Annotated in this window: 104 protein-coding genes and 3 pseudogenes (2 of these 107 cut by a window edge); 63 read left to right on the top strand and 44 right to left on the bottom strand. The window is 70.1% G+C overall.

From position 1 onward, the window contains the following. The 3 genes from ACFVJQ_RS03965 to hutH all read left to right on the top strand — a co-directional run. A protein-coding gene (locus ACFVJQ_RS03965) for an enoyl-CoA hydratase/isomerase family protein (RefSeq protein ID WP_385510947.1) crosses the window boundary here: on the top strand, positions 1-755 show its 3' portion. 46 nt of this gene lie to the left of the window's left edge; the window shows 755 of its 801 coding nt (coding positions 47-801); its start codon lies beyond the left edge, outside the window; the stop codon is at positions 753-755. Between the two features lie 209 nt (positions 756-964). Next, a complete protein-coding gene (locus ACFVJQ_RS03960) occupies positions 965-2,107 on the top strand; it encodes a diguanylate cyclase domain-containing protein (RefSeq protein WP_385510946.1) in 1,143 nt (380 codons plus the stop codon). A 96-nt stretch (positions 2,108-2,203) separates the two neighbouring features. After that, positions 2,204-3,742, top strand: coding sequence for a histidine ammonia-lyase (gene hutH, locus ACFVJQ_RS03955; protein ID WP_385510969.1), 1,539 nt, complete (start codon positions 2,204-2,206; stop codon positions 3,740-3,742). A gap of 44 nt (positions 3,743-3,786) precedes the next feature. Here hutH and ACFVJQ_RS03950 read toward each other — a convergent pair whose 3' ends face one another. Together ACFVJQ_RS03950 and ACFVJQ_RS03945 are read right to left on the bottom strand one after the other, a co-directional pair. Continuing rightward, a complete protein-coding gene (locus ACFVJQ_RS03950; RefSeq protein WP_385510945.1) occupies positions 3,787-4,557 on the bottom strand; it encodes a hypothetical protein in 771 nt (256 codons plus the stop codon). Between the two features lie 55 nt (positions 4,558-4,612). Next, positions 4,613-4,924 (bottom strand): hypothetical protein, encoded by a 312-nt coding sequence (locus ACFVJQ_RS03945; protein WP_385510943.1) that lies wholly within the window; start codon positions 4,922-4,924, stop codon positions 4,613-4,615. Between the two features lie 109 nt (positions 4,925-5,033). Between ACFVJQ_RS03945 and ACFVJQ_RS03940 the strand changes: the two genes are divergently transcribed. From ACFVJQ_RS03940 to ACFVJQ_RS03920, 5 genes and pseudogenes are all read left to right on the top strand, one after another. Further along, on the top strand, positions 5,034-5,378 hold the full coding sequence (locus ACFVJQ_RS03940) for a hypothetical protein (protein WP_385510942.1): 345 nt from the start codon (positions 5,034-5,036) through the stop codon (positions 5,376-5,378). 207 nt (positions 5,379-5,585) lie between these two features. After that, entirely contained in the window at positions 5,586-6,851 is a 1,266-nt protein-coding gene (locus tag ACFVJQ_RS03935) for an Ig-like domain-containing protein (protein ID WP_385510941.1), read from the top strand. 156 nt (positions 6,852-7,007) lie between these two features. Beyond that, positions 7,008-8,466 (top strand): annotated as a pseudogene (locus ACFVJQ_RS03930) (ABC transporter permease). 187 nt (positions 8,467-8,653) lie between these two features. Then, positions 8,654-9,346 carry an ABC transporter ATP-binding protein gene (locus tag ACFVJQ_RS03925; RefSeq protein WP_385780713.1) on the top strand — a complete coding sequence of 231 codons (693 nt, stop codon included), beginning with the start codon at positions 8,654-8,656 and terminating at the stop codon, positions 9,344-9,346. A gap of 201 nt (positions 9,347-9,547) precedes the next feature. After that, positions 9,548-12,844: a S8 family serine peptidase gene (locus tag ACFVJQ_RS03920; protein WP_385780710.1), complete on the top strand. Its 3,297-nt coding sequence runs from the start codon at positions 9,548-9,550 to the stop codon at positions 12,842-12,844. A gap of 88 nt (positions 12,845-12,932) precedes the next feature. Here ACFVJQ_RS03920 and ACFVJQ_RS03915 read toward each other — a convergent pair whose 3' ends face one another. After that, positions 12,933-13,853 (bottom strand): helix-turn-helix transcriptional regulator, encoded by a 921-nt coding sequence (locus ACFVJQ_RS03915; protein ID WP_385510937.1) that lies wholly within the window; start codon positions 13,851-13,853, stop codon positions 12,933-12,935. Positions 13,854-14,022: 169 nt separating this feature from the next. Between ACFVJQ_RS03915 and ACFVJQ_RS03910 the strand changes: the two genes are divergently transcribed. The 3 genes from ACFVJQ_RS03910 (at position 14,023) to ACFVJQ_RS03900 (ending at position 17,271) form a co-directional block, all read left to right on the top strand. Next, positions 14,023-15,066 (top strand): NAD(P)-dependent alcohol dehydrogenase, encoded by a 1,044-nt coding sequence (locus ACFVJQ_RS03910; protein ID WP_385510936.1) that lies wholly within the window; start codon positions 14,023-14,025, stop codon positions 15,064-15,066. 145 nt (positions 15,067-15,211) lie between these two features. Next, complete coding sequence (locus tag ACFVJQ_RS03905) at positions 15,212-15,595, top strand: VOC family protein (RefSeq protein ID WP_385510935.1); 384 nt, start codon at positions 15,212-15,214, stop codon at positions 15,593-15,595. Positions 15,596-15,654: 59 nt separating this feature from the next. Continuing rightward, positions 15,655-17,271, top strand: coding sequence for a phospholipase D family protein (locus ACFVJQ_RS03900; protein ID WP_385780705.1), 1,617 nt, complete (start codon positions 15,655-15,657; stop codon positions 17,269-17,271). A gap of 170 nt (positions 17,272-17,441) precedes the next feature. On the opposite strand, the gene ACFVJQ_RS03895 is transcribed toward ACFVJQ_RS03900, so the two are convergent. Next, positions 17,442-17,930 (bottom strand): DUF4291 domain-containing protein, encoded by a 489-nt coding sequence (locus ACFVJQ_RS03895; protein ID WP_385780702.1) that lies wholly within the window; start codon positions 17,928-17,930, stop codon positions 17,442-17,444. A 225-nt stretch (positions 17,931-18,155) separates the two neighbouring features. Here ACFVJQ_RS03895 and ACFVJQ_RS03890 point away from each other — a divergent pair, with 225 nt between their 5' ends. After that, complete coding sequence (locus ACFVJQ_RS03890) at positions 18,156-18,941, top strand: alpha/beta fold hydrolase (RefSeq protein ID WP_385780699.1); 786 nt, start codon at positions 18,156-18,158, stop codon at positions 18,939-18,941. A 66-nt stretch (positions 18,942-19,007) separates the two neighbouring features. Here the strand turns inward: ACFVJQ_RS03890 and ACFVJQ_RS03885 are convergent. Beyond that, positions 19,008-19,154 (bottom strand): annotated as a pseudogene (locus tag ACFVJQ_RS03885) (DUF4291 family protein); the annotation flags it as partial. 217 nt (positions 19,155-19,371) lie between these two features. Between ACFVJQ_RS03885 and ACFVJQ_RS03880 the strand changes: the two are divergent. Next, positions 19,372-19,851: a DUF6924 domain-containing protein gene (locus ACFVJQ_RS03880; RefSeq protein WP_385510930.1), complete on the top strand. Its 480-nt coding sequence runs from the start codon at positions 19,372-19,374 to the stop codon at positions 19,849-19,851. 292 nt (positions 19,852-20,143) lie between these two features. Beyond that, on the top strand, positions 20,144-20,656 hold the full coding sequence (gene msrA, locus ACFVJQ_RS03875; RefSeq protein ID WP_385510929.1) for a peptide-methionine (S)-S-oxide reductase MsrA: 513 nt from the start codon (positions 20,144-20,146) through the stop codon (positions 20,654-20,656). A 179-nt stretch (positions 20,657-20,835) separates the two neighbouring features. Here msrA and ACFVJQ_RS03870 read toward each other — a convergent pair whose 3' ends face one another. After that, positions 20,836-21,954, bottom strand: coding sequence for a hypothetical protein (locus tag ACFVJQ_RS03870; RefSeq protein WP_224735497.1), 1,119 nt, complete (start codon positions 21,952-21,954; stop codon positions 20,836-20,838). Between the two features lie 140 nt (positions 21,955-22,094). On the opposite strand from ACFVJQ_RS03870, the gene ACFVJQ_RS03865 reads away from it, so the two are divergent. Continuing rightward, a complete protein-coding gene (locus ACFVJQ_RS03865; RefSeq protein WP_385780695.1) occupies positions 22,095-23,249 on the top strand; it encodes a cystathionine gamma-synthase in 1,155 nt (384 codons plus the stop codon). 10 nt (positions 23,250-23,259) lie between these two features. Here the strand turns inward: ACFVJQ_RS03865 and ACFVJQ_RS03860 are convergent, their stop codons facing one another. The 3 genes from ACFVJQ_RS03860 to ACFVJQ_RS03850 all read right to left on the bottom strand — a co-directional run bounded on the left by ACFVJQ_RS03860 (position 23,260) and on the right by ACFVJQ_RS03850 (position 24,852). Further along, positions 23,260-23,508: a hypothetical protein gene (locus ACFVJQ_RS03860; protein ID WP_385510926.1), complete on the bottom strand. Its 249-nt coding sequence runs from the start codon at positions 23,506-23,508 to the stop codon at positions 23,260-23,262. A gap of 13 nt (positions 23,509-23,521) precedes the next feature. Next, entirely contained in the window at positions 23,522-24,025 is a 504-nt protein-coding gene (locus ACFVJQ_RS03855; RefSeq protein WP_385510925.1) for a sigma factor-like helix-turn-helix DNA-binding protein, read from the bottom strand. A 320-nt stretch (positions 24,026-24,345) separates the two neighbouring features. After that, positions 24,346-24,852 carry a MarR family winged helix-turn-helix transcriptional regulator gene (locus tag ACFVJQ_RS03850; protein WP_224735502.1) on the bottom strand — a complete coding sequence of 169 codons (507 nt, stop codon included), beginning with the start codon at positions 24,850-24,852 and terminating at the stop codon, positions 24,346-24,348. A gap of 161 nt (positions 24,853-25,013) precedes the next feature. Here ACFVJQ_RS03850 and ilvA point away from each other — a divergent pair, with 161 nt between their 5' ends. The 3 genes from ilvA to ACFVJQ_RS03835 all read left to right on the top strand — a co-directional run bounded on the left by ilvA (position 25,014) and on the right by ACFVJQ_RS03835 (position 28,302). Further along, on the top strand, positions 25,014-26,243 hold the full coding sequence (gene ilvA / locus ACFVJQ_RS03845; RefSeq protein WP_385780692.1) for a threonine ammonia-lyase: 1,230 nt from the start codon (positions 25,014-25,016) through the stop codon (positions 26,241-26,243). A 188-nt stretch (positions 26,244-26,431) separates the two neighbouring features. Continuing rightward, positions 26,432-27,460, top strand: a complete 1,029-nt coding sequence (locus ACFVJQ_RS03840; protein ID WP_385510923.1) for an ATP-binding cassette domain-containing protein — start codon at positions 26,432-26,434, stop codon at positions 27,458-27,460. Then, the gene (locus ACFVJQ_RS03835) at positions 27,457-28,302 is read left to right on the top strand and encodes an ABC transporter permease (RefSeq protein ID WP_385510922.1); all 846 of its coding nucleotides are present in this window, start codon (positions 27,457-27,459) and stop codon (positions 28,300-28,302) included. Before ACFVJQ_RS03840 ends, ACFVJQ_RS03835 begins: the two co-directional genes overlap by 4 nt. Positions 28,303-28,438: 136 nt before the next feature. On the opposite strand, the gene greA is transcribed toward ACFVJQ_RS03835, so the two are convergent. Both greA and ACFVJQ_RS03825 read right to left on the bottom strand, forming a co-directional pair. After that, complete coding sequence (gene greA / locus ACFVJQ_RS03830) at positions 28,439-28,939, bottom strand: transcription elongation factor GreA (protein ID WP_385510920.1); 501 nt, start codon at positions 28,937-28,939, stop codon at positions 28,439-28,441. A 168-nt stretch (positions 28,940-29,107) separates the two neighbouring features. After that, on the bottom strand, positions 29,108-29,506 hold the full coding sequence (locus ACFVJQ_RS03825) for a DUF4307 domain-containing protein (protein WP_385510919.1): 399 nt from the start codon (positions 29,504-29,506) through the stop codon (positions 29,108-29,110). A gap of 170 nt (positions 29,507-29,676) precedes the next feature. Between ACFVJQ_RS03825 and mca the strand changes: the two genes are divergently transcribed. Together mca and ACFVJQ_RS03815 are read left to right on the top strand one after the other, a co-directional pair. Continuing rightward, complete coding sequence (mca, locus tag ACFVJQ_RS03820; protein WP_224734025.1) at positions 29,677-30,537, top strand: mycothiol conjugate amidase Mca; 861 nt, start codon at positions 29,677-29,679, stop codon at positions 30,535-30,537. After that, positions 30,530-30,790 carry a hypothetical protein gene (locus ACFVJQ_RS03815; protein ID WP_385510918.1) on the top strand — a complete coding sequence of 87 codons (261 nt, stop codon included), beginning with the start codon at positions 30,530-30,532 and terminating at the stop codon, positions 30,788-30,790. The genes mca and ACFVJQ_RS03815 overlap by 8 nt, the downstream gene beginning before the upstream one ends. A 111-nt stretch (positions 30,791-30,901) precedes the next feature. On the opposite strand, the gene ACFVJQ_RS03810 is transcribed toward ACFVJQ_RS03815, so the two are convergent. Next, the gene (locus ACFVJQ_RS03810; RefSeq protein WP_385780687.1) at positions 30,902-34,102 is read right to left on the bottom strand and encodes a tetratricopeptide repeat protein; all 3,201 of its coding nucleotides are present in this window, start codon (positions 34,100-34,102) and stop codon (positions 30,902-30,904) included. Positions 34,103-34,280: 178 nt separating this feature from the next. Here ACFVJQ_RS03810 and ACFVJQ_RS03805 point away from each other — a divergent pair, with 178 nt between their 5' ends. The 5 genes from ACFVJQ_RS03805 (at position 34,281) to ACFVJQ_RS03785 (ending at position 42,999) form a co-directional block, all read left to right on the top strand. Then, positions 34,281-36,311 carry a thioredoxin domain-containing protein gene (locus tag ACFVJQ_RS03805; RefSeq protein WP_385780684.1) on the top strand — a complete coding sequence of 677 codons (2,031 nt, stop codon included), beginning with the start codon at positions 34,281-34,283 and terminating at the stop codon, positions 36,309-36,311. Positions 36,312-36,492: 181 nt separating this feature from the next. Further along, positions 36,493-37,755, top strand: coding sequence for a glycosyltransferase (locus ACFVJQ_RS03800; protein ID WP_129801178.1), 1,263 nt, complete (start codon positions 36,493-36,495; stop codon positions 37,753-37,755). Continuing rightward, positions 37,752-39,395, top strand: a complete 1,644-nt coding sequence (locus tag ACFVJQ_RS03795) for an ArnT family glycosyltransferase (RefSeq protein ID WP_385510915.1) — start codon at positions 37,752-37,754, stop codon at positions 39,393-39,395. The genes ACFVJQ_RS03800 and ACFVJQ_RS03795 overlap by 4 nt, the downstream gene beginning before the upstream one ends. Beyond that, positions 39,392-40,597, top strand: a complete 1,206-nt coding sequence (locus ACFVJQ_RS03790; protein ID WP_385780681.1) for a glycosyltransferase — start codon at positions 39,392-39,394, stop codon at positions 40,595-40,597. Before ACFVJQ_RS03795 ends, ACFVJQ_RS03790 begins: the two co-directional genes overlap by 4 nt. Further along, a complete protein-coding gene (locus ACFVJQ_RS03785; RefSeq protein WP_385510912.1) occupies positions 40,594-42,999 on the top strand; it encodes a galactose oxidase-like domain-containing protein in 2,406 nt (801 codons plus the stop codon). Before ACFVJQ_RS03790 ends, ACFVJQ_RS03785 begins: the two co-directional genes overlap by 4 nt. Positions 43,000-43,166: 167 nt before the next feature. On the opposite strand, the gene ACFVJQ_RS03780 is transcribed toward ACFVJQ_RS03785, so the two are convergent. The 3 genes from ACFVJQ_RS03780 to ACFVJQ_RS03770 all read right to left on the bottom strand — a co-directional run bounded on the left by ACFVJQ_RS03780 (position 43,167) and on the right by ACFVJQ_RS03770 (position 45,418). After that, on the bottom strand, positions 43,167-43,898 hold the full coding sequence (locus ACFVJQ_RS03780; protein WP_385510910.1) for a Mut7-C RNAse domain-containing protein: 732 nt from the start codon (positions 43,896-43,898) through the stop codon (positions 43,167-43,169). A gap of 33 nt (positions 43,899-43,931) precedes the next feature. Next, positions 43,932-44,558, bottom strand: coding sequence for a TetR/AcrR family transcriptional regulator (locus ACFVJQ_RS03775; protein ID WP_385780678.1), 627 nt, complete (start codon positions 44,556-44,558; stop codon positions 43,932-43,934). A 146-nt stretch (positions 44,559-44,704) separates the two neighbouring features. Continuing rightward, a complete protein-coding gene (locus ACFVJQ_RS03770; RefSeq protein WP_385510907.1) occupies positions 44,705-45,418 on the bottom strand; it encodes a hemolysin III family protein in 714 nt (237 codons plus the stop codon). A 339-nt stretch (positions 45,419-45,757) separates the two neighbouring features. On the opposite strand from ACFVJQ_RS03770, the gene ACFVJQ_RS03765 reads away from it, so the two are divergent. Both ACFVJQ_RS03765 and ACFVJQ_RS03760 read left to right on the top strand, forming a co-directional pair. Further along, positions 45,758-47,581 (top strand): phosphoenolpyruvate carboxykinase (GTP), encoded by a 1,824-nt coding sequence (locus ACFVJQ_RS03765; RefSeq protein WP_385510906.1) that lies wholly within the window; start codon positions 45,758-45,760, stop codon positions 47,579-47,581. Between the two features lie 293 nt (positions 47,582-47,874). Continuing rightward, complete coding sequence (locus ACFVJQ_RS03760) at positions 47,875-49,605, top strand: Ig-like domain repeat protein (protein ID WP_385780675.1); 1,731 nt, start codon at positions 47,875-47,877, stop codon at positions 49,603-49,605. Between the two features lie 9 nt (positions 49,606-49,614). On the opposite strand, the gene ACFVJQ_RS03755 is transcribed toward ACFVJQ_RS03760, so the two are convergent. The 6 genes from ACFVJQ_RS03755 to ACFVJQ_RS03730 form a co-directional block, all read right to left on the bottom strand. Continuing rightward, positions 49,615-50,238: a hypothetical protein gene (locus ACFVJQ_RS03755; protein WP_385780672.1), complete on the bottom strand. Its 624-nt coding sequence runs from the start codon at positions 50,236-50,238 to the stop codon at positions 49,615-49,617. Then, a complete protein-coding gene (locus ACFVJQ_RS03750) occupies positions 50,225-51,766 on the bottom strand; it encodes a substrate-binding domain-containing protein (protein WP_385510903.1) in 1,542 nt (513 codons plus the stop codon). Before ACFVJQ_RS03750 ends, ACFVJQ_RS03755 begins: the two co-directional genes overlap by 14 nt. Beyond that, entirely contained in the window at positions 51,763-52,974 is a 1,212-nt protein-coding gene (locus ACFVJQ_RS03745) for a toxic anion resistance protein (protein ID WP_385510902.1), read from the bottom strand. Before ACFVJQ_RS03745 ends, ACFVJQ_RS03750 begins: the two co-directional genes overlap by 4 nt. Before the next feature lie 12 nt (positions 52,975-52,986). After that, on the bottom strand, positions 52,987-54,060 hold the full coding sequence (locus ACFVJQ_RS03740; RefSeq protein WP_385780669.1) for a hypothetical protein: 1,074 nt from the start codon (positions 54,058-54,060) through the stop codon (positions 52,987-52,989). 213 nt (positions 54,061-54,273) lie between these two features. After that, positions 54,274-54,690, bottom strand: coding sequence for a hypothetical protein (locus tag ACFVJQ_RS03735; RefSeq protein WP_385510898.1), 417 nt, complete (start codon positions 54,688-54,690; stop codon positions 54,274-54,276). A gap of 101 nt (positions 54,691-54,791) precedes the next feature. After that, positions 54,792-56,003, bottom strand: a complete 1,212-nt coding sequence (locus tag ACFVJQ_RS03730) for a pyridoxal phosphate-dependent aminotransferase (RefSeq protein ID WP_385510897.1) — start codon at positions 56,001-56,003, stop codon at positions 54,792-54,794. Between the two features lie 126 nt (positions 56,004-56,129). On the opposite strand from ACFVJQ_RS03730, the gene ACFVJQ_RS03725 reads away from it, so the two are divergent. Beyond that, positions 56,130-56,861, top strand: coding sequence for a hypothetical protein (locus tag ACFVJQ_RS03725; RefSeq protein WP_385780666.1), 732 nt, complete (start codon positions 56,130-56,132; stop codon positions 56,859-56,861). A 184-nt stretch (positions 56,862-57,045) separates the two neighbouring features. Next, positions 57,046-57,972, top strand: a complete 927-nt coding sequence (locus tag ACFVJQ_RS03720; protein WP_385510894.1) for a serine protease — start codon at positions 57,046-57,048, stop codon at positions 57,970-57,972. Positions 57,973-57,991: 19 nt separating this feature from the next. Here ACFVJQ_RS03720 and ACFVJQ_RS03715 read toward each other — a convergent pair whose 3' ends face one another. Then, a complete protein-coding gene (locus tag ACFVJQ_RS03715) occupies positions 57,992-59,617 on the bottom strand; it encodes an amidohydrolase family protein (protein ID WP_385780663.1) in 1,626 nt (541 codons plus the stop codon). A 10-nt stretch (positions 59,618-59,627) separates the two neighbouring features. Further along, positions 59,628-60,893, bottom strand: a complete 1,266-nt coding sequence (locus ACFVJQ_RS03710) for an amino acid deaminase (RefSeq protein WP_385780660.1) — start codon at positions 60,891-60,893, stop codon at positions 59,628-59,630. A gap of 136 nt (positions 60,894-61,029) precedes the next feature. Between ACFVJQ_RS03710 and ACFVJQ_RS03705 the strand changes: the two genes are divergently transcribed. The 5 genes from ACFVJQ_RS03705 to ACFVJQ_RS03685 all read left to right on the top strand — a co-directional run bounded on the left by ACFVJQ_RS03705 (position 61,030) and on the right by ACFVJQ_RS03685 (position 65,482). After that, positions 61,030-62,169: a sugar kinase gene (locus ACFVJQ_RS03705; protein WP_385780657.1), complete on the top strand. Its 1,140-nt coding sequence runs from the start codon at positions 61,030-61,032 to the stop codon at positions 62,167-62,169. Continuing rightward, a complete protein-coding gene (locus tag ACFVJQ_RS03700; RefSeq protein WP_224736103.1) occupies positions 62,166-62,927 on the top strand; it encodes an IclR family transcriptional regulator in 762 nt (253 codons plus the stop codon). Before ACFVJQ_RS03705 ends, ACFVJQ_RS03700 begins: the two co-directional genes overlap by 4 nt. Next, entirely contained in the window at positions 62,924-63,334 is a 411-nt protein-coding gene (locus tag ACFVJQ_RS03695; RefSeq protein ID WP_385510888.1) for a RidA family protein, read from the top strand. The genes ACFVJQ_RS03700 and ACFVJQ_RS03695 overlap by 4 nt, the downstream gene beginning before the upstream one ends. Positions 63,335-63,441: 107 nt before the next feature. Further along, entirely contained in the window at positions 63,442-64,929 is a 1,488-nt protein-coding gene (locus ACFVJQ_RS03690; RefSeq protein WP_385780652.1) for a GntP family permease, read from the top strand. A 55-nt stretch (positions 64,930-64,984) separates the two neighbouring features. Continuing rightward, a complete protein-coding gene (locus tag ACFVJQ_RS03685) occupies positions 64,985-65,482 on the top strand; it encodes a hypothetical protein (RefSeq protein WP_385510886.1) in 498 nt (165 codons plus the stop codon). On the opposite strand, the gene ACFVJQ_RS03680 is transcribed toward ACFVJQ_RS03685, so the two are convergent. Then, the gene (locus ACFVJQ_RS03680) at positions 65,479-66,834 is read right to left on the bottom strand and encodes a M14 family metallopeptidase (protein ID WP_385510885.1); all 1,356 of its coding nucleotides are present in this window, start codon (positions 66,832-66,834) and stop codon (positions 65,479-65,481) included. The genes ACFVJQ_RS03685 and ACFVJQ_RS03680 overlap by 4 nt on opposite strands. 359 nt (positions 66,835-67,193) lie before the next feature. Here ACFVJQ_RS03680 and ACFVJQ_RS03675 point away from each other — a divergent pair, with 359 nt between their 5' ends. From ACFVJQ_RS03675 to ACFVJQ_RS03660, 4 genes are all read left to right on the top strand, one after another. Further along, positions 67,194-69,512 carry an ATP-binding protein gene (locus ACFVJQ_RS03675; RefSeq protein WP_385780648.1) on the top strand — a complete coding sequence of 773 codons (2,319 nt, stop codon included), beginning with the start codon at positions 67,194-67,196 and terminating at the stop codon, positions 69,510-69,512. Between the two features lie 30 nt (positions 69,513-69,542). Further along, entirely contained in the window at positions 69,543-70,451 is a 909-nt protein-coding gene (locus ACFVJQ_RS03670) for an anti-sigma factor RsbA family regulatory protein (RefSeq protein WP_385780645.1), read from the top strand. Positions 70,452-70,538: 87 nt separating this feature from the next. Beyond that, a complete protein-coding gene (locus ACFVJQ_RS03665) occupies positions 70,539-71,036 on the top strand; it encodes an ATP-binding protein (protein WP_385780642.1) in 498 nt (165 codons plus the stop codon). 107 nt (positions 71,037-71,143) lie between these two features. Then, positions 71,144-72,472 carry an Nramp family divalent metal transporter gene (locus ACFVJQ_RS03660; protein ID WP_385510880.1) on the top strand — a complete coding sequence of 443 codons (1,329 nt, stop codon included), beginning with the start codon at positions 71,144-71,146 and terminating at the stop codon, positions 72,470-72,472. Positions 72,473-72,475: 3 nt separating this feature from the next. Here the strand turns inward: ACFVJQ_RS03660 and ACFVJQ_RS03655 are convergent, their stop codons facing one another. The 11 genes from ACFVJQ_RS03655 to ACFVJQ_RS03605 all read right to left on the bottom strand — a co-directional run bounded on the left by ACFVJQ_RS03655 (position 72,476) and on the right by ACFVJQ_RS03605 (position 81,378). Next, the gene (locus ACFVJQ_RS03655) at positions 72,476-73,747 is read right to left on the bottom strand and encodes a hypothetical protein (RefSeq protein ID WP_385780639.1); all 1,272 of its coding nucleotides are present in this window, start codon (positions 73,745-73,747) and stop codon (positions 72,476-72,478) included. 49 nt (positions 73,748-73,796) lie between these two features. Next, on the bottom strand, positions 73,797-74,303 hold the full coding sequence (locus tag ACFVJQ_RS03650; protein ID WP_385510878.1) for a SigE family RNA polymerase sigma factor: 507 nt from the start codon (positions 74,301-74,303) through the stop codon (positions 73,797-73,799). A gap of 87 nt (positions 74,304-74,390) precedes the next feature. Next, positions 74,391-74,582 (bottom strand): hypothetical protein, encoded by a 192-nt coding sequence (locus ACFVJQ_RS03645; protein ID WP_385780636.1) that lies wholly within the window; start codon positions 74,580-74,582, stop codon positions 74,391-74,393. 10 nt (positions 74,583-74,592) lie between these two features. Continuing rightward, a complete protein-coding gene (locus tag ACFVJQ_RS03640) occupies positions 74,593-75,534 on the bottom strand; it encodes a DUF5753 domain-containing protein (RefSeq protein WP_385780633.1) in 942 nt (313 codons plus the stop codon). Between the two features lie 46 nt (positions 75,535-75,580). Continuing rightward, positions 75,581-76,066 (bottom strand): hypothetical protein, encoded by a 486-nt coding sequence (locus ACFVJQ_RS03635; protein WP_385780630.1) that lies wholly within the window; start codon positions 76,064-76,066, stop codon positions 75,581-75,583. Next, positions 76,063-76,482, bottom strand: a complete 420-nt coding sequence (locus ACFVJQ_RS03630) for an SseB family protein (RefSeq protein ID WP_385780627.1) — start codon at positions 76,480-76,482, stop codon at positions 76,063-76,065. Before ACFVJQ_RS03630 ends, ACFVJQ_RS03635 begins: the two co-directional genes overlap by 4 nt. Before the next feature lie 191 nt (positions 76,483-76,673). Beyond that, a complete protein-coding gene (locus ACFVJQ_RS03625; RefSeq protein WP_385510872.1) occupies positions 76,674-78,335 on the bottom strand; it encodes a chitinase in 1,662 nt (553 codons plus the stop codon). A gap of 166 nt (positions 78,336-78,501) precedes the next feature. Beyond that, positions 78,502-78,891 carry a hypothetical protein gene (locus tag ACFVJQ_RS03620; RefSeq protein WP_385780624.1) on the bottom strand — a complete coding sequence of 130 codons (390 nt, stop codon included), beginning with the start codon at positions 78,889-78,891 and terminating at the stop codon, positions 78,502-78,504. 3 nt (positions 78,892-78,894) lie between these two features. Then, complete coding sequence (locus ACFVJQ_RS03615; RefSeq protein WP_385510869.1) at positions 78,895-79,320, bottom strand: DUF3592 domain-containing protein; 426 nt, start codon at positions 79,318-79,320, stop codon at positions 78,895-78,897. 3 nt (positions 79,321-79,323) lie between these two features. After that, a complete protein-coding gene (locus tag ACFVJQ_RS03610) occupies positions 79,324-79,878 on the bottom strand; it encodes a hypothetical protein (protein WP_385510868.1) in 555 nt (184 codons plus the stop codon). Positions 79,879-79,899: 21 nt separating this feature from the next. Then, the gene (locus tag ACFVJQ_RS03605; RefSeq protein WP_385780620.1) at positions 79,900-81,378 is read right to left on the bottom strand and encodes a hypothetical protein; all 1,479 of its coding nucleotides are present in this window, start codon (positions 81,376-81,378) and stop codon (positions 79,900-79,902) included. 447 nt (positions 81,379-81,825) lie between these two features. Here ACFVJQ_RS03605 and ACFVJQ_RS03600 point away from each other — a divergent pair, with 447 nt between their 5' ends. The 14 genes from ACFVJQ_RS03600 to ACFVJQ_RS03535 all read left to right on the top strand — a co-directional run bounded on the left by ACFVJQ_RS03600 (position 81,826) and on the right by ACFVJQ_RS03535 (position 93,450). After that, complete coding sequence (locus tag ACFVJQ_RS03600; protein WP_385510968.1) at positions 81,826-82,647, top strand: hypothetical protein; 822 nt, start codon at positions 81,826-81,828, stop codon at positions 82,645-82,647. A gap of 118 nt (positions 82,648-82,765) precedes the next feature. Beyond that, positions 82,766-83,473: a Flp pilus assembly protein CpaB gene (gene cpaB, locus ACFVJQ_RS03595; RefSeq protein WP_385510866.1), complete on the top strand. Its 708-nt coding sequence runs from the start codon at positions 82,766-82,768 to the stop codon at positions 83,471-83,473. Positions 83,474-83,480: 7 nt separating this feature from the next. After that, a complete protein-coding gene (locus ACFVJQ_RS03590; protein WP_385510865.1) occupies positions 83,481-84,734 on the top strand; it encodes a CpaE family protein in 1,254 nt (417 codons plus the stop codon). After that, positions 84,731-85,117, top strand: coding sequence for a TadE/TadG family type IV pilus assembly protein (locus ACFVJQ_RS03585; protein WP_385510863.1), 387 nt, complete (start codon positions 84,731-84,733; stop codon positions 85,115-85,117). The genes ACFVJQ_RS03590 and ACFVJQ_RS03585 overlap by 4 nt, the downstream gene beginning before the upstream one ends. A gap of 1 nt (position 85,118) precedes the next feature. After that, a complete protein-coding gene (locus tag ACFVJQ_RS03580; protein ID WP_224734807.1) occupies positions 85,119-85,469 on the top strand; it encodes a TadE/TadG family type IV pilus assembly protein in 351 nt (116 codons plus the stop codon). Positions 85,470-85,485: 16 nt separating this feature from the next. Then, on the top strand, positions 85,486-86,823 hold the full coding sequence (locus tag ACFVJQ_RS03575) for a CpaF family protein (RefSeq protein ID WP_224734808.1): 1,338 nt from the start codon (positions 85,486-85,488) through the stop codon (positions 86,821-86,823). 15 nt (positions 86,824-86,838) lie between these two features. Next, complete coding sequence (locus ACFVJQ_RS03570) at positions 86,839-87,783, top strand: type II secretion system F family protein (protein ID WP_385780615.1); 945 nt, start codon at positions 86,839-86,841, stop codon at positions 87,781-87,783. A gap of 16 nt (positions 87,784-87,799) precedes the next feature. Next, positions 87,800-88,687, top strand: a complete 888-nt coding sequence (locus tag ACFVJQ_RS03565; protein ID WP_385510861.1) for a DUF5936 domain-containing protein — start codon at positions 87,800-87,802, stop codon at positions 88,685-88,687. A gap of 23 nt (positions 88,688-88,710) precedes the next feature. After that, positions 88,711-90,288 carry a sensor histidine kinase gene (locus ACFVJQ_RS03560; protein ID WP_385781018.1) on the top strand — a complete coding sequence of 526 codons (1,578 nt, stop codon included), beginning with the start codon at positions 88,711-88,713 and terminating at the stop codon, positions 90,286-90,288. Between the two features lie 45 nt (positions 90,289-90,333). After that, on the top strand, positions 90,334-91,254 hold the full coding sequence (locus ACFVJQ_RS03555) for a response regulator (protein WP_385780612.1): 921 nt from the start codon (positions 90,334-90,336) through the stop codon (positions 91,252-91,254). A 151-nt stretch (positions 91,255-91,405) separates the two neighbouring features. Continuing rightward, complete coding sequence (locus tag ACFVJQ_RS03550) at positions 91,406-91,603, top strand: Flp family type IVb pilin (protein WP_385780609.1); 198 nt, start codon at positions 91,406-91,408, stop codon at positions 91,601-91,603. Further along, on the top strand, positions 91,603-92,199 hold the full coding sequence (locus ACFVJQ_RS03545) for a pilus assembly protein TadG-related protein (protein ID WP_385780606.1): 597 nt from the start codon (positions 91,603-91,605) through the stop codon (positions 92,197-92,199). The genes ACFVJQ_RS03550 and ACFVJQ_RS03545 overlap by 1 nt, the downstream gene beginning before the upstream one ends. A gap of 34 nt (positions 92,200-92,233) precedes the next feature. Continuing rightward, positions 92,234-92,815 carry a hypothetical protein gene (locus ACFVJQ_RS03540; RefSeq protein ID WP_224735973.1) on the top strand — a complete coding sequence of 194 codons (582 nt, stop codon included), beginning with the start codon at positions 92,234-92,236 and terminating at the stop codon, positions 92,813-92,815. Between the two features lie 8 nt (positions 92,816-92,823). Beyond that, complete coding sequence (locus ACFVJQ_RS03535; protein WP_385510855.1) at positions 92,824-93,450, top strand: OmpA family protein; 627 nt, start codon at positions 92,824-92,826, stop codon at positions 93,448-93,450. A gap of 854 nt (positions 93,451-94,304) precedes the next feature. On the opposite strand, the pseudogene ACFVJQ_RS03530 reads toward ACFVJQ_RS03535, so the two are convergent. Then, positions 94,305-94,532 (bottom strand): annotated as a pseudogene (locus ACFVJQ_RS03530) (transposase); the annotation flags it as partial. A gap of 38 nt (positions 94,533-94,570) precedes the next feature. Beyond that, entirely contained in the window at positions 94,571-95,125 is a 555-nt protein-coding gene (locus ACFVJQ_RS03525; protein ID WP_385510853.1) for a GNAT family N-acetyltransferase, read from the bottom strand. Between the two features lie 160 nt (positions 95,126-95,285). On the opposite strand from ACFVJQ_RS03525, the gene ACFVJQ_RS03520 reads away from it, so the two are divergent. The 5 genes from ACFVJQ_RS03520 to ACFVJQ_RS03500 are packed head-to-tail and all read left to right on the top strand — an operon-like array spanning position 95,286 to position 100,347. After that, positions 95,286-95,612, top strand: a complete 327-nt coding sequence (locus ACFVJQ_RS03520) for a hypothetical protein (protein ID WP_385510852.1) — start codon at positions 95,286-95,288, stop codon at positions 95,610-95,612. Positions 95,613-95,665: 53 nt separating this feature from the next. Further along, positions 95,666-96,400 carry a hypothetical protein gene (locus tag ACFVJQ_RS03515; protein ID WP_385510851.1) on the top strand — a complete coding sequence of 245 codons (735 nt, stop codon included), beginning with the start codon at positions 95,666-95,668 and terminating at the stop codon, positions 96,398-96,400. Then, positions 96,393-97,118 (top strand): hypothetical protein, encoded by a 726-nt coding sequence (locus ACFVJQ_RS03510; RefSeq protein WP_385510850.1) that lies wholly within the window; start codon positions 96,393-96,395, stop codon positions 97,116-97,118. The genes ACFVJQ_RS03515 and ACFVJQ_RS03510 overlap by 8 nt, the downstream gene beginning before the upstream one ends. Continuing rightward, complete coding sequence (locus ACFVJQ_RS03505) at positions 97,115-98,998, top strand: carbamoyltransferase C-terminal domain-containing protein (protein WP_385510849.1); 1,884 nt, start codon at positions 97,115-97,117, stop codon at positions 98,996-98,998. Before ACFVJQ_RS03510 ends, ACFVJQ_RS03505 begins: the two co-directional genes overlap by 4 nt. 47 nt (positions 98,999-99,045) lie before the next feature. Continuing rightward, the gene (locus ACFVJQ_RS03500; protein WP_385510847.1) at positions 99,046-100,347 is read left to right on the top strand and encodes an MFS transporter; all 1,302 of its coding nucleotides are present in this window, start codon (positions 99,046-99,048) and stop codon (positions 100,345-100,347) included. Between the two features lie 864 nt (positions 100,348-101,211). Here ACFVJQ_RS03500 and ACFVJQ_RS03495 read toward each other — a convergent pair. The 3 genes from ACFVJQ_RS03495 to ACFVJQ_RS03485 form a co-directional block, all read right to left on the bottom strand. Next, on the bottom strand, positions 101,212-102,291 hold the full coding sequence (locus tag ACFVJQ_RS03495) for a sensor histidine kinase (protein WP_385780599.1): 1,080 nt from the start codon (positions 102,289-102,291) through the stop codon (positions 101,212-101,214). Beyond that, positions 102,284-102,961: a response regulator transcription factor gene (locus tag ACFVJQ_RS03490; protein WP_385510844.1), complete on the bottom strand. Its 678-nt coding sequence runs from the start codon at positions 102,959-102,961 to the stop codon at positions 102,284-102,286. The genes ACFVJQ_RS03495 and ACFVJQ_RS03490 overlap by 8 nt, the downstream gene beginning before the upstream one ends. A gap of 68 nt (positions 102,962-103,029) precedes the next feature. Beyond that, positions 103,030-103,734, bottom strand: coding sequence for a VanZ family protein (locus tag ACFVJQ_RS03485; RefSeq protein WP_385780596.1), 705 nt, complete (start codon positions 103,732-103,734; stop codon positions 103,030-103,032). Between the two features lie 29 nt (positions 103,735-103,763). On the opposite strand from ACFVJQ_RS03485, the gene ACFVJQ_RS03480 reads away from it, so the two are divergent. After that, the gene (locus tag ACFVJQ_RS03480) at positions 103,764-103,979 is read left to right on the top strand and encodes a hypothetical protein (RefSeq protein WP_385510842.1); all 216 of its coding nucleotides are present in this window, start codon (positions 103,764-103,766) and stop codon (positions 103,977-103,979) included. A 92-nt stretch (positions 103,980-104,071) separates the two neighbouring features. On the opposite strand, the gene ACFVJQ_RS03475 is transcribed toward ACFVJQ_RS03480, so the two are convergent. After that, positions 104,072-104,716: a DNA alkylation repair protein gene (locus tag ACFVJQ_RS03475; RefSeq protein WP_385781015.1), complete on the bottom strand. Its 645-nt coding sequence runs from the start codon at positions 104,714-104,716 to the stop codon at positions 104,072-104,074. Positions 104,717-104,946: 230 nt separating this feature from the next. On the opposite strand from ACFVJQ_RS03475, the gene ACFVJQ_RS03470 reads away from it, so the two are divergent. From ACFVJQ_RS03470 to ACFVJQ_RS03460, 3 genes are all read left to right on the top strand, one after another. Further along, positions 104,947-107,280 (top strand): Tox-REase-5 domain-containing protein, encoded by a 2,334-nt coding sequence (locus ACFVJQ_RS03470; protein ID WP_385780593.1) that lies wholly within the window; start codon positions 104,947-104,949, stop codon positions 107,278-107,280. Positions 107,281-107,344: 64 nt separating this feature from the next. After that, entirely contained in the window at positions 107,345-108,064 is a 720-nt protein-coding gene (locus ACFVJQ_RS03465) for a hypothetical protein (RefSeq protein WP_385780590.1), read from the top strand. Continuing rightward, positions 108,061-108,588 carry a hypothetical protein gene (locus ACFVJQ_RS03460; protein WP_385780587.1) on the top strand — a complete coding sequence of 176 codons (528 nt, stop codon included), beginning with the start codon at positions 108,061-108,063 and terminating at the stop codon, positions 108,586-108,588. Before ACFVJQ_RS03465 ends, ACFVJQ_RS03460 begins: the two co-directional genes overlap by 4 nt. 30 nt (positions 108,589-108,618) lie before the next feature. Here ACFVJQ_RS03460 and ACFVJQ_RS03455 read toward each other — a convergent pair whose 3' ends face one another. Continuing rightward, on the bottom strand, positions 108,619-108,996 hold the full coding sequence (locus tag ACFVJQ_RS03455) for a DUF192 domain-containing protein (RefSeq protein WP_385510837.1): 378 nt from the start codon (positions 108,994-108,996) through the stop codon (positions 108,619-108,621). A gap of 93 nt (positions 108,997-109,089) precedes the next feature. Beyond that, positions 109,090-110,268: a DUF418 domain-containing protein gene (locus ACFVJQ_RS03450; RefSeq protein WP_385780584.1), complete on the bottom strand. Its 1,179-nt coding sequence runs from the start codon at positions 110,266-110,268 to the stop codon at positions 109,090-109,092. 165 nt (positions 110,269-110,433) lie between these two features. Between ACFVJQ_RS03450 and ACFVJQ_RS03445 the strand changes: the two genes are divergently transcribed. Both ACFVJQ_RS03445 and ACFVJQ_RS03440 read left to right on the top strand, forming a co-directional pair. Further along, on the top strand, positions 110,434-111,306 hold the full coding sequence (locus ACFVJQ_RS03445) for an LLM class flavin-dependent oxidoreductase (protein WP_385780581.1): 873 nt from the start codon (positions 110,434-110,436) through the stop codon (positions 111,304-111,306). 91 nt (positions 111,307-111,397) lie between these two features. Beyond that, complete coding sequence (locus tag ACFVJQ_RS03440) at positions 111,398-112,183, top strand: class I SAM-dependent methyltransferase (RefSeq protein ID WP_385780578.1); 786 nt, start codon at positions 111,398-111,400, stop codon at positions 112,181-112,183. Positions 112,184-112,193: 10 nt separating this feature from the next. Here the strand turns inward: ACFVJQ_RS03440 and ACFVJQ_RS03435 are convergent, their stop codons facing one another. Next, positions 112,194-113,184 carry the 3' portion of a winged helix DNA-binding domain-containing protein gene (locus tag ACFVJQ_RS03435; RefSeq protein WP_385510833.1) on the bottom strand. 176 nt of this gene lie beyond the right edge of the window, so the window shows 991 of its 1,167 coding nt (coding positions 177-1,167); the start codon falls outside the window, past its right edge; the stop codon is at positions 112,194-112,196.

Below are 113,184 nucleotides of genomic sequence, written 5' to 3'. Positions count from 1 at the left end.
AACAGGGGCATGTCGCGGAGCTGGCCCTCGACCGGCCCAAGGCCATGAACGCCGTCTCGACCGAGATGGCCCGGTCCGTCGCCGCGGCGTGCACGGCGCTGGGCGACGACCGGGACGTACGGGTCGTCGTTCTGACGTCGACGCATGAGCGGGCGTTCTGCGTAGGCGCCGACCTCAAGGAGCGCAACTCCCTGAGCGACGCCGAGCTGGTGCGGCAGCGTCCGGTTGCGCGTGGTGCGTACACCGGAGTCCTCGAGCTGCCGGTGCCGACGGTCGCGGCGGTACACGGGTTCGCGCTCGGCGGCGGCTTCGAGCTGGCGCTGTCGTGCGACGTGATCGTGGCCGACCGCACGGCCGTCGTCGGGCTGCCGGAGGTGTCCGTGGGGGTGATTCCGGGCGGCGGCGGCACACAGCTGCTGCCCCGGCGGGTGGGGGCCGCGCGGGCGGCCGAGCTGATCTTCACCGCGCGGCGGGTCGAGGCGGCCGAGGCGCGGGAGCTGGGGCTGGTGGACGTCCTGGTGGACGAGGGGCGGGACCGGGAGGAGGCGCTGGCGCTGGCGTCCCGGATCGCCGGGAACTCGCCGGTCGGGCTGCGGGCTGCGAAGCGGGCGTTGCGGGTGGGGCATGGGCTGGATCTGCGGGCCGGGCTGGAGGTTGAGGATGCGGCGTGGCGTTCGGTGGCGTTTTCCGGGGATCGGGCGGAGGGGGTGGCGGCGTTCAACGAGAAGCGGAAGCCGGAGTGGCCGGGGGAGTGAGTCCGGCGTTGGCCGGTGGCCGGCGTTGCGGTGGGGCGGGGGTTGCGCAGCCCGGCGCTTACGGGGTGCCGCCCGCGCCCACCCGTGCCGCCCTGGGGGTCCCCCTCTGGGGGAGGCACGAATGCCCGCGGACCGAAGCGACGCGCGACCGGTCACCCCACCGCCCCGCAAACCTCCCGCTTCCCCATAAACCTCCCTAGCCTGGAGTGATGGGTGAGGACGATCGCCTCGCGGCCGTTGTGGCGCTGGCGCAGGGGATGGCCGCGGCGCACACCCCGCGCGAGTCGTGGCGGGCCGCCGCGCTCGGTGCGTGCCGGGCGCTGGACGCGAGCTTTGCCGCGCTGTCGGTGTGGGAGCGGGACCTCGGGCGCCTTCGGGTCCTGGTCAACGTGGGGGAGCGGGCGCCGGACGAGGAGGAGTTCCCGGAGGACGAGGCCTACCCGGTGCACCAGTTCGCCGAGATCACGGAGTTCCTGCACGAGCAGTGGGCCGGTGGCGGCGAGCCCGACGCCTGGGTCGAGACCGCGGAGGGGCCGACGGCGGGCCGCGCCGGTTACTGTCACCAGCGGGTCGCCGCCCTGCGTCGCCGCGGCCGCAGCAGCTGCGTCGTCGCGCCGGTCGTCCTGCACGGCCGGGCCTGGGGCGAGCTGTATGTCGCGCGCCCGATCGGTGTCCCCGTCTTCGACCGGGGCGACGCCGACTTCGCCACCGTCCTGGCCGCCGTGGTGGCCGCCGGGATCGCCCAGACCGAGCGGCTGGAGGAGGTCAGGCGGCTGGCCTTCACCGACTCCCTGACCGGGCTCGCCAACCGCCGTGCCGTCGACATGCGCCTGGACGAGGCGATCGAACGGCACCGCCGGGAGGGCGTCGTCGTCAGCCTGGTCGTCTGCGACGTCAACGGGCTCAAGCGGGTCAACGACACCCGGGGGCACGCAGTCGGCGACCGGCTCCTGGAACGGTTCGGCTCCGTGCTGTCGCTGTGCGGAGCCATGCTCCCCGGCGCGCTCGCGGCCCGGCTCGGGGGCGACGAGTTCTGTCTGCTCGCGGTCGGGCCGCCCGCCGACGACGTGGTGAAGGTGGCCGACGAACTGTGCCGCCGGGCCGCGGAGTTGGAGCTGGGTGACGGTGTCGCCTGCGGGGTCGCCTCCACCCAGGACCCGGTCGGGCCGGTGCGCTCCGCCCGTCGGCTGTTCCGGCTCGCCGACGCCGCCCAGTACCAGGCCAAGGGGGTCCGCGCCGCCCGGGCGGTCGTCGCCGGACGCGAGGGGCCCGACGACCCGGTGGTGCGCCTCGCCGACGCACCGACCGACGAGCACACCCCGGAGCGGCGCCGCTTCCGGGGCCGCCGGTGAGCAACGCCGTACCTCGGCGGCAGCAGCGGTAAGGACCACATCGCGCACCCACCCGTGACATCTTCGAATTCACTGCGTACGCTCCTGAATATGGATATGCACACTGTGGTGGTGGGGACGTCCGGTGTCACCGCGTCCGACGTCCTCGCCGTGGCGCGCGCCGGCGCCCGGGTCGAGCTCTCCGGCGAGGCGGTGGCCGCGCTCACCGCGGCCCGCGGGATCGTGGACGCGCTGGCGGCCAAGCCCGACCCGGTCTACGGCGTCTCCACCGGCTTCGGCGCCCTCGCGACCCGGCACATCGGCCAGGAACTGCGCACCCAGCTCCAGCGCAACATCGTCCGCTCGCACGCCGCCGGCATGGGGCCGCGGGTGGAGCGGGAGGTCGTACGGGCCCTGATGTTCCTGCGGCTGAAGACCGTCTGCTCGGGACACACCGGCGTACGGCCCGAGGTCGCGCAGACCATGGCCGACGTCCTCAACGCCGGTATCACCCCGGTCGTGCACGAGTACGGCTCCCTCGGCTGCTCCGGCGACCTCGCCCCGCTGTCCCACTGCGCCCTGACGCTGATGGGTGAGGGGGACGCCGAAGGCCCCGACGGGACCGTACGCCCCGCCGGCGAACTCCTCGCCGCGCACGGCATCCAGCCCGTCGAGCTGCGCGAGAAGGAAGGCCTCGCCCTCCTCAACGGCACCGACGGCATGCTCGGCATGCTGCTGATGGCCCTCGCCGACCTGGACACCCTCTACAAGTCCGCCGACGTCACCGCCGCCCTGTCGCTGGAGGCCCTGCTCGGCACCGACCGGGTCCTCGCTCCCGAGCTGCACACCATCCGCCCGCACCCCGGCCAGGCCGCCAGCGCCGCCAACATGCTGGGCGTACTGAAGGGTTCGGGCCTGACCGGCCATCACCAGGGCGACGCGCCCCGCGTCCAGGACGCCTACTCCGTGCGCTGTGCTCCGCAGGTGGCCGGCGCCGGACGGGACACGATCGCGCACGCCCGCCTGGTCGCCGAGCGCGAACTGGCGTCGGCCGTCGACAATCCCGTCGTACTCCCCGACGGACGCGTCGAATCCAACGGCAACTTCCATGGCGCACCGGTCGCCTACGTCCTCGACTTCCTCGCCGTCGCCGCCGCCGACCTCGCCTCCATCGCCGAGCGGCGCACCGACCGGCTGCTGGACAAGAACCGCAGCCACGGTCTGCCGCCGTTCCTCGCCGACGACGCCGGGGTGGACAGCGGGCTCATGATCGCCCAGTACACGCAGGCCGCGCTGGTGAGCGAGATGAAGCGGCTCGCCGTACCGGCGTCCGCGGACTCGATTCCGTCCTCCGCGATGCAGGAGGACCATGTCTCCATGGGCTGGTCGGCGGCGCGCAAGCTGCGTACGGCCGTCGACAACCTCACGCGGGTCGTCGCCATCGAGCTGTACGCCGCCACACGCGCGATCGAACTGCGCGAGGGCCTGACCCCGGCGCCCGCGTCCCAGGCCGTCATCGACGCCATACGGGCGGCGGGGGTCGAGGGTCCCGGTCCCGACCGGTTCCTGGCGCCCGACCTCGCGGCGGCGGACGCGTTCGTGCGGGACGGGCGGCTGCTGGCCGCGGTGGAGCCGGTCACCGGACCGCTCCAGTAGGACGGTTGAGGGGCCCTGCCGTACGACCGGCAGGGCCCCGGAGATCACTTGAGCTTGGCGACCTGCGCCTCGACCACGGCCGCCGGGATCTCGGCCGCCTTGCCGGTGCCGAGCGCGGCGAAGTTCACCGTGTAGAACGTGGCGATGGTGTTGCCCTTGCGCACCACCTCGGTGTGGAAGGTGGCCGTGCCCTCGCCGTCCATGTCGACGTCCTCGGCGAACGCCACCGACTCGTCACCCAGCCCGGAGCCCTTCACCGAGGCGACCTTGGTGACCTTCGAGTCCTCGCCCCCGGTGGTGAGTCCGTACCCGCCGGAGCAGGCCGAGACGCCGTCGGACACGGCCTTCATGGCCTTCTCGGCGCCGTCACCTTCGTACGAGGAGAGGCCGACGAACGTCATGTTGACGTTGAAGGCGTCCGCGATGTCCTCCGGCTGCGCGGTGGCGGTCGACGCCTTGTCCTCCGCGACGGTGTTGCTGGCGTTCGCGTCCGTGTCACCCGGGGCGAGACCGGCGGTGGCCCAGGCGAGCGGGTCGCACTCGGCCTTGTCGGTCTTCACCTCGGTCTTGGACTTCGGCAGGGTGTCGTCGCCCGAGGCGACCCTGTATCCCTTGACCTCGCCCTGAGCGAGCAGCAGCTTCTCCAACTCGGCCGCGCTGAGCGCCTTGGCGGCCTGAGTCTGCGAGGAGGAGGACTCCGTGCCCTTGGAGTCGTCGGAACCGTCCGACTCCCCGCCACATCCGGTGATGAGGGCGAGCGACAGCACGCTCACGGCAGCCGTGGCGCACAGCCGCGCACCCGATGATCTCTTCATGAGCGGACTATGAGGCTCAGGTCAAGGACACGTCAAGCCAGATTTTCCGAACCTTTCAGAACCCAAGTCGTTCCCGGCGCACCGAATACACCACAAACCCGGCGCCCAGTGTCAGACAGAGCGTGCCGCCGACGACGTACGGGGTGCTGTCGAAGCTGCCGGTGTCGGCGAGCCGGGTGCCGTCGGTCTGAACGCCGGTCGTGTCGGTGGTCGTTGCCGCCGCTCTGGCCTGCGTCGTCTGCGTCACCGTGGGCTGCTCCTGCGCCGGGTCGTCCCCGGTCGCGTTCGCGGAGGGAACGAACCACAGGGCGCCGAGCAGGGTGCCTGCGGCGGTGGCGGTCAGCAACGGACGACGAGCGGATGACACGGAATATCGATCCCCTTGTGACGCTGGCGAATTGGCCGTGTGGGGCGATGTTAGTGAAAGGCGCGGGTCACGGGAAAGTCACGGGAGGCACGGGCCGTACTCTCCGAGCATGAGCACTCCAGAGACATCACGTTTTGTACGGGTTCGCGTGGAACTCGTCCTCGAAGTCGACGACAATGACGCCGTGACGCAGGCGGCGCTGCGGCGGATTTCCGACGACGCGGACATGCCGACCGAGGAACGGGCGCACGCGCAGAGCGCTGTGACGGAAGACACCGCGGAGGCCCTCGCATACCTAGTGGACCCGTTCGACCTGGTCAGCGAAGTGCCGGGGGTCGAGCTCCAGCAGGCCTCCTGGAGCAGTGAGCAGGTCGACTACGACCCGGACTCGCCGGAATGGGACCTCGCCGAGGATGATGTCGACGACCAGGAAGACGGAGAGCGGGCCGGCTGACGCGACTTGGGGAAATCGTGACCCCGGGCGGCAACCGCCACCCGGGGTTTCCTCGTCTCAAGGGGCGCACAGACCGACACCTGCACCACCCGCTCATCAAAAACGTGGTGTGCCCCACACAAGCAAGGCATGTGGAACGGGACGAACCGGTCGTAGCGTTGAAAGTTCTTAACGGGGACTCTCGGGGTTTTCGGGGAATCGGCAACGATGGAGAAGCGTGTGATAACGGTCAGTAAGCGGCGCAAGGGCCTGAGGGCCGCGTCCGCACTGCTCGGCAGTGTTCTGGTGCTCTCGGCGTGTTCCGGCGGTAACGAGGCCTCCGGAAGCGACAGTGGCAACGACACCTCGCAGGCGAAGGTCGACGAGGCGGCGGCCCAGAAGAGCTCCGAGGCCCAGATCAGGATCACGCCGAAGGACGGCTCCGCCAACGCCTCCATCAACAACTCCGCCGCCGTCACCGTGAGCAAGGGCACGCTCTCCGAGGTGACGATGACCACGTCCGACGGCACCGCCGTCGAGGGCGAGATATCCGCCGACAAGAAGAGCTGGAAGCCCACCGTCCAGCTGGAGCGCTCCACCACGTACAAGGTCGCGGCGACCGCGCAGGACTCCGAGGGCCGGGAGGCCCACGAGAACGCCTCCTTCACCACGGTCTCGCCGGACAACAGCTTCATAGGCACCTTCACGCCGGACGACGGCGCCACCGTCGGTGTGGGCATGCCCGTGTCGATCAACTTCGACAAGGCGATCACCAACAAGGTGGACGTCCAGAAGGGCATCACCGTCTCCACCAGCAGCGGCCAGGAGGTCGTCGGCCATTGGTTCAACGCCAACCGGCTCGACTTCCGGCCCGAGGACTACTGGAAGGAAGGCTCCACCGTCACGCTGAAGCTGGCGCTCGACGGCGTCGAGGGCGCCGAGGGTGTCTACGGCGTCCAGCAGAAGACGGTCACCTTCACCATCGGCCGCAACCAGGTCTCCTACGTCGACGCGAACACCAAGCAGATGAAGGTCACGCAGGACGGCAAGGTCGTCAAGACCATCCCGATCTCCGCCGGCTCGCCCGAGAACAAGACGTACGAGGGCCAGATGGTGATCTCCGAGAAGTTCAAGGAGACCCGGATGAACGGCGCGACGGTCGGCTTCACCGACGACGACGGCAAGGGCGAGTACGACATCAAGGACGTCCCGCACGCCATGCGCCTGTCCACGTCCGGCACCTTCATCCACGGCAACTACTGGGGCGCCGACTCCGTCTTCGGCAACGTCAACACCAGCCACGGGTGTGTCGGCCTGAACGACACCAAGGGTGCCAACGACCCGAAGACCGAGGGCGCCTGGTTCTACAACAACTCGATCGTCGGTGACGTCGTGGTCGTCCAGAACACCGGCGACAAGACGATCGCGCCGGACAACGGCCTGAACGGCTGGAACATGGACTGGGCGCAGTGGAAGGCGGGCTCCGCCATCTGACGCACCCTCTGATTCTCCGCGAATGCCGCCTCTTGGAGGCGGCATTCGTGTTTTCACAGGCTTACGGGGCCGTTCAGAGGATCGGACACACCCTTCTCATCCTTCTCTTATGCCGGCCTTATGCGGCCATCACGGTGCGTCCCTAGCTTGCGGCGCATGTTCTTCACCTACCTGAGGCGCGAACTGCGCCGCCGCAGAAAGGCGGCCCTCGTCGTCGCCTCCGGACTGGCGCTCGGTATCGCGCTGGTCATCGTGGTCAGCTCCGTGTCCTCCGGCATGGGCAAGGCCCAGGACAAGGTCCTGCAGTCCCTGTACGGGCTCGGCACCGACATGACCGTCACCAAGGCGGCCGCCGCCCAGGAGGAGGGCCAGGCACAGCGGCCCCGCTTCCGGTTCGACGCGCAGGACAGTGACTCCGACGAGGAGCAGAGCAGCGACCGGGTCATGGTCCAGGGCTTCGAGACGCTGTCGAGCTCCACCGTGAGCAAGGTCGGCGCGCAGGACGGCGTGTCGGACGCCGTCGGCGGACTGAGCCTGCAGGTCATCAAGGTCAGCGGCCAGTTCACACGCGGTCAGTTCCAGCAGGACGGCGGCGGCGAGCAGCCGGGCGGCGCCCCCGGCGGCGGCACCGGGCAGCCCGAGGGCCGCGTCCAGGGCGGCGGCGCCGACTTCGACGTCAACAACTACTCCGTGTACGGCACCGACGTCACCAAGCCCGAGCTCGGCCCGCTGACCTCCTCGAAGATCACCAGCGGCCGTACCTTCAAGGCGTCCGAGACCAACGCCGAGGTGGTCGTCGCCGATGCGTCCTATGCCAAGGAGAAGAAGCTCGCTCTCGGCGACACCGTCACCATCAAGGGCGTCAAGTACGAGGTCATCGGCATCGCCACGCCGGAGAGCGGGGACGCGGCGGCCAACCTCTACATCCCGCTGAAGCAGGCGCAGACGCTCAGTGACTCGGCGGACAAGGTCACCACGATCTACGTCAAGGCGACCGACTCGCAGCGGATCGACGCCGTCAAGTCGGCGATCCAGAAGAACATCTCCGGTACGACCGTGACGACCTCCGCGGACCTTGCGGAGACCGTGTCCGGCTCGCTGTCCACCGCGTCCGATCTCGCCACGAGCGTGGGCAAGTGGCTGTCGGTCGTGGTGCTTGCGGCGGCGTTCCTGGTGGCCGGGCTGCTGACGTCGTCGGCGGTGTCCCGGCGGGTGCGGGAGTTCGGCACGCTGAAGGCGCTGGGGTGGCGGTCGGGGCGGGTGACCCGGCAGGTGGTCGGGGAGGCCGTCGTGAACGGGCTGGTGGGCGGTGCGCTCGGTATCGGGCTCGGGCTGGTGGGGGCGTATGCCGTGACCGCGGTCAGTCCTACGTTGCAGGCGGAGCTCGGCGGGGGGGGGTGGGGGCATGAACAGTGGTCCCGGGGGATTCGGCGGTGGACCTGCCCGTGAGGCCGCGTCCCGGACGCTCGATGTCGCCCTGACGGCACCCGTCAGTGTCACGACGATCGCCCTCGCTGTCGGACTTGCCGTCACGGGTGGCCTCGTCGCCGGAGCGTTCGGTGGGTGGCGGGCGTCGCGGTTGCGGCCGGCGGATGCGTTGCGGCGGGTTGAGTAGCCGAACGGCGTTTGTGGGTGGGTCGCGCAGCCCGGCGCTGACGGGGGTGCCGCTGCGCCCACCCTCCCCCACTCTCGGCTTCGCTCGAGCGGGGGGACCCCCATCGCCCTGGGGGTCCCCCCTCTGAGGGAGGCACGACTGCCCGCAGCTACGACCACTGTCCTTATCTCTCCCGGGAGTTGCCCCCATGTACGAACTAAGAGCTGTCACCAAGCGCTACACCCGAGGCAAGGAGACCGTCCACGCCCTCGACGGCGTCGACCTCACCATCGCCGACGGCGACCGGCTGGTCATCCAGGGCCCCACCGGTGGTGGGAAGTCCACGTTGTTGCAGATGCTCGGTGGGCTGGACCGGCCCAGCTCCGGGGAGGTGGTACTGGACGGGGTCGATCTGGCGCGGCTTTCCGAGGCCAGGCTCACCACCGTGCGCAGCGAGAACATCGGGTTCGTTTTCCAGAGCTTCAACCTCATCCCGACGCTCACCGCCCAGGAGAACGTCGAGACCGCCCTCGTGCCCCTCGGAGTGAAGGGGAAGGAGCGGCGCGAACGGGCCGCCGAGGCGCTGAAGTCGGTCGGGCTCGGGGAGCGGCTGGGGCATCTGCCCGGTGAGATGTCCGGCGGTCAGCAGCAGCGCGTGGCGATCGCCCGTGCGCTGGTGAAGCAGCCGAAGGTGCTGCTCGCCGACGAACCCACGGGAAACCTCGACGAGTCGATGCGCGACGAGATCATGGACGTACTGGAGCGCATGTGGAAGGAGCTCGGGCTGACGTTCATCATGGTCACCCACGACTCCTCGATCGCGAAGAAGGCCCCGCGGCTGGCGACGATCCGCAAGGGCAGGATCAGCGTGAAGGAGAACCCGGTCCCGGAGAACGCCTGACGGACACCGAATTCGGCGACTCCTGGCGAACTTTCGCGATGGTCAAGTCGTAACTGAACGTTCTATTGAGGTGTCTGATCACCCCCCGGCATACTGCGTGTCTCCGGGGGGTGCACGCGCAGGTGTGCGGAACGGCCCCCGGCCGGGTGAACGGGGAATTCGCCCGGTTCCTCAACTCCAGGGGGAGTTTTGCGCAGACAAGTGAAGAGAGCCGGTGCCGCCGCGGTCGCCACCGCGGCCGCCGTCGCCCTCGCCGCGGGACTGACCAGCCCGGCGTCGGCGAAGCCGGAGCAGCGCGCGACCGGCGCTGCGAAGCTCACGTCCCACCACCGCATCACCCTGATCACCGGCGACCGGGTCAGCGTGGACGCCAAGGGGCGGGTCGTAGGCCTGGAACGGGCCGAAGGGCGTGAGCACATACCCGTACAGATCCGCAAGGCCGAGGGACACACCCTCGTCATACCCGCGGACGCGGCCCGTCTGGTCGCCACCGGCAAGCTGGACCAGCGGCTGTTCGACATCACCGAGTTGAACAAGTCCACGACCCGCAAGGCCCAGAAGAACGGCCTGAAGGTCATCGTCGGCTACAAGGGCGCCGCCACCGCCGCGAAGGCCGACGTCCGTGACGCCGGCACCCTCCGCCAGAGCCTCGAGTCCCTCAACGCGGACGCCGTGCAGACCGCGCACAAGGACGCGCCCGAGCTGTGGGACGCCGTCACCAACGGCGACAAGGCCGTCTCCGGCATCGCGCACATCTGGCTCGACGGCGTCCGCAAGGTCACCCTCGACACGTCCGTGCCGCAGATCGGCGCCCCCAAGGCATGGGCCGCCGGCTACGACGGCAAGGGCGTGAAGATCGCCGTGCTGGACACCGGTGTGGACGCCACCCACCCGGACCTGAAGTCCCAGGTGACCGCGTCGAAGAACTTCACCACCGCCGCCGACGCGAGCGACAAGTATGGCCACGGCACGCATGTCGCGTCCATCGCGGCCGGCACCGGCGCCAAGTCGGGAGGCAAGTTCAAGGGCGTCGCCCCTGGAGCCGAGATCCTCAACGGCAAGGTCCTCGACGACAGCGGCTTCGGCGACGACTCCGGCATCCTCGCCGGCATGGAGTGGGCGGCCGAGCAGGGCGCCGACGTCGTCAACCTCAGCCTCGGCGGCATGGACGCCCCGGATGTCGACCCGCTGGAGGCGGCTGTCAACCGGCTCTCCGCCGAGAAGGGCATCCTCTTCGCCATCGCGGCCGGCAACTCCGGCCCGGAGAGCGTCGGTTCGCCTGGCTCGGCCGACGCCGCGCTCACCGTCGGTGCCGTGGACGACCAGGACAAGCTGGCCGACTTCTCCAGCACCGGCCCGCGCGTCGGCGACGGCGCCATCAAGCCGGACGTCACCGCGCCCGGCGTGGACATCACCGCGGCCTCCGCCAAGGGCAGCGTCATCGAGCAGGAGGTCGGCGAGAACCCGGCCGGCTACCTGACCATTTCGGGTACGTCGATGGCGACCCCGCATGTGGCGGGCGCCGCCGCGATCCTCAAGCAGCAGCACCCGGACTGGACGTACGCCGAGATCAAGGGCGCGCTGACCGGTTCCACCAAGGGCGGCGCCTACACGCCGTTCCAGCAGGGCTCCGGCCGGATCCAGGTCGACAAGGCCGTCAAGCAGACGGTGATCGCCGATCCGGTCTCGGTGAGCTTCGGCGTCCAGCAGTGGCCGCACACCGACGACACCCCGGTCACCAAGCAGCTGACGTACCGCAACCTCGGCACGACAGACGTCACGCTGGACCTGAAGGCGACCGCCACCAACCCCAAGGGTGAGGTCGCCCCGGCCGGCTTCTTCAAGCTCGGCGCGACCAAGGTGACCGTCCCGGCGGGCGGCAAGGCCTCCGTCGACCTGACCGTCAACACCAAGCTGGGCGGCACCCTCGACGGCGCCTACTCCGCGTACGTCACCGCGACGGGCGGCGGGCAGAGCGTCCGCACGGCCGCCGCCGTGCAGCGCGAGGTGGAGTCGTACGACGTCACGGTCAAGCACATCGGCCGGGACGGGCAGCCGACCGACGACTACAACACCGCGCTGATGGGCTACTCGGGCCTCGGCAACGGCCGCGGCTACCAGGTTCCGATCGCCGCGTCCGGCACCACGACCCTGCGCATCCCCAAGGGCACGTACCTGCTGGACGCCTGGATCGCCAAGGACTTCGTGAACCTGGAGGGCGGCCTCGACTGGCTGGTCCAGCCCCGGCTGACCGTCACCAAGAACACCTCGGTGACGATCGACGCGCGCAAGACCAAGACGGCCGACATCACGGTGCCGGACGCCGCCGCCAAGCCCCACTCCGCGATGATCAGCTACGTCTACGACACCGCGGGCGTCGGCTTCGGCGTCGGCGCCACCTCCTTCGCCGACCTGCGCATGGGCCACCTGGGCGGTGAGATCGCGAGCGGTCTCACCCAGACCTGGCACGGCCAGTGGACCAAGGGCGCCACCGCCGAGTACGACGTGGCGACCAGCGCCCCGGTCAGGAAGATCCTGGGCGACAAGGTCCGCCACTTCAAGGCGAGCGAGCTGGCCACGGTGAAGAACAACCTCGGTGCCGCCACCTCCGGCAAGACCGGCGCGCTCACCCCCTGGGGCCTCTTCCCCGAGGAGTTCGTGGTGGGCACCCCGGTGGAGCAGAAGCTGCCGAGCTCGCGCACGGTGTACCTGTCGACGGTCGACGGCATCGAGTGGTCGTTCGACTTCGAGCAGCTCGGCGGCAAGGACGCGAACGGCTACCCGATCTCCGAGGCGTACTACACGCTGAGCGACCTGAAGAAGTTCACGGCGGGCAAGTCGTACTCGCAGACCTTCAACAAGGCGGTCTTCGGTCCGCACCTGAACAGCGAGTTCGGTCTGTTCCGTGAGGGCAACGACATCTACGGCTACGTGCCGCTGTTCGCCGACGGCTCCCAGCACCCGGGCTCGTCGCTGTTCACCTCGGTGAACACGACCCTGTACCGCAACGGCACCAAGGTCGGCACGCACGACGACCCGCTGTTCGGCGAGAAGGCGTTCAGGGTCCCGTCCGGCGACGCCGAGTACAAGCTGACCACCTCGGTCAAGCGGACGACCAAGGTCGCCGCCGCTTCCACCCGGATCGACGCGAGCTGGACGTTCCGCTCGAAGAAGCCGACCACCGACGAGGCCAAGCTCCCGGCGTCCACCGTCCGCTTCAACGCCACGACCGACCTGGCCAGCAAGGTCACGGCCGGCCGCACGGCCACCGTCCCGGTCACCGTCGAGGGCTCCGCCAAGGGCAGCAACCTCAAGGCGCTGGGCGTGTGGGTGTCGTACGACTACGGGCAGACCTGGAAGAAGGTCACCGTGAAGAACGGCAAGATCACCTTCAAGAACCCGGAGAAGGGCAAGGCGATCTCCTTCCACGCCAAGATCACCGACAAGCAGAACAACAAGTCGACGATCTCGATCTACAACGCGTACTACGGCAAGTGAGCCGTTAGCGAAAGCCCGCCGGAAGCACAGCTTCCGGCGGGCTTTCCGTGTGTCCGCCGAGGACGAGGCGGCTGTTCAGGCCCGCTGCCTAACCCGCCGACGGCGCGGAAGCCACTCCGCCCGCCCGAGTCGCATCCGCACCCCAACTCGCCAGCAGGCGCAGCGCCTCCGCCGAGGGCGAGCCCGGCTCCGCGTGATAGGTGATCAGCGACTGCTCGACGTCGTCGGCCATGCGGAACGTCTCGAAGGACAGCGTCAGGTCACCGACCAGCGGATGCCTCAGGTGCTTGACGCCGTGGCTCTTCTCCTTGACGTCGTGCCTGGCCCACAGCCGCCGGAACTCCTCGCTCTTGAGGGAGAGTTCGCCGACCAGGGCGGACAGCCGCGGGTCGTCCGGATGGCAGCCGGCGTCCATGCGCAGATAGCTGACCATGTCGGCCTGCTTCTGCTCCCACTCCACGAACAGCTCGCGGTACGCGGGGTTCAGGAACACCAGCCGCGCCCAGTTCCGCTCCTGCGGCGGCAGCTCCGCCCAGTCGCCGAAGACCGCCGCGGCCATCCGGTTCCAGGCCAGGATGTCCGAGCGGCGCCCCACGATGTACGCCGGGACACCGTCGATCGAGTCCAGCAGCTGCCGCAGCGCGACCCGCACCTGCTGGGCCCGCGCGGCCGGCTTCTTCTTGTGCTGCTTCGGCTTCGCCAGGTGCGTGAGGTGCGCGTGCTCGGCATCGGTCAGGCGAAGGGCGCGCGCGATGGAGTCGAGCACCTCCGCCGAGACGTTCTGCCCGTTGCCCTGCTCCAGGCGTGTGTAGTACGCCACGGACACCCCGGCGAGCTGCGCCAGCTCCTCGCGGCGCAGTCCCGGCACCCGGCGGTGCCGCCCGAAGTCGGGCAGCCCCACGTCCTCCGGCTTCAGCCGGGCACGCCGGGTGCGCAGGAACTCGCTGAGCTCGGCGCGCCGGTCCAGGCCTGTGCGGGGCTCGTGTGCGGGGTCGCGCTGTTCGTCCATGCGTCCAGTATTCCCGGTCGTACGCACAGGAGCCTGACCCCGTCAGTGGTAGGAACAGCAAGCGTACGCAAAGCCATGGCCTGGGTGAATGCGGAAAACGGCGGCACGCTGGATCCCGTGCCCGGTCGGAAGGCAGCCGGGCACGGAACCCCTTTAGGAGAACCCCGGCATGACCACTGTTGCTGCGTACGCCGCACCCGCCGCCAAGGCTCCGCTGGAGCGCACCACCATCGAGCGCCGGCCGGTCGGCGAGTTCGACGTCCTGATCGACATCAAGTTCGCCGGCATCTGTCACTCCGACATCCACCAGGCCCAGGAGGGCTGGGGCGAGGCGATCTTCCCGATGGTGCCCGGCCACGAGATCGCCGGCGTCGTCGCCGAGGTCGGCTCCGGTGTCACCAAGTTCGCCGTCGGCGACCGCGTGGGCGTCGGCTGCATGGTCGACTCCTGCCGCGAGTGCGACAACTGCAAGGCCGGCCTGGAGCAGTACTGCACCGGCGGCGGCATGATCGGCACGTACAACGCCCTGGACAAGAACGGCGAGCCCACCTACGGCGGCTACTCGCAGAAGATCGTCGTCGACGAGAACTACGTCGTCCGCATCCCCGACGGCCTGTCCCTCGACGTCGCCGCGCCGCTGCTGTGCGCCGGCATCACCACGTACTCCCCGCTGAAGCACTGGAACGCCGGCCCCGGCAAGAGGGTCGCGATCGTCGGCATGGGTGGCCTGGGCCACATGGCCGTCAAGATCGCGCACGCGCTCGGCGCGGAGGTGACGGTGCTGTCCCAGTCCCTGCGCAAGAAGGACGACGGCCTGAAGCTGGGCGCCGACCACTACTACGCCACCAGCGACCCGAAGACCTTCGAGGAGCTCGCGGGCTCGTTCGACATCATCCTGTCGACGGTGTCGGCTCCGCTGAACCTCGACACGTACCTGTCCCTGCTGAAGACGGACGGCGCCTTCGTGAACGTGGGCGCGCCCGAGGATCCCGTCTCGCTCAACCTGTTCTCGGTGATCATGGGCCGCAAGAGCCTCGCCGGCTCCGGTATCGGCGGCATCCAGGAAACCCAGGAGATGCTCGACTTCTGCGCCGAGCACGGCTTCGGCGCCGAGATCGAACTGATCCGCGCCGACCAGATCAACGAGGCGTACGAGCGGGTGCAGGCGAGCGACGTCCGGTACCGGTTCGTGATCGACACCGCCACGATCTGATCGTTCACCTTGCCGGTCGGCGGCCCAGCAGCCACAGCAGAACGGGCCGCCGACCAGCGGGGGAAACATCCACTGTGTGCCCGAGCGGACAGGCCCTAGCGTGGAAGTGACCGCTTTTGAGCCTGGACGCAGGAGGAGGCGCACCGTGACGATCCAGCTGAACCACACCATCGTCGCCGCCCACGACAAGGAGGCGTCGGCCCGCTTCCTCGCCGACATGCTCGGCCTCGAGGTGAGCCCGCCGTTCGGCCCCTTCGCCCCCGTCGAGATACCGAACGGCGTGACCCTCGACTACATGGACACCCCCGGCGACATAACCCCCCAGCACTACGCCTTCCTGGTCTCGGAGTCCGACTTCGACACGATCTTCGCCCGCATCCGACGCGCAGGCCTGACCTACTGGGCGGACCCGGCCCACTCCCGCCCCGGCGAGATCAACCACAACGACGGCGGCCGAGGCACCTACTTCGACGACCCGAACGGCCACAACCTGGAGATCATCACGCGGCCGTACGGGAGCGGGGGCTGAGCTGCCGTCGGCCCGTGGCGGAGCCGCCGGTCACCGGGCGGAGCTGAAGGACCTGGGCTGTGGAACTCACCGACTGGCTGCTGACCTCGAGCGAACGCGGCAACAGCGCGACACGTCTGGACACCCGCCGACCGGATCGAACGGCCTGGTCGCGCGGAAACCTGGTGCGGCCCCTGATCCACGGCGCGACGTACTTCCGGGAACTCCTCGACGCGATCCGCGCGCAGCGCGCCGGAGACCTGCTCCTGTTCACCGACTGGCGGGGCGACCCCGACGAGTGCCTCGCCGGCCCCGGCAGCGAAATCGGCACCGTCCTGTCCGAGGCGGCCGAGCGGGGCGTGATCGTCAAAGGGCTGGTCTGGCGCTCCCACCTGGACCGGTTCCAGTTCAGCGAGGCCGAGAACCGCCATCTCGGCGAGGAGGTCGAAGCGGCGGGCGGCGAGTGCCTGCTCGACATGCGGGTGCGCCCCGGCGGCTCGCACCACCAGAAGTTCGTCGTGCTCCGGCATGCCGACCGCCCCGAGCTCGACATCGCCTTCGTCGGCGGCATCGACCTCTGCCACAACCGCCATGACGATGCGACGCACCGCGGCGACCTGCAGTCACAACCCATCGCCGCCGCGTACGGACAGCACCCACCGTGGCACGACATCCAGCTCGCGATACGCGGACCGGCCGTCGGCGACATCGAGGCCGTCTTCCGGGAACGCTGGGAGGACCCGGCGCCGCTCACCCGCAGCCCGCTCGTCCGCCTGCGAGAGCTCGCACACCGCGAGGACACCCGCGCGGACCCCCTGCCACCCCAGGCGCCCGACCCCCGGCCCTGCGGTACCCACACCGTCCAGGTCCTGCGCACCTACCCCAACCGACTGCTGCGCGGCTACGACTTCGCCCCCGACGGCGAGCGCAGCATCGCGCGCGGCTACCGCAAAGCGCTGCGGCGGGCCCGGGCCCTGATCTATCTGGAGGACCAGTACCTGTGGTCTCCGCACGTGGTGCAGTTCTTCGCCGAGGCACTGACCGCACACTCCGGCCTGCGCCTGATCGCGGTCATCCCGTCCCTCCCCGAGCAGGACGGCCCGCTCACCCTGCCGATGAACCTGATCGGCCGGATCGCGGCCCTGGACAAGCTGCGCCGCGCCGGCGGTGGGCGCGTCGCGGTGTACGGGCTGGAGAACCACGCCGGGACACCGGTGTACGTGCACGCCAAGGCCTGCGTGATCGACGACGTGTGGGCCTCGGTCGGATCCGACAACATCAACCTCCGCTCGTGGACCCACGACTCCGAACTCAGCTGCGCCGTCCTGGACGAGAGCGCAGACCCACGCGAACCGCGCGACCCCGGCGGCCTCGGGGACGGCGCGCGCAGCTACGCCAGAAACCTGCGCCTGGAACTCTCCCATGAGCACCTGGACACGCAAGCCCCCCGGACTCCCCAGGAACCCGACCCGCTCTGCGATCCCACAACCGCCTTCGACGCCTTCGCGGCGACCGCCGCCGCACTGGACTCCTGGCACGCAGGCGGCCACCGCGGCCCCAGACCCCCCGGCCGCCTGCGCACCTACCGCCCACCGACCCTTTCCCGTACGGCCACGACACTCTGCACGCCCCTGCACCGCCTCCTCGTCGACCCGGACGGCCGCCCCCTCGGACTGCGCCGCCGCAACGCGTACTGACGACCGCCTGCCCTCAGCGACGCGGCGGCCGCCCGGTTGCTGGAGCGGTCTACTTGCCCGCGGCTTCTGACGCCGGCGCGATGCCGATGGGGCAGGAGAGCCCCGGCCCGGCGAGCCTGTGCTGCCATGTGCCCCATTGGCCGCAGCCGGCTGTGGGGTGAATCACCCCGTCATCCCCGTAGGTGGGCAAGGAGTTCGTCTCCAACGGGATATGGGTGTTCCTGGGGCAGTAGTCGGGCGGCGGAGTCCAGGTCGCCACCGCTGACGAGGGCATGGATCTCGCGGGCGAGCGGGGTCACGTCGCGGATGGCGACCGTCCACTCGTCCGCATAGCGTCGTACGGCCTCACCGGAGAGACCGAGTTGCAGAGACCGGTACGGCAGGGGCTGCAGGTGCAGGTCCCGCTCGGGATCCCACTGCACGCGAGCGGACGCACGCTTCAACTGACGTTGCCAGGTGGCTCGGTCGGGGTGCACCCCGCGGACGCAGCTTGACAGACACGCGTGGCGCAGCGCCCACTCGAAGCCGTCACGGCTGATCTCGACAGCGAGGACGGTTTCCTGCCCCGCCTTCGTGGCCCAGCCGCAGCGGTACATCATCCACAGGAACGACGGTTTGATCCATGTCAAGCGGCGTTCACAGCCCTTTTCGGCGATCATCCATCCCTGAGTAGAAGTCCTGGTCAGAGTCCTTGGCGCCTGGCTGAGCGACTTCGTCCTGGCGTTCACAGCCCTTGTTCCTCCTGGAGGATGACGGGCTGGGCATCGGAGCCCCGATCGATCGGGCGGCCTGTCGAGCAGGTGTCGCGGGCTCGCAGACGTCTCCAGTTGGTGCGGCCGAGGGCTGGCCGACGGCATCAGACGTTCGCCCGCAGGGGCAAGCGGTTGACCGTCCAGCTGGACATGATGGCCTCGGTGTGCGGTCGTCACGAGGCGGCTGTGGAGCTGAGGGAGGTCTCGATGCGGGTCGTGTTCGTCCACGGCGCGTGCGCGCTGGATTCTGACTGGTGGTGGCACCGGATGGTGGAACCACTCGCAGCCCTGGGGCTGGAGAGCCGCAGCGTGGAGCTGCCCAGCTGTGGCGAACGGGCGGGCGCCGCGTACGGGGCGGATTTGTACGCCGATGCCGACGCGGTGCGGGCCGTACTCGATGAGGAGCCTGGGCATCCCGCCTTGCTGTGCGGGCACTCCTACGGCGGGATGGTGATCACCGACGCTGCCGCGGGCCGGGACGACATCAGGCACCTCCTCTACGTCACCGCGGTCGTGCCGGACGTTGGCGAATCCCTCGCAGCCCTGGCAGGACCAAACCCCGCGCCCTGGGTCGTTCCGCGGGATGACGGTACGGTCGTCCCGAACACGGCGGTCGACCTGCGGGGTGCCTTCCTTTACGACTGCGACGAGGAGGCCGTGGCGGGCGCCTTCCGGCGGTTGGGACCGCAGTCACAGGCGGTCTTCGCCCAGGCCCCACGCGGCGTCGCCTGGCACGAAACCCCCTCTACGTACGTCGTCTGTACGGGGGACCGGGCCACGCCGCCGGAGAAGCAGCGGGAGTTCGCCCGGCGGGCATCCCGGGTGCTCGACCTGCCGGTCGGCCACCATCCGTTTTTGTCCCACCCGGGGTTACTGGCCGACCTGATCGGCGAGATCGCCCGCGAGGTCGGAGCGTGACACCGAAGACCGGTCGAGAAGGTAAGCGCCCAGGACAGCAGCGAGAGGTTGTGAACGCGGCTTGGTGACCCATGTCATGCGGTCCCGCTTCCATGCGGCGGGGAAACGGCCCTGGCGAACCGCGGGCATGCCGATCTCGGGGGAGTATGCCTGGTAGACGGTGATCGTGGATGCCGTGTGGAGCGCGCGGATTCTGCGTTGCGGTTCTTCCATGGAGCACAGGGTGATGCCGACGGATCCACGTCGGCCATTGATTTTCGATGCGACTGCTTCCGCGGGACGACCCGGCCGTGGCACCGCGCACCCGACGACACCGGGACCGAGTCCTACCGGCTACCAGGCGGCCCAGGACCGACCCCGCGGGGCGTGACAGACGGCCCATGAGACAGTCACGGCACGGCTCACCGATCGTCACCGCGGAGAAGGATTCATGAGAGCGCTGCCCGCCGTCACCGGCCATGATGAGTTCGATGCCCTGGTCGTCAGGACCGACTACGACGACGACCAGGCGTGGCAGGACGTGGCGGCGGCGCTGATGGAGCCCTGGGGAGACAACAAGCAGTACGAGGCGCACGTCCACTTCATAAACGATCCGGCCTGGGCAGGGGCGACCGTTGACGAGGTGCTGACTGCGGTCAGCGCCGCCGAGGACCTGCCCGTTGTCTTTCTTGCCGACCGGACAACCATGCAGGCCGAAACCCACGCGCTGCTGGCGGTCACCACGCTGACGCGCGAGGAGTGCGAGGACGATGAGGACCACGAGCAGCTGACCGAGTTCGGCCGCGAGTTCCGCACCGTCGCCGCAGGGGCCCACGAGGTCTACGCGAACCTGAGTATCGGCAACCTGGGCTTCGAGGAGTACGCGGCATGGGCCCACGATGATCCCGAGGGGGTCTACCGGTCTTTCTGAGCAGTCGGCTGCTGAGAGGTGAGCGGGTCACGGGTCTACGCCTTCGACCGGTGAGCCACCTGCAGTCGGCAGTATTGATGCCGTCACGGCAGGGCTCTCCGGATGAGGCCACCGACGTGGGGGAGGCAACAGGTCGGTGCGCTCCTCGCGGCGACCGGCGGCCGCAGGACCGGTTGGACGGGCACGGAATCGCTGGGAGCACTCGTGCGTTGAGGCGAGGGCGTATGGGATGCCGGTGGTGTGCGAGCCGAGCAGCCCGAGTGACCGAGCTGACAGATATTGGAGGGCCGCAATGGCTGCGCAGACGCAGAGGGCCGTGCTGGCGGGCGGATGCTTCTGGGGGATGCAGGACCTGATCCGCCGGCTCCCGGGCGTGACGGCGACCCGTGTCGGATACACCGGGGGTGACGTGCCGAACGCGACGTACCGTAACCATGGCACGCACGCGGAGGCCATTGAGATCCTTTTCGACCCCGAGAAGACCGACTTCCGCGCGATCCTGGAGTTCTTCTTCCAGATCCACGACCCGAGCACCAAGAACCGCCAGGGCAACGACATCGGCCTCAGCTACCGCTCGGCGATCTACTACGTGGATGACGAGCAGAAGCGGATCGCCGAGGACACGATCGCGGATGTGGACGCCTCCGGACTGTGGCCCGGCAAGGTCGTCACCGAGGTCGAGCCGGTCGGCCCCTTCTGGGAGGCCGAGCCCGAGCACCAGGACTACCTGGAGCGTTACCCGGACGGCTACACCTGCCACTTCCCGCGCCCGGGATGGCGGCTGCCCGCCCGCGCGGAGGGCTGACCGCGCGAGGCGGCGCGGCGGAGGGCGGAGGCTGACAGGGCCGAGGCTCCGCGGCCGGGCCTTGCTTGCGCCTGCGGCGCATAGGCCGCACGCCGTGGTGAACGCATGCGGGCCGAGTACCGCGTTCCGGTACTCGGCCCGCATGCCGCCACGGACTGCCACCAGGGCGTACGGCAGGTTCAGTGCAGCAGCGTCGCCGGGCTGCCGCCGTTCGCCTCGTAGCCCGCCACGGCCAGCGCCCGGTAGACCGCGAACTCCGCGGCCGGGTCGGGCGACAGCGTCCAGGGCAGGGCGCCCACATGGCCGTCGATGTGTATCAGCTGGCTCATGGCCTCCGACCAGCGCTCGGAGCGGACCAGGAAGAACACCAGCAGATGGCGGACGTGCGCCAGCATCGGGTCGTCGGGGCGGGCCGAGTGCACCGCGTGCAGGGCGCCGTGGATCGCCTTGGTCACGACCTCGCTCTGGTAGAAACTGGCGACCAGATTGACCTCGGGCAGGTGCTCGAAGACCGCGAACAGCGGCATCGCCGCCAGCAGCGAGCCCTGCGGGGCACGGGCCGCCGCGGCCTCCGCGAACTGGGACGCCAGCTCACGCGAGCCGTGCCACTTTTCGCACCAGTAGTGCAGCGCGGCGAGGTGCGCTCCCATGTGGTTCGGCGCGCGGTCCAGGATCTTCAGCCAGAGCTGCTCGAACTCCGCGCGCGGATAGGCCAGGCCCCGCGCCACCGACAGCTCGATGATGTACGGGATCGGGTCACCGGGGGCGAGCAGCGCCGCGTCGCCGCAGGCCGCCTTCGCCTCCTCCATGATGATCCGGAACTCGTCCGTGCCGGGCGTCGCCGTCCGCCACGCCTGCTGCACCAGGAACTCGGCGTGCACCGCCGCGCCGCCCGCGTCCTTGGGCGCCTCGGCCCGCCACACCCGCAGCCACTGCCCGCCCGGCGTCTCACTGACGCCGCCCGGCCGCTGCTGGAGCTCCAGCGACGCCGCGCCCGCGAAGGCCTGCACCCGCTGCCAGCGCAGCTCGCCCTCCGCTTCCGTACCGGCCAGGAGCTGGGCGGCGGCGCGGTGGTCCTGGGTGCGCTGCACCAGGTCCAGCACGTCCACCAGGTCCTGGTCGGGGCCGGGCATGCGGACGTCCAGCTCCTCCTGCCGTACGAATCCGTAGTTCGCGGGGTCCGCGGCGTCCGGGTGACCCGGCGTGACCAGCTCTATCCCCCTGCGCCTGCGCATCACGAACGGACCCAGCACGAAACCGATCATGAGCAGACCCATCAGGACCCAGAGAATTTCCATGCATCAAGCGAACCAGACGCCGCCGACAATTGGCCAACCCCCTCCCTCGCCTGTGGAAAACCGCGTCCGACGGCAGGCGGGCGCCTGCGCCGCGCCGTGGCGGCGGCATGTGGAGGACGAGCGCACTACGCTCGGTTCCCATGAGCGACAGGCACATCAGTCAGCACTTCGAGACGCTCGCCATCCACGCGGGCAACACGGCCGACCCCCTCACTGGTGCGGTCGTCCCGCCGATCTACCAGGTGTCCACCTACAAGCAGGACGGGGTGGGCGGTCTGCGCGGCGGCTACGAGTACAGCCGCAGCGCCAACCCGACCAGGACCGCCCTGGAGGAGAACCTCGCCGCCCTGGAGGGCGGGCGCCGTGGACTCGCGTTCGCGTCCGGACTGGCGGCCGAGGACTGCCTGTTGCGTACGCTGCTCAGCCCCGGCGACCACGTGGTCATCCCCAATGACGCGTACGGCGGCACATTCCGCCTGTTCGCGAAGGTCGTCGCCCGGTGGGGCGTGGAATGGTCGGTCGCCGACACGAGCGATCCCGCAGCCGTACGGGCCGCCATCACCCCCAAGACCAAGGTCGTGTGGGTGGAGACCCCCTCCAACCCGCTGCTCGGCATCACCGACATCGCCGCCGTCGCGCAGATCGCCCGGGACGCGGGCGCCCGGCTCGTCGTCGACAACACGTTCGCCACGCCCTACCTCCAGCAGCCGCTGTCGCTCGGTGCGGACGTCGTGGTGCACTCCCTGACCAAGTACATGGGCGGCCACTCGGACGTCGTGGGCGGCGCGCTGATCGTGGGCGACGAGGGGCTGGGCGAGGAGCTGGCGTTCCACCAGAACGCGATGGGCGCGGTCGCCGGGCCCTTCGACTCCTGGCTGGTGCTGCGCGGCACCAAGACCCTCTCCGTGCGCATGGACCGGCACAGTGAGAACGCAGCCAGGGTCGCCGACATGCTCACCCGGCACGCGCGCGTGACGCGGGTGCTGTACCCGGGACTGCCGGATCACCCCGGTCACGAGATTGCCGCCAAACAGATGCGGTCCTTCGGCGGCATGGTCTCCTTCCAGGTCGAGGGCGGCGAGGAGGCGGCCGTCGAGGTCTGCAACCGCGCCAAGGTGTTCACCCTGGGTGAGTCCCTCGGTGGCGTCGAGTCGCTGATCGAGCACCCGGGGCGCATGACGCACGCCTCCGCGGCCGGTTCTGCCCTGGAGGTACCCGCCGACCTCGTACGTCTCTCCGTGGGTATCGAGAACGCGGACGACCTGCTGGAGGACCTCCAGCAGGCGCTCGGCTAGCCCGCAGCGCTCACCAGCCCGTCAGCGGTGGAGTCGTCTCCGACGGCGGCTCCACCCAGGGGCGGGCCGTCAGCGCCCAGACGGTGAACGCCACGGTCGCGGCGAACAGCAGCAGCCAGCCCAGGCGCAGGGCGAGGGCCCTGCGTCGCAGCAGACGGTTGCCGCGGCGCACGGCGTCGGCGCAGAGGTCCGGCGGCACCCGCGGCGGCGTCCGCTCCATGATCCGCCGCGCGGCAGCCTCCCGTTCCAACCGGTTCACCGCAGACCCCCGCTCACGACGCTGCCACCTTCGCCTCCGGCACCGCCGGTGCAGGCCCCCGGGGCGGGTGGAGGACCGTCGCCGTCGCCCGGTCGCACAGGGCGCGGACACGTTCCGTGGGCAGCCCGAGCAGTGCGGCCGTCTGTTCCTCGGCGACCCCTTCGTACAGCCTGAGGACCAGGACCAGGCGCTCCTGCGGGGTGAGGTGGGCGAGTGCGCCGGTGGGGTGCGGGCGGGCCCGGCCGAAGGCGCCGTACTGGTGCCAGGCGCCGTGCGCGAAGCGGGTGGCGAGGTACCGGCGGGTGCGGTCGTACGGGTCCTCGCCGCGCAGTCGGTCCCAGCAGGCGTAGGTGTGGGCGAGGGCCAGGGTCAGCAGGCGCCGCGCGCGCGGGTTGTCGTCCGGGGCCTCGGCCGTGAGCAGCGTGGCGGTGTGCAGCAGCCGCCCCGCCGCGCCGGCGACGAACGCCTCGAACTCCCGGGCCCGGCGGGCACCTTGGGACGCTTGCCGTTCTCGCACCGTGCCTCCCGCCTGAGGCCGACCTGAGGATACGGATCCCGGTGGCGTACCCGGCCCACCGGATGTGAACCCGCGTACGACCACGAGGACCCGGTCTCATATGAGGCCAGCAGTGGGCTTTCGGTCAAGAGCCCGCGCACCGCGGGACATGCCTCGGTTGCCGTGGAAGATCGCGCGCCACGCGGCGGGCGCGGGGGAGCGGCTGGTGAGGGGCGCTGAAGTCCCGGCACCACGCGCGCGTGTCCGCCCCCGGCCCGGAACGGCATGCGGCGTCTCGTAACTCCCGCCGCACGCGCGCGTGCACGTGTCTCACCCGTGGCTCAGGAAGCCGACGGCGTCTCCGCCCCCGGCACGCCCTGCGCCGCCATCCGTGCGGAGAGCGCCAGGTTGAAGCGGGTGAGGAGCGTGCAGAACGCCTCGCGCTCCTCGGGTGCCCAGTCGTGTGTGAGCTCGGCCATCAGCTGACGCCGGGACGAGCGCACCTCCTCCAGCCGGGACAGCCCGCGCGGGGACAGCTGGAGCACCACGGCACGCCCGTCCTCGGGGTGCGAGGTCCGCTTGACCAGGCCCGTGTCGACGAGGGGGGCCACCTGCCGGGTGACCGTCGAGGAGTCGATGCCCATGCTCGCGGCGAGCGCCTTGACGCCCATCGGCCCTTCCTTGTCGAGCCTGTTGAGCAGCAGGTACGCGGCGCGGTCCATGGAGTTGCGCACCTGTCCGACCCCGCCGAGCCGGGTCTGTTCGGCACGCCGGGCGAACACCGCCACCTCGTGCTGCAGCGCGTCGAGAAGGCCGGTGTCACCGACGGTCGTCATGTCCATCGACATTTCAGGTGTTGTGGGCATGGCCGGGGGCTCACTTCATACTGGGTGCTGGGTTGGGGGACAGGGTACGCGGATGGGAGGTGGGCCGTACCGGCGCTGCGCAAACCAGTCTCGGACGTTGGTCACTACGGCTGTTGCGGCAGGTGAACTGCGAGACTTGAGCCATGAACTACCGCAAGGCCGCCCCCTTGCCCCCGGTCACCCTCGACGACGTACGCGGCGCGCAGAAGATGCTCACCGGCGTCGCACGTGTCACCGCGATGGAGGGCAGCAGGTACCTGACCCAGCTGGTCGGCGCTCCCGTGCACCTCAAGTGCGAGAACCTCCAGCGGACCGGTTCGTTCAAGCTGCGCGGCGCCTACGTCCGGATCGCCGGTCTGCTGCCCGAGGAGCGGGCCGCCGGTGTGGTCGCCGCGAGCGCGGGCAACCACGCACAGGGCGTCGCCCTGGCGTCCTCGCTGCTCGGCGTGCACTCGACGGTGTTCATGCCGAAGGGCGCGCCGCTGCCGAAGATAAGTGCGACGCGTGACTACGGCGCCGAGGTGCGTCTGCACGGACACGTGGTCGACGAGACCCTGGCCGCCGCGCAGGAGTACGCCGCCGAGACGGGTGCGGTGTTCATCCATCCCTTCGACCACCCGGACGTCATCGCGGGCCAGGGCACGGTCGGCCTGGAGATCCTGGAGCAGTGCCCGGAGGTACGCACGATCGTCGTCGGCATCGGCGGCGGCGGTCTCGCGGCGGGTATTGCTGTCGCGGTGAAGGCCCTGCGGCCCGATGTGCGGATCGTCGGTGTGCAGGCGGCGGGGTCGGCGGCGTATCCGCCCTCTCTGGCGGCGGGGCGTCCGATGTCGATCGAGAACCCGGTGACGATGGCCGACGGCATCAGGGTCGGCCGGCCCGGTGACGTACCGTTCGCGATCGTCGGTGATCTGGTGGACGAGGTGCGCACGGTCAGCGAGGACGAGCTGTCCGCCGCGCTGCTGCTGTGTCTGGAGCGGGCCAAGCTGGTCGTCGAGCCGGCCGGGGCCAGCCCGGTCGCGGCGCTGCTGAGCGATCCGGGCGCGTTCGAGGGACCGGTCGTCGCGGTGCTGTCCGGCGGCAACGTCGACCCGGTGCTGATGCAGCGCGTTCTGCGGCACGGCATGGCGGCGCAGGGCCGCTACCTGGCCGTTCGGCTGCGGCTGATGGACCGGCCGGGCGCCCTCGCGACGCTTCTCGGGGTGTTGTCAGTGGTCGACGCTAACGTCCTCGATGTGAGCCACGTGCGGACCGACCCACGGCTCGGGCTCACGGAGGCGGAGGTCGAGCTGCACCTGGAGACGAAGGGCCCGGCCCACTGCACCGAGGTCGGCGAGGCCCTGCGACAGGCGGGGTACCTCGTCATCGACTGAGGCGCCGGGTCGTAGGACCGGTAAAGGCCGAGGTCAGGCCAAGATCACGGGCTCTTTGTCACTCGATCGGGTAAGACCGTTGTGAGACGCGATACATCGCGTTATGGTGTGTCTCGTGCCACTCCTCAGGCAGAACCGAACCCACCAACCCACGCTTCTCGAAGCGACCCGACGACGTGGAGACTCATATGCCAGGCGCCATCTATACCGAAGGCCTGGTCAAAACCTTCGGTGACGTAAGGGCTCTGGACGGCGTCGACCTCGATGTCCCCGAGGGCACGGTCCTCGGCCTGCTCGGGCCCAACGGTGCGGGCAAGACGACGGCCGTCCGCTGTCTGACGACCCTGCTGCGCCCCGACAGGGGCCGGGCCGTCGTCGCGGGCATCGACGTGCTCGCCCACCCCGACCAGGTCCGGCGCTCCATCGGCCTGTCCGGCCAGTTCGCCGCGGTCGACGAGTACCTGACCGGCCGGGAGAACCTCCAGATGGTCGGCCAGCTCTACCAGATGACCGCGAAGGCCGCCAAGGCCCGTGCCGGTGAGCTGCTCGACCAGTTCAACCTCGCGGACGCCGCCGACCGGCCCGCCAAGACCTACTCCGGAGGCATGCGGCGCCGGCTCGACCTTGCCGCGGCCCTGGTCGTCTCCCCGCCCGTGATGTTCATGGACGAGCCGACGACCGGCCTCGACCCGCGCAACCGCCAGCAGCTGTGGGAGGTCATCAAGCAGCTGGTCTCCGGCGGCACGACCCTGCTGCTGACCACGCAGTACCTGGAAGAGGCCGACCACCTCGCGCACGACATAGCGGTGGTCGACCACGGCCGCGTCATCGCCCGCGGCACCTCCGACCAGCTCAAGGCCCGCACCGGCGGCGAGCGCGTCGAGGTCGTGGTGCACGAGCGCGAGCACATGGCGACCGCCGCCGAGGTGCTGCGCGGCTTCGGCAAGGGCGACACCACTGTCGAGGAGCACACCCGCAAGCTCACGGTGCCCGTCACCGGCGGCGCCAAGCTCCTCGCCGAGGTGATCCGCGAGCTGGACACCCGCGGCATCGAGATCGACGACATCGGCCTGCGCCGCCCGACCCTGGACGACGTGTTCCTGTCGCTGACGGGCCATGTGGCGGAGGCCGGCAACGAAGAGGACGGCGCCGACGGCGCGAGCGGTACGCCCGCCGACGCCAGGGGCCGCAAGCGCAAGAAGGAGACCCTCAAGTGAGCGCCGTGACCGACGCCGTACCGCGGCCCGCCCGCCCGAACCCGATCAGCCAGTCCGTCCGGGACTCGCTGGTCGTCGCCAAGCGCAATCTGATCCGCATGTCCCGGATTCCCGAGATGATCATTTTCGGGCTCATCCAGCCAATCATGTTCGTGGTGCTGTTCAGCTATGTGTTCGGCGGATCCATGACCATCGCCGGCACCACGGACTCCGGTGTCTACCGCGAGTTCCTGATGGCGGGCATCTTCGCCCAGACCGTCACCTTCGCCACCGCGGGCGCCGGTGCCGGCATCGCCGAGGACATGCACAAGGGGCTGATCGACCGCTTCCGCTCGCTGCCCATGGCGCGCGGCGCGGTGCTGACCGGCCGGACCCTTGCCGACCTGGTGCAGACGGCGCTCACCGTGCTGGTGCTCGCGATCGTGGCCCTTCTGGTCGGCTGGCGTACGCACACCAACGTCGGCGAAGTGCTCGGCGCCTTCGGACTGCTGCTGCTGATGGGCTACGCGTTCACGTGGATCGGCGCGCTGATCGGCCTGTCCGTGCGGACACCCGAGGCCGCCACGTCCGGCGGGCTGATCTGGCTCTTCCCGGTCACCTTCGTCTCGAACGCGTTCGTGGACTCGGACCGGATGACGCCCTGGCTGCGGCACATCGCCGAGTGGAACCCGTTCAGCGCCACGGTCCAGGCCTGCCGAGAGCTCTTCGGCAACCCAGGTGTCTCCACCTCGGGCGCCTGGCCGATGGAGCACCCGGTCTGGGCCTCACTGATCTACTCGGCCCTGATCATCGTCATATTCCGGACTCTGGCGGTACGGAAGTACCGCTCGGCGACGGCGTGAGAACCCGCGACGGCCTCAGAACCCGTGAGGAGACCGGCTCGACGAGACTGACCTGGGCATGACGAAACCCCCGGCGTCGAGGGGACGCCGGGGGTCGTCAAGGGCGGGTCGGTCAGGCGCAGGGCACTGACCGGGTTCAGCCGCTGTACGGCTCGGCCTTCAGGATCTTCACCGAGGCCGTCTTGCCGTTCGGCAGCTCGTACTCCGCGTCCTCGCCGACCTTGTGGCCCATCACGCCGGCCCCCAGCGGGGACTGCGGGGAGTACGTCTCGATCTCGGCGCTGGCGTACTCGCGCGAGGCGAGCAGGAACGTCAGCGTGTCGTCCTCGTCACCGTCGAAGGCGATCGTCACGACCATGCCGGGCGCCACGGCACCGTCCGTCGAGGCCGGCGCCTCGCCGACCTTGGCGTTCTCCAGGAGCTGGGTCAGCTGGCGCACACGGAGCTCCTGCTTGCCCTGCTCCTCCTTGGCCGCGTGGTACCCGCCGTTCTCCCGCAGGTCGCCCTCCTCGCGCGCGGCCGCGATCTTGGCGGCGATCTCCGTGCGCGCAGGACCAGTAAGGTACTCAAGCTCGTCCTTGAGCTTGTTGTACGCCTCCTGGGTCAGCCAGGTGACGTTCTCGCTGGTCTGGGTCACAGGTGCTCCTCGTCGGTACTGGGAATACAAAGCATCGCCCTACCCAGAAGAATGTTCCTTCACGAGTGGGCGAAACCACGAGCCTAACAATTCAACGGCGGAAGGGGGAGGACATAAGCCAACAAAATCGCTTCATCGCAGGTCAGCCGCTACGCGATATGGGTGACGTCAGTCGGCGTGGCAGCCCAGGAGCTCGGCCGACGTGCCCGGTGCCGTCGTACGGAGCGTGACGACCTCGGTGATGCGGGTGGCGTCCCCGTCGAAGCGGAAGTCGGCCCGGCCCACCTCGGCGCCGTTCTCCGCCTGGGAGCGCACCGTGCAGTAGCCGGAGGCGCCTGCGTCCTTCTCGACCGCCAGCTTCACCTTCACCGAATCGTCCGAGAGATCGAAACTGATCACTTCGGCACTGATCTTGTTCTGGCCGACGTAGTGATAGGCAAAATAGGCCATCACGGCGAGGAGCAGCGCCCCGAGGGCGGCGCCGGCGACCTTCAGTGTGCGGTCCGCGCGCTCGTCCGAGGAGCGGCCGTAACGGCCCTCGGGCAGTCGCGTGCTCGCCGTACTCATGATCGTCCTCTCGGCCGGGGCGGGACCGAGGTCCCGGACGGGGCTCCCGGGTTCGGGGCCCCGGAATTATTCGCCCCCCGATTCGGTCACTATAGAAGCCGCCGTTCGCACCCGGTCACACCGGGCGCCGACCAAACGAGGATTGAGTCTTGACTGACCAGTTGCGACTGATGGCCGTCCACGCGCACCCCGACGACGAGTCGAGCAAAGGCGCGGCCACCATGGCCAAGTACGTGTCCGAGGGGGTGGACGTGCTGGTGGTGACCTGCACGGGCGGGGAGCGCGGCTCCATCCTCAATCCGAAGCTGCAGGGCGACAAGTACATCGAGGAGCACATCCACGAGGTACGCAAGAAGGAGATGGACGAGGCCCGCGAGATCCTCGGCGTCAAGCAGGAGTGGCTCGGCTTCGTCGACTCCGGCCTGCCCGAGGGCGACCCGCTGCCGCCGCTGCCGGAGGGCTGCTTCGCCCTCGAGGACGTCGACAAGGCGGCCGGCGAGCTGGTGCGGAGCATCCGCTCCTTCCGTCCCCAGGTGATCACCACCTATGACGAGAACGGTGGTTACCCGCACCCTGACCACATCATGACCCACAAGATCACGATGGTGGCGTTCGAGGGCGCGGCGGACACCGAGAAGTACCCGGAGTCCGAGTTCGGCCCGGCCTACCAGCCGCTGAAGGTGTACTACAACCAGGGCTTCAACCGCCCGCGCACCGAGGCGCTGCACCAGGCGATGCTCGACCGGGGCCTTGAGTCCCCGTACGGGGAATGGCTCAAGCGCTGGGACGACTCGGGGCACAAGGACCGCACGCTGACCACGCACGTCCCGTGTGCGGACTTCTTCGAGATCCGTGACAAGGCGCTGATCGCGCACGCCACGCAGATCGACCCCGACGGGGGCTGGTTCCGGGTGCCGATGGAGCTTCAGAAGGAGGTCTGGCCGACCGAGGAGTACGAGCTCGCGAAGTCCCTCGTGGATACCTCCCTCCCCGAGGACGACCTCTTTGCAGGCATCCGCGACAATGCCTGACATGAGCGCAAGCGCGAGCCTGGCAATGACCCATCTCGTCACCCTCGCCAAGGAGGTCGACGAGGACAAGGTGACCCCCGGCGTCCTCGGCTTCATCGTCTTCGCGGTGATGGCCCTGGCCGTGTGGGGCCTGATGAAGTCCATGAACCGCCACATGGGCCGGGTCGACTTCGACGAGGCCCCGGACGGGGAGTCGTCCGGCAAGGGCGCCGCGGAGCAGGCGTCGGGGAAGGCCTCACCCGCGAAGGGCTGAGTCCCCCCCGACCGGGCACACACCAGCCCGGCGGCACCGGCAGCGACCGGTCCCGCCGCGCTGGTGCCGGAGCAGGCGCCCGCAGGCCCGCTCCCCCTCCGTCCGGGACACTCACGGGGCCGCCACCACCCCCACCCCCATGACCTCCCGCGCATGCCGGCTCGGCACCATCCCCAGCCGCCAGGCCTGCCACCCGTCCTCCAGGCTCACGCCGCGCTCCAGCAGCAGCTGATACGCCTCCACGTAGTCGTCCAGCTTCTCGTCCCGCGCCGGATGGCCGGTCCGACCCAGCTGCGCCAGCTCCTCCTGCGCCACCGCCGTACCGACCTCCACCCCACCCGGAGCCGCATACGGCAGCAGCGTGCAGCGCAGGAAGTGGGCCCAGTCCTCGCCCCGCCGGTCCCCGTACGACGCGAACAGCCCCACCGCCTCGTCGCACAGGGCCAGCGCCTGCGCCGTACGCGCGTTGCCCGCGTCCACGACGGCCAGCTCCAGACAGGTCCACGCCTCGCCGTGGGCGACACCGATGCGCTGGAAGTCGGCGCGGGCGTCGACGAGCAGCTGCCTCGCGAAGCCCGAGTTCCGCAGCGATCCGGTCTGGGCGGCACGCAGGTCGCGGGTCGCGCGGGCCGAGTGGTGGCGGGCGCAGGCCAGCCCGTACACGTCCCGCATCCGGGAGAACATCGTGCGTGAGCGCTCCAGGTCACGGACCGCCTGGTCGAGGTTGCCCGCCTCCTCCAGCGCCTGACCGAGGTAGTAGAGCGTCCAGGCCTCGCCGCGCGCGTCCTCGTTGTCGCGGTGCCGGACCGCCGCCCGGCGCAGCTCCTCCACCCCCGTGAAGGCGTCGCCCGCGACCAGCCGGGCCCGGGCCAGCTGGGTCAGCGCCCACGCCTCGCCGCGGGCGTCGCGGGTCCGGCCGTACCGGTCGAGCGCCGCGCGCAGTTCGGCCTCCGCGCGCGGCACGTCGCCCAGGCGCAGGTACAGCTGGCCGAGCTGGAAGTGGGCCCACGCCTCGCCGTGCACGGACCCGCCGGCGCGGTGCAGTTCCAGGGAGCGGTTCAGCAGGTCCAGGGCCTCGGCGAGGTGGGCGCGGTCACGCTCGACGGCCGCCAGCGCGTGCATCGTCCACGCCCGGTCGGTGGCCAGCTCGGGCGCGGCCTGCAGGTCCAGCGCCTCCCGCAGCCGGGCCGCCGCCTCGGTGAGGTTGCCCTGGTGGTGCAGGGTGATACCGAGCGAGCACAGGGCACGGGCCGCGCCCGCGTCGTGCTGGGCCTCCCGGTACAGGTCGACGACCGAGGCGAGCGTCGTACGGGCCTTGTCCAGCTCGCCCAGCTGCCGGGCCGCGATACCCGTGCGCCACTGCACCGAGCGGATCAGCAGCCCCTGGTCCACAGCCTGGGCCAGTTCGTTGATCTCACCCAGGCGGTAGAGGTCGCCGCGCAGCAGGCAGTAGTCGCACAGCGCGCCCAGCAGGTTCAGCACCGCCGCCTGGTTCACGCCCTCCGCGAACCGGAGCGTCGAGGTGATGAAGCTCGACTCGTCGTCCAGCCAGCGCAGCGCCTCGTCCAGGGACGTGAAGCCGTGCGACCCGAAGCGGTCAGAGCGGGTCGACATGTTGCCGTCCACCAGCCGCAGCACCGAGTCGGCGAGCTCGGCGTAGTTCACGATCAGCCGCTCCTGCGCCGCGGCCCGCTCGGCCGGCTCCTCCTCGTCCAGCAGGCGGGCGTGCGCGAAGACGCGTACGAGGTCGTGCAGGCGGTAGCGGCTGCCGCGCACATGGTCGATCAGGCCCGCGCGGGAGAGGGCGACCAGGTGCCGGGTGGCCTCCGCCTCGTCCGTGGCCAGCAGCGCGGCGGCGGCCGCCGCGCCGAGCGAGGCACGGCCGGCCAGCGCCAGCCGCCGCAGCAGCCGTCGCGCCGGCTCCGCCTGGTCGGTGTAGCGCAGCCACAGCGCCCGCTCCACCGGCTCCACCGGCCCGTACGCCCCGAGGTCCGAGGCCAGCTGCCGCGGCGAGCGCGGGCCCAGCGAGGAACCGGCGACGCGCAGCGCCAACGGCAGCCCGCCGCACAACTCCCGCACCCGGTCGGCGGATTCGGCGTCGTACGGCCCCGAGGCGTCCTGCGCGGCCGCGCCCAGCAGCTCCTCCGCGCCCACCGCGTCCAGCGTCGTAACGGGCAGCTGGTGCACCCACGCCGGCAGGTCGCCGGGCAGGTCGAGCGGTGCCCGTGCGGTGACCAGGACCAGGCTGTCGGACCGCTCCGGGACCAGGGTGCGGACCTGCTCGGGGTCCGAGGCGTCGTCGAGGACGACCGCGACGGGCACACCGGTCAGATGCTGGTGGTACAGCTCGCTCAGCCGCTTGACCTGCTGGTCGGCCGAGGAACGCTCCCGGAACAGCAGCTGCTCGCGCGGTGCGCCCAGCCGGTTCAGCAGATGCAGCAGGGCCTCGCGGGTGGACAGCGGCGGTTCCTCCGGGCTGTCGCCGCGCAGATCCACCACGCACGCCCCGCGGAACTGGTCCTTCAGATCATGGGCGGCCCGCACCGCCAGCGTCGTACGGCCGCTGCCGGGCGCCCCGTGCAGAACGACCACCGTCGGCCGGGTCTGCGTGCTCGCCCGGGCGGCCTGCACCCACTGCCGGATCCGTGCCAGCTCCTGCCGCCGCCCCGCGAACGGGCCTACAGGCTCGGGCAGTTGACCGAACGACTGCTCCAGCACACTCCGCCCGCGCGCGGCCCCGCTCTTGTTGGCCCCCTTCAGCTGCGGCCCGCTCTTCTTCGGCCCCGTGGACGCGGCCAGCACCCGCTGCTGATCGAGGAACGGCCGGATCCCCCGCACGTCCAGTGCCGTCAGCCACTGCAGCCGCAACTGTTCCGGCCCGCCCGGCTGCCCCGCGGCACCGGCCCGGTGATGCGCGGCCGGCAGATGTGACCCGGCGACCTTCACCACCGTCGTCGCCGCGCCCACCACTCCGACGGTCACGCCCGCACCGACCGCGGTCCCCGTCCCCGTACCGAGTGCCAGATCGGCCACCGCAGCCGCCACAGCAGCCACACCCGCCACAAGCAGCGGCGTCCCGGCCCCCTCCCGCGCATACCGCTGCCCGAACGACAGCCGCCCGGCCTCCGTCTCGTCCAGCGCACGCGTATAGGCCTCGTACTCCTCGGCGGCCGCCTGCGCCATGGTGTCCAGCGCCCCGCGCGCCCGGGCCATGAGCACTTTGCCGTCGATGCGGCCACCCGACCGCCGTACCTCCTCCTCCACCGCGCGCACCAACAGCCGCTCGGCCTCCGCGCGATGACTGTCCCGCATGTCACGTCCCCCTCCGGCGGCAACTGCTTTGCCTATGAGTGTCCTTGCGGGACGCCCCGAACGCGAGGGGGGCGACGATCACCGTCCACTTCGCCGGCCGCGCGACCCGGCGGAAACGGACGACCGGGCGGCGGAGCTTCGCCACGACCGGTCCGGGCCCGTGGGGCAGGATGGAGGTATGCCGAACCGACTGGCCCATGAGACGTCCCCCTACCTGCTCCAGCACGCCGACAACCCCGTCGACTGGTGGCCCTGGTCGGAGGAGGCGTTCGAAGAGGCGCGCAGGAGTGACAAACCCGTCCTGCTCAGCGTCGGATATTCGAGCTGCCACTGGTGTCATGTCATGGCGCACGAGTCCTTCGAGGACCAGGCGACCGCCGACTTCCAGAACGAGCACTTCGTCAACATCAAGGTCGACCGCGAGGAGCGCCCCGACGTCGACGCCGTCTACATGGAGGCCGTGCAGGCGGCCACCGGGCAGGGCGGCTGGCCCATGACGGTGTTCCTCACCCCGGACGCCGAGCCGTTCTACTTCGGGACGTACTTCCCGCCCGCGCCCCGGCACGGGATGCCCTCCTTCCGGCAGGTGCTGGAGGGCGTGAGCGTCGCGTGGCAGAACCGGCGGGAGGAGGTCACCGACGTCGCCGGGAAGATCGTGCGGGATCTCGCCGGGCGGGAGATCGGCTTCGGGGGGACCGGGGCGCCGGGGGAGCAGGAGCTGGCGCAGGCGCTACTCGGGCTGACCCGGGAGTACGACCCGCAGCGCGGCGGATTCGGCGGGGCGCCGAAGTTCCCACCGTCCATGGTGATCGAGTTCCTGCTGCGGCATCACGCCCGGACCGGCGCCGAGGGCGCGCTGCAGATGGCGCAGGACACCTGTGAGCGGATGGCGCGGGGCGGGATCTACGACCAGCTCGGGGGCGGGTTCGCCCGGTACTCCGTCGACCGGGACTGGGTCGTGCCGCACTTCGAGAAGATGCTGTACGACAACGCCCTGCTGTGCCGCGTCTACGCCCACCTCTGGCGGGCCACCGGCTCCGAGCTCGCCCGCCGCGTAGCCCTCGAAACCGCCGACTTCATGGTGCGCGAACTGCGCACGAACGAGGGCGGGTTCGCCTCCGCACTGGACGCCGACAGCGACGACGGGACCGGTCGGCACGTCGAGGGGGCGTACTACGTCTGGACGCCCGAGCAGCTCCGTGACGTGCTGGGGGACGACGCCGCACTCGCCGCCCGCTGCTTCGGCGTGACCGAGGAGGGCACCTTCGAGGAGGCTGCCTCGGTCCTCCAACTCCCGCAGCAGGACGGCGTGTTCGACGCCGAGAAGGTCGAGTCCGTGAAGCAGCGGCTGCGGGCGGCCCGCGCCGAGCGGCCCGCTCCCGGACGGGACGACAAGATCGTCGCCGCCTGGAACGGCCTCGCGATCGCCGCGCTCGCCGAGACCGGCGCCTACTTCGACCGCCCCGACCTGGTGGACGCCGCCCTCGCCGCCGCCGACCTTCTCGTCCGCGTCCACCTCGACGACCACGCCCGCCTCGCCCGCACCAGCAAGGACGGCCGGGTCGGCGCCAACGCGGGCGTGCTGGAGGACTACGCCGATGTCGCCGAGGGCTTCCTGGCGCTGGCGTCCGTGACCGGGGAGGGCGTCTGGCTGGAGTTCGCGGGACTGCTGCTCGACCACGTCCTGGTCGGCTTCGTCGACGAGAAGTCGGGCGCCCTGTACGACACCGCCGCCGACGCCGAGCAGCTGATCCGCCGCCCCCAGGACCCCACCGACAACGCCGCCCCGTCCGGCTGGACCGCCGCCGCGGGTGCCCTGCTCGGCTATGCCGCCCAGACCGGCGCCGAACCCCATCGGACCGCCGCCGAGCGGGCGTTGGGCGTGGTGAAGGCGCTCGGTCCGCGCGTGCCCCGGTTCATCGGCTGGGGGCTCGCCGTCGCCGAGGCCAACCTCGACGGGCCCCGCGAGGTCGCGATCGTCGGGCCGAGCCTCGACGACAAGGCCACAAAGGCCTTGCACCGTACGGCACTTCTGGGCACCGCCCCCGGTGCGGTGGTCGCGTACGGCGTGCCGGGGAGCGAGGAGTTCCCGCTGCTGGCCGACCGGCCGCTGGTCGGCGGTGAACCGAGCGCGTACGTCTGCCGTAACTTCACCTGTGACGCCCCGACGACCGACCCGGAGCGGCTGCGCGCGGCGCTGAGCGGCTGATCCGGGCAGCGCAATTGGGCATGTGTGTGGACACGTCACGCTAGCCGCCCACCAGTACGAAACACGCTATTTATCGGAACAGCCCCCGAGCTTCACAGTTCCCCCCTACTCTCTCCACAGTGCCGGGACGGCGGTGACTCACCGTCTCGGCAGGGGGGTTTTGGGGATCTGGGGGGATCTGTTGCTGACGTCTGTCTTCATCGCTGCCGTTTCACTGGCCCTGTTCTGGATGGCGGCATTCACCCTGTGGTGGCAGATGCACGCGTGGCGTACGCCCGAAGTGCTCGCGTCCACCCGTTTCAGCCGGCCGGACGGCGGTGAGCACCTGTCGTTCTCGCTGCTGCTTCCGGCCCGGCACGAGCAGGCCGTGCTGGACCACACCATCCAGCGGCTGCTGGAGTCCACACACAACGACTTCGAGATCATCGTCATCGTCGGGCACGACGACCCGGAGACCACCGAGGTGGCCCGCCGGGCGGAGGCCCGCGACCCGCGGGTACGGGTCGTCGTCGACACCCACGAGAAGAAGAACAAGCCGAAGGCCATGAACACGGCGCTGCCGCACTGCCGCGGCGACGTCGTCGGGGTCTTCGACGCGGAGGACCAGGTTCATCCGGAGCTGCTCGCCCATGTCGACCATGCGTTCCGGTCCACCGGCGCGGACGTCGTCCAGGGCGGTGTGCAGCTCATCAACTTCCACTCCAGCTGGTACAGCCTGCGCAACTGCCTGGAGTACTTCTTCTGGTTCCGCTCACGGCTGCACCTGCACGCGCAGAAGGGCTTCATCCCGCTCGGCGGCAACACCGTCTTCGTGCGGACCAAGGTGCTGCGCGAGGCCGACGGCTGGGACCCCAACTGCCTCGCCGAGGACTGCGATCTGGGCGTGCGCCTGTCCAGCGTCGGAAAGAAGGTCGTCGTCGCCTACGACTCCGACATGGTCACCCGCGAGGAGACCCCGGGCAGCCTGATGTCCCTGCTGAAGCAGCGCACCCGCTGGAACCAGGGTTTCCTCCAGGTCTACCGGAAGAAGGACTGGAAGCAGCTCCCGGGCTTCCGGCAGCGGCTGCTCGCCCGCTACACCCTCATGACGCCGTACCTGCAGGCGATCTCCGGCGTGATCATCCCGCTGAACGTGGCCATCGCGCTCTTCCTGGACGTCCCGGTCGGCGTCGCCTTCATCACCTTCCTGCCGGCCGTCACCGCGCTCGTCACCTTCGTCTTCGAGCTCGTCGGACTGCACGACTTCGGCAAGCAGTACGGGCTCCGGGTCCGCCTCGTGCACTATCTCAAGCTCATCGTCGGCGGCCCCTTCTACCAGGTGCTGCTCGCCGGGGCCGCGGTCCGCGCCGTCTGGCGTGAGCAACGCGGCCGCAACGACTGGGAGTTGACCAGCCACGTCGGCGCACATCTCGCGCACGTGAACCGAGAGGACGTTCCTGCGTGACCTCCACACTTCCCGCGGCGACCGGAGTCAAGGTCCCCGCGCAGCGGACAGCTGCGCCCAGAACCGGTTCGACCGGCCGAACAACTCCTCCGCTCCGGCTGCGCAGTTCGCGCCCCGACCTCATCCTGTGCGGTGTCCTCCTCGTGGCGATCCTCGTCGTGCAGGGCTGGAACATCGCCGACTACCCGACCTTCAGCGACGACGAGGGCACCTACCTCGCCCAGGCCTGGGCCGTACAGGAGGGCCGGGGTCTCGCCCACTACACGTACTGGTACGACCACCCGCCCTTCGGCTGGGTGCAGATCGCCGTCCTGACCTGGATCCCTGCGTACCTCGCGCCCGAGTCGATGACCGTCGGCTCGATGCGGGTCATGATGCTGCTGATCAGCGCGGTCAGCGCCGTCCTCGTCTACGTCCTCGGCCGCCGCCTCGCGCTGCCCCGCTGGGCGGCCGGGCTCGGCATGGTGCTCTTCGGGCTCTCCCCGCTGTCGGTGGTCCTCCAGCGCGAGATCTTCCTCGACAACATCGCGGTGATGTGGACGCTGCTGGCCTTCTGCCTCGCGGCCTCCCCGAGCCGTCACCTCTGGCACCATTTCGGCGCGGGCATCGCGGCCGCCGCGGCCGTGCTCACCAAGGAGACGATGCTGCTCGTCCTGCCCGCCGTGATGGTCACCATGTGGCGGCACAGTCACCGCGACACCCGGAAGTTCGCGCTCACCGGGGCGATCACCGCGTGCGCGCTCATCGGCATCTCGTATCCCCTCTTCGCCCTGCTGAAGGGCGAGTTGCTGCCGGGTGACGGGCACGTCTCGCTGTGGGACGGCATCGTCTACCAGATGAGCCGCCCCGGCTCCGGCTTCATCCTCGAACCCGGCACCGGCTCCCACGGCGTGCTCCAGTCCTGGCTGTACTACGACCGTGTCCTGCCCCTCGGGGGACTCGTCGGCGCCCTGCTGCTCCTGCTCACCTGGCGCTGGTCGGTCACGGCACGGGCGCTCGCCGGGCCCGCGCTCGCCGTGGCGATCCTCGCGGGGATGGCCATGCGGCCGGGCTACCTGCCCGCCATGTACATCATCCAGGCGCTGCCGTTCCTCGCCCTCGTCCTGGCCGGCGGCACCGCCAGCGTGACCCACCTGGTGCTGCGCCGATGGCGCCGGGACGGCGAGAAGCGGTACGTCACCGGCGGTCGGTACGCGCTCGCGGCCGTCCTCGCGCTCGCGGCCGGCGCCTACGTCGTCCCCCGCTGGTACGACGGCGACCGCACCGCCATGACCGCCGACGCCAACGCCCCCTACCGGGCCGCCTCCACGTGGCTGGCCACGGAAGTCGAGGACCCGGAGGACACCCGGGTGCTCGTCGACGACGCGCTCTGGCTGGACCTGGTGCACGAGGGGTACCAGCCGGGGCTCGGCGTCATCTGGTTCTACAAGGCCGATCTCGACCCCGCGGTGACGAAGACGATGCCGCGCGGCTGGCGGGACCTCGACTACGTGGTCGCCTCGCCGACGGTACGGCGGGACGCGGTCGATCTGCCCAACGTCAGGGCAGCGATGGAGAACTCGACGCCGGTCGCCGTCTTCGGCACCGGTGAGGACCGGATCGAGATCCGGCAGATCCAGACCGTGGGAGGCGCCCGATGAGCGGTCACGAGTCCACCGTTCCCGGCGAACTGGGCGACCCGGCCGCGTACGCTGTCGAGGTTCCCGAGCCGGGCGCCGTCACCATCGTCGTACCGACGTTCAACGAGTCGGCGAACATCCGTCAGCTGCTGCACCAGATCACCGAGTCGGTGCCGTCCCGGCTGCCCTGCGAGGTCGTCTTCGTGGACGACTCCACCGACGACACCCCGCAGGTGATCCGCGAGGCCGCCCAGGACTGCCCGTTCCCGGTGACCGTGCTGCACCGCGAGGAGCCGGTCGGCGGGCTCGGCGGTGCGGTGGTCGAGGGCATGAAGGCGGCCGGCTCCGACTGGATCGTCGTCATGGACGGTGACTGCCAGCATCCGCCGTCCCTGGTCCCGGAGCTGGTGGCGACCGGCGAGCGGGCGAACGCCGGACTGGTCGTCGCCTCCCGTTACATCAAGGGCGGCAGCCGGGCGGGGCTGGCCGGCAGCTACCGCGTGGCCGTGTCCAGAGCGGCCACCTGGCTGACCAAGACCCTCTTCCCGCGCCGGCTGCACGGCATCAGCGACCCGATGAGCGGCTTCTTCGCGGTGCGCCGCAGCGCGGTCACCGCGGAGACGCTGACGCCGCTCGGCTACAAGATCCTGCTGGAACTGGCGGTCCGCAGCCGCCCGCGCACGGTCACCGAAGTGCCGTTCGTGTTCCAGGAGCGGTTCGCCGGGGAGTCCAAGTCCACGGCAGCGGAGGGGCGGCGTTTCCTGCGGCACCTCGCCGGGCTGCGTACGGCCGATCCGCTGGCCCGGATGGTGGTGTTCGGCCTGATCGGCGCGACCGGCTTCGTCCCGAACCTGCTCGGGCTGTGGGCCCTCACCTCCCTCGGCATGCACTACCTCCCGGCCGAGATCCTCGCCAACCAGCTCGGCGTCGCCTGGAACTTCCTGCTCATCGAGCGCCTGCTGTTCCGCGACCGCCGCCGGCACCGGCGCTTCTGGGACCGGCTCGGCCGGTTCGCGCTGCTCGCCAACGCCGACCTGGTGCTGCGTATCCCGCTGATCGCGCTGCTGGTCGGCGCGTTCGGCATGGCCGCGCTGCCCGCCACCGCGCTCGCGCTGGTGACGACCTTCGTCCTGCGCTTCGTCGGTACCGAAGCGCTGGTCTATCTGCCGCGCCGGAGCCGGACATCCGAGCGCGGGAGCCGCACAGCAAGGAGAGCCGTGTGAACAAACGCCGTAGAAGAACCGCACTCCTGGCCGTCGCAGGCCTCACCGGTGGCCTGCTCCTGACCACACCCCAGTCCGCCTCCGCCGCCAACCTCATCAAGAACCCCGGCTTCGAGACGGCCGGCACCGGCGACATGCCGTACTGCTGGTCGAAGTCCGGCTGGGGTGACAACGACTTCAGCTTCACCACGACCTCGGACGCCCACTCCGGCAGCAAGGCCATGAAAGTCGAGCTGACCCGCCGTGTCGAAGGCGACCGCAAGGCGCTGATCACGGAGTCCGCGGACTGCGCGCCGGTGGTGACGGTCGGCAAGCAGTACGACCTCTCCCTCTGGTACAAGACGACGACACCGGACGCCAACATCACCCTGTTCCGACACGACACGACGGCCGGCTGGCAGTACTGGACCGACCTCAAGACGCTGGAGATGGCGGGCAGCTGGACCCAGGCCACGGTCCGCACCCCGGAGGTGCCGGCCGGTACCGACCGCGTCAGCTGGGGCGTCTCCGTCTACGGCACCGGCTCCGCGACCACCGACGACTACACGATGGAACAGGTCGCCGACCCGGTCCCGGAGCCCGAGTGCACGGGCACGCCGGAGGAGTGCGCGAACGGCAGGTGGGACGTGCTGCCCGCGCAGAACCCGGTCCGCTCGATGCACTCGGTCGTCCTGCACAACGGCAAGGTGCTGCTGATCGCGGGCTCCGGCAACGACCCGGAGATGTTCGAGGCGGGCACGTTCACCTCCGCGGTCTACGACCCGCAGAACGGCACGTACAAGGTCATCCCCACGCCGGACGACATGTTCTGCGCCGGACACGTCCAGCTCCAGGACGGGCGGGTGCTGGTGATGAGCGGCAACAAGGGCTATCCGTCGGCGGACGGCACGATCGGCTACCAGGGGTACAAGGACTCGTACATCTTCGACCCCGAGACCGAGACGTACACCAGGACGAACGACATGAACGACGGGCACTGGTACCCGTCGGCGACGATCCTCGGCAACGGTGACGTCATCTCCTTCGGCGGGCTGAAGGAGGACTCGACCGGCTCGGTGACCGCCGAGCTGTGGTCGGACGCCGAGCAGAAGTGGCTCGAGCTGTGGAAGGTCAACCAGACCTGGTCCTACTGGGGCCTCTACCCGTCGATGATCCTGATGCAGGACGGCCGCCTCTTCTACTCCGGCAGCCATGTCTTCGGCAACAACATCCCCGGCACCGGCTCGGCGATCTACGACTACGACGCCAACACGATCACGCAGGTGCCCGGTCTGCAGAACAAGGACGAGCGCGACCAGTCGGCGAGCGTGCTGCTGCCGCCGGCGCAGGACCAGAAGGTCCTCACCATCGGCGGCGGCAACATCGACTCCAACCCGGAGGCGAACCGGCTGACCGATGTCATCGACCTCAAGGAGCCCAACCCGTCCTACGCCGCCGGTCCGCCGCTTCCGCAGGGCACCGTCGACCTCGGCAACGGTCCGGTCCCGCAGACCGGGGGCCAGGGCAAGATGTACGTCTCCGCGGTGCTGCTGCCGGACGGCAAGGTCCTGGAGACCGGCGGCGCCCTGCACAACCGGGCCAACCCGGTCTTCGAGTCGTCGATCTACGACCCGGCGACGAACACCTTCGACCCGGTGGCCGCCGACCCGGAGGCCCGCGGCTACCACTCCTCGGCGTTCCTGCTGCCCGACGGCCGGGTGATGACCACCGGCGACAACCCGGGCAACGGCTCCTGGAACCACAACGTGTCGATCTACACCCCGCCCTATCTCCTCAAGGGCGAGCGCCCGACGATCACCTCGGTGATCGACACCGAGTGGACCTACGGCGACACCCAGCGGATCACGGTGGACCGGCCCATCGCGAAGGCGGAGCTGATCCGCCCGGCGGCGGTGACGCACTCGTCGGACCCGAACCAGCGGTTCGTGGATCTTCCGTTGAGCGTGGACGGCAACACCATCGACCTGAACGTGACGAGCAACCCCAACCTGGCCCCGCCCGGCTGGTACATGCTCTTCGCGGTCGATGCGGGCGGGGTGCCGTCGGTCGCCAAGTGGGTGCACCTCCAAGGCCCGCAGGCCCTCGGCGCCACCGACGCCTCGGCCCACGTCCACTCCTTCGCCGACGACCTGTCCGGCAAGGTCACGGGCCCCGGCAGGAAGCGCACCTCGCAGCAGGTCGGCACGACCGTCGCCGGCTGCGACCGGCACTACGGCTCGGCCAACGTCTGCGTGCCGACCGCCTTCCCGTCCGAGGTGAAGAAGACGACGGCCGCCCGCTGCACCTGGCTGAAGGCCAACGACTACGGCCGCCTGAAGGTCAACGGCAAGGACGACCCCCTCCGCCTCGACCCGAACAAGGACGGCGTGGCCTGCGGAAAGGGCGACCTCAGGCGCCGCTGAGAATCAGGGTTCCCAGCGTGAGCTGAGCGCCCCACTGCAACAGAACGGCCCCGGCCCGGGCGGGCGTCCACCGGGTTCGGGGCCACAGCAGTGCCAGCACACCGAGCACGACAGCGGCCCAGAAGAAGCCGTACAGCACCCCGCCCGGGATGCTGGAGCACTGCTACTCAACCGTCCTGAGTACGCATGCTCAACGCGTCCTCCACGATGGCCACCAGCTGTTCGTGGTGCGCGCCCTTCCAGTACGCGCGCCCGCACTCCGTGCACTGCGCGAAGACGTCGTACGTCCGCTGGGTCCCGCCCTCCAGCTGGTCCGCCACCTCCTCCTTGGTGGCCTCCTTCAGCAGGCCGTTGCAGGCGGTGCAGCGGGTCCAGGGGTGCAGTTCGGGGCGGAACCGGTCCAGGACGTCGCGGAGTTGGTCGTCGGGGCGGGTGCTGTAGACGAAGGCGCCGGCCCACAGTTCGCGGCGGCGCAGCAGACCACGGTCGCGGCTGAGCATGACGCGCCGCTCGGCGGCCGAGCGGGCGGCGAGGGCGGGGTCGCCGATGTCCGTGGACTCGTACGCCGTGTCCACGCCGAGCAGCCGCAGCCGGCGGGCGAGCGTGCCGAGGTGGACGTCGAGGAGGAAGCGCAGGGGAGCGCCGGGCACCCGTTGCGGGCGTTCGACGGCGCGGACGTGCACGGACTCGCCGTCCTTCGGGATGTGCGCGGTCGGCACCTCGTGGCCGTCGACGACGAGGGCGCCGACCTCGGTGAGCGGGACGCCGACGGACTCGATGACATGGCCCAGCGTCGAGACGCCGTCGGTGGCGAGCCGAGTGGCGCCCCGGCGCCTGGTGTTCGGGACGAACAGGGCCAGTTCGGGGTCGAATTCGACGTGGATCTCGGGTCCGTTCACCTGATCAGGATGGCATGGGCGCGGGCGCGGGCCTCAGGGGTTTTCGGCGCCGAGGCCGCGGTCGTAGACGGCCAGGGCGCGGTCGACGAGGTCGGCCGGGTCGTCGCGGAAGCCGGTGCGCGCCCAGTACGGGGAGATCTCCATCAGACCGCCGATGAGGGACATGGTGAACACACGCACCTCCAGGCTCTCCGGGTCGCGTCCGGTGCGCGCCGCGATGGCCTCGGCGAGCAGGGGCCCGGCGGCGGACATGCTCTCCATCAGCCGGGAGCGCACCGCCGGGACCTCCGCGATCAGCCGGCAGCGCAGCCGGGTGATCTCGGGCTTCTCGCCGAGGCCCAGGCCAATGGACCTGCGGGTGATGTGGCGCAGGGAGTCCTGCCAGGGCTCGTCCGCGGGCCGGTCCCGGAACTCCTCCAGCAGCGGGTCGTACGCGTCCGTGAGGACGATGTCCTCCTTGGTGGGGAAGTAACGGAAGACGGTCGACGGCGACACCTCGGCACGGTCGGCGATCTGCTCGATCGTCGTGACGTCGTACCCCTGCTCCTCGATCAGTGCGTAGGTCGCGGTGCGGATCGCCTCGCGCGTCCTGATCTTCTTCCGCTCCCGGAGCCCCAGCTGGGGGCGGTCGGCGGGGGAGGTGAGATGGGGGGCCGTCATGGTGGTCATTGTCGGGCATCCGGCTCGGCGACAAAAGGGTGAATTGATAGTCACTGTCAAAATCAAGTAACCCTCAATGGGGTGCCGCTGTCAGGGCATGCGAAAGGGCCACGGCCCGCAAGCCATGGCCCTGAAGGGGCGGGGTGCTACGAGTGCTGGTACGCCACCAGGGAGATCCCCACGTAGTGCACGACGAACGCCGCCAGCGTGAACGAGTGGAACACCTCGTGGAAGCCGAACCAGCGCGGTGACGGGTTGGGGCGCTTGATGCCGTAGACCACGCCGCCCGCGCTGTACAGGACACCGCCGACGATCACCAGCACGAGGACGGCGATACCGCCGGTGCGCATGAAGTCGGGCAGGAAGAAGACGGCCGCCCAGCCCATGGCGATGTAGCAGGGCGTGTAGAGCCAGCGCGGGGCGCCCACCCAGAAGACGCGGAAGAGGATGCCGGCCGCTGCGGCGGCCCAGATGCCCCACAGCAGCCACTGCCCCTTCGCGCCCGGCAGGAGCAGCAGGGTCAGTGGCGTGTAGGTGCCGGCAATGATCAGAAAGATGTTCGAGTGGTCCAGGCGGCGCAGTACGCCGTCCATGCGCGGGCTCCAGTCGCCCCGGTGGTACAGCGCGCTCACGCCGAACAGCAGGCATGCCGTCAGTGCGTAGATCCCGCAGGCGAGGCGGCCGCGCGGGGAGTCCGCGAGGGCGGTGAGGACCAGGCCTGCGACGAGCACCGCTGGGAACATCCCGAGGTGCAGCCAGCCGCGGAGCTTGGGTTTGATCGGGTGCGGCAGGGAGAGCGCGCTGGATACCCGGTCGGCGACCGGCGTGTCCCTCGGCGCGTCGGAAGCGGGCGCAGTCATGAGGCGCATCGTACCTACGGAACCGTAAGTTACGGATCAGTGTGGCGACAGGAGTGGCCATCATCTCACGGAAGTTGGGGGTCCCGGCGACCCCTTCCGCCCCAAGGGGCGGTCATCCGAACCCAACGTGCACGTAAAGAAACGGAGAGAAACGCCCAGGTGCGTGGGCCGGCTCACGCCGCTCAGGTGGGCGGTCCTCTGGACAAATGCGCACTCACCTCGGATGATCAAATGAGTGCAGTCGGCACCGGATGAGCGCATTGCGAGCGGTACTGCGCAGCATCCGGGTCGCAGCCCCCACGGGGCACAAGGACAAAAAACCCTCATTTAGGAGCAACCGTGGCGCGCGACATATCGGCTACCCCCGTCATCCCGACCAACCACCAGGAACTGATCTCCTGGGTGAACGAGATCGCCGACCTGACGCAGCCGGACAACGTGGTCTGGTGTGACGGATCCGAATCCGAGTACGAGCGACTGTGCGAGGAGCTCGTCCAGAAGGGCACCTTCCGGAAACTCGACCCGATCAAGCGCCCGAACTCCTACTACGCGGCCTCCGACCCGACGGACGTCGCACGCGTCGAGGACCGCACCTTCATCTGCTCCGAGAAGGAGCAGGACGCCGGCCCGACCAACCACTGGAAGGCCCCTGCGGAGATGCGGGAGATCTTCCAGGGTGAGAAGGGCCTGTTCCGCGGCTCGATGCGGGGCCGGACCATGTACGTCGTGCCGTTCTGCATGGGCCCGCTCGGATCGCCGCTGTCCGCGATCGGCGTGGAGATCACCGACTCCGCGTACGTCGCCGTCTCCATGCGCACCATGACGCGCATGGGCCAGGCCGTGCTGGACGAGCTCGGCTCCGAGGGCTTCTTCGTGCGAGCCGTGCACTCGCTCGGCGCCCCCCTGGAGCCCGGCCGGCAGGACGTCCCCTGGCCCTGCAACCAGACCAAGTACATCTCCCACTTCCCGGAGACCCGCGAGATCTGGTCCTACGGCTCCGGCTACGGCGGCAACGCCCTGCTCGGCAAGAAGTGCTACGCCCTGCGTATCGCCTCCGTCATGGCCCGTGACGAGGGCTGGCTCGCCGAGCACATGCTGATCCTCAAGCTCACCCCGCCACAGGGCTCGCCCAAGTACGTCGCCGCCGCCTTCCCGTCCGCCTGCGGCAAGACCAACCTCGCCATGCTGGAGCCCACCGTCTCCGGCTGGACCGTCGAGACGATCGGCGACGACATCGCATGGATGCGCTTCGGCGAGGACGGCCGGCTGTACGCCATCAACCCCGAGGCCGGCTTCTTCGGCGTCGCGCCCGGCACCGGTGAACACACCAACGCCAACGCGATGAAGACGCTGTGGGGCAACTCCGTCTTCACGAACGTGGCGCTGACGGACGACAACGACATCTGGTGGGAGGGCATGACGGAGGAGACCCCGGCCCACCTGACGGACTGGAAGGGCAACGACTGGACGCCGCAGTCCGGGACCCCGGCCGCCCACCCCAACGCCCGCTTCACCGTCCCCGCCGCGCAGTGCCCGATCATCGCGCCCGAGTGGGAGGACCCCAAGGGCGTGCCGATCTCCGCGATCCTCTTCGGCGGGCGGCGCGCCACCGCCGTACCGCTGGTGACGGAGTCCTTCGACTGGAACCACGGCGTCTTCCTCGGAGCCAACGTGGCCAGCGAGAAGACCGCCGCCGCCGAGGGCAAGGTCGGCGAGCTGCGCCGCGACCCGTTCGCGATGCTGCCGTTCTGCGGCTACAACATGGGCGACTACATGGCCCACTGGATCAAGGTCGGCAAGTCCGCGGACCCGGCCAAGCTGCCGAAGATCTACTACGTCAACTGGTTCCGCAAGAACGACGAGGGCAAGTTCGTCTGGCCCGGCTTCGGCGAGAACAGCCGCGTCCTGAAGTGGATCGTCGAGCGCCTGGAGGGCAGGGCGGAAGGCGTCGAGACCCCGATCGGCGTCCTGCCGACCAAGGAGGCCCTCGACACGGGCGGCCTCGAACTGGCCGACGAGGAGCTCGACTTCCTGCTCACCGTCGACAAGGAGGTCTGGCGCGAGGAGGCCGCTCTGATCCCCGAGCACCTGAACACCTTCGGCGACCACACGCCCAAGGAGCTGTGGGACGAGTACCACGCCCTGGTGCAGCGCCTGGGCTGAGGCCCGACGAAGACTCCGCGGCCGGTCTACCGACAGTGCCCTGACCAGCAACATCGTCACGGCCGGCCGCGGTGCAAGGCACCAAGGACCGGCGAGGTTCCGTACAACGGCGTGCGGGGCTCTGGGCCTGTCGTCGCGCCCCGTCCGCCCCGACGGACGCGCGGCGACAGGTCCTCGCCTGTATGTCGCCGGGTGCGCCCCCTTGATCGAAAGATCTTCACGGCTGTTTCATGTTCATCACAGGTGTATCACTGAATCCAGTGGTCACCCAACACAGCCTGTGGGGGGCACAGTTGAATACTGCACACCGTTCAAGACGCCTGGCGGCCACGCTGCTCGCCGCCACTCTCGCCGGGACCGGCCTGACCGTCGCCGCGGCACCGGCTGCGCACGCGGCGGCCTCGGACGCCGTGGTCAAGCTGCCGATCTCGTCGTACTCGGCGCTGGCCGTCGACAACGTTCATGAGCGGGTCTTCGTCGCGGACAGCAACACCAGCTATTCCGGCAACAGCGGCACCATCGCCGTCTACAACTTCCAGGGCGAACGCCTCACGACGATCACCACGACTTACCATGTCTCGGGCCTGGCCCTGAGCGCCGACGGGTCCAAGGTCTACGCCGGTCTGCGGGACCGGATCGAGTCGTACGACACCACCACCTTCCAGAAGACCCACGTCGCCTACGCGAACACCGACACCTGTGGGCGTGACCTCGCCTACTCCGGCGGCCAGCTGTACTTCACGACGCCGTACTCGCAGTACGTCTCCCAGTGCGCCACCGCCGGTACCTACGTGGACGGGGTCGTCAACGGCGCCCTCACCCGCACCGGTTGGAACGACTACGGCGAGCTCCAGCTGGAGTCCGGCCCCGGCAACAAGATGCTCATGGGCCAGCCGCTCAACGCGAACGCGGCCAACCCCTTCGTCACGGTCTTCGACACCAGCGGCGACAGCCTCGTACGCAATGCCGCGCGCCGCTTCGCCGACAGCGAGGGCAAGGGCGCCATGGACTTCAAGGACATGGCGTTCTCCCCGGACGGCGCCAAGGTCGCCGTCGCCGACGCCGCGTACGGCACCCGGCTGCTGAACGCCGCCGACCTGTCGGACGCGGCGACCGGCTACCAAGCGCTCCCGTCCGGGGCCACCGCCAGCTCGGTCGCCTTCAGCGGCGACGGCAAGTACATCGCGCGGGGCGCGTCGGCCACCGGCTCGACCCCCGACCTGCTGGTGCAGCCCGCCGACCCGACCGACGCGACGGCCCCCTTGGAGTTCGTCTTCGAGGGCAGCCTCGACGGCGACAAGGTCGTGCCCCGCGGCATGGAGTGGTCGGCGGACGGCTCCCGGCTGTTCGCGGTGACCACCAACACGGCCGGCAACCAGTACTGGCTGCACATCATCCAGCCCCCGGCTGTCCAGTACGACGCCCGCTTCACCGGCGGCCTCACCCACAGCCCCGCCCAGGCCGTCGCCGGCGAGCCGCTGGCCGTGCGCGGCAAGCTGGAGCAGGACGGCCCGGCACCCGCCGAGCCCTTCAAGGTCAAGGCCACCCGGACCGACGCCAACGGCACCCACGACCTCGGCACCTTCACCGTCAAGGACGACGGCACTTTCACCGTCCTCGACGAGCCCGGCCTCGTCGGCGACGCCACCTACACCGTCTCCTTCCTCGGCGACCTGACCCACCGCCCCGCCGAGGACATCACCACCACGGTGTCCGTCGGCAAGGCGCCCACCTCGATCGCGCTCACCGCACCCGAGGAGGGCTCACTGAGCACGGGCGTGGAGATCACCGGTACGTTCACCGCCCAGGGCAAGGCCCTGCCCGACCGGGCGGTCCTCCAGGTCACGCGGACCGACCGGCTCGGCACCGGCACGCTGTCGTCGGTGACGGTCGCCGCCGACGGCACGTTCACCGTCAACGACCTGCCGCGCACGCGGGGCGACGCGACCTACACGGTCAGCTGGCCGGGCGACGACCTGCACACCGCGTCGTCCGCCTCGGCGACGGTGTACGTCAGGCGGTAACCCGCCCGGTCAGTGAGTCCCACCCCGGTCCTCCAGATACCGGGTGTGGGACTCCTGGCGGCGGGCCTCCACCTCGCGCAGACCCGCCGCCAGGCGCTCGGTGTCCTTCTTCAGCAGGCCCAGCTGCCGCTCCAGATGGAGCTCGGGCGACTCGGTGCCGGGCGCCATCCGCGTCCACCAGCGCGTCCGTACGAAACTGTCCACGGCCTCCGGAAGATCGCGCCGCACGATGCGGGACAGCACGTGCACGCCCTCCGGGTCGTGCGCGAGCAGCTCGGCGGCCCAGCCGCGGTCGAGCAGCGCGGTCAGCAGCTCGATGAGTTCACGCAGCCGCGTGGTGGCCGTGACCGACAGCTCGACGTCCCTGAGATAGCCGCGCAGCTTCTCGAAGTCGCCCCGCAGTTCGTCGAGTTGGGCCGACGGGTCCGGGAAGTCGGGCGGCGCGGGCCGCTCCGGCGGGGCGATCAGCGCACCCGCGCCGTAGAGGCCGGCGACGACGACGGCCCAGTACGGTCCCGCCACCCCCGTGAAGGTCAGCACCAGGCCGACCAACCCGCACGCGCTCCCGGCGATGTTCTTGCGGGACTCCAGATACGCCAGCGCCTTGCTCGCAGCCGTCTTATTGGTAGCCACGGATCTCCTCGAAGGCGCCGTCCAGCGAGCCCTGCTGGGCGTCGAAGAGGCGGCCGCCGGTCAGTTCGGCGATGTGCTCCAGCTCGGAACGGTCGGAGTCGCCGAACAGGATGGGGAAGACGGGGATGTCCTTCTGGCCGCCGGTGAGCGCACCGTGGAAGTCCTCGAAGTCGCCGGCGGTCGCACCGGTCGTGTTCTCCCCGTCCGTCATCAGCACGATCGACGTGAACGTGTCACGGTCCGCCCTCAGCTGCTCGTACGCCTTCTCCAGCGACGTGTAGATCGCGGTGTCGCCCTCGGCCGTCAACGCCTCGGTGTCCCGCCGGATCCCGTCGAGCCCGGTCTTGGGATCCTCCGGGTCCACGACATGGGTCCGTACGCTCTTCACATCCGACCCGAACGGCATCAGCGTCACCTCCTCCCGCTCCCGGAAGTCGCCGGTCAGGCCGGTCAGCGCCTTCTTCAGTCCGGCCAGCCGGTCGCCCTCCATCGATCCCGAGGTGTCCAGCACGTACACCGTGCGGGACGGGCGGCGCAGCTCGTTCTCGTACGAGTCGAGCAGCCCGTCCGCCACGGACCGGCTGCCCGGGAAGGGCAGTTCGCGCCGACGGGTGGTGTCCAGGCCGGTCGCGGGCTGCACGGACGCGACGACCGGGCGGCGGTGCGTGCCGTCGGTGATCGCGCGCTGGATCTCCGGGGAGCGCAGGGCCTCGGTCAGCCGGCGGACGTCCTCGCGGGCCGGGGCGCCCGCGGAGGCGAGGGACGAGAGCGGGTAGTCCGCGGTGACGACACCGTCGGTGGGGCGGATCACCGTCAGACCGGGGATGCCCTTCAGGATCGACTCGTAGTTGAGCAGCGCGTCGACAGTGCCGCGCCGCTCGTACGCGCTCGCCAGCCAGCCCGACGACCCCGACGTCAGCTGCTGCCCCCGGAAGAACTCCTTCAGACGGGGAGTCGCCTTCTGCACGTCCGCGTCCGTGAGCGCGGACTGGGCGCCGGAGAGGGCGGAGGCGACGGAGACGAGGGTGGAGAAGCCGGAGTTGGAGCGGGCCGGGTCGGTCATGCCGTAGGTGAGGTCGCCGTCGCGCACCGCCCGCTCGACATCGGACCAGGTGACGTCCTCCGGCTGCCAGCCGAGGGCCTTGACGGTGGCCGGCTTGACGCCGATCGCGACCGGGCTCGACATGACCGGTGTCTCCGACACGACCTTCTTCGCCGCTTCCGGGCGCAGCCGCAGGTAGTCGTTGGAGGACAGCCACACCGCGTCGTACGCCCCGTCCGCCTTGCCCCGCGCGAGCAGGTCGACGGCGTCGAGGGTGCCCATGTAGGTGGGCCGGACGGTGATGCCGGTGTCCTCACGGACCCGGTCCAGGACGTCCGTCATGTCGTTGAGCTCGCTGGAGGCGAGGACGCGCAGGGTGCCGGGCTGGTAGGCCTGGGTGTCCTCGTCCGGCTGGTCGTCCTGGGCCGTCGTACAGGCCGTCAGCAGGGCCAGCGCCGCGATGGCAAGGGCGAGCGGGCGTCTCATGAGAGGCCCCCTTCCAGGGCGCTCTGCGAGCGGCTGCGGTCCAGGTAGGCGGAGGCGTGCTGGAGTTCGGCGGTCAGCGACTCGACGGTCGTGGCCATCGCCTCGGTGGCCTGCACCTTGTAGGTGTCGATGGCGTCCAGCGTGCGATAGATCTGCTGGAAGGCGTTGCGCAGCGTCTCCGCGCCGACCGCCGGATCGGCGGCGATGCGCTGGATCTCGCCGGACTGCGTGGCGAGCATCTCGGCATTGCCCCGGATCAGGTCCTCCGTCGTGCCCCGCAGGGCGTTGACCTGGTCGACGACCTTCTTCTGGTTGTCGAGAGCGGAGGCGAGCATGACGGAGATACGCAGCGCCGAGACGGTGGTCGTGGCCGCCCGGTCGACGCCCTTGATCAGCTCGTCGTTGTTGCGGCGTACGACGTCCATGGCGAGGTAGCCCTGCGCGCACACCGCGAGCTGGGTGAGCAGGTCCTGGTGCTTCTGCCGGACGGGGAAGAGAACGTCCGCGCGCAGCGAGTCGGCGGCCTGCGGGTCGCTCGTCTCGACACCGGCGATGTGCTGCTCGACCGCCGTGTCCAGGGCCTCGGTGAGGACGACGTACTCCTGGAGCTTGCCCATGGTCTCCCAGAGCCGCACCCGCTCGGTCTGCAACGCGGCGTTGTCCCGGCGCAGTTCGTCCTGCCCGCCGCGCAGCGAGCCGACGATCTTGTTGAGGGTGCCCTGCGCGGAGGCGTACTTGGCCACGTGATCGCGCAGCTTGTTGCCGCCCGGCAGCCGGGACAGGAACTTCCGCCCCTTGGCGGCGGGAAGATCACGCGGATCGAGATCCTCCACGACCCTGCGCAGTTCGACGAGCGAGCCCGCCACCTGCGACTGCGCGTCCCCGCCCTTGGACGGCAGACTCCGCACGGTCCGCTCCAGCATGCGGTTGGACTGCGCGGCCGCGGTGCGCATCTCACCGGCGCCGAGGGCGGTGATCTCGCCGACCTTGCCGGCGAACTCGGGCGAGCGGGCGTCGAGGGCGGCGAGTCCGGCGACGTAGTCGGAGGCCTTGCGGGCCATGTCGTCACGGACACCGTCGTCGACGGGCACGAGCCCGCCGGCCTTCTCCCGCGGGACCCGGGCGACGGGCTCGGGCGGGATGAGGGTGAAGGTGTCGTCGTGACTGGGGCTGGTGTTCTGGCTGGTGCTGCTGCTGTGGTCGGTCATCTGCTGATCCCCCTATCCGCGCGCCCGGCGCGCCATCTCGTGCAGCACCGCGGAGGTGGGCACGGGCGCCTGCCGTACGCCGGTCAGCTTCTGGTTGAGGTAGTCGGTGTGGCCGGCGGTGGCCGACGTGAACTCGCCGCTGGCGCCCTGCGGACGGAACCCGTGCCGGACAGCCAGCTTGCGCAACTCCGGGTCGGTGGAGAGGAGTTCGCCGACCTCGCGGCCCTCCCCGGTGAGGGGTACGACGGTGTGGTCGCTGGTCGTGGTGGTGTCCGGGTAGAGGACGGTGAGGTCCTCCACGCCCTGGCCCTGCGTGAGCAGTGCGGCGACCTGGGACTCGTAGACGAGGACGAGCGGGTTGCCGGCGCCGCTGATGAAGTCCCGGAACGCGCCGTCCGAGCTGGACTGCTGGGCGCCCTGGACGGTGACCAGCTTGCGCAGCAGGGGCGCGGTCCGCTCGACGTCGGCGTCGCTCGCGACGACCCGGCCGTCGTTGTCGACGTAGGAGGCGGCGGCGAGGTAGAGGGCACCGGAGTTGGAGGTCACGGGGTCGGTGCTGGTGATGTAGAGGGTGCCGGTCAACTCGCCGTACTTCTCCGCCCCCTTGAGCTGCTGCCAGGTGCGGTCGTCGCGGGCGGCGTCGAGGTAGGCGCCCATCTTGAGGGTGCCGTGGTTCTTGTCGAGGGTGACGAGACCGTTGGCGGCCAGCACCTCGGCGGCGCCCCGATGCGCGACGACGACGAGCGGCGAGTAGAAGGGCCGCGGCAGCGGCTGCTGGACGTCGTACTTCTCGGCGAGCGCGTCGGACGGCGCCTTGCTGGACGGAAAGGCCAGGTCGTAGCCCTTCAGGTCCAGCCCCTCCATGGCCCACGAGCCGGACGTCTCCGTCTCCACGGTGTAGCCCTTGGCGGCCAGGGCGTCCACCACCTTCGGATCGGCGAAGAACTCGGCCTTCTCCGACCCGATCACTGCCCGCACGGTCTTCGTTGCCGTGCCCTGGTCCCCGTTGTCCCGGCCCGCTACGACGGCTGCCACCACTCCGCCGATCAGCACAACCGCGAGGACGATACCTGCGATACGTCTCACGCCGGGAGCGTGCTCCCGGAACCCAACGTTCCCGGGCGAGACGGGTGAACGACCGGTGACTTACCGGTCCCGGCAGCGCAACGCCCTAAGGGGCGCGGGGAACGGCGCGATCAGCCACGGACAACCCGCAGCCGCCAAGCGACCAGCCGCCCAACGGCGAAACGCACCCAGACGCCCCGCACTGATCAACCGGCGTCAACAAACGACCGCCGCTCAAGCCAACGCAGTGCGCTGCTCGAGCGCAGCGGCATGCGCATCCATGCGTTCCGCCGTGAGGATCGCCGCCGCCGTGTCCGCGCGGGATGCCGCGACGACCAGGGCGCGGCCCGCGAGGGTGTGGGCGCGTCGGTGCAGGGCGGCGAGACGGGGTTCGGCGGCGGTCGCGGTCACCGACGTGCGGGCCGGCGCGGCTCCTCCCCGCAGCCGGGCCACCTGGTCGGCGAGCCGGGTGGCCGCGGTGTCCAGGTCGGCGGACGGGGCCAGCGCGCGCAGCTCGTCGGTGACGGCGAGCAGTGCCGCGAGATGGCCCGCGAGCTGGATGTCCAGCTCTTCCTCACGGGACCGGTGGGGGAAGTCGGTGGTGCCGGCCATCGTCGTGTGGACCGACTTGGTGCGGATCGGCTCGTACATGGGATGGCCTCCTGTGTTCGGCAGAAGCCATCCTAGCTTGGATTTCGTCTAAAGTTGAGCCCGTTCACAAAAGTGAGCCGGGTGTCCACGCAGCGTGAGCGTCAGTGCTGGCTGTAGCCGTCCAGGAACGTGCCGATCCTGCCGACCGCGTCCCGTAGATCAACGACCGTCGGGAGCGTCACGACCCGGAAGTGGTCTGGTTCCGGCCAGTTGAAGCCCGTGCCGTGGACGACCATGATCTTCTCCCGGCGCAGCAGGTCCAGGACCATCCGGCGGTCGTCCTTGATCTTGAAGACCTTGGGGTCGAGACGCGGGAAGAGATACAGCGCCCCCTTGGGGCGGACGCAGGTGACGCCGGGGATCTGCGTCAGCATCTCGTAGGCGACGTCCATCTGCTCGCGCAGGCGCCCGCCCGGCAGTACGAGGTCGTTGATCGACTGGCGTCCGCTCAGCGCGGCGACGACCCCGTGCTGGCCCGGCATGTTCGCGCACAGGCGCATGTTCGCCAGGATCGTCAGACCCTCGATGTAGGAGTCGGCGTGGGCGCGCGGGCCGGAGATCGACATCCAGCCGACCCGGTAGCCGGCCACCCGGTATGCCTTCGACATGCCGTTGAAGGTGAGGGTGAGCAGGTCGGGTGCGACCGCCGCGGTGGGGGTGTGCGTGGCGCCGTCGTAGAGGATCTTGTCGTAGATCTCGTCCGAGCAGACCAGCAGGTTGTGCCGGCGGGCGATGTCCGTCAGGCCCTTGAGCATCGCCTCGTCGTAGACCGCGCCGGTCGGGTTGTTCGGGTTGATGATGACGAGCGCCTTGGTGCGGTCGGTGACCTTGCGCTCGACGTCGGCGAGGTCCGGCATCCAGTCGGACTGCTCGTCGCACCGGTAGTGGACCGCGGTGCCGCCGGCGAGGGAGACCGCCGCCGTCCACAGGGGGTAGTCCGGGGCCGGTACGAGGACCTCGTCCCCGTCGTCCAGCAGGCCCTGCATCGCCATGGTGATCAGTTCGGAGACGCCGTTGCCGATGAAGACGTGCTCGACGTCCGTCTCGACACCGAGGGTCTGGTTGTGCATGACGACCGCCCGGCGTGCGGCCAGCAGGCCCTTGGCGTCGCCGTAGCCGTGGGCCGTGGAGACATTGCGGAGGATGTCCTCCAGGATCTCCGGCGGGCACTCGAAGCCGAAGGCCGCCGGGTTGCCGGTGTTCAGCTTGAGGATGCGGTGTCCGGCCGCCTCGAGCCGCATCGCCTCCTCGAGTACCGGGCCCCGGATCTCGTAACAGACGTTGGCGAGCTTCGTCGACTGGATCACCTGCATGACAGGGAGCTTACGGTGGGGTAACGCCGCACGGCTCGTGCTTTCCGCCACATGAGACGCGGCGGTTTGGGTGGTTATCGCCGAACGCTGTCCCGCCAGCCCCTCCCGTCCCTAGAATGCACGGCCATGTCCACGCCACCTCACTACGGCAACGGGGCGACCGGCCCTTACGAGCCCGCGGGGCCGCCGAACGTGTACCACCCGCAGGCCGCCCCGTCGCCGGCGTACGACGAGTACGCCGATCCGGCGGCCGCCCACGGTTGGCAGAACGCGTACGACGAGACGCGCGAGCTGCCTCCGGTCGCGGGCGGCGAGAGCGGTGAGGGCGGTGTGATCGGCGAGGGCCGGGGAGCCGGCCGGGCCGGTGCGGACTCCCGCCGGCACGGCTCCGGTCGGCGTGCCAGGCGCAAGCCCGGTCCCTGGCGCTCGCGCCGCGTGGCGGTGGCCGCGGGAGCGGTGGGTGCCGTCTCGGCGGCCGCGCTGATCGCCGGGTTCTCCTTCTCGGGGTCGCCGTCCGGCACCCAGGGCAAGGGTGACCGCACGGGGTCCACGACGGGGGAGTCCGCGGAGTCCGAGGAGTCCGCGGTGCCCACGGAACCGGGCCGGGCCTCGGCGTCGGACGCGGCGCGGACCGACGGCCCGTCGGGCACGGGGGAGTCGTCCGGCTCGGCGTCCGCCGCCCCGTCCCCCTCGGCGAGCGGCTCCGCCCCGGCCGGGACGACGACGAAGGACCCCTCGACCGGGTCCCCCACCGCCGACGCGACGACGACCTCCGCTCCCGTCACGACCACCCCACCCCCTGGGCGGTCGAAGGACAATCCCGGCCACGGGCAGGGCGGCACCAAGGGTCCCAAGTAGTCGCCGCCTTGCGGTGATCCCATGCGGTGATCGTGGAGATCCGGCGATGTCCGGCGCGAAACGGCCCCCGGCCTGAAACAACTCCTTGTACCCCTCGCGTGCGCCTGTTCACAATGCGCATGACAAACCTGCGGGCGACCGGAAGATTTCCGGTCGCCCTCGTCGCAAGAGGGGACCCCCACACATGAGAAAACCTCTCGTCGTCGCGCTCTCGGCCCTGGCGATAGCCGGGGCCGGCGCGACTCCCGCGGTCGCGGCCGAGCCCACCCCCACGGGCTCGAGCACGGCCGCGGACACGGACACGATCACGTCCGTGGTCCACGACGTGGTCACGTCCGCCACGGCGAGCGTGTCCCGGCTCACCGCACCGTCGGCCCAGGCCGTCGACTTCGCCGGCACCGTCTCGCTCAGCAACTGCTCCGGCTCCGTCGTCCGCATGCCGGACTCCGAGGACAACGACCCGGCGCTCGTGATGACCAACGGCCACTGCCTGGAGTCCGGCTTCCCCGGCCCCGGCGAGGTCGTCGTCGACCAGGCCTCCAGCCGCAGCTTCGGCCTGCTGAACTCCTCCGGTTCGCGGATCGCGACCCTGCGCGCCAACAAGATCGCCTACTCGACGATGACCGACACGGACGTGGCGATCTACCAGCTCACCACGACCTACGCGCAGATCAGCAGCTCGTACGGCATCAGCCCCCTGACGCTCAGCGACACGCGCCCGACCGCCGGCACCGCCATCAGCGTCGTCTCCGGCTACTGGAAGCGGATCTACAACTGCTCCATAGACGGCTTCGCGTACGGCCTGAAGGAGGCCGACTGGACCTGGAAGGACTCCGTCCGCTACACCTCCGCCTGCAACACCATCGGCGGTACGTCGGGTTCGCCCGTCGTCGACCAGAGCACCGGCCGCGTCGTCGCTGTCAACAACACCGGCAACACGGACGGTGAGCGCTGCACGATGAACAACCCCTGCGAGGTCGACGCGAACGGCAACGTCACCGTCCGCCAGGGCATCAACTACGCCCAGCAGACCCACCAGCTCGCCGCCTGCTTCGGGATCGACAACAAGCTCGACCTGTCGGCGAGCGGCTGCACCCTGCCCAAGCCGTAGGCATGCGAGGGGCGGGCGGTCACACCGGAGTGCGGCGGACCGCCCGCCCCGCCAGTACGTCCGTGCGCCGGCCGTCCTCGATCACGAACCGGCCGTCGACCAGCACGTGCGGGATGCCCGTCGGCAGGGTGCGGGGCTGCTCGAAGGTGGAACCCGCCGCGACGGTCGCCGGGTCGAAGAGGACCAGGTCGGCCCGGTACCCCTCGCGGACCAGCCCGCGGTCCGGCAGCCGCAGCCGCGCCGCCGGGCGCGAGGTGAGGTGGGCCACGCACTCCTCCAGCGACAGCACCCCCAGCTCCCGTACGTACCGGCCGAGGTAGTGCGGGAACGTGCCGTACGCGCGCGGGTGCGGCTTCGCGCCCTGCAGGATGCCGTCGGAGCCGCCGGTGTGCACCGGGTGCCGCATGATCGCCTGCACGTTCTCCTCGTGGCCGACGTGCTGGAGGATCGTCGGGCCCAGCCGGTCCTCGACCAGCAGACGGCGGGCGGTGACCCAGGGGGCCTCGCCGCGCCGCGCCGCGGAGTCCTCGACCGTACGGCCGACATAGGCGCCGAGGGCGGGATCGGTCACGCCCGAGATCTCGATCGTGTCCCACTCGACGGGCACGCCGTGGCAGCCGTCCGCGCCGGTCACCTCCAGGTCGTAGCGGATCCGCTCGGCGCTCTCCTCGTCCGTCAGCCGCCGCAGGATCTCCTGAGGGCCGCCCTCGCTCGCCCAGCTCGGCAGCAGCGCCACAAGAGTGGTGCAGCCCGGGGTGTAGGGGTAGGTGTCCAGGCTGATGTCCGCCCCGGCGGCGAGCGCCTCGTCCAGGAGGGACAGCAGCTCCGGCGCGCGGCCCTTGTTCACGCCGAAGTTCATGGTGGCGTGGGCGAGGTGGAGCGGACAGCCCGCTTCCCGGGTCAGCGCCACCATCTCCTCGTACGCCTCCAGTGCCCCCGCGCCGTACGAGCGGTGATGCGGGCAGTAGTAACCGCCGTGGGCCGCCACCACCCGGCACAGCTCGGTCAGTTCGGTGTCCGCGGCGTACATGCCGGGCGTGTAGGTGAGCCCGGACGACATGCCGACCGCGCCCTGCTCCAGGCCCTCGGCGACCAACTGCCGCATCCGGTCCAGCTCTTCCGGCGTGGCCTCCCGGTCCTCCCAGCCGACCGCGAGTGCCCGGACCGTGCCCTGCGGGATCAGATACGCGGCGTTGACCGCGATGCCCCGGCCGTCGAACCCGCGGTCCAGGCGGTCCAGGTACTCGCCGACCGACCGCCAGTCGAAGTCGATGTCGTCGCCGTACCCGTTCCAGCCGGTGATGGCGCGGCGGACCTCGGCGAGGGTGCGGTCGTCGACCGGGGCGTACGACAGCCCGTCCTGGCCGATGACCTCCAGGGTCACGCCCTGCGCGGCCTTCGCGCTGTGGTCGGGGTCGCGCAGGAGCGCCAGGTCGCTGTGTGCGTGCATGTCGATGAAGCCGGGGGAGAGCACCAGGCCCTCGGCATCCAACTCCCTCATGGCGCTGGGCCGTTGACAGCCCGCCGCCGCTGCCTCCTGGACGATCGACACGATCCGGCCGTCGTTCACCACCACATCGGCGCGGTACGCGGGGGCGCCGCTGCCGTCCACGACGTCCGCGTCACGGATGACGAGGTCTTCCATACCGGGCCTCCTAGAAGAACGTACGGATGTACTCGACGACCGTGCCGTCCGCCTCGGCCACCGGGATCAGCTGCCACTTGTCGAACGACGTGCACGGGTGGGACAGGCCCATGCCGAGCCAGTCCCCGACCTCCAGATCCGCCTCCGGCGCGGTGCGCAGCCAGGCGTGCTGGTCGGACAGGGCGGTGACCTCGATGCCGGTCGCCGGGCGCTCCACACCGTCGCGGCGCACCACCTGGGCGAAGGGCAGGTCCAGGTCGTAGGCCGCGTCCCGCTTGCCCGCGTTGACGAAGGCCTGCTCGGGGGAGGGGCGGGAGACGACCTGTGCCCACAGGCGGAACGCGGGCTCCAGGGCGCCCTCCTCCGGGACGCGGGTGAAGGGGGTCAGCTTGCGGTAGTGGCCGTCGTCGTGCGAGACGTACGCGCCCGAGCGCAGCAACTTCAGTACGGGGGCGGTCAGTTCGGGGACCTCGGCGAACACGTCGGCCACCGCGTCGAACCAGGCGCTGCCGCCCGCGCTGACGACGATCTCGTCCAGGCCCTGGAAACGTCCGGCCTTGTCGAAGTCCGCGGCCAGCGCCACCAGCCTGCGCAGCCAGGCGTGCACCCGCTCCGGGGTCGCCTGCGGCACCTCGCCCTCGTAGCCCGCGACGCCGACCAGACGCAGGGCCGGCACGGCCGCCACCGCGTCCGCGATCGCCGCGCACTCCGCCTCCGTACGGGCCCCGGTGCGGGCGCCGTCGCCGGCGGCCAGCTCGACCACGACGTCCACGGGACGGGGGCTGCCGTGCAGGGCGGCGGCCATCTGCTCCGCACCGCGCACGGAGTCGACGTAACAGATGAAACGGAAGTCCGGGTCGGCGGCCAGTTCCGCGGCGATCCAGCGCAGGGCCGCGGCGTCCACCAGCTCGTTCGCGAGGAAGATCCGCCGGACGCCGAACGCCCGCGCCACCCGCACCTGGTGCGGCACGGCGAGCGTGATGCCCCACGCGCCGCGTTCGACCTGGCGGTGGAAGAGCTGCGGGGCCATGGAGGTCTTGCCGTGCGGGGCGAAGGCGAGGCCGTGCCGGCTCGCGTACCGCGCCATGAGCGCGAGGTTGTGCTCCAGGTGCTCGGCGGACAGGGCCAGAACGGGCGTGGTGAAGCCGTCGGTGAACAGGTTGCGGCGCTGGGCGGCCAGCTCGCCGACCGTCAGCCCGTCGGCATCCGGCGGGAGGCCCTTGAAGCGGTGGTCGACGCGTTCCTCGGCGAGGCGGGCGAGCGCTTCTCCGGCCATAGGGGCCTCCCTCATCAGGTGCGTTGCATGTACTGCAACGTTCATTGCGTATATCGCTTACCGCTGTCTAACATCTCGGCCAACGCGGGGTCAACGGAGCCGCCGCCCCGCGAGACGACGAGGAGTCCCGACCATCGTGACCGCCACCGGCCCCACCACCGCCCCCGACGTCGTGGACGTCGTCGCGCTCGGCGAGTCCATGGTCACCTTCCTGCCCTCCCGCCCGGGCCGCCTCGCCGACGTCCCCTCCTTCGACCGCGCCATCGGCGGCGCCGAATCCAACGTGGCCTGCATGCTGGCCGCCGCGGGGCACTCGGCGCGCTGGGTCAGCCGGGTCGGCGCCGACGGCTTCGGCGACCACCTGGTCCAGGCGATCGGCGCGTACGGCGTCGACGTCTCGGCCGTACGGCGGGATCCGGCGCGTCCGACGGGCGTGTACTTCCGTACGGCCGGGGACCGGGCCGGCGAGGGTCACGAGGTGGCCTACTACCGGACGGGCTCGGCGGCATCCGCCATGTCAGCGGAGAACATGGACCTGGACGCGGTGCGCGCAGGACGCGTCCTGCACCTCTCCGGAATCACGGCGGCCCTCTCCGACGAGTGCTTCGCCCTGCTGTGGCAGCTGACGGCCCCCCGGCCGGACCGGCCCCTCATCTCCTTCGACGTCAACTTCCGCCCCGGCCTGTGGCAGGACGCCGACGGCCCACACGTCCTCCTCGACCTCGCCCGCCGCGCCGACATCGTCTTCATCGGCACCGACGAGGCCCACGCGGCCTGGGGGGTCACGGGCGGCCCGGCGAAGATCCGCGAGCTGCTTCCGGAGCCGGAGGCCCTGGTGGTGAAGGAGGGCGCGCGGGGCGCGACGGCGTTCGTCAGTCCGCGGGCAGTCGTGCCGCCAGGGGCGGCACGGGTGGGCGCGGGCGGCACCCCGACAGCGCCGGGCTGCGCGACCGCCCCCCGGCCGGCCGCAGCGCCGCCCACCTTCGTACCCGCCCTCGACGTCGACGTCGTCGCCGCCGTCGGTGCCGGCGACGCCTTCGCCGCCGGGTTCCTGTCGGCCACCCTCCGCAACCTCCCGGTAGGGACCCGCCTCCGCCACGGCCACCTCTGGGCCGCCGCCGCCCTCACCGCCCCCGGCGACCTCGCCACGCCCCCCACCCGCGACCACGCCGACCGCCTCGCCGCCCTGGACGACGCGGCGTGGGGGAGACTGCGACTCGGCCCCGGTTGGACAGCCGCCAGGGACCGGGCCGAGGAGGAGGTACGTACGCCATGAGCCAGACCGTCGACCGCGCGCTGAGCATCCTGCCGCTGCTCGCCGAGGGCCCCGCCGATCTCGGACAGGTCGCCGACCGCCTCGGCGTGCACAAGTCCACCGCCCTGCGCCTCCTGCGCACGCTGCACGAGCACGGCTTCGTCTACCGCCAGTCCGACCAGCGCTACCGCCTCGGCGCCCGCCTCTTCGCGCTCGCCCAGGAGGCGATGGAGAACCTCGACATCCGGGAGATCGCCCATCCCCACCTCGTACGGCTGAACGAGCAGTGCGGACATACCGTGCACCTCGCGGTGTACGAGGAGGACGAGGTCCTCTACATCGACAAGGTGGAGAGCCGCTACCCGGTGCGCATGTACTCCCGGATCGGCAAACCGGTCGCCATCACGGTCGCCGCCGTCGCCAAGCTCCTCCTCGCCGACCTGCCCGAGCACGAACGCCGGGCCGTCGCGGAGAAGCTCGACTACCCCCTGTACACGGCCCGTTCGACCCCCAACGCCGGGGCCTTCCTCAAGGAACTCACGAAGGTGCGCGAACAGGGCTGGGCCACCGACCTCGGTGGCCACGAGGAGTCCATCAACTGCGTCGCGGCGCCCATCCGCGGCGCCGACGGCCGGGTCGTCGCCGCGATGTCGGTGTCCGCCCCCAACGTCGTCGTCACCGCCGACGAACTCCTCACCCTGCTCCCGCTGGTCCGCCGCACCGCGGACGCGATCAGCGGCGAGTACTCCGGAAGGACCCCGACCAAGGACGTCGTATGACCGAGAAGACCGCCCTCACCCCCAAGACCCACACCACCCCGCCCGCGAAGTTCTCCCACGGCGTGAAGAAGGGCAACATCCTTCAGGTCGCCGGCCAGGTCGGCTTCCTGCCCGCCGAGGAGGGCAGGCCCCCGACGCCGGCCGGCCCCACCCTGCGCGAGCAGACCCTGCAGACCTTCGCCAACGTCAAGGCGATCCTCGAGGAGGGCGGCGCCTCCTGGGACGACGTGATGATGATCCGCGTCTACCTCACGGACGTCGCCCACTTCGCCGAGATGAACGAGATCTACAACGCCTATTTCGAGGCCCAGGGCCTGACCCAGCCGCCCGCCGCGCGCACGACGGTCTACGTCGGTCTGCCCGCCGGGCTCCTCATCGAGATCGACGCGCTCGCCGTGCTCGGCTGACGCCCCCTCACTCCCGCACGTTCGTCAACGGCATGGCGCCCACCGGGGCGCCGTGCCGCGATCCGCCCTGCCCGAAAGCAGCACGTGCTTACGCAGAGGACCCATAAATGTCCCCACTGTCCCTCCCGCTCGCCTCATCCGCCCCCGCTCAGACCCCATCCCACACCGGCGGACTGCTCCTCCTCATCGACGGCACGGCAGGACTCCTGACCGTCGCCGCGATCGGCATCGCCCTCCTCCTCTTCCTGATCATCAGGACCCGGCTCCAGCCCTTCGTCGCCCTCCTCGCCGTCTCCATAACCGTCGGCCTGCTGGCCGGCCTGTCCGTCACCGAACTCTTCGGCACGGTCCAGCGCTCGGACGCCGTCTCCACCATCGAGTCCGGCATGGGCGGCATCCTCGGCCATGTCGCGATCATCATCGGTCTCGGCACGATGCTGGGCGCGATCCTCGAAGTAAGCGGCGGCGCAGAGGTGCTGGCGTCCCGCCTCCTCAACCTCTTCGGCGAGAAGCGTGCGCCGATCGCCATGGGCCTCACGGGCCTGATCTTCGGTGTCCCGGTCTTCTTCGACGTCGGCATCTTCGTCCTCGCGCCGATCGTCTACGCCGCCGCCAAGCGCTCGGGCAAGTCGATCCTGCTCTACTGCCTGCCCCTGCTGGCCGGCCTCTCCATGACCCACGCGTTCCTGCCCCCGCACCCGGGCCCGGTGGCCGCCGCCGGTCTTCTCCAGGTGGACCTCGGCTGGGTCATCCTCATGGGCATCGTCTGCGGCATCCCCGCGGTGCTCGCCGCCTGGGCGTTCTCGGCGTGGATCGGCCGCCGCATCTTCGTCGCCGTACCGCAGGACATGGTAGAGGCGGCGGGCGAGGCCAAGCAGGCCGTCCTCGCCGAGCAGCGCGCGGCGGGCGTGGAGCCGCGCGAGCAGCCGGTCGCCCTCGGCACGGTCCTCGCCATCATCGGTACGCCGCTGATCCTCATCCTGGCCGCCACGTTCTCGTCGATCGCCCTGGACCCCTCCACCCTGCGCTCGGTGATCGAGTTCTTCGGGCACCCGTTCGTGGCCCTCACCATCGCGCTGCTGCTGGCGTACTACGTCCTCGGCATCCGCCGCGGCTGGTCCCGCAAGTCCCTGGAGACGGTGTCGACCTCCTCCCTGAAGCCGGTCGGCAACATCCTGCTGGTGGTCGGCGCGGGCGGTGTCTTCGGTGCCGTCCTCAAGGCGAGCGGCGTCGCCCAGGCCCTGTCCGACACGTTCAACGACGTCGGCCTCCCGGTGATCGTCCTGTCCTACCTGATCTCCGTGGTGCTGCGGGTCGCCCAGGGCTCGGCGACGGTGGCCATCGTGACGACGGCCGGCATCGTTGCCCCCCTGCTTGCCGAGGGCGACCACTCGCAGGCCTTCGTCGCGCTGGTCATCATGGCCATCTCCGCCGGCTCGATCTTCGCCTCGCACGTCAACGACGGCGGCTTCTGGATCGTGGCCAAGTACTTCGGCATCAGCGAGCGGGACACGCTCAAGACCTGGACCGTGCTGGAGTCGGTGCTGTCCGTCGCCGGGTTCGTGGTGGCCGCCGCGTTGAGCATCTTCGTATAACGAAGTAGGGGGCTGACTGTCTCGGACACAGGATCGTCGACCATACTGCTCCGCTGTGGAGCAGCGCATAGGTACGAGCAGTCAGCCCCTGGACGCCGGCGTCAACCCGGCCCACATCCCCGGGCTCACGGCGCCGGACAAGGCCGCCGAGCCCGAGGACGCGGTCGAGCCCGAGGAGGCGGCCCCCGTCGAGGACGCGGCCCCCGAGGAGGCCCCGGCGGAGGAAGCCGAGGAGGCCGAGGACACGGAGGCGGCCGACGGCCCCGTTTTCGAGGCCGCCGACCGCCGCGCACGCATCGTCGCCGACGCCAGGGGCGTACGCCTGAGCCTCGACGACGAGAAGTGCGAGTTCCGCTGGGACGAGATCGGCGCGATCGAGACGGAGTCCCCGCGTTTCGGCAAGCGGTTCACCGTGACCGTGCACACGCCGGACCGCCGCTGGTACCCCATCGAGATCGAGGCCACGTCGAAGTCCCAGCACAAGGAGTGGGACTCACGGCTGGACGAGGTCCTCGACGCCTACTTCGAAGAGGACGAAGAGGACACCGACTAACTGCAGTACTGGGCTTCCTTACCGATGGACCGGTACATACAGTCCGCGTTCTCCAGAAGCTGCAGCACCGCATCCCGGTTCCGCGAGGTCTCCCGCTCGATCACCTCATCGGGCGGGTAGAACCCGCCCCCGGACGCGGACGACGGATACATCTCGAAGGTGTACCCGAAGATCTTCTGAGAGCCCCACAGATAGTCGTCGATCGACCCGTCGGTGATGTACAGGTCGCTGGACTGCTCGGCCGTGTAGCCGTTGCTGGCGCCCATCTTCTGCCCCACCGCGGCGAAGGCGTTCCGGTCGTCGGCCGTCATCCCGGTGGTCGTGTCGGAGTACGTGTACCCGAACGGCCACAACACCAGCTCGCTGTAGGTGTGGAAGTCGATGCCGGCCTTGATCTGCTGCGTCCCGCCGACGACCCGGCTGCGCACGAAGTTCGCGACCACCTTGACCTCGGGCGCGGATTCGGGCGCCGAGCCCCGGTAGGTGTCCGAGGACGGCGAGCCGGACGACCCGCCGCAGCAGCCCCACCGGTAGTTCCAGTTCCGGTTCAGATCCGTACCGACGTACGAGGAACCGGAGTTGGGCTGCCGGTTCTTGCGCCACGACCGGTAGGAGCCGGTCGCGATGTCGTACTCGCCGCCGTCCGGGTTGAGGTCCGGGATGATCCATATCTCCCGGTTGTTCACCATGCTGGTGACGCGTGAGTCCGTGCCGTAGTCGGAGGTCAGTTCCCGCAGCAGATACAGCGCCATCTCGACGGTGAGGTGCTCACGGGCGTGCTGGTGGTGGGTGAACAGCACCTCCGGTTCGGACTCGTCGCTCGCCACGTTGTCGCTGATCTTGATGGCGACGATGTTCCGGCCCTGGTACGACGTGCCGATCACGCGCTGGCTCGCGATGCCCGGGTTCGCCGAGACGACCGAGTTGATCTCGCTCGTCATCTCCGCGTAGTTGTGGTAACGGGAGTCGCCGGAGGGGAAGTCGTAGAGCCGGATGTCGTCCTCACCGGCCGAGCGGTCGGGGACCGCGCCGAGTGCGGTGATCTCGTAGCCCTGTGAGCGCAGCTTTCTGACCTGGTCCGCGCGGCCGGAGATCACGACCCCGTGGTCGTGGACCTCGTCCACGGTCACGCCCGACCGCTGAAGTGCCGTACGGTCCTTGGCGGTCGAGTGCATATGGATCTCGTACTGGCGGATGTCGTCCGCCGAGGCCGACGCCCTGTCCGCCCCGTCGGCGGTGGCGTCGGTGGCCGTCGCCGAGATCGGGGCCGCGAGGGCGAGGGCCAGCAGGGCGGCGAGCGCGGCGGTGCGTCTGCCGCTGCGGACGCCTGAGCCGCGGATGCGAAGTCGCATGAAATCTCCTTGTTTCTCCAGTGATTCCGGGGTCTCCGGAAGTGGGGAGTGGAGCCGTGGGGGTGGTTCTTCCGTGCGACGTACGACGTACTGGTGCGGGTGTGGCGCTCATCGTGGGCGTATGGCATGGCCAGGTCAAGGGTTGGCTGTGAACGGGTGGCTGAAACCACGCCAAAATCGGCTGTACGACAGGGGATTGAGCGTCCGCGCAGTGTACGCATGACGCCTTCACCCGGCGCCGTCCCCGGCAAAGTGCACCCGTCGGTGTGAGCAGAACGTGCATATATGTAGGCGCCGGGAGAGAGTTGGAGTGTCCGCGTAAGGGCGAACCCTCCCCCCACCCAGAGGACTGGCTGATCATGGGCGGATCAGCGCCGCACCGGGACGGTCACCTGCCGGTCGAGACGACCAGCTTCGTCGACCGGCGGACCGAGCTCACCGAAGGCCGCGAACTGCTGGCCCGCGCCCGCCTGGTCACGCTGACCGGCCCGGGCGGCGTCGGCAAGACCCGGCTGGCCGGACGCCTGGCGTCCCGTGTCGCCCGCGCCTTCCCGGACGGCGTGCGGTTCGTGCACCTGTCGGGGCTGCACGACCCGGCACTCGTGCCGCTCGCCGCCGCCGACGCCCTCGGCCTGCACGACTACTCCGCACAACCGCCGCTGGAAACGCTGGTGGAGCACTTACGGGACCGGCGACTGCTCCTCGTCGTCGACAACTGCGAGCATCTGCTGGGCGCCTGCACAGAACTGGCCGCCGCCCTGCTGCGCGGCACCACCGGCGTCCGGGTCCTCGCCACCAGCCGGCACCGCCTCGGCCTCACCGAGGAACACCTCCTGGAAGTACGTCCCCTGCCGGTCCCCGACCCCGACGGCGACCTCTCCGCCGCCGACGCCAACCCGGCCGTGGCCCTCTTCGCCGACCGCGCCGCCGCCGTCGTCCCCGGCTTCCGGCTCACGCCCGCCAACCGGCCCGCGGTCGTCCGCCTGTGCCGCCGCCTCGACGGCCTCCCCCTCGCCATCGAGCTCGCCGCCGTCCGGATGCGCGTCCTCGGCGTCGAACAGCTCCTCGACCGCCTCGACGACCGCTACCGCCTGCTGTCCGCAGGCAGCCCCGCGGCCCGGCCCCGCCACCAGACGCTGCGCGCGGCCGTCGACTGGAGCCACGAACTGTGCACCGAGCGGGAGCAGTCGGTGTGGGCGCGGCTGTCCGTACTGGCCGGCAGCTTCGACCTGGAGACGGCGGAGGCGGTGTGCGCGGACGAGGAAGGGCTGCACGCGTACGACGTCCTGGAAGCCGTAGCCGGGCTCGTCGACAAGTCCGTACTGTGCCGCGAAGCAGGCCCCGACGGCGTGCGCTACCGCCTCCTCGACACCCTCCGGCACTACGGCCTGGAGAAACTCCGGCACAGACCCGAGGACGAGACCGCCGCACGCCGCCGCCAGCGGGACTGGATGCAGCAACGGGCCGCCGCCTGCGAACGCGCCTGGTTCGGGCCCGGCCAGCGGGAGACCGTGGCCCGGCTGCGCGCCGACCAGGACAACCTGCGCGCCGCCCTCGACTTCAGCCTCACCACCCCCGGCGAAGCCCTCGCCGCCCTGCGCCTGGCCGGCACCCTCTGGTTCTACTGGCACGCCTGCGGCGCCCCCCGCGAGGGCCGCTACTGGCTCGACCGCGCCCTCGACGCCAACCCGGAACCGACCCCCGAACGCGCCCGCGGCCTGTGGGTCTCCGGACTGCTCGCGCTCTGCCCCGAAGACCTCACCCGAGGCCGCCGCCGCGCCGAAGAGGCCCGCACCCTGGCCCGGCGGCTCGGCAACCTGGCGGAGGCGGCCCACGCCGAGTACGTCCTCGGCGTGATCACGCTGTTCAGCGACGACCTGCCCGCCGCCCTCGACCACTTCCGGGCCGCCGTCGCCCACGGCCGGGTCCCCGGCCAGCACCTCAGCCTCGTCGGCCTCGACCGGGTCGAACTCGCCTGCGCCCTCGGCTTCCTGGGCGAGGCCGACCAGGCCATCGAGGTATGCGAGGAGACCCGCCGGCTGTGCGAACGGCACGGCGAGGAATGGGTGCTGTCGTACGTCCACCGCATGCTGGCCCTCGCCCACAGCGTGCAGCAGGACCACCGGCAGGCCGAACGGCACGCCCGCGAGGCCCTGCGCCTCAAACTCGCCGTGCACGACGTCGTCGGCATCGGCCTCACCCTCGACCTGCTGGCCCACACCGCGAGCCGGACCGGCGCCCACGACCGCGCGGCCGTCCTGCTCGGCGGCGCCGACCGCATCTGGGCCGACGTCGACCGGAACCGCTGGGGCTCCGCCGCCCTCAACTCCGGCCGCCGCGACACCGAGACCCGAGTGCGCGAGGCCCTCGGAAGCGCCGCCTACGAGCGGTCGTACGAGCACGGCGCCAGACTCGGCCTCACGGACATCGTCGGTCACGCCCTCGACGAACACCGCCCCGAACAGACCACGGGCGAACGCCCCCAGCCCGACGCCCGCCTCACCCGCCGGGAGAGAGAGGTCGCCGAACTTGTCGCCGAGGGCCTCGCCAACCAGCAGATCGCCGACCGTCTGGTGATCGCCCGCCGCACCGCCGAGGGCCACGTCGAACGCATCCTCAGCAAGCTCGGCTTCAGCAACCGCAGCCAGATCGCCGCCTGGGTCACCGCCCGGCGCTGACACCCCACCCCTACCACCGACAGGAAACCCATGCCTGCGCGACCCGCACTTGCCCACGGCACCTTCGACCACCGCATGGCCGTCTTCGACACCGACGAGGAGTTCCTGGCAGCCGCCCTGCCCTTCCTCGCCGAAGGCCTCGCCGCCCCCGACGAACCCCCGCCCGTGGCCATCGCCGCCCCCGCCAAACTCGGCCTGCTGCGCGACGCCCTCGGCGGCGACGCCCGGCACGTCGGCTTCATTCCGCACACCGAGTGGTACACCGGTTCCGCCGCCAACGCCGTCGCACAGGGCGCCGGCTACCTCGCCGCGCACGCCGCCCCGCACGGCCGTATCCACCTCCTCATGGAACCCGACTGGAGCGGCCGGGCCGGCCGCTCCGCCCGCGAGACCAGCGAGTGGATCCGCTACGAGGCCTTCGCCAACCTCCTCTTCGCCCCGCTCTCGACGACCGCCCTGTGCGCCTACGACACCCGCACCGCGGGCTCCGCCGTCGTCGCCGCCGCCCGCCGCACCCACCCCGGCACCGGCGTCTACGAGGACCCGCTGCACATCGCCGCCGAACTGGACGCCGTACCCCTGCCGCCGCCCCCGCCGGACGCCCACCCCCTGCCCGCCCCGGACCCGCACTCCGTCCACACCTGGGCCACCACCCGCGGACTGCCCCCAGCCGACGCCGACCTGTTCGCCGCCGCGGTCACCGAGGCCGCGGCCCCGCTCGACCCCGTCACCCGCGTCCTGCTGTGGGGCGAGGCCCCCGCCTGCGTCTGCGAACTGCGCTCCCCGCGCCGCGTCGACGACCCCCTCGCCGGTTTCGTCCCACCGCCGGACGCGCAGCCCGCACCCGGCCAGGGGCTGTGGTTCGCCCGGCAGGTGTGCGCGTACGTCGACGTACGCGACGACGCTGCCGGTGCGGCCGTACGCCTGCAGTACACGTAACCGATCCGTATGCGCACCCCCTGCACAGGTATGGAATCGGGTAGTCCTCCCCGTGTGCCGTACACCCGGTACGGACACCCTGGAGACATGCTGCAACTCTCCGGGGGAGGCCGCCCGGACCCCGACCCCCGGTACGGCGCCTATCCCCAACCACCCATGCGCGCGGGCCACTTGAGCGTCGAGTACGACCCGCAACCCTCCGCCGTCCGCGAGGCCCGCACGGAGGTCCGGCGGCAGCTGGAGGCATGGGGGCTGGCGGAGCGGGACGGTACCGGCGACGACGACCTGGTGGCCACGGCCGAACTGCTGGTCAGCGAGTTGGCCACCAACGCCCTCCTGCACGCCGCGACCCCCTTCCGGCTGACGCTGACCGCCGCGCACGGCGTCCTGCGCTGCGAGATCGCCGACCGCGGCCGACGACCGCCGCGGGTGGTCGACGCGGGCACCTCGGAGAGCGGCCGCGGGATGTTCCTGGTGGACGCGCTCGCCCGGCGCTGGGGCCACCACCAGGACAGGCCGGGCACGACCGTCTGGTTCGAGCTCGGCACGTGCGCGTGCGACGGCTGCGGTCGGCGGCAGCCGTAGCACGCGCGTCGGCTGCGGTCGGCAGCCGTAGCACGCGTCGCACACATCGGGTGAAGATCCCGTCCGCCCTCTTGTCGCCCGGCCGCCCATGGGCTTACTTGACCTTCATGGCGGACACCACGGGAAACACCAGTGAAACCGGCGCATCACCGGCCCAGAACTCCGACTCCACCCCTCGTAAATCCAGTTGGAAGTACATCGGCCCCGGCATCGTCGTCGCGGCGACCGGCGTCGGGGCCGGTGACCTGGTGGCCACGCTCATCGCGGGCAGCAACTTCGGCTACACCCTGCTGTGGGCCGCGGTCATCGGCTGTCTGGTGAAGATCTCCCTCGCGGAGGCGGCCGGCCGCTGGCACCTGTCCACCGGCCGCACCCTCTTCGACGGCTGGGCGAGCCTGGGCCGCTGGACCACGTACTTCTTCGTCGTCTACGTGGTGATCTGGGGCTTCGTCTACGGCGCGGCGGCGATGTCGTCCAGCGCGCTGCCGCTGCAGGCGCTGTTCCCGGACGTCATGGACCTCAAGTGGTGGGGCATCGCCTGCGGTCTCGTGGGCCTGGTCTTCGTCTGGTTCAACAAGTACGCCGTCTTCGAGAAGGTCATGACGGTCCTGGTCGGCGTCATGTTCGTCGTCACCGTCTACCTGGCCATCCGGGTCACCCCGAACCTCCCCGACGCGCTCGCCGGTCTCCTCCCCGTCCTGCCCGACGAGAAGGACTCGATCCTCAACACCCTCGGCCTGATCGGCGGCGTCGGCGGCACCATCACGCTGGCCGCGTACGGCTACTGGGTCAACGCCAAGGGCTGGACCAACACCGGCTGGATGAAGGTCATGCGCCTGGACAACCGGGTCGCCTACGCCACCACCGGCGTCTTCGTCGTCTCGATGCTCTTCGTCGGCGCCGAGCTGCTGCACGCCGCGAACATCGCCATCGAGAGCGGCGACAAGGGCCTGATCCAGCTCGGCGACATCCTGGAAGACGAATACGGCACCGCGACGGCCAAGTTCTTCCTGATCGGCTTCTTCGCCACCTCCTTCACCTCCCTGATCGGCGTCTGGCACGGCGTGAGCCTGATGTTCGCGGACTTCGTGGCGCGCTACCGCCGCCGCGACGCCGCCAAGGGCGAGGAGATCGCGTCGGGCGAGCGGGAGCGCTCCTGGCCGTTCCGCGCGTACCTGCTGTGGCTGACGTTCCCGCCCATCGTCCTGCTCTTCCAGGGCCAGCCGTTCCGCCTGGTCGTCATCTACGGCGTGCTGGGCGCGGCCTTCCTCCCGTTCCTCGCCGGCACGCTGATCTGGCTGTTGAACTCCGACCGCACGCCCCGTGAGTGGCGCAACGGGTGGGTGAGCAACGGCATGCTCGTCATCGCGGGGCTGCTGTTCCTGGTGCTGTGCGTGAAGCAGATCTGGGATCAGCCGTGGTCGGAGTTCTTCTAGCGGTTACAGGAGGTCGGCCCACTTCGGGCTGAGGGCGATCTCCCGAAGCTGCTCCATGGTCAGGGCGGGCGTCTCGCGGGTGGCGGCGCTGTGCTGGTCGGCGGCGTTGAAGGCGCTGACGGCCACGCGCAGACCGTCCTTCCTGAGGGTGTCGGCGGTCCACATCACGACCCCGTCGACGCCCTTGTCGCCGGATCCCTCCCGGGTGACGACCTTCGTGCCGTCGTCCAGGGTCTCGGCCTCGGAGCCGAAGAGCTCGGCCTCGATGTCGGACATGCCGGGCTGCACGTCGACCTGGACGAGGCTCCTGCCCTTGCCGTCGTCGAGGACGAGGTACGAGTACGAGGATCCCTTGTCGACCACCTCGACGTCGTCCGGGAGGAGTTCGGTGAGCGTCGTCACGATGTCGGCGACCTCGGGACCCTCGGGCGGAGTGGGCGCCTCCGGCACCGGCGCGCCCCCCTTCGGGTTCTCGGGGATGGCGTCGACGGCGGCACGCCACTCCGGAGCCGTGACGACCTTCTTCAGCTGAGCCGGGGACAGGGGCGGTTCGTCCCTGGAGATCGGCTTGTCCTTCTCGGCGGCGGAGTTCCACTCGCTCAGGCTGACCTGCTGCCCCTCGGGCGTGACGAGCTCCGCGTGCCAGTGCTTGGTGTCGACGCGGCGGTCCGGATACTCGTACCCCTGGAAGATCATGAGCAGCGAGCCGTCGCCCAGCCTCGTCGTGCGGCAACTGTCGTACTGCACCAACGCCTTGTCCGGGCAGGTGGTCGTATCACGGGCCTGATCGCTGCCCGGCTCGACCCGGCTCAGGCTGATGCCGATCGCCGCCGGGCCCTCACCGTCGTCGTACACGAGGTGGGCGTACGGCCCAGGCAACTCGCTTGTGCCCCGCGCCGCCTCCGCACTGAACTCCCCGTCGGGAAGAAGCCTCTTCAGCGTCTTGAGCAGCTCGTCGCCGGAGACGGGGGCCGGCGTGGACGATGCGGGAGTCGAGGAGCCGTTCCGCCCCACGGACTGCTGCGAGGTCCCGCTGCCGTCCGTGCCGTTCCCGGGCAGGACCAGCGCCCCGGTCACGCCCACGAGGGCGATGCTCGCGACGCCGCCGAAGACCGCGGCCCGGCGGCGCAGCCGCAGCTTGCGCCCGCGAGCCTGACCGGCGACGACCAGGGCGGGGCGATCGGTGTCGAACGTGTCCCCGGCCTGCCGCAGGGCTGCGCCGAGCCGGTCCTCGAAGGGGTCGTCGAAGGGGTCGTCGTGGTGTGGAGTGGGCATGGCGAATCACCGTTTCTCAAGACGCACAGATGAAGTGAGACGTAAGGGGTCAGGGGGTCACGTACTCGCCGAGGTCCTCGCCCAGAAGCTCACGCATCCGGGCGAGCGCACGGACACAACGCGTCCGCACGGCGGCCGAACTGGCGTCGAGTACGTCGGCGGTCTCCTCGATGCTGCGGTCCTCCCAGTAGCGCAGCACGACCACCGCCCGGTCCTTGGCAGGCAGCCGGGCGAGGGCCTCCAGCAGGGTCAGCCGCAGGGAGGCGTCACCGGCGCCCGCGTCGGGCCGGTCCGGCAGTACGTCCATGGCGCGCTCGGTACTGCTCCGCCGCCGCTGATGGGCGAGGAACGTACGGGTCAGCACGGTCTGCGCGTACGCGGCGGGGTTCCCGACCCGCGCAACGCGCCCCCATCTGACGTACAGCCGCCCGAGGGTCTCCTGCACCAGATCCTCGGCGAGATGCGTGTCCCCCGCGGTGAGCAGACACGCGGACCGGTACAGATGCCCGGCGCGCGCCGCCGCGAACTCCGCGTACTCGTCCCCGCGGACCTGCATCGTTGTCCCCCCGTCGTAGCGCCGTCACTTCATTGATGCGGTGGGCCCCGGGAAATGTTTCACGACGGTCTCACGTTTTTCGGAGTCTCAGAGCAGGTGATCGGCCTCCCCGGCCTTGATGCCGAGGATGAGGCTGCGGAGGGCTTCACGGCTGTCGGTGAGGTAGGTGTCCTCGGCACCGGCGACGGCTATGTAGGCGTTGCCTTGGGGGTCGGTGCCGAGGCGGAAGCAGGCCGATCCCTCGGCGCAGAACGGGTCTTCCCACGTGATGTCGGGCACGGGTCTCTCCTCAGAGCGGGGTGGCGATGTCCTGGATGAAGGCGGACGACTCCGCTGGCGCAAGGGCACAGCGCTCCATCCAGTCCAGTTGGGCTCGGTACTTGGACAACTGAGCTTCCTGGTAAAGGAATTCCGGACCGTGAGCACTGTCGATCTGAACGGTGTCGAGCTTCGCCACGGGCCCCTCCATGTAGATCACAGTCTGCCCCGCGCCAGGGAACGCCCCCGCCTCGAACGGAATGACTCGCAGCGACACGTGCGGCAGCTCAGACATGGCGAGCAGGTGTTCGAGCTGCGCGCGGGCGACCTTGCGACCGCCGAACTGCATGCGCAGCGCGGCCTCGTGGATTATGCCGACGTACTCGGTGGGGTCGTCGCCCTCGAGAACACGCTGACGTTCCAGGCGGTGCGCGAGGCGCAGGGCGATCTCGTGCTCGGGCAACGGTGGCAGCCCGGCCTTGAAGACGGCCTGGGCGTGGTCGCTGGATTGCAGGAGTCCGGGCATGTGGATCAGGTGGACACTGCGCAACCGCACCGCATGGTGTTCCAACTCGGCAATGTCGAGCAGCCCCGCCGGAAGGCTGCCCCGGTACCTCTCCCACCAACTGCGCTCGGTGGGCTGCGCCATCTCGACCAGAGTGGGGGCCTCGTGGTCGAGGATCTGCTGGGTCAGCCGCTGGGCGCCGTCGAGTACGTCCCGGTAGGCCAGGACCGCCAGACCGGCCTCGACGAACGCGTTCAGCGCCGTGTCCAGTTCCTTGGGCAGCCGCTTGACCGTGTTGCGAAACTCCTCGGCCGCCTCGCCCTGCCAGGCGTCGGTCTTGAGCTTGCGCAGCTGCTCCGCACCCTCACCGAAATGAGCCGCCGCGCCGCCCAGCTTCTTGATCAGCTCGTCGAGTTCGGATGCTTGCCCGGGACCCAGTCCTGGACGGTGTCCTCGGGGCCGATCCATATCCTGCGGAAGATGACCTGCTTGTCCGACATCGCTTCGGGTACCCCTACTCCTGGCCCTGGTTCTGGCCGTGGTCGACGGGGTCGATCCGGTCGCGGAACACCGTGCGTTCGTCGCCGATGCCCTGGTCCTCCAGCCAGCTGGTGAAGGGATGGTCCTCTTCGAACTGCTTCTGGCGCTGAACCATCATCAGGTCGTACTTCACCTTCGTCTCGGTGACGAGGAAGTCGTTGATCGTCGCGCTCAGGGCGGAGACGATCACGTCCGCGTCCTCGGCGATGCAGCCCAGACCGTGGCACCACTTGTCCAGGAAGTCGTCGACGGCCTGCGACACCTCCTCGGTGCCGGTCTTGGCGACCTCGGTCATGCCGGCGAAGTCGAACTGTTCCTCCGCCTGTTGCTTGGCGATCTTCCGGGCGACCTGCGTCGACTCCGCCAGCGGCCGGGCGATCGACCGGAGGAACTGAACCTCCCACTTGAAGTCCCCGCCGTCGGCCCCCACCGGAATCAGCCACGACTGACCGTCGCTCACGCCGACCTCCCCCGATCCCGATACGAGATCTGAAGTACCGGCTCGACCTTGGTGGCGGACGACGCCAGCCGCACCGTGTGTTCGGCGGCCGGGTCCAGCCACACATCAAGCCCCGGCGGCAGCAGGTTCAGCACGTCCGCACCGGTGGTCGAGAACCATGCACCCTCGCCCACGAACAGAGCGAATTGCTCCAGCGACGAGAACACGGGCACCAACCGGACCGGCGGGTCAGCCTTCTCGGACAGCCCGTCGATGAGGTCCAGGAGCCGGGACCGGGGCTGAGCGTCGTCGCTCCCCGCCGGTACGGGAACCGTCAAGAAACCAGGCGCCTCGGGGCGTTCGCAGTACACCCGAGCCTGAAGGAACGCCTCGAACACGTCCTGCGGCGACGCCTCCCCACCCTTCGTCCGCCGCACCGCGTCGACCAACTCGGCCGCAACACTTGACTCTTCCGGCCTTGGTATGCCGCCCCCGCCCGCACACATGTGCCCAAAGATCACACAGGCCGATTACGGATTGCAACGCGGCTTTCCGACAACAACAACGTGACCTCCACGACAGCGCCGGCCGCATCGGGACATGCGGCCGGCGCCAAGGAGAGCGAGGACTACGGCAGCGCGTGCACGTGCGGTCCCACCGCGTTCGACCAGGCGTTCCCCGCCGTCGCATCCCAGTTTGTCGACCACGTCATCGCGCCGCGCAGGTCGGGATACGTCCTCGACGGCTTGAAGCTGCCGCACCCGGTCCCCCGAGTCAGGCAGTCAAGCGCGTTGTTCACCACCGACGGTGACACATACCCACTGCCCGCGCCCCGCGTCGATGCCGGCAACCCCAACCCCACCTGGGACGGAGCCAGACCACCCTCCAGCTGGATGCAGGCCAGCGCGGTCAGGAAGTCCACCGAGCCCTGGCTGTAGACCTTGCCGTCGCAGCCGAGCATCGAACCGCTGTTGTAGTACTGCATGTTGACGACCGTGAGGATGTCCTTCACGTTCAGGGCCGTCTGGAAGTACGAGTTCGACGTCGACTGCATGTCGATGGTCTGCGGGGCCATCGTGAGGATCATCGACGGGCCCGCCTTCGCGGACAGCGAGCGCAGCGCCTGCGTCATGTACGTCGCGTTCAGGCCGTTCTCCAGGTCGATGTCGACGCCGTCGAAGCCGTACGTCTGCATCAGCCCGTACACCGAGTTCGCGAAGTTCGTCGCCGACGCCGCGTCGTTGACCGTGACCGTGCCGCGCTCGCCGCCCACCGAGATGATCACCTTCTTGCCGGCGGCCTGCTTCGCGCGGACGTCGGCCTTGAACTGGTCCACCGTGTAGCCGCCGAGGCCCGCCGAGTCCAGGTTGAAGGTGACCGCGCCCGGCGTCCCCGTCGCGTCGGCGAAGGCCACCGCGATGATGTCGTACTGGGACTGGACGTCCGCCAGCCGCTGCACGGTCGCGCCGTTGTTGAAGTTCTGCCAGTAGCCCGTCACCGCGTGCCGGGGGAGGTCGGAACCGGTGTCGCCCGTCGGTGCCGTGGTGCCTGTCACGGTCGCCGACTTCGGTGACTCACCGGCCGCGTTCGTCGCCGTGACCTGGAAGGAGTACGACGTCGAGGCCGCGAGGCCGGTCACCGTCGCCGACGTGCCGGTCACCGCCGTCACCTTCGTGCCGTTGCGGTAGACGTTGTAGCCGGTCGCCCCGGAGACCGTGTTCCACGCCAGCGACACGGACGAGGACGTCGTACTCGATACCGAAAGACCGCTCGGCGCGCCCGGGATCGTCGGAGCCGGGTCGCCGCCCCCGCCGCCGTCGGGGCCGTGCACCGAGATGTCGTCGGCGTGGTAGGCCGCCTGGCCGTACCAGCCGTGCGTGTAGATCGTCACCGACCTCGTCGAAGCGCCTGTCGAGAACGTCGTCGACAGTTGTTTCCACGTCGTCGAGTCCGGCGTCCATGTCGACACGTCCGTCGTGCCCGTGCCGGTGACACCCAGGTAGGTGTAGCCGCCCTGGACCCATCCGCTCAGTGTGTACGTCGAGTTGGGCTGCACCGCCACCGTCTGGGAGCAGCGGGCGTTGTCCTGTCCGGCCGGGGTGGCTTTGAGCGCGGCGGTGCCGCCGTGTACCGGGGACGAGACGGTCGTACCGCTGTTCGCTGAGCAGGTCCAGTTGCTCAGGCCCGACTCGAAGCCGGCGTTCTTGGCGTTGTTGACGTCGGCGGCGGACGCCTGGCCGGTCGTCGGCACGGTGAGGGCGAGAGCGGCGGTCACCGCCCCCGACCACATGCGTATCCGTCTCCGTCTGCGTGCGCGGTCCACTGGGGCCTCCGGTGGGGGAGTGGGGTTGCGATGCGACGGTGGCCACCGTTGGACCTACAAGTTGGTCCAGACCAATTCAACTGTCAAGAGGTTCAGGCCAATTAGCCCGTCAGGCCGCCCAGTCAACTTCCCGTCAGGAAGCCCACACCAACCTGTCCAGCAGCAACCCCACCGCACACCCCGCCAGCAGCACCCCCGTCGACATCCACAGCGCCAGGCTCGCCACGCCCACCACGTCCCACCGCAGCGTCACCGTCAGCAGCTGCGCCGCCGCCGGCACAGCGCACGCCGCTGCCACGTGCCGGACCGGGATCTCCCGCCACGGCTCCGGATGAACCCGCGCGGCCGCCCAGGTTGCCAGCACCACACAGACGAGGTTCGGCAGGTGGACGAGGGCCAGTGCCGCGCCGAAGGAGTCGACCCCCGACGGGCCGACGAAATTGTCGTGGATCAGGGTCATCTGGACGTACTCGGTGAGGACCAGGACCACGATGCCCGCGGCCCAGGACCGGATGAGAGCCATGGGTCAGCCTCCGAAGACCTCGTAGAGCAGCAGCGTCGTGAAGCCGAGGGCCGCCATGCCACAGCCCGCCGTCAGTGCGAGGGACTGCAGGATCGGGGACCAGCTGTCCCGGCCGGCAACCGTCGCCGTCCCCTGTGGGTCGCGGGGGTCGTAGGTGACGGTGACCGGCGTACCCTTCGTCGTCGACCAGGCCGCCAGGTCCTCGAATTCGACGCGGGTGCCGTCCGCCGTCACGAACGTGAAGAAGTGGCGCTTGGCGTCCGACTCGTGGGGCTCCCACTCCACGCGGACGCATTCACCGTCCGTGCGCACTCCGCGGCGCAGTACGTGCGCGACGGTGAGCAGTCGCCGGGCGTACTTCAGTGACAGCGCGCCGAAGAAGGCGGCGAGGAGGGTGAGGACGACGTAGCCGGCGCCGGGGACCTCCATCGGCTAGTGCACCTCCACCGAATCGATGATCCGGTCCAGGTCGGCGTCCGACAGCTTGCCCTCGGCCGCGTCGATACGGATCGCGAACGTCGTGTCCGTCGAGTCCAGGCCGGTCAGGATCACGCCCTCGATCGGGGTGCCCTTGGGCGGGTCGGAGTCCTCGCCGGTGGACTTGAACGTGAAGTCGATTCGCTTGGCGTCGTCCGTGCCGGTCAGCTCCACGTCCCGCTGGCCCCGCACGTCCGCGCCCATCTGGATGCCGGCCTCGGCACCGATGGCCGCCTGCTCCGCCGAGTTCGCCTGCGTGAAGTCCAGCTGCACCGTGATGACCGAGACGGTGCGGCCGGATTCCGTTCGTACGGCCACCGCCGCGTTGTGCTCGGTGGGGTTCTGCTTCCCGTACGACGGTGGATACGACACGGAGACGCCCTTCGTCTTCAGCGTCCCCCAGCCGTCGGGTACGGAGGCCGCGTCCGAGTCGCCGTTCCCGCAGGCCGTTAGGGCCAGCAGCGCGGCGGTCAGCAGGCCGGCGGTCGCGAACGTGCGGCGGGTCTTCATCGGCGGGGCTCCTGTCTCGTTTCAGTTCGCACAGTAGCTGTAGGGCACGTACGAGCGGTTGGTGCCGCGGGGTGCACCCAGGAACTGTGCGTCCGTCAGCGTCTCCGACTTCTTCTCGGTGCTGATCGACATACCCAGGCTCAGCCCGACGTTCAGCTCGAAGCCGTACTCGGCCGCGTTGACCTCACCCGTGTAGATCATCTTGCTCGACTTGCCCTTGTCGAACATCAGCTGCCCGAAGGGGTCGTCCGCGCCGGGGCGGGACGTCGGCGCGTGGTCGTCGAACATGTACTGGAACGGCGTGACCGCCTGCTCGTTGTTGCTGTCCAGCCACTGCTCGGCGACCGCTCGGTCCTGGTCGCCGGCGGGACCCGGGTCGAAGGTGACGGTGTTGGTGACGACCTCGATGCCGACCGGACTGTCGGTGCCCTTCGCGCCCGCGTTGCCGCCCCGCTTGTCGCCGTCGGTCTTGCCGTTGTCGCCGCCCACCTTGGCGCCGTCCTTCTGGCCGCCCTCCTCGACCGTGCGGGTCATGTCGATGCGGACCAGCTTTCCGGTGGCCTTGTCGTAGGTGACGGTGATGGTGCCGGTCTGGACGGTGTGCGCCGAGTACTCGCCGCTGACGGGGCCCGCCTCGTAGCCGACCTTCGTGCCGTACTCGATGGACGAGGTGTACGTGTACGCCTTGGTGTTCTTGTAGGCGTTGTCTGTCCAGGTCACGTCGGGGGAGTACTTGAAGGTGCCGCCGAGCTGCGCGCTCAGTTTCTTCTCGTCGGCCGCCGAGATCTTCATGCCGCCGGACGCGGAGGCCTCCAGGCCGACCTTGCCGTAGGTGATCTGCCGGTTGGTGCCGAGGCTGTTCTCCACGCGCTCGCGGGTCTCCTCCTCGTCCTTCAAAGGCCCCGTTCCGAAGAGGTAGAGGATGCTGTCGCCGACACTGGCCTCCGCGCCGCCGGGCATGGTGCGCCGCATCTCGTACATCTGCAGCTTCTCGATGTCGTCCCGGAACTTCGCCGCCTCCTCCGGGCTTTCGAAGACCCAGGTGTCACCGTTGGTGACCTTGATCCCGGCGCCGAGTTCGACCTTGTCGGTGCCGAACCTGCCCACCTTCATTCCGGGTTTGAAGTCTTTCTTCACGCCGACGGACGCCGCGTCCGTGAAGGTCAGATAGACCAGCTCGTCCTTGTCGTCGACCGTGCCGTCGCCGTTGACGTCGGTGTTCGCCCTGAGGTGCTGCTCCTGGAAGCCGTACTCCTTGCCGATCTCCCAGAACAGGATCTTCGCCTTGGAGCCGGCCTTGTCGGTGACCGACGAGATCTGGCACAGCGGCGGTTCGAAGTCGGCGTCGGTGAGCGGTTTGCCCGCCTGGGTGGTGGTTCCAGGGCCGCAGTTGCCGCCGCCGGTGACCTTGCAGATCTGCTCGGCGATCTTGTCGAAGATCGTCTGGCCGATTCCGGTGGCGGTGATGCCGAGGACGACGGCGACGGCCACCACGATCATGCCCAGATACTCGGTGCCGGTGGCTCCCCGGTCATCGCATCTGTACGTCCGTGTCCACGCCCGTATGCCGCCCCCGCCCGCCATACGGCACCCCCTCCCACCCCTTGGCAACAGCGCCTTTTCGGACGGTGAGCGTAGGTGCGGCGGCAGTCGGGCGGCGTGGGCCCACGGACCCAAACGGAGGCCCAGCGTCAGCCCCGTTACCAGGACCCACTCTTTTGGGTTCGGTCGGGATGCTCAACCTGCCCCGATTTGACGTGTCTTGTGCGACGACAGTTGCAGGCCAGCTACGGAAACGCTGTTCTCCGGTCATCGAGGCGTGGATACAGTGCTGAGGTAGTCACGCAATGAAGTCACTTCGGTACACCGGAGTTGCGCCGGTGGGCCGACCGGGCGGGAAACGGGGAGCTGCGCGTGCCAACAGCCATTGCCGTGACCAGCGTCGACATGGCCCTGCCGGCGCAGGACGAGCGGACCCTGCCCGCCGTCGTCCTGCAGGACGTGCACCAGCGTCCGCTGGAACAGGCGCTCGCGGAGATGCAGACGCTGATCGAGACGCACGGGCATGTGATCGTCGTCAGCTCACGGGCCGTCCCCGCCGCGGTGGACCGGCGGCTGCACACCATCCGCTCGATCCTGGAAAGCGACCGGATCGCCCTGTTCCGCCCCGATCTGCCGCCCCTCGGACTCGCTGTTCTGGCCCGGCAGTTGAGACAACTCGCCTCCTGCGACCTCAGCCCCGGCGTCCTCGCCTCCGCAGGTCGGCTGCTCACCCACTACATCCACGCCGGCGCCCTCCTCGGCTCCGTGGCCCGGCTCGACCGCGTCCCCGTCAGCCTCAAGTCGCACGCCAAGTCCTGGATGCCGGGCAGCCAGTTCGGTGTGATCGCCCACCCCGAGCCGCAGCTGGTGAAGATCGACCCCCAAGCCACCCTGAGCGGACCCGAGTTCGGCACCTGGATGCTCGTCGCCAAGGGCCAGCTCCAGTCCGACTGGGTCACCACCTCCCTGGCCCCGGCTTGGAAAGTGCAGGGGCTGCGCGAGGCCCAGCTGCCCGCCGAGTCGGCCGGCTGGTGGGGGACCGGCAAACTCATCGAGTTCTGCACCTACCTGCCCGACCTGTCCGTGCTCTACCAGCTGGTCAGCTCGGTACGGCAGGGCCGCTGCCACTGGTGCGGCATCGACGTCATCGGCGACCGGTGCGTGTTCTGCTCCGCCGTCGCACCGGACCACGAGCAGCCCTACGAGAACCAAATCCCCGCGGGGTGAGTCCTGAACCACAGGGCGCGCACGGGGCCCCGGCACCCCGCGGGGCCGCACACGACCCCTCACCGCTCACACGAACCCAGCCCACTCGACCGAGATCCCCAATGAGGTTGCACGGTTCATGAACTCCCGTCAGCGCCGCGGCGTGATACTTCTGCTTCTGTCCGTCATCTGCGCCCTCGGCGCGTTCGCGGGCGTCCTGTCCGTCATCAGCGACGTGAAGTCCAAGGTCGGTCCCGAGGTCACCGCGTACCGGCTCAAGGCGGACGTGGAGCCCTACACCACCCTCACCACGGGCCAGTTCGAGAAGATCTCGATGCCCGAGCGCTGGCTGTCGGCCAACGCGGTCACGAATCTCCGGCAGATCGAGGGCAAGATCGCCGTGACGACCCTGCGCGAGGGCTCCCTGCTGCAGAGCGACATGATCGTCGACCAGCCCGCCCTGCAGCCCGGGCAGCAGGAGGTCGCCATCATGATCGATGCGGCGACCGGCGTCGCCGGCAAGATCACACCGGACTCCACCGTCAACGTGTACGCCACCTTCGCGGGCGAGCGGGAGGGTGACCCCGCTCAGTCCAAGATCATCGTAACAAATGCGCGGGTGATCGACGTCGGCAGGTTGACGTCCCTCAACCCCGACGAGGACGACCGCAGCCGCCGCACCACCGACGCCGTCCCCATCACCTTCGCGCTGTCCACCATCGACGCCCAGCGCCTCACCTACGCCGAGTCGTTCGCCGACCGCGTACGGCTCGCCCTGGTCGCGCCCGGCAGCGACACCACCGTCCCGGACGAGGACCGCACCTACGAACTCGCGAAGGACAAGTGAGGCCCGTATGCCCACGAGGATCCTGCCGGCGGTCGGCGACGCGGACGCGGTCCGCTCCGTCACGACCCTGCTCAGCCAGCTCCCGGACGCCGAGCCGGTGGCCCCGGTGGTCGACTCCACCCAGCTCATCGACACCCTCGCCCGGCTCGCCGCCGAGTCCGTCGACGAACTGCCCGAGGTCGTGGTCGTGCACGAGCGGATCGGCCCCGTCCCGGCACTGGAGCTGATCCGCGAGGTCGCCCTGCGCTTCCCCGCCGTCGGGGTCATCCTCGTCACCTCCGACGCCGGCCCCGGCCTCTTCCAGGCCGCCATGGACTCCGGCGCCCGGGGCCTGGTCGCCCTGCCGCTGAGCTACGAGGAACTCGCCAACCGCGTCCAGGCCGTCGCCCAGTGGTCGGTCGGCGTACGCCGCCACCTCGGCCACACCGGCGACGTGTTCACCGGCGTCGGCGGCACGGTCGTCACGGTCAGCGGCGCCAAGGGCGGAGTGGGCGCGACGGTCACGGCCGTCCAACTGGCGCTCGCCTCCCAGGCGTCGGGCCGCAGCACCGCCCTGGTCGACATGGACCTCCAGACCGGGGATGTGGCTTCGTACCTGGACGTCCAGTTCCGTCGGTCCGTCGTCGACCTCGCCGCCATCGCGGACATATCCCCGCGCGTCCTGGCCGACGCGGTGTTCCGGCACGACACGGGCGTCGCGCTGCTGCTCGCCCCCGGCGAGGGCGAACGCGGCGAGGAGGTCACCGACCGGGCCACCCGGCAGATCGTCAGCGCCCTGCGCTCCCGCTACGAGACCGTCGTCATCGACTGCGGCGCCCAGATGAGCGGCGCGGGCGCGGCCGCGGTGGAGATGGCCGACCGGGCGCTGCTGGTCACGACGCCGGACGTGGTCGCGGTCCGCGGCGCCAAACGCACCGTACGGATGTGGGACCGGCTGCAGATCCGCAAGGCCGAGGAGACGACCGTCGTCGTCAACCGCAACTCACGCGCCACGGAGATCCAGCCGCCGCTCATACAGAAGATCACCGGCACGCCGGTGGCGGCCACCGCCGTCCCCGCCAACTTCAAGGAACTCCAAGGAGCCGTGGACGCGGGCCGCCTCCACGAACTGGACAGCAAGAGCGCGGTCAAACAGGCCCTGTGGGGCCTCGCGGGCGAACTCGGGCTGGTCAAGGTCCCCGAGGCCGACCGCAAGGGCAGCCGGCTGCGGGGCGACCGCGGCGCGGTGAGCTTCCGGAGACGGAAGGACGGAGGGGGATGAACGTGCGTGCACTGCTGAGACGGGACCGGGGGCAGGTCACCATCGAGTTCCTCGGCATGACCCCGCTGATCATTCTGACGCTGGTACTGCTGTGGCAGTTCGTGCTCGTGGGGTACACGTTCACGCTTGCGGGGAACGCTGCGGACGAGGCGGTACGGGCGGGGACGGCAGCGGTCGACCGTCAGGCCGCCTGCGAGGAGGCGGGGCGCCGGCATCTGCCGGACGCGTGGGAGGGGGGCGCAAGCGTGCAGTGCGGCGAGAACGGCGGCCTGGTCACGGCAGACGTCCACCTCGACGTGCCGGTCCTCTTCCCCGGCTCCGTCGGGTTCCCCTTCCCGGGCGTCGACGGGCATGCGGGGGCCGTCGTGGAGGAGGTGGGCTGAGATGGCGTACCGGCGGAACACTCGTGATCGCGGCCAAGTCGCCCTCGAGTACCTCGGGTTCATCCCGATCCTGATCCTCGTCGCGATGGCCGCCGTACAGATCGGGCTCATCGCCTACGCCGGACAGCAGGCGGGTACGGCCGCCCGGACCGGCGCGCGCAGCGCTTCCCTCGACGGGCCCTACGCACAGGACTGCCAGAACGCCGTCAGCGACTGGCTGGACGTCAGCTGCAACGAGGCGGAACTGGGTGACGAGGTCGAGGTCACCGCCACCGTCGACATCCCGTCGATCGTCCCCGGATGGGACTTCGGCGACGCGAACAAGACCGCCACGATGCCGATCGACCACTGAAACAGGGAGCACGGCGATGAGCCTGCGGGCACGGATCAACTCCCCCGAGGAGAACGGCACCCGGGGCGAGGACGGCCATCTGGTCGCCTCGTACCGCGCCAAGCTCCTGGAGGAGATCGACCTCGCGGAGATGAGTTCGCTCGCGGCGGCCGAGCGCAGGGCGCGGCTGGAGCGGGTGCTCGGGCACATCATCAGCCGTGAGGGCCCGGTGCTGTCGACCGTCGAGCGGTCCCAGCTGATCCGGAGGGTCGTCGACGAGGCGCTGGGACTCGGCATCCTGGAGCCCCTGCTGGAGGACGCGTCGATCACCGAGATCATGGTGAACGGGCCGGACGCGATCTTCGTCGAGCGAGGCGGCCGGGTGGAGCAGCTGCCGCTGCGCTTCGCCTCCAACGAGCAGCTGATGCAGACCATCGAGCGGATCGTCTCGACGGTCAACCGCCGCGTGGACGAGTCGAACCCGATGGTCGACGCCCGCCTCCCGTCCGGCGAACGCGTCAACGTCATCATCCCGCCGCTGTCCCTCACCGGCGCCACCCTCACCATCCGCCGCTTCCCCCGCTCCTTCACCCTCCAGGAACTGATCAGCTTCGGCTCACTGGACGAGCACATGCTGTACCTGCTGGCGGGTCTGGTGCAGGCGCGGTTCAACATCATCGTGTCCGGGGCGACCGGCACCGGAAAGACCACCCTGCTCAACGCCCTCTCCGGCCTCATCCCCGAGGCCGAACGCATCATCACCATCGAGGACTCCGCCGAACTCCAGCTCCAGCAGCAGCACGTCATCCGGCTCGAGTCGCGTCCGCCGAACGTCGAGGGCCAGGGCCAGGTGACGATCCGCGACCTGGTCCGCAACTCGCTGCGCATGCGCCCCGACCGGATCGTCGTCGGTGAGGTCCGCGGCGGCGAGTCGCTGGACATGCTCCAGGCGATGTCGACCGGCCACGACGGCTCGCTGGCCACCGTCCACGCCAACAGCGCGGAGGACGCGCTGATGAGGCTCCAGACCCTGGCCTCCATGTCCGACGTCGAAATCCCCTTCGTCGCCCTGCACGACCAGATCAACAGCGCCGTCGACGTGATCGTCCAGCTCACCCGGTTCGCCGACGGCGCCCGCCGGGTCACCGAGATCGCGCTGCTCGACAGCCACGGCAGCGAGCCCTACCGGCTGGCCACCGTCGCCCGCTTCAACGCCCAGCCCATGGCCGCCGACGGCCGCATCTACGGATCCTTCGAGTACTTCCCGCTCACCCGCCGCACCGCCGACCGCCTCTACATGGCGAGCCAGCCCATACCCCAGGCCTTCGGCGTAGCCCAGTCCGCAGACCAGCTAGCCACCCGAGAAGCCAGGTAGGCAGGAACCGTCCCCATGGAACTCCAGACCCTCGTCTCGCTCACCACCGGCATCACCCTGCTGACCTGCGTCCTCGCCGTGGCCGGACTGCACGCCTACGCCACGGGAAAGGCCCAGCGCCAGGCACTGGTCGACCGCCTGTCGTCCACGGGCCAGATCCCGGTGGTGGGCCGCCGGCGCTACTTCCGTGATCTGGACCGCCGGCTGCGTCGCACCCGGCCGGGCCGGAAACTGGAGCTGCGGCTGGCTGCGACCGGCCTGGACGTGACACCGGGCGAGTTCTTCGCGGCGATGCTCGCCACGGTCGCGGGTCTGTGGCTGATCGGCCAGGCCACCCTGGCCCCCTTCTTCGGCCCGATCGCCGGACTGCTGGGCATATGGGTGGCGCTGCAGTTCATCAACTGGCAGCGGCAGAAACGCATCGAGAAGTTCATCAACCAACTCCCCGAACTGGCCCGCATCCTGGCCAACGCCACCCAGGCCGGCCTCGCCCTGCGCACCGCGATCGGCATGGCGGCGGAGGAGCTGGAGGCGCCCGCGGGCGAGGAACTGGCCAAAGTGGCCAACCAGTTGGCGGTCGGTGCGTCGATGGACGACGCGCTGGGAGAGTTGGCGGACAGGCTCCCCTCGCGTGAGCTGGTGGTCCTGGTGACCACCCTGGTGCTGTCCAACCGGGCGGGCGGCCAGGTGGTCAGCGCCCTCAGGAACCTGACGGAGACGCTGGAGGAACGCAAGGAGACCCGACGGGAGATCCGCACCCAGCTCTCGCAGGTGAGCATGACGTCGTACGCGGTCCCGGTGATGGGCGTCGGCTCCCTCTTCCTGATGAACGGCGTCAAGGACGGAGCCCTGGACCGTATGACGGCCTCCCCGGTCGGCCAGGCATGCGTGATCATCGCGTTCGCCCTCTACGCCGTCGGCTTCGTCCTGATCCGCCGTATGTCCCGAATCGACGTCTGAGGCGGAGGGATACCTCATGGCACTTCTGCTCGCACTGCTCATGGGCCTCAGCGTCTGGGGCGTCTTCGCCGGCATCCGGATGTACCGGGCGGAGGCGAAACTGCCCGGCGACCTCGCCCTCGCCCTGGAGGTCGGCTCGACCCGCACGGGCGCGGTGGACTCGCTGGTCGACCGCCTGGGCATGCGGTACGCGCCCGCCGTACTGCGCATGATGGGCCCCAGGCAGGTCGCCAAGTACCGCCGCAAGATCGACCTGGCGGGCAACCCCGGCGGCCTGACGATCGACCGGTACGCGGCACGGCGGGCGGTCTACGGCTTCCTGGGCGGCCTCGGCGGCCTGGTGTTCCTGCTCCAGGGCAACGTGTTCATGGCCCTGCTCCTGTTCGCGTTCGGCGCGTTCTGGACCGAGGTCGGCATCTGGTCGGCGATCCGGCTCCGCAAGGACGTGATCGAACGGACCCTGCCCGACTTCCTCGACGTCCTCGCCGTCGTGGTGAGCGCCGGCCTCGGCTTCCGCCAGGCCCTGGACCGGGTGTCCTCCCGCTACGAGGGCCCCTGGGCCGACGAGATCCGCATCACCCTCCGCCAGATGGACCTCGGCATGAGCCGCCGCCAGGCCTTCGCCGAGCTCCGCCGCAGGAACGACTCCGAGCAGGTCGCGATGTTCGTCACCGCGTTGCAGCAGGGGGAGGAGCTGGGCGCGCCGATCGTCGACACGCTGGTGTCCCTGGCGAAGGACATGCGCCGCACGGACGCCCAGAACGCCCGCCGCAAGGCGGCCCGCGCCGTTCCCAAGGCCACCATGATGATCACGACGTTCATGGTGCCGGCGACGATGCTGCTGTTGGGGGCGGGCCTGTTGCTGGGCTCGGGGACGGACTTCGGCTCGATCACGGGTGAGTGACGACCATGACGACACCGCCGACGATGAAGGAGGGCACGGGCCTTCTGCGCCGCCGCCCCAAGCTGCCTGAGATCACGACGCCGCCCGCGGGGACGGTGTTGCCGGCGCACGTGCGATCGGGGGCGCCGGACATCCCGGTGACGTCGGTTACGCCGGCGTTGCCGGCGGGGTGGGTGCGGGCGGATGGGGTGAGGGCGGACGGCGAGAGGGCGCCGGAGACGCCGACGGAGCCGCCTGCGGTTGCCGTGCACGGCGGGAAAGCCGCCGATGGCGCTCAGCCCCCCCAGGGGCCACCCGCACCTGACCACGATGGCCGCACGGGTGGTGCGGGGGGGAACCCAAACCCGGCCAAAGGCCGGGTGCTCCCCCACACACCCGCACCTTCCATCCAAATCAACGCCCTACAAGCAATGTGCCGGCAGGTATTCGGCTTCCGCCTGGCCATGATCGCCCTCGCCGCCCCCGCCGCCCTCCTCAACGCCAACCCGGGCGTGGGCGCATACCTGGTCGGCGCAGCCGTAGTCGTCACCTTCATGGCGTCCTACGTCCTCTTCAGAGACTGGGAACGCTTCGGCCCCCTCCTCCTCCGCCACCCCTCCCTCCTCGCCCTGGACACCCTCCTCGGCTCCCTCCCTCTGATCTCCGCCGGCCCCGACACCACCCTCGCCTACGTCAGCGTCTGCACCCCCCTCCTCGCCGGCCTCGTCTACAGCTGGCGGGGCGCCGCAGTCTTCGCCTCCCTCCAGTCCCTGATCCTCGTCCTGGTCCACGCCACCCTCACGGACACCTCGGACGCCACCCCCGCCGAAACCCTCCTCCTCCCCGGCCTCTGCGTCATCGCAGGCGCGGTCGGCTCGACCCTGCGCAACCTGATGCTCCGCTTCGGCGAGGCCACCCACGCCCTGACCACGGTCCAGGCCCGCCTGGCCGTCACGGAGGCGGTGGCCGCAGAACGCGCCCGCCTGGCCCGCGAACTCCACGACTCCGTCGCCAAGACCCTCCACGGCGTGGCCCTGGCGGCCGACGGCCTGGCAGGCTCGGCCGGCAAATTGGACCCACGCCTGGTCAAACAACAGGCGGAACTGGTCGCCCGCTCGGCCCGCCGAGCCGCCGCCGAATCCCGCGAACTCCTCACCGACCTGCGCCGAGAGTCGGACCCCGACCACGGCACGGACGTACTCGTCGAACTCGCCGCCCGCACCCGGGACTTCACCACCCGCACCGGCCTCCTGGCCACCTACCGCCCCACCGGCGAACATGCGGTACCCCCCGTCCCCCCAGCCGTGGCCCGCCAACTCCTCACGATCGCGTCGGAGGCGATGGAGAACGCCCACCGCCACGCGGCGCCCACCCGGGTCGACGTAGCAGCAGGCGTACACGGCGACCTGCTCCGCATCACCGTCTACGACGACGGCCGCGGCCTACCCCCCGGCACCACCCTCGAACAACTCCGCCGCGCAGGCCACTTCGGCCTGGTCGGCATGGTCGAACGCGCCGCCTCGGTGGGCGCCCGCATCCGCATCGGCCGCGGCACCCACCCCCGCGGCACGGAAGTACGCCTGGACCTCCCGCTCGCAGCCCTCAACACACCCCCGGCCTGACCGCCGCTTCCGCCCCACGGCCAGAACCAGAAAGGAGGCCGAACGATGCCGGACACCCAGCCCCACCTGCCCCACCCCGGCTCGCCGCCGCCTACTCCGACGTATTCGTCCCAGACCCCGTTCGCCGACTTCCCGCCGCCCCCTCCAACGACCCCCCTCCGCGTGGTCGTTGCCGACGACAACCCGGTGGTACGCGCCGGCCTGACCGCTCTCCTCTCCGGCCGCGAGGACATCACGGTCGTGGCGGAGGCCGCCGACGGCCGCGAGGCCTACGACGCGGCCCAGGCCCACCACCCCGACGTGGTCCTCCTGGACGTCCGCATGCCCGGCGTGGACGGCATCTCGGCCCTCCCGTACCTCGTACGCCTGGCTCCGGTCGTCATGCTCACCTACAGCCGCGAGTCGGAAGTCGTCCAGGAGGCCCTGCGCCGGGGAGCGGGCGGCTATCTGGTCCACGGCGAGTTCACGGCGGATCAGTTGGTGTCGGCGGTACGGGACATCAAGCAGGGCAGGGCCCACTTCACCCCCACAGCAGCAGGCGCGCTCCTGGCGCAACTCCGGCAGGGACAAGGCGGCACGCCCGGTGAACCGCCACTTCCTGACGGCCTGGGCGGAGCGGATGCGACTGCAAACCCCGAAGTCGCGGTGCAAACTGGAAGTCCCCCTCTCAGTCACGTACCTGCACCGCCTATTTCTCCAGAAAACCTTTCGCAGGTGCAACCGGATGTGGCACAGTTGTCGTCGTACCGAGCAAGGTTCCAACTCAGCACGAGGGAGGCGGAGATCATGGACCTCATCGCATCCGGCATGAACAACCAGCAGATCGCCGCCACCTGCTTCATCAGCGAGAAGACGGTCAAGAACCACATCAACCGCATCTTCGCCAAGCTCCACAGCACAAGCCGCTCCGAAGCCGCCGCCAAGTGGCTGGGCACGGCCCCCGGTTCACAGCGGGGACTGGGGTGACCTGCGGTGACCAGTGGGGGGACGAACAAGAGGCGATGGGCCTCGGGTTGGGCCCGTGATTGGGCCCTGGGGCCCTCTGGCGGGAGGGGTGTTCCGCCGTACGTTTCCGGTATCGCAAGCGGCACCGAAGCCGACACCGGAGGGGAACACCATGAGCAACTGGATCAACACCACGGTCACGTACTTCCAGGCCCGCGCCGCCCGCAACGACAAGGGGCAGACTGCGGTGGAGTACCTGGGGATCATCGCGGTGGTGGTGGCGATTGTGCTGGCGATCACGGGTACGGACATCGGGCAGTCCATCTTCGACGCGATCACCACGAAGATCGGCGAGGTCACCGGCGGCTGATGCATCCCCGTAGGTACGGCGACGCAGGGCAGGCCTTCCCCATCTACATCACGGTGGTGGCGGGCCTGCTCTTTCTCGCGTTCGCTTACCTTGCGGTCGGCCAGGCCGCGGCGACCAGGAACGAGGCCCAGACGGCGGCAGACGCCGCAGCGCTCGCAGCAGCCCAGGACAGACGCGACCAGCTCGCGAGGCAGTGGCTGGAGAACGTGCTGGACCCGACCCTGTGGCAGGGCATCTTCGACGGCGATGTGGATGGCCTTGACCTTTCGTGCTGGCGCGCAGACCAACTCGCGGCGCAGAACGGTGCCCACGTGGAGGACTGCGATCCGGGCCTCCTGAGCTACACGGTCAAAGTCGAGACCGACGAGCCCGTGGGGGAGACCATCGTGCCCGGTACGGAGGGTCAGTACGCCACGGCGTACGCAACCGCCGTCATCGAGCCCCGCTGCACTTTCGACCTCCCGGCCGAGGACGCCGGGGACGAGGTGCTGCCCGGGCTCACCTGCAAGGACAACAGGAACTGGGACCTGAACCCGGAGGATCTCATCGAACTCCCGGGACCCGAGGACCTCTTCGACGTCCATCTGGCCGATTGACAAGCGAACGACGAGTGATGAAGGAAGCAGAGGCATGAGCATTCGGTTCACTACGAAGGCCCGCAGGGGGATGGTCGCGTTGGCCGCTGCGGCCGGACTGGCCCTCGGCGTGGCCGGCTGTAGCGGCGGTGGCGGCGAGGACGAGAAGCCGGACAGTTCGGCTTCTGCTTCCAAGGACAGCGGGTCCCAGCCGAGTGCTCAGGAGGGAGAGGCGGAAGAGCCTCTGGCCGAGTTGAAGGGCTCGAACGGACTGCTTCTCCAAGTCACCTCCGCCGAACGGGATTCCGGCGGCTTCGTCACAGTGAACGGCAATCTGAAGAATGACGGCGGCAACAGCGTCGCGGTCCCCGCCGCGCTGAGCGGCAACGAGACCGAGATCATCAGGAACGGCAGGTCGCTGGGCGGCGCAACGCTCGTGGACTCCCAGGGCAAGAAGCGCTACTACGTGTTGCGTGACACGGATGGCCGGCCGTTGACGACCACTGGCCTGTCGACGATCAAGTCCGGCGAGAGCGTGGCTGTCTTCATGCAGTTCCCATCGCCGCCGACGAGCACGACCGAAGTCACCTTCCAGCTCCCGACGTTCGCCACCGCCACCATCGCGATCTCCGGGTGAGGCCAGTCATGACCCACACCCGCCTCACCCTGACCCTCACCGCCGCCACTGTAATGTTCGCCACGAACCTCTACGGCGCCGCGACAGCCCACGCCGACGAGAGCCCCAGCGTCCCCCCGGGCACAGAGGCCAGCGCCTCCGCACCCGTCGAGGTGGACGGGAACGACCCCGACCTGAAGATCCCGGAGGGCGCGACCCTCGCCGAACCGAAGGTCCTGGATATCAAGCAGGTCGTAGAGGACCAGAGCGGAGACGAACGCCGGGAGGACACCAACGCGGACGTGAAGTTCGCCCTGCAGGCGGAGGTGCTGTTCGGCAAGGACAGCGCGAAGCTCAGCGGCGAGGCGAAGTCCCGTATCGCGGCGATCGCGGAGGAGATCAAGACGCAGAACGCGACGAAGGTCCGCGTCTTCGGCTTCACCGACAACCTCGGTTCGTCCGCCCACGGCGACGTCCTGTCCAGGCAGCGTGCCAACGCCGTACACGACGTCCTGGACGGAGAACTGAACGACCCCAACATCACGTTCGAAGTACGGGGCTACGGCGAGCAGTACCCCATCGCCGACAACTCGACGGAAGCCGGTCGCAAGAAGAACCGCCGGGTCGAGGTCTCCTTCCCGCGCACTGAGAGCTGAGGGGGCCCGCCGGGGAGTACCTCGGCGGGACCGCTGCTTCCAAGTGACCGTCGGGGCCGCCCGCTTCTTTGTCAGTGTCGTGCTTCCACGAGCCGCGTCAAGGGCGCTCCACTCCGCTGCGCTGCGTTCCGCGTCGGCTGCGCCGATCGGCCTGCGGCCGACCCTTGACTCGGCTCGTTCCAGCACGGGTGAGAAGCGAGCGAGCGGCCCGGAAAGGCGGGTGTCCCAGGTCGGCCGGCCATGCGGGTGGGTTGGGGGGTGGCCGGGGTTGGGGGCGCGTCAGCGCCTCGCATGCACGCCGGGTGGGCTCAGCGGCCTGCGGGCGGTGGGTGGCGGGCGGGTGGCAGCGTCCGGGGTCTTTGACTGGTAAGCCTTCCTCGGGTTCCGATGCCAGGCGCTGGCCCTGGCGCTGGAACAGTAATTGGCCGATTTGGCTCACCCAGCGGGAGAGAAAGACCAGGTGGGCACTGCCTGCCAGTAAGCCAAATGGGCCAATTACCTACTGGGGTGCGGTCCGTGAGGCTGGTGTGACATCCGTGACTTGCCAGGGTCACCGGCAAGTCCGCGTCCCCGCCCCGCGCCCCTCACCCCGCCTCCCGCCGAGCGGAAGCCGCTGTGCCGACCGGCCTGTCGCGACCGCTTGGCGCGCCCCAGCCACCCACCACCCGCAAGCCGCTTAACCGAACCACCCCCATCGGCCGCAGGCCGCTGAGCCAACCCGGCGTGCATGCGAGGCGCGACCGCGCCCGCCACCCCGGCCCGCTCCGCAACCGACGGAGGCGACCGCCAACCTGGGCCACCCCCGACGGTCACGTCTACAGCAGGTGGTCGGCCTTGCTGGCCTTGATGTCCCGGATGAGGGTACGGAGGGCATCGCGGCTGTCGGAGACGCCGAAGCACGGCGGCAGTGCCCGCCAGGCGCACCCGCTGACCAACACGTAGATGATGGCCGCGAACAACGTCTCATCAGGAGCGTTCGCTGTTCCGCCGCCCTGCGGCCGTGCACGTTGCTCCGGGATCAGCGGCCTGGCGATCTCCCATAAGCCGTCCGGCACGATCCAGCTCCACGTTCCCCGCCCCATGGCGGGTCAACGCCCGCCTCACCACATAGGACACGGTCTTAGTACTCCGAGGGACGTTCGCGCGGGTCGAAGTCGGCCCACAGCATCTCGGAGTCGTGGATCTCGCCGGTCGGCTTCATACCCAGGGCCCTTGCGATGCCAGCTGATGCTCGATGGCCGGGATGCACATGGGCCACGAACCCGGCGACCCCCTGGGTACGCAGCCAGCGGGCCGCGGTGGAGGCTCCTTCCTTGCCGTAGCCGACCCCTTGGAAGGCGTGGCCGACGACCCAGGCGAGCTCGGCCTCCATGCGGTCGGGGCGGGGTCGGTAGAGCGTTGCCTGCACGGTTCCGACCAGCTGTCCCTCGGCTCCCTTCCGCATCATCCAATTCAGCCAACCCTGCCGCCCGTCGGGTGAACGGCCGACGACCTGCCGTCGATAGCGCTGCTCCAGTTCCTCTCGAGTCGGCGGAGTGCCCCCAATCCATTCATGCAAACGCTTATCGTTGAGGATTTCCGCAGCTTCTTCGGCGTGCGCAACCAGTAAGGGTTCCAGATGCAAACGTTCCCCCTGGAGTGGGGTGGCGGTCAGCCAGCAATTCGTTTCAGGCATGGGCCGATCTTAACCCCCGATGGCAAGAGCGCGTCTCCGGCCATATTCGACTCCGCTCACGCAACGGCACTCTGGGAGAAGAAGGGTGATCCTGCTAGCTTCTTCAACTGTTGTACCGAGCAAGAAGATGGGTGTGATACCCGAAAAGGGAGGTACAAGGATGGCAAACGAAACGGAAACGGGAACGGAAATAACCACTCCGAACCCCGACCTTCTGCTCGACGCCGAACTGGACGCGGCCGCTCTGGAAGCCGCGCTTCCCACGCTGGCCGAGAAGCTCGGGCTTCTGTCCGCCGACCTCACCGTGGACGAGCGCGCCGTGCTCAGCTCCATCGTGACCTCGGCCAGCCTGCACCTGCGTGAGCTGCAGAAGGACAACGAGGATGCGCTGTTCATCTTCGCGAAGCCGATCTCGGCGGCGGCCACGCCGGAGATCCGGATGGGTCTGATCGACCTTCCCGAACAGCTCGGGTTCACCGGAGAGTAAGTACGCGCAAGCACCGTCTGTAAAAACTGGAGCGAAAGTCAGGGGATCGAAATATGGCGTCTGCGGAGGAAGCTTCGGCGTTGGTGCAGCGGTTGTCTCAGCTGTCGACGGATCTGACCGCCGCAGAACGGGAGAACCTGAAATTCCTCCTGAGCATGGCCGCGGGCGGTGTGCTCAGCGGCCATGCTCAACAAATTCCGGAGAACTTGAGGGAGAGCGCTCTCGGGGCTACACAGCATTCGCTGCCGAAACTCCAGGCCGGGGGCCGCGACAAATTCCCCACGGGTGTGGTGTTCTACGGGCGGGCACCCTTCTTCTCCGACGCGGACCTCGCCGCGCTGGACCAGGAGTCCCGCGACTGCCGTCCCATCGCCGAGCGCTTCCTCGACCACTACGTGGCCTCCAGTGCCCCCGTGGCCAGGGACATCTCGCTCTCCCAGCCCATCCGCGCCTTCCTCAACGAGGTCGTAGGGCCGGTCGCGCCGACGCGCCGGGCGAACCACCTGTACTACGACGAGCCCGACCTCGGTATCGATCCGCACGTCGACAAGGACGAGTTCTCGCTCAACATCCTCACCATGCTGGAACACCGGTCGAGCAGCGGACAACGGTCCGAACTCATCCTTCATCCGCCGGACCACGAGGCGATCCACTTCCATCTGCGGGCCGGGGAATCCCTGGTCTTCTTTGCGGACAGTGTCACGCACCAGCGCACCCGAACCGTCGAGGGCGAGGCGATCCGGCTGGTGTCCTTCGGCTACCGCACCCTTGGAGGAACACATGAGTGACACGTCGACCATGGGCCGCCGCCTCGCCGGTCTGCACGAGCGGCTCACACCGGCCGAGCAGGCGAACCTGAAGCTGATCCTGGGGCTGTCCGCCGGACGCCTGGTGGCCTCGACCGAGGCCGAGGCGGCGCCGGGCCGCGAAGCGGTGACCGACGCGCTGGAGATGCTCTGCCCCTACGATGTACCGGACCCGCGCGGGGTGCGGTACCGGGGACGCCCCGACTTCCTCACCGACGAACTGCTGACGTCCCTCATCGAGGAGTCCGGGCAGGTCGGCAAGACCGCGCTGCCCTACGACGAGCACTACCTCGGCTACGGCGGCCCCGTCGCCAGCAGCCTGGCGACCAGCCGGGAACTGGCCGACCTGGTGGCCACGGTCGTACCGAAGGCGGAGGCGACCGGGGTGGCGAGCTATCTGTACTACCGCGACGTCGGCCAAGGCATCGTCCCGCACATCGACACCGACATCTTCTCGCTGAACGTGCTGATGATGCTCGCGCACGACATTCCCGAGGGGACACCGGAGCCCTCGGCGCTGCACATGCACTACGCGGACGGCAGTAAAGAGCGGTTCCAGTTGGAGCCCGGCGAGGTCGTCATCTTCCTGGCCGGCACGCAGGCGCACAGCCGCACGCCGATCCGCGAGAACGAGCGGGTTTCCATCCTCACGTTCGGATTCATGCCCGAGGGCGCCCCGCTGGAGAACTACAAGCGATGACAGTCGCCCTCGGAATCCACTGCGGACACGAGTCTTCCTGCGCCGTCGTCCGGGACGGCGTCCTGCTGGCCGCGATCCAGCAGGAGCGGGTCACCCGGCGCAAGTACGACGGCCAGGAGGCGCTGACCAACAGGCTCCCGGTCCGGGAGGTGCTGGCCGCGGCCGGCCTGGCCCTCGAGGACGTCGACGTGATCGTCAGCTCCTTCCAGGCCGCGGGCCCTTCCGGTGTGGGCCTGCAACGGCCGCTGGTGTCGTCCTCCTTCGATCTCTTCGACCCGTTCGACGAGCGCCACCAGGTCGTGTCCCACCACCTGGCGCACGCGGCATCCGCCCTGTACGCGTCGGGCTTCCCGGAAGCGACGGTGCTGGTCTCGGACAGCGCCGGCACCTCGTCACGGGACGGCGCGGACTTCCACGTCCCGTTCGCGGAGTTCTTCCGCACGTACTACAGCGATGCGACGTCCTCACAGCTCTTCACCGAGATGCGTTCCATGTACGCGTTCCGGCAGGGACAGTTCGAGCTGCTGGAGCGGGCGTTCAGCGAACCGCACAACCAGCCGGACGTGTTCGTGCAGAGCGAAGCGAGCCTGTACGACAATGTCGCCCGGTTCCTCTTCCGCAAGGAGCACGCCCACGGCCAGCTGATGGCACTGGCCGCACTGCCCTTCGACCGGCCCGCCCGGGTGACCGCTGACGACATCCTCACTCCGGGTCTCCGGCCGCGGCTGCGCAACGGCTGGCAGATCCTGGAGACGACCACCGACGTCACCCAGAGCGCCGATCTCGCGCACGCGGTGCAGGAGGCGTTCAACCGGCTCATCGTCAGCCATGCCGCACACGCCGTCGAACTCAGCGGGATACCCGACCTGTGCTGCGCGGGCGGTGTCTTCCTGAACCTGTCGGGGAACACCGCCATCGGCGCGCTGCCGCAGGTGCGGAACCTGTACGTGCCGTCCTGTCCCCACGACGCGGGCATCTCCGTCGGCGCCGCCTACCTCGGCTGGGCGCGCACCTCGCGGACACCGCCCGTGGCTTCGGCGAAGGTCACCTCCGATTTCCTGGGACGCGCCGCCGAACCGGTCACACCACAGGAAGCGCAGCGCCAGGGATACGCCGTCTCCGCTACGGCGGACCTGCCCCGGCGGGCCGCTGAGGCACTGCTGGACGGGGCGATCCTGGTCCGGTACGCGGGCCGGGCCGAGTTCGGTCCGCGGGCGCTCGGGAACAGGTCGATCCTGTGCCACCCGGTCGCCTGCGACAACGCCCGGTCCAAGCTGAACCGGATCAAGAAGAGGCAGTGGTGGCGGCCCGTCGCCCCGATGGTGCGGACCGAGGACCTGGAGACCTATTTCATCGGGCCCGGGGAAGCGCCGTTCATGAACTACGACTTCGAGGTGCGCGAGGAATACCGTGCCGTGCTGAAGGAGATCGTGCACGACGACGGCTCGGCGCGGGTGCAGACGGTCACGGCCGACGACAACCCCGCGATCCACGACATCCTCACGCACATAGCGGAGATGGGGCAGATCCCAGTCCTGGTCAACACATCCCTCAACGGGCCCGCCCAGCCGATCATCGAGTCCGCGCCGGATGCGCTGGCCTTCTCCCGGCACCCGGACATCGGGTTCCTGCTCACCGAGGACGGCCTGTTCGCGTCTCCCGCACCGCGCAAGATCCCCGTCCGCCGCGCGGACGCAACGGTGATGGCGGTCTTCGGGACGGGCGATAGCACCCGGTACGTACTGAGCAACAGAGGCGCCCAGGTCTCGGTCGGCCGAGACCTGTTCGTGTCCCTGCTGGAGCAGGAGTCCGTGCTGACCGACAGCACCGCCGCCGACGTCGTCGAGTGCCTGCGCACCGGCGTACTGGCGGAAGCCTGAGAAACCGAACACCCGAGAACAGACACCTGAGAAGAGCCCGAGAACGGATGACGACCACCACCGAACCACTGAGAAGGAGCGACTCGCTGGCGGTATCTCTGCCGGTGGCGAACTTTCTCTCGTTCTTCGCCATCGCCGCCGTCGAGTTCTCGGTGCCGTTCGTCGCCGTGGACTCCCTCGGCGCCAACTCGACGATCGTCGCGCTGCTCGGCATCTGTCGCTTCGCTCCGCAGGTGCTGCTGGCCGGTCCGGCGGCCCGACTCGTCGAACGGTTCGACCAGCGGGCCGTCATGATCGGCTCCGAGCTGCTGCGAGCAGTCGCCTTCGCACTCGCGGCGCTCGGCCTCGCTTTCGCACCTGGCGTGGCGATCGGCGTCTTCTGCCTGGCGAACATCTCCCTGGCCTGCGGCTCCATCCTGACCGCGGTCTCGACCCAGGTCCTGATCCCACAGGCTTTCGCCGACGAAGCCTTGCCAAAGATCTACTCACGCCTTGGTATGGCAGAGTCGTCCGCCGACGCGGCGGCACCTTTTGTGACCGGCCTCGGCCTGGCCGCTTTCGGCCTGACGCCCACGTTCGGCTCGGCTGCGGCGCTGGCCCTGGCCGCGTGCGGGCTGCTGGCGCGCATCCCGCGCGTGCGAGTACCGAGCAGCAGCGAGTCCGACGAAAAGGTCGGGGAACCGGGCCCCACGCAGGCAGACCCGGCGGAGGGCGCCGCCCCTGCCCAGAAGAGCACGCTGCGCGGCGGCCTGGCCGTCAACTTCCGCACACCGGCGCTGCGCACCGTTACCGTCTGGTCTCTGTCGTACAACTTCGGACAGTGCGTCATCGAGGCCGTCCTGCTGATCACGCTGCTTCATACGACGCCCCTGTCTGCGGCGGCTTACGGCGTCATCCGCAGCTGCTCGGTGCTGTTCGCCGTTCTCGGTGCATATGTCGCCGAACGGCTCCCGCGAGCGCTCCGCAGCGGATGGGGGACCTCGCTGTTCGGGTGCGGGGCGGTCGGCGCCTACACAGTGATCGGGCTCGGAGCGTACTGGGGCGGCACCGGGGGACTGCTGCTTGTGCTCGCGGGATTCGTCATCGACGAGTTCTGCTCGGGTGTCGTCTTGGTCCGAGTCCAGACGTTCCGCGCCCGGGCCATCACCGACGCGGAACGGCCCATGGCCACAGCCTCCTACCGCGCTGCGAACCTCACAGCGGTACCCGCAGGGCTCGCGGTCGGCGGAGTCGCCGGCGTGCTGATGAATTCAGCCACCCTGTTGCTGACCATTGGGCTCCTCATGGTCATACCAGCAGTCATGATCTGGTCCCAGGCGGTTCGGGAATCCGAGCCCACCACGGCCTGACCGCGCGCTGATGCGGAGAAGATGAAATTCGGCGAACGACAGTTCCTGTTCCAATCGTTGAGCCGGCCCCGAGGGGCGCTCACTCCGGACGCCCCGTGCCACCATCAAGGGGCGCCGCCTCACCACCAGCGCGTGCCGAGTTCGTCGAGTTCGGCACGGCGTCGGTCGGCCAGCGTCTCCGGATCGACGTCGAGCGTTGGCGGCCCAAAGGCGGAGCTCGACCTCCTGCAGGCCGTCAGCGTCCGCTTGACGGCCTGCGACAGTAGCGACGGCTCCAGGCTCAATGTGCTTCTGGTGACGTTCAGATGGCCTTTGCGGGCGGGGAACTGGCGGGCGTCGCGGCGAGGTTGAGGATCCGCTTGCGGTCATGTGTGCGCTTGATCGGCCGCTCGTGCTCGACGGCGGATTTGAGGGCGAGAATGTTCTCGAGCAGCCAATGCCGTGCAGGCAGCGCCTTCTCCTAGCCGAGTTGCTGCGGCCTGCACCCAGCGCCCCGGGTCCTAACCGGTGCCGCGATGAGCAGCGCCAGCGGCACACAACCCGCGAACGCCTGAGCAGGTGGCCCAACCTCGGGCAGTCTCCCGCCGAGTGAATCTTGCGCCGGGCTCCGTGCACCACACCTGTTGCACCCGCTATGGTCGTCCCGACCGCTTCTGAGCTGCGTGAACTCGAACCGCACGCTCGCGGCGCCCTGGAGAAACTCGCTGCTCACGGTTCGGGACTTCGATGCGGACCTGGACCGCCGGGAGGCGACCGCACGTCGGATCTTCGACAACCTCAGCGCTGTCGGACGGTACGAGCTGATCCTCGTACGGGACCTGCAACAGTTGATTGCCTACAGTGGGCCCCGCTCGGAGACGATGCCTACGGCGTGTCGGGAAGCCGGACCGTGACGAGGAGACCGCCGGCGGGGCGGGGGACGAGGTCGAGGGTCCCGTCGTGGGCGCGGACGATGCTGTGCACGATGGCCAGGCCGAGGCCGACGCCGGCGTGCTCGTCGGTGCGTACGCGTTCCGTTCCGCGTTGGAAGGGTTCGGTGAGGGTCGGTACCAGTTCCGGTGGGAGCCGACGGCCCGTGTTCTCGACCCGCAGCACGCTCGTGTCGCCGTGCGCCTCGGTGTGGACCGTCACGGTGCCGCCGGCGGGGAGGTTGTGGACGATGGCGTTCTGGACGAGGTTCGTCACCATCCGCAGCAGGAGCTCCGCGGAGCCGCTGGTCCGGGCCGCCCCGCCGGTGACGTCGAGCGTGATCCGGCGCTGTTCGGCGAGGGGAAGCAGCGTTTCGGCGGCTTCTTCGGCGATGAGGGAGAGGTCGACGCTCTCGCGGGTGAAGTTTCCGCGGTCGCCGCGGCTGAGCAGCAGGAGGGCCTCGGTGAGGTCGATCGCCCGCGTATTGACAGCGTGCAGGCGTTCGATGAGTTCGTCCCGGTCCCGCGTGGGGTCCTTGCGGGCGACGTCGAGGAGCGTCCGCGAGATCGCCAGCGGGGTGCGCAGTTCGTGGGAGGCGTTCGCGGCGAACCTCCGCTGCTCGGCGACGTGGGACTCGAGTTGTTCGAGCATCGAGTCGAACGCGTCGGAGAGTTCACGGAATTCGTCCTGGCGGCCCTTCATACGGATCCGGTGGGACAGCGACCCGTTCCCGGCCATCCGTGCCGCATCCGTGATCTGTGTGAGTGGTGCGAGCATCCGGCCGGCGAGGATCCATCCTCCGACGAGGCCGAACACGAGCAGCAAGGCCAGTGCTACGGCCGCGGCGCGACCGAAGACGCGCGAGAGGAGGTACCGGTTGGGTGAGATCCCGAGCAAGCCCTGGGGACTGTCGGGTACGTAGCGCAGCAGGAACACCCACACCACGGCCAGCAGGACAGCGCCGGTGACGAGGACGAGTCCGGCATAGCTGATGGTGAGTTTCAGGCGGGCGCTGAGTCCTGGGCGTCTATTCATCGCCACGGTGCCCGGTGTCGATGCGGTAGCCGACGCCGGGCACCGTGGCGATGACCCATGGTTCGCCGAGCCGTTTGCGCAGTGCGGAGACGGTGATGCGGACGGCGTTGGTGAGGGGGTCGGTGTTTTCGTCCCAGGCCCGTTCCAGCAGCTCTTCGGCGCTGACGACCCCGCCCTCGGCGGCGACGAGGACTTCCAGCACGGCGAACTGTTTGCGGGTGAGCGCGACGTAGCGTCCGTCGCGGAAGACCTCCCGGCGGAAGGGGTCGAGCCGCAGGCCCGCGATCTCGCGGACCGGGGGCCGGGCGTACGCGCGTCTGCGGTCGAGCGCCCTCAGCCGCAGGACGAGCTCCCGCAGCTCGAACGGTTTGGTGAGGTAGTCGTCGGCGCCGAGCTCGAACCCGGACGCCTTGTCGTCGATCCGGTCGGCGGCGGTGAGCATGAGGATCGGGATGCCGCTGCCGGAGGCGACGATGCGCCGGGCGACCTCGTCGCCGGAGGGGCCGGGGATGTCGCGGTCGAGGACCGCGAGGTCGTAGGAGTTGACGCTGAGCAGTTCCAGGGCGGAGTCGCCGTCGCCGGCGATGTCGGCGGCGATCGCCTCCAGCCGCAGACCGTCACGGACGGCTTCGGCCAGGTAGGGCTCGTCCTCCACGATCAGTACGCGCATGTCCGAAGCCTAAGCAGCGCAACATATCGCCGACGTATGCAGAGACGTGTGCACACCGGACACGCGACTCAGCCTGCCGGTGCCGGCGCGGGGCGAGGCTGGTCCGACGGCTCTTCCGCCGTAGTGCGCCACCAGCGGCGCGACGCCAGCGCGGCCAGCACGGTGCCGGCGGTGTTGACCAGTACGTCGTCCACGGAGGACACCCGGTCCAGCCGCAGGACGTACTGTGCGGTTTCGACCAGGACCGAGCAGCCCGCCCCGAGCGCCAGGATCCGCGGCACGGACGCCAGCGCCGCGAACCGCATCGGGGCGAAGAACCCCAGCGCCGCGAAGACCAGCAGGTTGCCGACGATCCCGAGCGGTCCCATCGTGACCAGGTCTCGCAGCGGCACCAGGCTCACCCGGGCGGGGACGATGCCGGCCCCGGCGCCCGGCATCATGGTCAGCCACAGGAACGGCACCGTCCCGTGGACCATGCCCACCTCGGCCAGCGACATCCGCCACGCCGAGGTGACGCCGGCGGCACGCCGACGGCGCGCCAGCGCCCACACCACCAGCCCGGCCAACGGCAGCGCGACCAGCGTCATGAGCACCACACCGTTGAACGTGTCGAAGCAGCCGTGCCACCGCCCGGCCATGCACCTCGGAGCGGACATCATGAGCGGCCCCCGCACGATGAACACGGCGCCCGCCAAGCCGAGGATCGCCAGGCTGAGGAGCACGATCCTGCGCGCGCGGCGGGGCCGTGTTGACAGGGATGCGTCGTGGTTCATGCCCTCATTGGAGACGGAGGGCCGTTGCGGTGGCGTATGCGATTTTCGATACGCCCGCGATACACGGAACTCCCGGCATCAAGGAACTGGCGCAAGCCGGCAGTGAGACGGTCCCGCCGCTGGTGATCGCGCCGGCCCAGCTACTGCAGGTGCTGGACGACTCGTCCGTGAACATCGCACTGCCGCGCATCCAGGACGAGCTCGCCGTCACGCCCGCACATCTGCGCTGGACCGTGAACGCCTGAAGGCTGTAGGCGAGGTGAGGCCCCTCACAGCCGGTTCCTATCGGGTGCCGCGTTCTGAGGGAGTAGCGGCACGAGCATGAGCGCGAACCTTCCTACTTGTCGTGCTGTCGGCGCACCATCTCGGTGATCCAGATGGGCGCGAACGGAGACGTGCAGCCCGGGGAAGTCGGGTAGTCCTTGAGTACCTCCAGGCGCTCACCGATGTCGATTGCACGGGTGCGGTGCTCGGCGTGCTCGATCCCGATCTGAGCCAAGCAGTGATTCATCGCCCACTGCAGGCGATCCGGGGCGTCTTTCATCTCCGCCTCGATGACGTCGAGCAGTCCTGCGAGGTCGAGGCCCTCGGGCTTCTTCGTCACGCGTTCGGTGGTCAGTGCCCAGCCGGCACTCGCGACCACTGGATCCGGATCGGCGGACCAGGCCAGGCGCAACTCTTCGGCGTGCGGGTTTTTCTTCACCACGTAGTTCACGAGCCAGTCGTGCACCTTGGGTGCGCGCGCCTCGCGCACCATGACGTCCAACTCGTCACGCTCGAACGCCTTCGGGCGGCAGATCAGGATGGCCAGCAGTCTCGCCGCGGTGTCATCCGTCTCCCAGAGCCGGCACGCGAGTTCCTGCTGCGTCTTCAGCCGCTTCGCGAGCGCGCGCAAGTTGCTGAGGTTCACACCGTGATCGTCACCGTGCTTCTCGTTCACCGCGCGTGTCTTCGGGTCCTCGAGCTCGGCCAGCTCGGCCATCACCTCGGCGACCGTCGTCTCGGTCCGCGTCGTCTCGGCCACCTCAGCCTCCTGTCCGTCACGTGCGGGATTCACCCTATCTCCGACCACCTGACCCACCCGGTGCCTGTGGAGTGGGCGTGGATTTGGGTCCTCGGGCCCATGTCCGCAGGTGGTCCCCTCCCTAGCCTCTGGCGGTGAGGTAGGGGCTGAACGTGCCTCTATCCGGCCTGAGTTGAGGAGGCGGGGGCATGGCCTCGGTCGGGGGAGTGCCGGAGTTCGGGGGTGCGGGGCCGTCGGAACGGCATGGGCGGCGGGACATGCCCGGGCCGCTGTCGGCGGCTCTTGTTCTCGTCCATGTGCTGTTCGCGGTCACCGTCGTGGGCGGGCTCGGCCTGCTCCTCACGGCGGCCTCCGTGGACGCAGTGGATGGCTGGCTGCTGGCGCACGTCGCGTACGCGGCCACGCCCGGGGTGCTCGGGTGGTGGCTGGCCCGGCGTACCCGGGTGGGCGGGAGCTGGGTCTGGGGCGGGCTGATTGCCGTACAGGCGTGGCTGGTTCTGGGCTCCTTGTCCAACCTCACCGACGGGTCGGCCCGGGGGTTCACCCAACTCCTGCTGCCTGTCCTGATTCTGTACTTTCTGACGCGGTCGGAGAGTCGCGACTGGTATCGCCTTCCCGTATCCGATCGGCCTGCCCGCCGTCCGTTCTCCCTGTCCCGGATGATCCGCTGGCGCCGGGACGAGGGACAGACCGCGGTGGAGTACGCGGGACTTGTCGCGGTCGTCGTCGCCATCGTCGGGGCGCTCGTCGTCAGCGGGCTCGGTACGCAGATCCTCACCGGGATTCAGGCGCAGGTGTGCCGGGTGACCGGTACGGCGTGTCCGGCTCCGGAAGGGGGTGGCGATGTCACGGCCGGGGACGGAAGCGACGGCAACGGCGACAGCGGCAGCGATGGCGGCAACGACGGCCCAGGCAGCGGCGACGACGCCCCTCCTGCCGACGACGGCTCCACGTCCGACGACCCCTCCGCCGAGGATCCCGCCCCCGACAGCCCCAACGACCCCGCCCCCGACGACCCCTCCGTAACCGACCCCGTCTCCGCCGAGGACGAGATCGACGAGCCCCCGTACGAAGACCCCACCGCCGACGACGGGGGCGACGAGGGCGACGAGGGCGGGGACGACGGCGAGGGCTGTTTCTCCGGCTTCGGCGCGTTCTTCAGTTGCGCCGGTGATCAGGTCACGCAGGTCGGTGAAGGACTCTTCGTCGACGGTATCGGCGGCGACCTCGCCGGGATCTGGAACACGGTCACCAACCCGGTCGACACCTGGAACGGCCTGATGGACTACGGCCGTTCGCTGGGCGAGGAGTGGTGGGACAGCACCGCGGACGCCCGCGACATGTGGGGCGACGGCGATTATCCGGGCGCGGTCCTGGACTGGGGCGGCGCTTCGCTGGGAACCGGTGGCACGGTTCTGTTCGACATGTTCGTCGGCGACGACGTCGTGGATCAGTGGAACAGCGGCAATGAGACGCGTGCCGTCACCACCGTCCTCTGGAACGTCGGTTCGCTGTTCATTCCCGGCTACAACGTCGCGAAGGTCGCCGAGAAGGCCGGCACCCTCGGCAAACTGAGCCGACTCGCCGACAACGCGGCCGAGGCGGCGCAGGACGCGCGGCGGGCGGCCAGGGCCGGCGATCTCGACGCGCTGGAGGATGCGGCGAGGCGGGCCGACGAGGCGGCGGACGAGGCGGAGGAGGCGGCCCGTAGGACGGGCTGCACCATCACCGCTCCGGTTCGGGACGTCCCGTACGGCACGGCCCCCGGCCTCAGTGGTGACGCCGGTTCCGGCACCACCGTTCTCGCCGCCGCGCCCGCCCGCGTCCCCTACGGCGTACGGGCGAACGGCGGCTGCGACGAGGAGGCCAGGGAACAGGCGAGGCAGGCGCGCGAGCAGGAGCGGCAGGCCTACCTGGAACGCAAGCGCGCAGAGGAGCCGGCGCGGGCCCAGCAGGCCCTGGAGAACCGGCGGCAGTGGCCCGAACCCGAGCACGGCGACACCCGCGACCCGCGCAACTACAACCCGCCCGACTGGGCCGACGACCTGGAGAGCCGCACCTACGGAGACGCCGACGGCGGCGACGGTTTCTGGGCCGGTCGGGACCGGAACCCCGAGCCCAACTGGAGGAACGAGTCCTGGCTGCGCTACCAGGAGCAGGTCACCGGTACGCAGCGCGGGTACGAGTACGTCGTCCCGCACCCCGACCCGGACGTGCCGGACGTCGAGTTCGACGGCTGGGACGGCTCCCGGGGGACGTATCTGGAGGCCAAGAACGGTTACGACAGTTTCCTGACCGCCGATCGGACGGAACTCACCCCGTCCGGCCGCGAACGGCTGCTCACGGAGGCCCGCCGGCAGTCGGAGGCGGCGCGGGGCAGGGGCATCGAGTGGCACTTCTCCAATCCGGAGGTGGCCGACGCGGCGAGGGACGCGTTCGAGGACGCGGGCCTGGACATCGAGGTGGTCCACACCTCGCCGGAGCCGGTCGCCGGCGACCGCAGGCCCGAGGCGTTCGACTAGCGGGGCGCGGACGCATCCGCGTCCATAAAGTGGGGACAGCCGTACGAGGAGGCAGGAGCAGGGCATGCGACGAGTGGTGCGGGGCTTCTGGGGGCCCCGGCAGGAGTCGGTGGAGGAGCTCGCCGGACGCTGGAGCGCGACGTTGGACCGGTTCGCCCAGCTCCTCCCGGAGGCCGGGGCGGCGGGCGCCGGCGCGGAGTGGACGTGGCGGACCGTTCCCGCCTCCGGGCCCTCCGCGGCCGTCCGGTCGGACGAGGCGTCCCTCGCGGGGGCGCTGCGTACGGCTCAGGCGGCCGACGACTGGTCGGCGGCGAACGGCACCTCTCTGCGTCTGCTCGCCGACAGCGCCCCGGGCTGGAAGGTGGAGGTCGCCGGACTGGCGGGCGGCACCCCGGAGTTCCTGCTCCAGTCGATGGTGGCCACCCTGGTGGCACCGGATGACCTCCGACTGCCCGACGCCGAACTCCTGACGGCCGTCGCCGAGGCATGGCAGCCGGACTTCGGCGATGTCGGCGACCGGGCCGTGACGGCCGCCCTGAAGAGCGAGGCCGGCTTCAAGGTCGGTACGCCGTCGGTGGGGTGGGTCGGCTTCCTGTCCCCGGGGCGCGCAGCCCGGGTTCCCGACGGGCTCGTGGCCCTCCAGAAGGAACTCCCGGACGCCGGTGTGCTCCTGGAGATCGCCGCGCCCGGCGACACCGAGGCGGTGGTCGCGGCGTACCAGGCGCTGAAAGAGGCCGGGGCTCTGGAGCAGCTGCCCCGCCCGCTGGACCGGGCCGCGCTGTGACCGCCCGGTTCGGGGAGGGCTTCGACACCGGGCGGGCCCTGTCCGACCTCGAGGCCCTCCTGGCCGAGCCTCTGCCCGCGGCCGGGCCGACGACCAGGGAAGGCGCCCCGGACACCGGCGAATGGTCGGCGACCAGGGGCGAGGGCTTCGTGCTCGTCCCGCTCTGGGAGAGCGAGGCCCTCACCGGAGTGTACGGGCGGGAGTGGGACGCGGCCACCACCAAGGCCCAGGAGCACCTGGTCTCCCTCGCGGCGGAACTGGACCGTCGTTGGGGCGCGCATCGGGTGGTGGGCATGCACGTACCGCTGTTCCGGAAGCAGGCGGGGGAAGCGCTGCCGGAGCCGTTCCAGGCGCTGAGCGACCACGACTTCTATGGCGATCTGGCCGTGTGGGGGCCGGTGACTGCAGGCTCGGACGCCGGATCGCGATGGGTCGCCGTCTCCCTCAACCATTACGACGGCGACGCCCCGATGATCATGATCGCGGTGGTCACCGACCGGCCCATCACCGAACTGGAGGAGTAGAGAAGTGGCGCGCGACGAACGCCGCGCCGCCTACCCGCCGCCCTCCACCGACACCCGCACCCCCACCCGCACCCCCCACCCCGCCATCACCCCCGCCTCCGCCTCCAGCACATGCCGGGAGCGGAGCCGTGGCAGACCCAGGCGCCACGGTTTCATCGTGTGGACGGCGATGACCGTCAACTCGCGGTCGAGGTAGGCGACGTCGATGGGGATGCGCATACGGAAGGTGTGGACGCTGTTGGCGGGGGAGAGGAGGATCGCGCCGTCCAGGGAGTCGCGGCCCAACAGGCCCTTCGTGCGGGCCCGGTAGGACGTCGCGATTTCCAGAGGGATCGTCAGGGGGACCGCGGTGGGCGTTCCGTCCCCGTGCACGATCAGCTTGCCCCGCCCGTCCCGCCAACGTCCCATGCCCCGGCCACCTCCGCCGTCCGCCTCTGGTCCTCCGGTGTGCGAACCGACCGTATCCGCCGGGGAGCGACGCCCACCGGCGGATCGACGATGTCAGCGGCGCAGCGCCCACCGTTGCGCCGACTCCAGCGGGCCCTGGGAGAAGCGGCGCAGCCACAGGGTAGAGGCGGTGACGAGGAGTGCGCAGACGGCCGCCCACAGGGTCATCACCCACCAGGGCCCCTCGTCCGCGAGCCGCTCGGCCAGGCCGAGGCCGAGGCCGTAGCAGGCCAGCATGCACAGCAGGTTCTGCAGGACGTAGCAGGACAGGGCGGTGCGGCCGACCGACGACAGGCCGTTGGTCAGGGGAGTGGGGAGCCACCCGCGGTCCAGCACGACACCGATCAGGCCGATGTAGCCGAGCGCCACCACAGGGGCGGCCACATAGCGGCCGAGGAAGAAGAACTCCTCGCCGCCCAGGGTGAGGGCCGCGTTGAACGGGATGCCCAGCCCCAGACCCCGGACCGCCATCCGGGAACGCAGCTGACGGCCCCGCTCGGTCGCGGTGAAAACGCCGGTGCGGTGGAGGTGGACGCCGAGCAGGAAGAGGAAGACCAGCAGGCCGAAGGAGATGACCGGCTCCAGGCGCAGGGAGATGGCGTTCTCCAGGCGGAAGGCGACCTGGTCGAGCCAGCTGCCGTGGGCATAGAGGTCCACGGTCTCGGCGGAGACCGACGCCTCGTCGGAGGCGGAGTCGGAGGCCGGCAGGGCGAGGGTGATCAGCGACATCAGGGCCACGTGCAGGCTCACCGACGTCCACAGCACCGCGCGCCGCACCCGCTCGGAGCGGGTCAGCAGCCGGGCGACGAGCAGGGCCGTGACGGCGTACCCCATCAGCACGTCGAAGCCGAAGACGAGGACGAAGTGGAGCGTGCCCTCGGCGAGGAGGAAGAGAGCGCGGGGCCGGTAGCCGCGCGGCCAGGGGGTGCCGCGGCGGGCGGCGGAGTCGTACTGGATGGCCAGGCCCACGCCGAAGAGGATCGTCAGCAGCGTCAGGAACTTCCCGTCGGCGAGAAACCGGAAGAGCGCCTCCGCGGGCTCGCCTAACGGGTCCGCGGTGGCCGCACCCTGCAGGAATGCCCACTCGGAGCCCGGGGTGGCGAAGATCCACACGTTGGTCATGAGCGTGCCGAGGATCGCCGCCCCGCGCAGGACGTCCAGCAGCGGCAGCCGGGCCGGCGGGGAGGTGTGGGGGGAGGCGGCGTCCACCGACGCGCGCAGGATGTTCGACATGACACCAGGCTCGCGGAGCGTCGCGGCGCAATCTTCGTGCCGCCGGACGAAACCGGCGTACATCCTTCGATGCAGCGCTTGGGACGCGGGTGGGACACCGGTGGGGTGAGCCGTGCGCGGCGTGTGGGGGTGTTCGGGCGGGCGTCCGCCGGATAGGAAGAAGGCATGACCGAACTCGGCGCAGTGTTCCGTCCGCAACTCCCTCCTGAGCGGCTGCGTGCCCTCGCCCGTCTCGCCGACGAGACGGGGCTCGACCAGCTGTGGCTGTGGGAGGACTGTTTCCGTGAGGGCGGCATCTCCACGGCCGCGGCCGCTCTCGCCTGGACCGAACGGGTACGGGTGGGTGTCGGCCTGCTGCCCGTGCCGCTGCGGAACGTCGCCATCACCGCGATGGAGGCCGCCTCGCTGCACCGTATGTTCCCGGGCCGCGCGATCCTCGGCGTCGGACACGGGGTGCAGGACTGGATGGGGCAGGTCGGAGCGCGCGTCGAGTCGCCGGTGACGTTGCTGCGCGAGCATCTCCTTGCGCTGCGCGCCCTGTTGAACGGGGAGCGGCTCACCACCGAGGGCCGGTACGTCATGCTCGACGACGTCGCCCTCGACTGGCCGCCGCAGACCCCGGTCGAGGTGCTCGCCGGCGCCACCGGCCCGCGTACGCTCCGGCTCTCCGGCGAGGCGGCGGACGGCACGATTCTCACCGCCGCCACACCGCCCGAGGGCGTACGCCGGGCGCGTCAACTCGTCGACGAGGGCCGCAAGTCGGCCGACCGCACCGGCCCGCACCGCATCGTCGTCTACCTCCTCACCGCCACCGGCCCCGCCGCCGCCACCCGGCTGCACGCCGAACTCACCGCCGAGGGTCTCGCCGCCGTCCCCCACCTGGGTGTCGCCGGTGACGCGGCCACCGTGGCCGAGGCTGTCCGACGCCTCGGCGAGGCCGGCGCCGACTCGGTGATCCTCCAGCCGACGGCCGACGAACCCGACCCCGAGGGCTTCCTGCGTTTCACGGCGCGGGAGGTGCGGCCTCTGCTCCCGTAGGGCCGCGGCGCGGGCACCGTCGTAGCAGGCGAGGATCTGCTGCCGGGAAAATCAGCAGCGGCCACTGACAAAGCCCTGCGACGATCACGGCATGGATCACGACCAGCGCACCTTCGAGGAACTCGTCGCCGAAGGGGCCTCCGTCCCCACCGAGGGCTGGGACTTCTCCTGGTTCGAGGGCCGGGCCACGGAGGAGCGGCCCGTGTGGCGGTACGCGGAGTCGATGGCCGGGCGCCTGGGCCGGGCGAGGGCCGCCCTCGACCTCCAGACCGGCGGAGGCGAGGTCCTCGACTTCGCCCTCGGCGCGGCCCCGCACCCGCCCCGCCTCACGGTCGCGACGGAGGGCTGGCCGCCGAACGTCGCCAAGGCGACCGCCCTGCTCCGCCCCCGCGGCGTCGCGGTCGTCGCAGCGCCCGAGGACGCGCCGCTGCCCTTCGCGGACGCCGCCTTCGACCTCGTCGTCAGCCGCCACCCCGTATGGCCGCGCTGGGCGGAGATCGCCCGCGTCCTCGAGCCCGGCGGCACGTACTTCGCCCAGCACGTCGGCCCCAGCAGCTGCTACGAACTCGTCGAGTACTTCCTCGGACCGCAGCCGGAGGACAACCGCAACGCCCGCCACCCCGACCACGAACGCGCCGAAGCCGAGGCCGTCGGCCTGGAGATCGCCGACCTGCGCGCGCAGCGGCTGCGGATGGAGTTCCACGACATCGCCGCCGTCGTCCACTTCCTGCGGAAGGTGATCTGGATGGTGCCGGACTTCACCGTGGAGGCCTACGAGGACAAGCTCCGCGCCCTGCACGAACGCATCCGCGCCGAGGGCCCCTTCGTCGCCCACAGCACCCGGCACCTCTTCGACGCCCGCAAGCCCGCCGCCTAGGCGGGCCGGCTCACGCGTGCGGCCCCGTCGTCACCTCGCCGATCACCAGCTCCGCCCCGGCCGTCGCCTCCAGCACCTGCGCCACCCGCTCGGCCTGCTCGCCCAGCTCCCGCTCCTGCCGCGCCGTCAGTCGGACCAGCGGCTCCACCGTGATGGTCGTACGCCGTCCCTGCCGCCGCTGGTGCCAGACCCCGGTCACCACGCCGTCGACCAGGAGCACGGGGTAGTTGCCCGCCTGGCCGCGGGCCAGCGCCCGCTCGTAGGCGGGCCCCGGGAACAGCAGCTCGCGCGGCTGGGCGGCGATGGCGTACGCGTCGAAGTACGGCAGCAGGCGTACGCCCCGCACCGGGCCCTTCGGGAACGCCGTGTCGCCGGCCGCCACCCACGCGCGCGTGCCCTCGAAGAGGACCTCCTCGATCTCCCCGGCAGCGGCCAGCGACGCGAACAGCTCGGCGGCCCAACCGGCGGGCCCGGCCAGCCACTTGGCGAAGTGCTGCGGTGTCGCCGGCCCGTAGGCGTGCAGATAGCGGCGTACGAGGGTGCGCACCGCCTCCTCCTGCGGCAGCGGCGTGCAGCGGGGCGGGCGGGTGTACGTCGTCCGGCGACCGCGGTTGGGGCCGAAGCACAGGGCGCCTGACTGGCCGGCCCGATGCAGCACCGTCCGCCAGCGCGGCCAGAGGTCCTGGAAGGCGGGCATCACCCGCTCCCCGGCCCAGGGACCGGTGCGCGCGACGATTTCCTCGCCCAGCTCGTCCACCGTGAGGCACGCGTCGGTGAGTGCGTCGCCGATGGCCGCCACGACCTGCTCGGTCTGCTCGTCGGTGAGCCGGACGTCCGGCGGGAAGTTGTTCGGCCCGGTCGGCACCGCGGTCAGCGCGACACTCCAGACCGGGAGCTCATGTACGTCGAGCAGATGCACGGTCCCGCGCGGTCCGTACGTCTTGACCAGAGACCGCTCCTCCCACAGTGCGGTGCGCACGTCCGCCCGGGTCACCCCTGCG

It is taken from the genome of Streptomyces sp. NPDC127197 (assembly GCF_042672405.1).
GTDB lineage: Bacteria > Actinomycetota > Actinomycetes > Streptomycetales > Streptomycetaceae > Streptomyces > Streptomyces flavusporus.
The sequence above is the reverse complement of the archived record's forward strand: the minus strand, read 5'-3'. Positions and strand labels throughout refer to the sequence as shown.

Excerpts from the sequence above, each read along its gene's own strand:
- ACFVJQ_RS03960 (WP_385510946.1), top strand. The coding sequence starts at position 965 with ATGGGTGAGGACGATCGCCTCGCGGCCGTTGTGGCGCTGGCGCAGGGG.
- hutH (WP_385510969.1), top strand. The coding sequence starts at position 2,204 with ATGCACACTGTGGTGGTGGGGACGTCCGGTGTCACCGCGTCCGACGTC.
- ACFVJQ_RS03950 (WP_385510945.1), bottom strand. The coding sequence starts at position 4,557 with ATGAAGAGATCATCGGGTGCGCGGCTGTGCGCCACGGCTGCCGTGAGC.
- ACFVJQ_RS03940 (WP_385510942.1), top strand. The coding sequence starts at position 5,034 with ATGAGCACTCCAGAGACATCACGTTTTGTACGGGTTCGCGTGGAACTC.
- ACFVJQ_RS03935 (WP_385510941.1), top strand. The coding sequence starts at position 5,586 with ATGGAGAAGCGTGTGATAACGGTCAGTAAGCGGCGCAAGGGCCTGAGG.
- ACFVJQ_RS03925 (WP_385780713.1), top strand. The coding sequence starts at position 8,654 with ATGTACGAACTAAGAGCTGTCACCAAGCGCTACACCCGAGGCAAGGAG.
- ACFVJQ_RS03915 (WP_385510937.1), bottom strand. The coding sequence starts at position 13,853 with ATGGACGAACAGCGCGACCCCGCACACGAGCCCCGCACAGGCCTGGAC.
- ACFVJQ_RS03910 (WP_385510936.1), top strand. The coding sequence starts at position 14,023 with ATGACCACTGTTGCTGCGTACGCCGCACCCGCCGCCAAGGCTCCGCTG.
- ACFVJQ_RS03895 (WP_385780702.1), bottom strand. The coding sequence starts at position 17,930 with ATGATCGCCGAAAAGGGCTGTGAACGCCGCTTGACATGGATCAAACCG.
- ACFVJQ_RS03880 (WP_385510930.1), top strand. The coding sequence starts at position 19,372 with ATGAGAGCGCTGCCCGCCGTCACCGGCCATGATGAGTTCGATGCCCTG.
- msrA (WP_385510929.1), top strand. The coding sequence starts at position 20,144 with ATGGCTGCGCAGACGCAGAGGGCCGTGCTGGCGGGCGGATGCTTCTGG.
- ACFVJQ_RS03870 (WP_224735497.1), bottom strand. The coding sequence starts at position 21,954 with ATGGAAATTCTCTGGGTCCTGATGGGTCTGCTCATGATCGGTTTCGTG.
- ACFVJQ_RS03865 (WP_385780695.1), top strand. The coding sequence starts at position 22,095 with ATGAGCGACAGGCACATCAGTCAGCACTTCGAGACGCTCGCCATCCAC.
- ACFVJQ_RS03850 (WP_224735502.1), bottom strand. The coding sequence starts at position 24,852 with ATGTCGATGGACATGACGACCGTCGGTGACACCGGCCTTCTCGACGCG.
- ilvA (WP_385780692.1), top strand. The coding sequence starts at position 25,014 with ATGAACTACCGCAAGGCCGCCCCCTTGCCCCCGGTCACCCTCGACGAC.
- ACFVJQ_RS03840 (WP_385510923.1), top strand. The coding sequence starts at position 26,432 with ATGCCAGGCGCCATCTATACCGAAGGCCTGGTCAAAACCTTCGGTGAC.
- ACFVJQ_RS03825 (WP_385510919.1), bottom strand. The coding sequence starts at position 29,506 with ATGAGTACGGCGAGCACGCGACTGCCCGAGGGCCGTTACGGCCGCTCC.
- mca (WP_224734025.1), top strand. The coding sequence starts at position 29,677 with ATGGCCGTCCACGCGCACCCCGACGACGAGTCGAGCAAAGGCGCGGCC.
- ACFVJQ_RS03815 (WP_385510918.1), top strand. The coding sequence starts at position 30,530 with ATGCCTGACATGAGCGCAAGCGCGAGCCTGGCAATGACCCATCTCGTC.
- ACFVJQ_RS03810 (WP_385780687.1), bottom strand. The coding sequence starts at position 34,102 with ATGCGGGACAGTCATCGCGCGGAGGCCGAGCGGCTGTTGGTGCGCGCG.
- ACFVJQ_RS03805 (WP_385780684.1), top strand. The coding sequence starts at position 34,281 with ATGCCGAACCGACTGGCCCATGAGACGTCCCCCTACCTGCTCCAGCAC.
- ACFVJQ_RS03790 (WP_385780681.1), top strand. The coding sequence starts at position 39,392 with ATGAGCGGTCACGAGTCCACCGTTCCCGGCGAACTGGGCGACCCGGCC.
- ACFVJQ_RS03775 (WP_385780678.1), bottom strand. The coding sequence starts at position 44,558 with ATGACGGCCCCCCATCTCACCTCCCCCGCCGACCGCCCCCAGCTGGGG.
- ACFVJQ_RS03770 (WP_385510907.1), bottom strand. The coding sequence starts at position 45,418 with ATGACTGCGCCCGCTTCCGACGCGCCGAGGGACACGCCGGTCGCCGAC.
- ACFVJQ_RS03750 (WP_385510903.1), bottom strand. The coding sequence starts at position 51,766 with ATGAGACGCCCGCTCGCCCTTGCCATCGCGGCGCTGGCCCTGCTGACG.
- ACFVJQ_RS03745 (WP_385510902.1), bottom strand. The coding sequence starts at position 52,974 with ATGACCGACCACAGCAGCAGCACCAGCCAGAACACCAGCCCCAGTCAC.
- ACFVJQ_RS03735 (WP_385510898.1), bottom strand. The coding sequence starts at position 54,690 with ATGTACGAGCCGATCCGCACCAAGTCGGTCCACACGACGATGGCCGGC.
- ACFVJQ_RS03730 (WP_385510897.1), bottom strand. The coding sequence starts at position 56,003 with ATGCAGGTGATCCAGTCGACGAAGCTCGCCAACGTCTGTTACGAGATC.
- ACFVJQ_RS03725 (WP_385780666.1), top strand. The coding sequence starts at position 56,130 with ATGTCCACGCCACCTCACTACGGCAACGGGGCGACCGGCCCTTACGAG.
- ACFVJQ_RS03720 (WP_385510894.1), top strand. The coding sequence starts at position 57,046 with ATGAGAAAACCTCTCGTCGTCGCGCTCTCGGCCCTGGCGATAGCCGGG.
- ACFVJQ_RS03715 (WP_385780663.1), bottom strand. The coding sequence starts at position 59,617 with ATGGAAGACCTCGTCATCCGTGACGCGGACGTCGTGGACGGCAGCGGC.
- ACFVJQ_RS03710 (WP_385780660.1), bottom strand. The coding sequence starts at position 60,893 with ATGGCCGGAGAAGCGCTCGCCCGCCTCGCCGAGGAACGCGTCGACCAC.
- ACFVJQ_RS03700 (WP_224736103.1), top strand. The coding sequence starts at position 62,166 with ATGAGCCAGACCGTCGACCGCGCGCTGAGCATCCTGCCGCTGCTCGCC.
- ACFVJQ_RS03695 (WP_385510888.1), top strand. The coding sequence starts at position 62,924 with ATGACCGAGAAGACCGCCCTCACCCCCAAGACCCACACCACCCCGCCC.
- ACFVJQ_RS03690 (WP_385780652.1), top strand. The coding sequence starts at position 63,442 with ATGTCCCCACTGTCCCTCCCGCTCGCCTCATCCGCCCCCGCTCAGACC.
- ACFVJQ_RS03680 (WP_385510885.1), bottom strand. The coding sequence starts at position 66,834 with ATGCGACTTCGCATCCGCGGCTCAGGCGTCCGCAGCGGCAGACGCACC.
- ACFVJQ_RS03675 (WP_385780648.1), top strand. The coding sequence starts at position 67,194 with ATGGGCGGATCAGCGCCGCACCGGGACGGTCACCTGCCGGTCGAGACG.
- ACFVJQ_RS03670 (WP_385780645.1), top strand. The coding sequence starts at position 69,543 with ATGCCTGCGCGACCCGCACTTGCCCACGGCACCTTCGACCACCGCATG.
- ACFVJQ_RS03665 (WP_385780642.1), top strand. The coding sequence starts at position 70,539 with ATGCTGCAACTCTCCGGGGGAGGCCGCCCGGACCCCGACCCCCGGTAC.
- ACFVJQ_RS03660 (WP_385510880.1), top strand. The coding sequence starts at position 71,144 with ATGGCGGACACCACGGGAAACACCAGTGAAACCGGCGCATCACCGGCC.
- ACFVJQ_RS03655 (WP_385780639.1), bottom strand. The coding sequence starts at position 73,747 with ATGCCCACTCCACACCACGACGACCCCTTCGACGACCCCTTCGAGGAC.
- ACFVJQ_RS03650 (WP_385510878.1), bottom strand. The coding sequence starts at position 74,303 with ATGCAGGTCCGCGGGGACGAGTACGCGGAGTTCGCGGCGGCGCGCGCC.
- ACFVJQ_RS03640 (WP_385780633.1), bottom strand. The coding sequence starts at position 75,534 with ATGGATCGGCCCCGAGGACACCGTCCAGGACTGGGTCCCGGGCAAGCA.
- ACFVJQ_RS03625 (WP_385510872.1), bottom strand. The coding sequence starts at position 78,335 with ATGTGGTCGGGGGCGGTGACCGCCGCTCTCGCCCTCACCGTGCCGACG.
- ACFVJQ_RS03620 (WP_385780624.1), bottom strand. The coding sequence starts at position 78,891 with ATGGCTCTCATCCGGTCCTGGGCCGCGGGCATCGTGGTCCTGGTCCTC.
- ACFVJQ_RS03615 (WP_385510869.1), bottom strand. The coding sequence starts at position 79,320 with ATGGAGGTCCCCGGCGCCGGCTACGTCGTCCTCACCCTCCTCGCCGCC.
- ACFVJQ_RS03610 (WP_385510868.1), bottom strand. The coding sequence starts at position 79,878 with ATGAAGACCCGCCGCACGTTCGCGACCGCCGGCCTGCTGACCGCCGCG.
- ACFVJQ_RS03605 (WP_385780620.1), bottom strand. The coding sequence starts at position 81,378 with ATGATCGTGGTGGCCGTCGCCGTCGTCCTCGGCATCACCGCCACCGGA.
- ACFVJQ_RS03600 (WP_385510968.1), top strand. The coding sequence starts at position 81,826 with ATGGCCCTGCCGGCGCAGGACGAGCGGACCCTGCCCGCCGTCGTCCTG.
- cpaB (WP_385510866.1), top strand. The coding sequence starts at position 82,766 with ATGAACTCCCGTCAGCGCCGCGGCGTGATACTTCTGCTTCTGTCCGTC.
- ACFVJQ_RS03590 (WP_385510865.1), top strand. The coding sequence starts at position 83,481 with ATGCCCACGAGGATCCTGCCGGCGGTCGGCGACGCGGACGCGGTCCGC.
- ACFVJQ_RS03585 (WP_385510863.1), top strand. The coding sequence starts at position 84,731 with ATGAACGTGCGTGCACTGCTGAGACGGGACCGGGGGCAGGTCACCATC.
- ACFVJQ_RS03580 (WP_224734807.1), top strand. The coding sequence starts at position 85,119 with ATGGCGTACCGGCGGAACACTCGTGATCGCGGCCAAGTCGCCCTCGAG.
- ACFVJQ_RS03575 (WP_224734808.1), top strand. The coding sequence starts at position 85,486 with ATGAGCCTGCGGGCACGGATCAACTCCCCCGAGGAGAACGGCACCCGG.
- ACFVJQ_RS03570 (WP_385780615.1), top strand. The coding sequence starts at position 86,839 with ATGGAACTCCAGACCCTCGTCTCGCTCACCACCGGCATCACCCTGCTG.
- ACFVJQ_RS03565 (WP_385510861.1), top strand. The coding sequence starts at position 87,800 with ATGGCACTTCTGCTCGCACTGCTCATGGGCCTCAGCGTCTGGGGCGTC.
- ACFVJQ_RS03560 (WP_385781018.1), top strand. The coding sequence starts at position 88,711 with ATGAAGGAGGGCACGGGCCTTCTGCGCCGCCGCCCCAAGCTGCCTGAG.
- ACFVJQ_RS03555 (WP_385780612.1), top strand. The coding sequence starts at position 90,334 with ATGCCGGACACCCAGCCCCACCTGCCCCACCCCGGCTCGCCGCCGCCT.
- ACFVJQ_RS03550 (WP_385780609.1), top strand. The coding sequence starts at position 91,406 with ATGAGCAACTGGATCAACACCACGGTCACGTACTTCCAGGCCCGCGCC.
- ACFVJQ_RS03545 (WP_385780606.1), top strand. The coding sequence starts at position 91,603 with ATGCATCCCCGTAGGTACGGCGACGCAGGGCAGGCCTTCCCCATCTAC.
- ACFVJQ_RS03540 (WP_224735973.1), top strand. The coding sequence starts at position 92,234 with ATGAGCATTCGGTTCACTACGAAGGCCCGCAGGGGGATGGTCGCGTTG.
- ACFVJQ_RS03535 (WP_385510855.1), top strand. The coding sequence starts at position 92,824 with ATGACCCACACCCGCCTCACCCTGACCCTCACCGCCGCCACTGTAATG.
- ACFVJQ_RS03525 (WP_385510853.1), bottom strand. The coding sequence starts at position 95,125 with ATGCCTGAAACGAATTGCTGGCTGACCGCCACCCCACTCCAGGGGGAA.
- ACFVJQ_RS03520 (WP_385510852.1), top strand. The coding sequence starts at position 95,286 with ATGGCAAACGAAACGGAAACGGGAACGGAAATAACCACTCCGAACCCC.
- ACFVJQ_RS03515 (WP_385510851.1), top strand. The coding sequence starts at position 95,666 with ATGGCGTCTGCGGAGGAAGCTTCGGCGTTGGTGCAGCGGTTGTCTCAG.
- ACFVJQ_RS03510 (WP_385510850.1), top strand. The coding sequence starts at position 96,393 with ATGAGTGACACGTCGACCATGGGCCGCCGCCTCGCCGGTCTGCACGAG.
- ACFVJQ_RS03505 (WP_385510849.1), top strand. The coding sequence starts at position 97,115 with ATGACAGTCGCCCTCGGAATCCACTGCGGACACGAGTCTTCCTGCGCC.
- ACFVJQ_RS03500 (WP_385510847.1), top strand. The coding sequence starts at position 99,046 with ATGACGACCACCACCGAACCACTGAGAAGGAGCGACTCGCTGGCGGTA.
- ACFVJQ_RS03495 (WP_385780599.1), bottom strand. The coding sequence starts at position 102,291 with ATGAATAGACGCCCAGGACTCAGCGCCCGCCTGAAACTCACCATCAGC.
- ACFVJQ_RS03490 (WP_385510844.1), bottom strand. The coding sequence starts at position 102,961 with ATGCGCGTACTGATCGTGGAGGACGAGCCCTACCTGGCCGAAGCCGTC.
- ACFVJQ_RS03485 (WP_385780596.1), bottom strand. The coding sequence starts at position 103,734 with ATGAACCACGACGCATCCCTGTCAACACGGCCCCGCCGCGCGCGCAGG.
- ACFVJQ_RS03475 (WP_385781015.1), bottom strand. The coding sequence starts at position 104,716 with ATGGCCGAGCTGGCCGAGCTCGAGGACCCGAAGACACGCGCGGTGAAC.
- ACFVJQ_RS03470 (WP_385780593.1), top strand. The coding sequence starts at position 104,947 with ATGGCCTCGGTCGGGGGAGTGCCGGAGTTCGGGGGTGCGGGGCCGTCG.
- ACFVJQ_RS03465 (WP_385780590.1), top strand. The coding sequence starts at position 107,345 with ATGCGACGAGTGGTGCGGGGCTTCTGGGGGCCCCGGCAGGAGTCGGTG.
- ACFVJQ_RS03455 (WP_385510837.1), bottom strand. The coding sequence starts at position 108,996 with ATGGGACGTTGGCGGGACGGGCGGGGCAAGCTGATCGTGCACGGGGAC.
- ACFVJQ_RS03450 (WP_385780584.1), bottom strand. The coding sequence starts at position 110,268 with ATGTCGAACATCCTGCGCGCGTCGGTGGACGCCGCCTCCCCCCACACC.
- ACFVJQ_RS03445 (WP_385780581.1), top strand. The coding sequence starts at position 110,434 with ATGACCGAACTCGGCGCAGTGTTCCGTCCGCAACTCCCTCCTGAGCGG.
- ACFVJQ_RS03440 (WP_385780578.1), top strand. The coding sequence starts at position 111,398 with ATGGATCACGACCAGCGCACCTTCGAGGAACTCGTCGCCGAAGGGGCC.